This is a genomic window from Actinoallomurus purpureus (genome assembly GCF_024055795.1).
GTDB classification, from domain to species: Bacteria; Actinomycetota; Actinomycetes; order Streptosporangiales; family Streptosporangiaceae; genus Actinoallomurus; species Actinoallomurus purpureus.
Window position 1 is genome coordinate 1 of record NZ_JAMXMY010000016.1, and the last position, 115,343, is coordinate 115,343.

Below are 115,343 nucleotides of genomic sequence, written 5' to 3' on the forward strand. Positions count from 1 at the left end.
CCCGTCATTACTGTCGACGCACGTGAGCGTGGGGGACTGGCCTATGGCACAAGCCAGGGAAAAGCTGCGGCTACGTTTTCGCCATTGCTTCTCCACTTCTGACGGTGCGACTTCGTGTCGCACGCTGGGAGGTGTAGGCCGGGTCCACCTCCAGGAACGGCACCCCGGCCCGCAGGGCCTTGTACTGGATGAAGGTGCCGAGCTGGTGGAACGGCCAGGTAGAGAGCGTGGCCCGCTGGTGCCGCCTGAGCCGTACCCGATCGCGTATCCCACTGAGTTCCTCCAGTGCGATACCGCGTTCGGTGCGTCGGGCATCGGCCACGATCTGCTTACTGATCTTGTGGTTCTCGTCTGTGGCGTGGCGGGCCTCCCGTTGTGATCGGCGGGCCAGACGGCGGGCGGCCGACCGGCTCCCGGCGGCTTTCTTGGCCTGCAGTTCGGCGCGTAGCCGGGCTTGGCGCCGGCGATACCGCTGCAGGGCCTTGCCTTGGTGGTTGTCTCCATCGGAGGTGGTGGCCAGGTTCACGATCCCCCGATCCACCCCGATCCAATCGGTGGGCTCGACCTGGGGGGCCTGCTCGACCTCACACGTCGCGGTCAGCAAGAACATCCCGTCGCGACGCACCAGATCGGTCTCGCCCTTGCGGTGGGCCGCCAGGAACCGACTTCGGTGCCGAACTCGCCGAGTTCAACGGCGGAACCGACCACGTCCACCTGCTCGTGCACTACCCGCCCAAGATCGCCCTGTCCTGCCTGGTCAACAGCCTCAAAGGCGTCTCCTCCCGCCACCTCAGACAGGAACACCACGCCCACCTGTCGAAATACCTGTCGGGCGGACACCTGTGGTCCCCGTCCTACCTCGCCGCCTCCAGCGGCGGCGCACCCCTGGCGATCATCGCCGAATACATCGACAACCAGAAACGACCCAACTGACCAACCGCTCAGGCGGCGCTAGCGCGCCGCGCACAACAGAAACGATTCCTCCCGGCCCTGAAGCTGAAGGGCCGGGATTCCTCGCTAGAAGCCAGTTGAACGGCTCCGGCCCGCCGCTCGTCAGGTCGGCCACGACGTGGAACTGTGCGAGCTGAAGGAACTGAACGCCGAGTGCCGGCTGTGTGAGCTGAACGAACTGAAGAGCTGACCCAGCGGTGATCCCTCGGCGGTGATGTCCCGGCTCGAGCGGTAGAGGTCGTTCAGCATCTGACCGAGTGCCGTTCCGTCCAGCGCCTCGATGCCGGCGAGATCGAGGTCGGGCAGATTCAGGTCGAGCTCCGGGCTTTCCTGGTCGTCCTGGTCGTCGCTCATGGGCTGGAGTTCCTTCCCGTACCCGGGCACCCCCTGCGCGGCGGCGGCGCTGCGGCCATGGTCGGCCGCCTCCTCTGCGGTGTCAACGAGAGGCGATAAGCGGGCGGACCGAATAGCGCGCAGCGGATAGTCCGCGCTCCGACACGGAACGCTATCGGAGCGGCTCGGTGAATTTCCCGGCGATCTCATCGCACACTTGATGAGATGGTGGCGAGGAGGTAGCCGTGACGACGTCACAGACGGACCTGAGAAAGACCCTCGGATGGTACGCCTTCGCGTTGGCTAGTGTGATCACGCTGGGCGGAGGATTACTGCTCGCGCTGAGCGACCGCGCTCTCACCGGAACGGCGCTGATGTCCGCGATCGGCGTCAACCTGATCGCGTCGGTCGCCTTCGCCGTCGTGTTCTCCACCCTCAGCAGCCGGCTCCAGGAACGCGGACTGCACGAGGCCCTCGGCGAGCGTGTCGATCAGCTTTCGCGGTCGCTCTTCCAGGAGATCGCCGAGACCAACCAGACCTACCTGCCGGTCGCCACTTACCCTCCGCTCGATCCGGTGTCCGGATACGGCGATCAGTTCAACGTCGACATGACGCACAGCCTGGAGGGCACGAGCTTCTACGCCTTCCGGGGGCCGAGCCCGAGGTACGTCGTGGCGCGGCTGCGCTGCGCCCGCCGACCGCCGCAGCAGGTCCGGGTCGTGTCCATGAGCCCGGGTGACCAGCGCGCCATCGCCCGGCGGGCCTCCGACCGGCGGCAGTGGGTGCGGCAGCAGGGCAAGGACCTGCCGACGCTCGAACGGGAACTCCGCCAAGAGCTGATCCGGAACATCGTCGTGCTCTTCGATTACCGCCGCGTCTGCCCCGTGGACCTTGCCTATATCGAGGACACCGCGGTCTATCGCTTCGAGATGTTCGATGACTCGATGTACCTCTCCTGGTTCCACGGGCCACGGTCGGCCGCCAGGGAGATGCCGGAGTCATTCCGATTCGGCGCTGAATCGATGGTGTACCGGATCATGCGTCAAGATCTGATGCGGAAGTTCGAGATCGCGCCGATCCACGTGCGATTCGATGCCGGCCAGGACGACGAATTCCTGGTCGCGCATCTGGAGGAACTCCTGGGCGAGCCCGTCACCGGAGACGACCTACGTCGCTGGCGCGAAGGTTACGACGCCTACGTCGCCGACTTCACCGAATATCTGGGAGACCTCTACCGAAGGCTGGACTGATCGAGCCGGGCGGCGGCCAGCCGGACGGCGTCAGAAAGCTCGCGGGGTGGGCAATGTCGCCTGCGCATTCGGTGCCGTCCCAGGTCGGGAGGGCCCACGGAGAGATCCTGGCCTGCGGGTACGGTGCGCCCCAGCGCGATCGTCGCCGCGCCGTCCGCCACGGACGTTCGATGAAAGACGCCGGATGGCAACCCGTAGGCGTCACCGGGGCCATGGACGTCTGACGACTCCGGCGTCGCGCGTACGGTCCGCGCCGTCGGGCGAACGTCGTCCTCATCACCCGAGCTCCTCACCTCGAAGACCCGGAGGTCATGGCCGTCATCCAGCCGGATCCGCTGGTTGGTCACCTGTCCGTAGAGCACGAGACTCAGCAGTTCCCAGCTATGGCAGTGAATCTGTGAGGTGGCCGGTGGTCCGGGGTCGGATGGCCCCAGGTCGTCGGATGGCCCCCGGTCGGCCGGCCATAGGTGGAGGCACACGCCCAGGAGCCCGTGACGCTGCAGCGGCAGGCAGATGAAGCCCAGCGGATGCAGGACGGCGTTGACGCGTAACAGCCGCGAATCCACTTTCCGGAGGGTCTCTGCGGCCCAGGCGAACACCGGGCCCTCCGCGGCGCCCGAGGTGATCAGATGATGGAGCTCCTCGTAATTCACGTCGTACCACCGCCGATCCGCGCCGCGGCGGCGGCCGGCCCTTCGCGCGCACAGGGCGCACAGGGCGCACAGGCCTCAGAGGCCGACGCTTCGGCGCTCCGAGCGCGGGCTCCGGTCAGGTCGCCGGAGGCACGATTCCGCGCACCCGGTCGGTCATCGGTCGGCATATGCGGCGGCCCCCTCGGCTCTGCGGGTTCAGTATCGCCTCCGCGCCGACCACCATCCATACCGAAAGGCGGCATGTTTCCCAGGCGGGCCGGGGAGATGCGTGGTCGGTCCGGGGCGGCAGCGCTGGGAAGGGTTCATGGGGCGCCGGTGAGGTCTCCCTCGAAGACGGTCCCTCCGGGGTCGTTCGCGGGAACCTCGGCGACCGAGAGGAGGTCGCGGCGGGAATCGGGTCGCCGGATCAGAAGGTGGTGGCCCACCCCGGCGTCACAGCGGTCGGAGTCGGCGCTGACGCCGGTCATCTTCACCTCGGCCCGGCCGTCGGTCGCCGAGTCGCCCGCCAGCGTGAAGACGCACCGTCCGTTGAGGTAGGTGACCGCGAGCGTGCCGGTGAGCCGGTGCGCCCTGTCCGGAACGACCCGCAGGACCATCTCGGCGCGTCCGCTTCCGTACTCCGGCGAGTTCCACGGTCCCGTCCAGTCGCCGGCCGCCCATGACGGAAGCCGCGGGCGGATGAGGTCGGCACGGACGTAGTGGGCGAACCAGCCGACGACGTTGACGGCGATGAGGGTGACGATCGCGAGGACCGCGCGGCTGGTGACCAGCGCCAGTGGCCTGATGCGTTCGTCCTTGTCCGTGAGCGCCACACCGGCCACGAGCAGCAGCGCCCCTATGACGAGTTCGATGAGGCGCGGCGTGCGGCCGTGCGCGGGTGGGACCACGATCGCGTTGTCGAGCACGGGGATCGACAGGCCGAGCCCCGCCGCGAGGAGCACGGCCAGGCCGGTGATCTCCAGGAACGAGGACTTCGAGCGAAAGATGTCTGAGATGCCCATATATCAGGGCCTTTCCGGGCTTCAGGCCGGGCCGTGCGGCCGGCTGTTCGGGACGCGGATCGGACGCTCGGTCAGCGTGGTTCTCCCAGGGCCTCGGACACCGCGGGGTTGCCCAGTTCGACGGCGACCCCGTGCCGGTACCTGGCCGCACAGGAGTCGAAGAAGCGCTCCAGCGCGGCGTTGCGGGCCTCCCAGCGCTCGGTCAGCTTGGCCTCGCGCTCCTGGACCTTCTCCGCCGAACGCCTCATGGCCGTCCGGCGGCCCCTGGCCTTGGCGACCCGGCGGGCCAGCGCCCGGCGTTTGGCCTGCGCCGAGGCGAGCTCCGCGCTGTAGGGGTTCTCCCCTTGGTAGCCGAAGACGAAGGCCACCATGCCGGTCAGTGCCATCAGCGCCAGGAACAGGACGGTGACCATGAACGGTGTCAGGTGCAGCGCCGTCGCCGGGGACGGGAGGGTCTGCCCCGTCTGGGCGTCCACCTGGGACGCCAGCAGGGTCCGCCGGCGCAGATCGGCCAGCACGATCAGGGCGCCCAGCCAGGCGGTCATGACGACCACGGTCGCGACCCTGAGCTGTCGATGACCGCCCTCGACCTTCGCCTTCCGTGCCCAGCCGCCGGCCTGATGCGGCGCGACCAGCATCGCCGTGGCGGTGCCGATGACGAAGGCGAGCGTCAGGGACCGGCTCTCCCCGAAGTAGATGAAGGTCGAGTACTGGATCGGGAGTTCGACGCCGGCGAAGATCACCATGACGAGTGCACGGGAGAACCTGATCAGGCGCCGTCTGCCGAGGCTGCGGGCGGGCTCGGCCCAGCGCCTGCCGGGGTGATCCTCGTCGACCTCTCCGTCGAGGACCTTCTGGATCTTGGTCTCGTGATCCTTCGCCTCCTCCAGCTTGGCCTCGGCCTCGGCCGCGCTGGCACTCGCCTCTTCGGCCGCGGCCTCGGCGGCGGCGATCCGCTGCTCGACCCGTTGCAGGTCGCGGAGCTTGCGGATGGTGTTCTCGTTGAGAATCTCGTCCCGCTGGTTCCTCAGCGCCACGAGGTACGGCGGAGTGGTGCCGGTACTGAACGTCCACTCGTCGTACATGCCGGACTTGGCGTCGCTCCTCCCGTCCTGGAAGGCACGACCTCGCAGGTCCTTCTTCGAGTACTTGCCGCCGCCCACCAGTTCGGGCTCGGGAGCGGGCCCGCCGATCGCATCGGCCTCGGCGCGGATCTCCTCCATCAGGATGGGATCCGGGGCGTCTCCGAAGACGTACTCGCGAATCAGTCGCTTGCCATGGTTCATGGAGGGGGCCTCTCGGGTGTCGATCCGGCGCCGGGAGCGTCCGATTTCAGAGGTAGGTCGCGCCGGTGGTGCCGGAGGCGGTGAACACCTCGTCCCACAACTCCCGGAGTTCGATCAGTCGGGACGGATCCTTGGTGGCCAGCAGGCCGAATCCGAGGATGGAGATCTTCGTCCCCTTCAATTCCGGCAGGACGCGATCTTCCTGGAGGCGGCGAATGATCCGGTCGCGTTCCCCGCGCGTTCGGATGTCGGCTTTGTAGAGATTCAGCCGGGGGCTGTTCTCGATCATGTCGCTGATAATGAGGATCTTCGAAAGCCGCCCGTATTCCGAGGAGTCACGGGCGATGAGATCGAGCGCCCCCAGGATGTCCGATCCCGTACGGGTGCGCTTCTCCTTCTGCGCGCATTGCGCGAGCTGCCACAGCACCGCGACGGCCGCCCTGCGCCGGGCGGCGCGAATGCCCTCGGCCGTCTTGGGGTTGTCGCCCGGATTGTCGGCGGAGGTCGGGTTCAGCCGCAACAGCGGGTGCCTGCAGTCGGTGGCCCCGGACACCCCTGTCACCACGCCGAAGCCCACCGTCGCGCAGCCGTCCAGGTAGCGGGGGACGTAGGACTGGATCTTGTCCCGGACGTTGGTGTTCGCGAAGAACGAGGTCGTGTCGACGACCAGTCCGCACGGCACCCCGGTGGCCTCCGGCCTGCCGCAGGCGACCAGCGGCATGGCCGTACCGGCCAGGACAAGGGCCCCGGCCGCAAGGCGAACGGATGAACGAACCCGCACGCGACTTCCTCTCTCCCTGACGGGGGAATGGCGGAGTTTCAGCGCACTATGCATTCCTGTGCCTTCCGCACCAGGTCGGCGGCCTCTTCGGTGAGCAGGACCTCGTAGGAGGGGATCTCCGCCGCGTCCTTCCACGGCGCGGCGGGCCTGATCTGCGGTGGCGTCCACGACCTCCACCTCCTGTCCTGGCCGGATGCCGTACGGCGGTAGGCCCGGGTGACGGCGGTGCAGTAGCGACCGCCGGCCTGGTTGGCGAAGGCCACCTGCTGCAGAGCCTTCTTGTGCGCGCCGGACGTGATCGTGGCCAGCCGGCCGAGCAACCGGATGAAGGACTCGCGTTCGGCCTGCCGGCGTTCGCGGGCCCGGTCGGCCATCGCCGCCTTCCTGCTCTCCACGCGTGCCTGCGCGGCGGCCTCGCGGCTCAGCCACCCCTCACCCGGCACGGGAGACGACGAGGACGCCGGGCCGTCGGCGAGGGCCTCCTCGGTCGCGAGCACCGCCTCCGCCGCGCCGAGCAGTCGGGGCGTCAACGACCTCGCCTTCGCCTGGGCCCGTGCCAGCGTCCGCGCCTGACGCCGCCCCGCGAGCGCCTCGAGTTCCGCCAGATAAAAAGTGATCTGCTTGTCGTCCCATGTCACCGGCGCGCCATCACCGAGCCGCTCCCCGGATTCGAACGGGATTCCGAGCGCGCCGTCGGTACGGCCCTGGCGTTCGGCACCGGCCAGTTCGATCCAGCGGACCAGGAACCAAGGCGCCACCGTTCACCCCCTGAAGTATCGATCGGCGGATAAAACCGATCTTCGAAGTTCGCCATTGGTTGGACGGCTGATCCCCCGATTTGGTTGCTGGAAAGTTTAAGCAAATGAGGAAGCAAAGAGCGAGCGATCACCAATGCAGCGCCATAGCCGGGAATACAAGAATTGTCGAAATTGTCACCCTAGTGGCGATTTAGGAGGAATCGACCGCCTTCCCCCGGAAAACGGGATGCGCGGGCCGGGGCCCGTGCGGTAGAACGCCGGGGTGGAAGAGCAACGGCTGCCCGGTGGCAGACACGTGGGCGGGGTCCGTATCGGCGACACCGTCCACCGCCCGGCGAATCCGTGGACGTCCACCGTGCACGCGGTGCTGCGCCATCTGCAGGCGGCCGGGTTCGAGGGCGCTCCCCGGGTGCTGGGGTTCGATGAACAGGGCCGTGAGGTCCTGACCTTTCTGCACGGCGACACCATCGGCGAACGCCACCCCTGGCCGGCATGGCCGCATTCTGACGAGGCGCTGCGTCAGGCCGCCGCGTGGATGCGACGGCTGCACGACGCCACGGCGACCTTCGTTCCACCGGATGACGCGAGGTGGTTCGCCGGGACCTGGCAACCCGGGCTGGTCATCGGTCATCACGACGCCTCGCCCAACAACGTGGTGTGGAACGACGAGGGTCTGGTCGGGTTCGTCGACTGGGACACCGCCGGGCCTTCGCCGCGGGAGTTCGATCTGGCTCATCTGGCACTGACCTGGGTGCCGCTGCAGGCCCGGCACGTCGCCGAGTTCCAGGGGTTCACGGCGTTCGAGGACAGGTCCCGGCGGCTGCACGTCCTGCTGGACGCCTACGGTTACGACGGGGACCGCAGAGCCTTCGCCGACGTCATCGTCGGGCGAGCCCGACGCCAGGCGGGCATCATCCGCCGCCTGGTCGAAGACGGCCAGACCGCGCTGCGGCCTTTCGCCGAGAGGATGGAGCAGGCCGCCACCGAGGTCGAGGCGCTCCCAGACTCGTTCTGGCGCGCGTGACAGCCACGGACCATCCCTGGTGAGAGATATGTGAGGCCGTCGCCCGCGAGATCGGCCTGGCGGCGTGGGATCGGCAGCCGGCGACCCGCGACCGGTGGCTCGGCGCCCTGGTCGATCACCCGATCCTCATCCAACGACCGATCATCACGGCCGACGACGGCACCGCGGTCGTCGGCCGCTCTCCCGAGGCGGTCGGGTCCGTCCTGGAGTGAACCCGGCCGGGGTCCGTACGCTCCTCGCACGGACCCCGTGGGGAACCGGTTCAGAAGTGGATGTAGTTCCCGACGCTGCTCGCGCTGATCGTCCGGGTGTCGTAGTTGTGCGCGCTGAGGTAGTTGTACTCCTCGATCAGGATGGTGCCGTCGCCGTTGACCCGGGCGACGTAGGCGACATGGCCGTACGTGCCGGAGTTCCACTGGGCGACGGCGCCGACCTTGGCGGTGTGGTCGACCTTGACCCCGGCGGACAGCGCGGCGTTGTCCCAGTTGATGGCGTTACCCCAGTGCACGCCCTGGTAGGAGTTGGTGAAGTCGACGCCGAGCCGCTGGCGGACCCGCCAGGCCGCGAACGAGACGCACTCCCGTTTGTAGAAGAGCCACGGGTCGGCCTCGCTCGATGAGTCGGACTTGTACGGGTAGTCGTCGGTGACCGTCTGGACGCACGGGGGCGCGACGGTGCCGTCCGAACCGGTGTAGATGTAGGCGTCCGTCACGTAGCCGGCCGGGCTCGTGATCTTGTCCCAGACGCTGCTGGTGCCGTACGTGCCGGTGACCGTGGTCCCGCGGGTCTGGCACGTGATGGCGACGCCCGCGCCGTCCGCCACGCTCCCCACCGTCGCGTAGCCGGTGCCCGCTCCGGAGTGCACGGCCAGGGCCGTACCGCTGGTGTTGACCGTGCCGGTCGCCGCGTTCGCCGTGGAGACGCCCAGCATGATCGCGGCCACGCTCGCCACGACCGTCAGCCCACTTCGTCTGATCCAGGCCACATCAGGCCCCTTTCTGGCGGAGGATCCCGAATCTGACGTTAGGTGACTAAATAACGGGCCGGAACCGGTGAATGTGACAAATTAACGAAGCCGCGCTCGTAACCCGAATGCTTCCTCTGAGCGTCTCGACCCTCCTGCGTTCGAGGACGCGGAAGACCCTCGGCTCTTCAGGCGAGCCGGTTGGTCGCCGCGACCGGCTCCGGCGTGCGGGCGACATTGGTGCGGTGCTCGCGGGGGCTGATGCCGCGGACGCGTTTGAACGCGGTGCTCAGCGCGAACGAGCTGCCGTACCCGACCCGCTCGGCGACCTGGCCGATGGTCAGGTCCGGATCGCGCAGCAGGTCGGCGGCGAGCGCGAGACGCCAGGCGGTGAGGTAGGCCATCGGGGACTCGCCGACCAGCGCGGCGAACCGGCGGGCCAGCGCCGCCCGGGAGACGTCGGTCGCGGCGGCCAGCTTCGCCACGGTCCACGGACGCTCCGGGGCGTCGTGCAGGAGCCGCAGGGCCGCGCCGACGATCGTGTCGTTCTGGGCGCGATACCAGGGCGGCGGGTCGGCCTCGGGCCGGGAGAACCAGGTGCGCAGGGCGGCGATCAGCAGCACGTCCAGGAGTCGGTCCAGGACGGCGTCCTGACCTGGCCGCTCCTTCACGATCTCCGCCGCGAGCAGCGGTACGAGAGGGGTGTCCCAGGCGCCGTTCCGGAGAACGACGAGCGGGGGCAGCGCGTCCAACAGCGGCCGGCAGATCTCGCTGAGCACCTGGTAGGTGCCCGTGACCATGACGGTCGTGCCCTCGGCGGCGTTGCCCCAGGTGTGGACGCCGAGATCGCCCAGGTCCGAGAACGCGTCGCCGTCGGGGGTGGTGCAGCGCTGGCCGGGGTGGATGATCGCCTGAGGCGGCGTGGCCGGGTCGTCGGCGAAGGTGTACGGATCGGGGCCGCGCAGGATCGCGACATCGCCTGGCCCCAGCTCCGTCGCCCCACCGCCGTCGGGGATCACCCACGCCGTGCCGCGTACCGTCGCGACGAGCGTGAGCGGCGCCTCGTCCTGCACCCGCAGCGACCAGGGCGGTACGAGGGAGGAGCGGAGCAGGAACGCCCCGTGTGCACGGGGGCCGTTGAGCAGACCGGCGACGACGTCCATGCCTTCCGAATGTAGACGAACGAACATGAATTAAATAGCTTCGGCCATGGGCCGTCTCACGCTCCTGTACGGCGCGCACCGAGACGACCTGCGTCCCGCCGGCCGGCCCTCGGGATCGGCGGTCCCGTCGCATCGGCCGACCGCCCTCCACTCCCCGTACGACGCCGGGCCGGGTCCCGGCCGGCGCCTGTGAGACGCTGTTTCGCGGAGCACCGGCGGATACGACGGCGTCCGCCGTGCGGACGCATCGCCGCGTTCTGACCACCGAAAGGAACCACGGATGGACCTTGAGGACCTCCGGAAGCGGTTCACGACGCTGACCACCGCCCACGTGGCGGACGCGTGCGTCCGCGCCGGGCTGCCGGTGCGCTGCGCGCCCGCGCCGATGACCTCTGTCGAACCCGGCGGCCGCCTGCTGGGGCGCGCGTGCCCCGCCCGGCATCTCGGCAGCGTCGACATCTTCCTGGAGGCGTTCGAAGGGGCCGCCCCGGGTGACGTGCTGGTGGTCGACAACGGCGGGCGTCTCGACGAGGCGTGCGTCGGCGACCTAGTGGTCCGCGAGGCCGAGACGGCCGGGCTGACCGGCATCGTGATCTGGGGTCTGCACCGCGACACCGCCGACATCCGGGCGATCGGGTTGCCGGTCTTCAGCCGGGGAGCGATCTCGACCGGACCCCTCAGCCTTCGCGACCGGCCGGCGGACGTGCTCGAGTCCGCCCCAGTGGGCGATCACGTCGTGACCCGCGAGGACCTGGTCCTGGGCGACGACGACGGCGTGCTGTTCGTCCCGGTCGCCGACGCCGCGCGCCTCTTCGACATCGCGGAGCGGATCCGCGACACCGAGCGGAGGCAGGCCGAACGGATCCGCTCGGGCGTCTCCCTGCGCGAGCAGGTGGGCTTCGCCGCCTACCTCGCCGCCCACCGGGACAATCCGTCGCTGACGTTCCGCGAGCACCTGCGATCCGTAGGCGGCGCCATCGAGGAGTGACGGCGCCTTGGGCACGCCGGTCCGCAGCGCCGTAAACCGGGGTGAAGACGGCACGATGGCGGTGTTACCGTTCCGGGGCCGGCCGCGGGACTCCGGTGCGACTTCCGGAACCCGCCTGTGAAGCGAAGATTCGCAGCTCGTGCCCCCACTCCCCGGCCGGCCTCCCCCACCGGAAGGCTCACACCGTGACGCGTGACGAGACCGGCGCGGACCTGATCGCCGCGGAGGACGTCCTGCTGTTCGTCAACGCGGCGATCACGTCGACCGGCCAGCGTGAGTTCCACTCCGGCGCGGACGAGCAGAGCCTCTCGCTGGACTTCCTGCATCACTACCTTCTCGGCAATTACCGCGACCTGTACGCCGCGACGCTCGCCCTGGACGTCAACGACCACAACGCGGTACTCATCGCGCGGAACCTCCTGGTCACGACGGCCGAGGCGACCCCCGAGCAGCGCCGTGCCGAGGGCAGGCTGATCGCCCGGCGGCTCGCCCTGCTGCCTCCGCAGCGGGTGTACGGGCTGTTCCGGGAGCTGCGCCGCGCCCGCGTCAACAACCGGCGGACCCGGGCGATCATGCGGGACTGGCTGGCCGCCCGTCCCGACCCGGCGTTCGACGCGGTGAAGTACCGCTCCGCGGTCAAGGACGTGACCCGGCACGCGCACCTGGCACCGGCCGGGGAACTGGGCCCCTTCCTGTTCACCCCGCACCGGCCCGCCGTCTACACGACACCGATCCTGGAGACCTGGCGACGCGCCCACTACGAGCGGGCCGCGCTGTACGACCTGCCGTACACGGTGGCGGAGGGATTCGCCGCCCGGCACGGCATCGCGCGCGGAACGTTCCTGGAGCGGATCGCGCCCCGGCTCACCCGGCTGGAACGGCTGCGCCTGCAGGAGTCCGCGCGTGACCTGGGGGCCGACGCGGTACGAGCCGACCTGACCACGATGCCGCTGACCCGGCTGGCGTCGTACGTGCTCGCCCTCTCCCTGGAGGACCGGCGGAGCCGCCGCGCCGAGCTGACGTCGGCGCTGCGTGCGGCGGCCCGCCGTACGGCCGGCGAGCAGGCCGGACGCTGGGGAACCGTGGCGGCGGTGCTCGACGACAGCTTCTCGGCGTACGGCTCGGGGCAGAAGCGTCGCCGGCCGCTCGCGGTCGCGCTGGCCTGCCACTTCCTACTGGAGGCGCTGGCCGCCGAGTACACGCCGCTGTGGCTGTCGGGCCGGTCCGACGCGCTGGATGTCCGGCCGTACGGGCCGACGCCGCTCGGCGAGAGGATCCTCGACGGCCTGGAGCTCGGCCCGGATCGCCTCGTCATCGTCTCCGACGGGTGGGACAACGCACCGCCGGGACTGGCCGGTGAGGTGCTGCGGATCTGGCGCACCCGGCTCGACCCCTCCCACGCCTGCGGCATCGTCCACCTCAACCCGGTGTACGACGCTGCCGACTTCGACGTGCGGCGGCTGGCACCGGCCGTCCCGACCGCCGGCATCCGTGACGCGGAGACCCTGGTCGCGCTGGTGGAGCTGGCGCAGTTCGCGGAGGGCCGTACGGGCCTCGCGGAGCTGCGCGCCCATCTGGCGCAGCGCGTCGAGGACTTCCTCCGGGAGGACACGTGACCGAGCGAAGCGAGGGAACCAAAAAGCACAGCACCCTGGTCACGGGGCCGACGAAGGAGGTCCCGTGACCGATCTGTCCCTGAACGGACTCGCCACCCGCCCGTCGCAGGTGTGGGGCGGGGTGCGGCTCGTTCCGCTCGTCCGCGACGAGCCGATCGAGGACCTGCGGCTCGACGCCCAGGTGTACGACGCCGACGTGGGAGTGGTCGCGGTCGGCCCGCGGATCGCCTACTGCTCCTACATCCCACACGGCTTCGTGGCGACGTGGGCGGATGACGGCACGCCGGCCGCGGCGTACGGCACCCAGTTGCGGAACCCCGCGGACCGCGACCGCGCACCCGCCCGGATGCCGCTGCGGTTCCACCACCGGATGGCGCGGCGGGTCGACAAGAACCGGCTGCGCTTCCTCCCTCTGCACCTGGCGCTCGAGGGCTACCTGGCGCTGCACTTCGGCGGGCCGGAGATCGCGTGGGAGGAGTGGTCGCAGCAGGCGATCCGCCGCGGGCTGTCGCCGCGTGTGGAGGAGGCGTACACGGGCGCCGCGGTCCGGGGACTGGCCGACGCCCTGCGGGTGTTCGAGATCCATCCGGGCCAGTGCGGGGTCCTCGTCTACGTCGCGGACGCGCTCGCCGCAGCGTTCGTGGTGCCGCACCCGGATGACTACCGCGCCCTCCACTCGACCCTGGTCCACGACCTGTACGGCGAGCTGATCTACCACTACGCGATGCTCGGCGGGCCGGTGCCCGCCTTCAAGGCGCGCATCGCGGACACGACGGTGCGTTCGCTCGCCGATCTGCGGGCCGCGGCCGCCGCGCAGCGGGACGAGTGGGCGACCTTCCACGACGAGGTCATGGCGGGCGGGCTGCTCAGCGGCGACTACACGTACGAGTACGTCCAGGAGGTGGGGCCGTACCGCCTGTCCCGGCTCATGCCGTCCTTCGAGCGGCAGCGGGACAACCACATCGGCGAGCTCATCGACGACGACGCCGGGCGGCTCGCGTACCTCAAGACGTTCCGGCTGTCGGAGAACCAGGTCCGGCGCGGCCACCTGCTGACCCGGTTGGCCGCGGGTGACTGGCGGCTGTCCACGACGGCCGCCGCGATGGGCGTCACCGAGTTCGAGCTCGTCCGGCGGATCGAGGCCGCCGGCTTCGGGTACCTGCTCCGCCAGGATCTCCGCGACCACTACCGCGCCCGGGCCCGCCGGTGATCCGGCGAGCCCAGCGCGCGCTCATGCCTCGCCGAACACACCGGCGCCCAGACTCCCCCGGCTGATCTCCCACATCCAGGCCCGCTATCGGCCGCTCGACCCGCGGTGCCAGTGGGTCCCGGCCCCCGACCGGGCCCTGTTCACCGCATCCGCACAGCGTTGATCACAGGTCGACCTGGGTGCCCATGACCACCGTGCGCGCCTCGGGGAGGCAGAAGTACTCCGCCGGGCTGGCGGCGTTGTGCGCCAGCGCGAGGAACAGCTTCTTCTGCCACTGGTGCATCCCCGGCGCCTGCGTGAACCGCAGCGTCCCCCGCGACAGGAAGTAGGACGCACCGTCCGGGTCGATGTCGAACTCGGTGCCCGGTGGCGCGGGCCGGGACGCCGCCAGGCGCAGGGCGGCGGGGATGTCCTGCTCGTCCTGGAACCCGTACCGCGCGGTGAGATGGAAGATGCCGTCGTCGTGGTAGCCGAGGTCGTCGATGCTGATCCGCTCCGCCGCGGGGATGTGCGGAACATTCTCGTTCGTCACCGAGACGATCACCACGCGCTCGTGCACCACGTGGTTGTGGTCGAGGTTGGCCCGCAGGGCGAGCGGAGTGGTCTTCTTCCCCGGGTGCGGGAACACCGCCGTGCCCGGCACCCGCGTCACCTGCATCTCGTGGATCTTCTCGATGAACTCCGGCAGCGGGCCCTCCTTCTCGGCGCGGCGGGCCGTCACGATCTCGCGGCCCCGCTCCCACGTCTTCATGATCGTGAACACCGAGATCGCGATCAGCAGGGGCAGCCAGCCGCCGTGCGTGACCTTGGTCAGGTTGGCCGCGAAGTAGGTGACCTCCGCGCCGCCGATCACGACCGCGAAGACCACCAGCCGCCACGCCGGCCAGTCCCAGTGCGCCCGCGCGACCACCAGGAAGAGCACGGTGGTGATGATGAGAGTCCCGGTGACCGCCACTCCGTACGCCGTCGCCAGGTGCTCGGAGGAGCGGAAGCCGAGCATCAGCGCCAGCACGCCGGCGAACAGGATCCAGTTGACGGCGGGGACGTACACCTGCCCGATCTCCCGCGCCGAGGTGTGCCGGATCCGCACGTACGGCAGGAACCCCAGCCGCACGGCCTGCCGGGACACCGAGAACGCACCGGTGATCACGGCCTGGGAGGCGATCACCGTGGCCGCCGTCGCCAGGATCACCATCGGAAGCCGCGCCCAGCTCGGCAGCAGCAGGAAGAACGGGCTGGCGACGCTCTTGGGGTCGCGCAGGATCAGCGCGCCCTGGCCGAGATAGTTCAGCGTCAGCGCGGGGAAGACGACGGCGAACCAGGCACGCCGGATCGGCCGGCGGCCGAAGTGGCCCATGTCGGCGTACAGCGCCTCCGCACCCGTGATCGACAGGACCACCGCGCCCATCGCGATGAACGCGATGTACGGGTGCTCCAGCAGGAACGCGCCGGCGTACGTCGGGGACAGCCCGAGGAGGATGCCCGGCTTCCGGATCACCTCGCCGATCCCGGCGGCGGCGATCGCCACGAACCACAGCACCATGACCGGGCCGAACAGGCTTCCGACACGGTGCGTGCCCCACCGCTGCCCCAGGAACAGCAGCGCCAGGATGCTCGCCGAGATCGGCAGGATCAGGTGCGAGACGGCGGGCGTGGACACCTTCAGGCCCTCGACCGCCGACAGCACCGAGATCGCCGGCGTGATGACGCTGTCGCCGTAGAACAGCGAGGCCCCGAACACACCGAGGGCCATCGCCAGCGCCGCCCTGCCGCGCACGTTGCCGAGCACGCGTCGGACCAGGGCGGCAAGTGCCATCACCCCGCCCTCGCCGTCGTTGTCGGCTCGCAGGATGAACGTCACGTACTTCACCGACACGATCAGCGTGACCGACCAGAACACCATCGAGATCACGCCGTACACGTCGCCGCTCGTGGGGCGGACGGCCCCGTTGTCGATGCTGAACACCGTCTGCAGGGCGTACAGCGGGCTGGTGCCGATGTCGCCGTACACGACCCCGAGGGCACCGAGCATCAGCGCCCACAGCCCCGACCGGTGCCCGGACGAGGCCGGCTCGGAATCGGACGGGGCGTCTCGCAGCGCGGAGTCGGTCATGTGACCATAGGTACCGGACCCGTACGACGGTGGCCATCAGCGGGGTCGGCGTTCCGCGCTAAGCCCGTTCGGCGAGGGCGTGGCCGATCTCCCGGGTCGCCGGATAAAGCCGCAGATAAAGCGCGTAGAGGTCGTCGTAGCGGGGCCGTACGCGCGGGTCCGGCGTGATCCGTTCGCGCACGGGGTTCCAGGCGTCGATGGACGGGTCGGCGACGGCGCTCGCGGCGAGGAACGCGGCGCCGTAGCAGGCGCCGATCGTGACGGTCCTGATCTCCTGCTCCAGCCCGGTGACGTCGGAGACGACGCGGGTCCACAGGCCGCCGCGCGTGCCGCCGCCGACGGCGACGATCCGGCGGACGTCCCCACCGGCGGCGCGCATCGTCTCCACGTTGTGGCGGACGCCGAAGGCGGTCGCCTCCAGGGCGGCGCGGTACAGATCGCCCCGCGTGTGCTCGACGGTCAGTCCCGCGATCACCCCGCGCGCGTGGGGGTCGGCGATCGGGGTCCGCTCACCGGCGAAGTACGGCAGCATCAGCAGTCCGCGCGCTCCAGGACCGGACTCCTTCGCCTCGGCCAGGAGCGCCGCGTGGTCCGGGGAGCCGAACAGGTCCCGCAGCCACTCGGTGATCATCCCGGAGGTCGCCATGCCGCCGGCGAGGTTGCGGGTGCCCGGCAGCGCGCCGACGGTGCTCCACAGCTCGGGGACGAGCAGCCGGTCGGGCACGGTGTTGATGAGGAACATCGTGCTGCCGTACATCAGCATGAGGTCGCCGGTGCCCTGCGCGCCGACGCTGAGGGCCTCCGACCAGGCGTCGATCGTGCCGGTGATGACCGGGACGCCGGCCGGCAGACCGGTGACGGCGGCGGCGTCGGCGGTGACGCGCCCGGCGATCTCACCGGGCCAGCGCAGCGGCGGCAGGTCGATCCCCGGGGCGACGTATTCCGCCCACGGGCGGTACCACTGCCGGGCGACGGAGTCGTACAGCGGCACGGCCTGGCTCGCCGAGTGGTGGTCGAGGACGTACGCGCCGGTGAGCCGGTCGGCCAGGTACGACGCCGGCATGTACAGCCGGCGCGCCCGCGCCGCGACGTCCGGTTCGTGCTCGGCGACCCAGGCGATCTTCGGACCGACCGCCTGGGTGGACAGGAGGGAACCGCAGCGGCGCAGGACTTCCTCGCGGCCCAGTTCGGCGTCGAGGCGGGCGATCTGCTCGGTGGCACGGGTGTCCACGCCGTACAGGATGGCCGGGCGCAGCGGCGTGCCCGCCTCGTCGGTCAGGAGGACGCATGGGCCCATGCCGCTGACGCCGACGGCCGTGACCGGGTCTCCCGCGCCGGCCAGCTCGCGGGCGATCGCGACGAACTCGTCCCACCAGATCCAGGCGTCCATCTCGACATGCCCGGAACGCGGGCGATCCACCGCGTGCGGGCGGACCGCGGTGGCGAGCACGGTCCCGTCCTCGCCCACCAGCACGCCCTTGGTGCTCGACGTGCCGACGTCGACCCCCAGGTACGTCATGCGGTCATGTCTCCGCACAGGTGGTCCTCGTAGGGCGGCGCCACGACCGTGGCACGGCCGATGTCCAGCCGGGGGCGGGCACCGGCGATGGACGGCCGGGACCAGGCGATCTCACCGGATCTGCTCACGCCCCTGATCGTGCCACGGCCGGCGCCTCGTCGACGCGGGCAGAAGGCTTGGCGAAGGCGGATGCGGGACCGCGGTCTGCGCCGATCCGCCCCGTTTCGCGACCGCGATCACCGAGCGTTCCGCACGCCAGCACCGCGACGCGCTCGTTAGGAAAGGGAAAGGGTGTCGACCGACAGCTGCCAGAGCCGCTCGGCCGCCTCGGGGTCGAGGGCGTACGCAGCGACGCCGCGGCGGGTGCCCGGCCGGTTCGGCTCGGCCTGCTGGCAGTCCTCGAAGTATCGCCCGCCGACGCCGTCGAGCAGGGGTGACGTCGCGACCAGGACGGACGTGGCGGCGCCCTGTTCCGGCGTCTTCCAGGCCGGGCCTTCTCCCCCCATCTGGGCCCGCAGCCGGTCGAGCTCCTCCTCGGTGATGTGTCGCTGCAGGTTCGTCGGGATCGCGCCGGGCATCAGGGCGTTGACGGTGATGCCGTCGTCCGCCCAGCGCTTCGTCGCCTCGACGGCGAACAGCACGTTGGCCGTCTTCGACTGGCCGTAGGCGGCCCACGGGTCGTACGGGCGCTGCCGGAAGTGGACGTCCTCGAACACCACGGGCGAGCGCAGGTGCGCGGAGGAGCTGACCGACACGACCCGGGCTCCCCCGGCCGTGGCCAGCGCCCGGTGCAGTCCCGTGGCGAGCGCGGAGTGACCAAGGTGGTTGGTCGCGAACTGCAGCTCCCACCCCTCCGGCGTCCGCGTCTCGGGCGACGCCATCACGCCCGCGTTGTTGACGAGAATGTGCAGCGGTCCGTCCCAGGCGGCGACGAACGACGCGACGGAGGCCTGGTCGGCCAGGTCCAGCGGGGCGACGAGGACCTGCTTGTTGCCGGTGGTCGTGATGACGTCCTCGGCGGTGCGCCGCCCAGCCTCTTCGTTGCGTACGGCAAGGGTCACCTCCGCCCCGGCGCCGGCGAGCGCTCGGGCGGTCTCGACACCGATGCCGGACGCCCCGCCGGTCACGATGGCGCGGCGGCCGGTGAGGTCGATGCCGTCCACGACCTCGGCGGCCGTGGAGTCGACGTTGAACGGTGTGGTGATGCGGGTGCTCATGGTCTCCGCTGTCTCCCCTCGGCGATCCGGAGGGGCCGCTCCGGTAAGATCAAAACCGGAGGACCCTCCGATACAGTGGAGACTAAGTGGAGCCTCCTCCGGTTTGCAAATCGACCACCGAACCCGGACAGTCGGCTGGTCACCCGAACGGACCGACGAGGAGGAGCCGTGCCGGCCACCGGCCCCCGCCCTCTGCGCGCCGACGCCCGCCGCAACCGCGAGCGGCTGCTCGAGGCCGCGGTGCGCGCGTTCGCCGCAGAAGGAGCGGATGCCACGCTCGACGCAATCGCCAAGGACGCGGGTGTCGGCATCGGAACGCTGTACCGCCACTTCCCCACCCGCGAGGCGCTCATCGAGGCCGCCTACCGGAACGAGCTCGCCCGGCTGTGCGACGCCGTGCCGGACCTGCTGCGGACCCTGCCGCCGGACGAGGCGACCCGCGCCTGGATGGACCGCTTCATCGACTACATGGCGACCAAGAACCACATGGGGGACGCACTGCGCGCGGTCATCGCCTCCGGCGGGGACCCGTTCGCGCAGAGCCGCGACCGACTGTCCGACGCGATCACGACGATGCTCCAGGCGGGCGCGGCCGACGGGTCCCTGCGCTCGAACGTCGACCCGCTCGACGTCCTCATGAGCCTCGCCGGGGCGTCCTTCGCCGCCGGAGAGCCGGAGCACCGTGAGCGCGTCGGCCGCATGCTCGACCTGCTGGTGGACGGCCTCCGCTACCGCCGACAGCATCCGTGATCATCGAGGGTGATGACACCGCTCGGTACTAATTCTCTGGACGATCACGAACGCGAAGATTGAGTACTTGTGCTCATGCGTCGCGATGTCGTTTCGTCGACGGTGTCAGCATGAGCACTCCGGTTCAGCCCACCACCACCCATGCGTTCTTCGTTCAGTCGGCGATCTCCTTCGGCGCCTCGCTGGCGGCCTGCGCGGTCGGCATCGTTTATCTGCCCGTGAACGGCTGGGTCCGAGGCTTTCTCGGCGTCAGCCTCCTGTACGTGGTCACCTCGGCGTTCACTCTCGCCAAGTGCGTTCGCGATCGGCACGAGATGACGAGCGTCGCCGGCCGGGTCGACCAGGCCCGCATCGACAAGTTGCTCGCCGAACACGACCCGTTCACCACCTGATCAACGATCCTCGGCGGTGGCCTCCGCGTGACCGCGCAGGCCGCCGAAGGCTTCCCTCCGCCGCACGGAGACGGTAATGTGAGTTACCTACCGTTCGGTCAGTAAATGGCGAGCGACTGGCTTGGAGGCCGGCCCGATGACCGTACTGAGCAGCTACGTCGGCGGCGGATGGCAGCGACCTGCGGGCGACGGCGTGCCCCTGCACGACGCCGCGACCGGCGAGGAGATCGCCCGCGTCTCCACCGCGGGGATCGACCTGGCCGCCGCCCTGGATTACGGCCGCCGCGTCGGCGGCCCCGCGCTGCGCGCGCTGACCTTTCACCAGCGCGCGGCCCTGCTGAAGGCCCTGGCCTCGCACCTGCGCGAGCACCGCGAAGAGCTGTACGCGCTGTCGGCCCGGACGGGCGCCACGCTGAACGACTCGCGCTTCGACGTGGACGGCGGCATCGGCGTGCTGTTCGCGTACGCGAGCCGGGGCCGCCGCGAGCTGCCCGACGACACGGTGTACGTCGACGGGCCGGTCGAGCCGCTCGGCAAGGGCGGCACGTTCGTCGGCCAGCACGTCTGCACTCCGCTGCTCGGCGTCGCGATCCAGATCAACGCCTTCAACTTCCCGGTGTGGGGGCCGCTGGAGAAGCTCGCCCCCGCCTTCCTCGCGGGCATGCCGAGCCTGATCAAGCCCGCCGAGCAGACCGCGTACCTCACCGAGCGGCTGGTCCGGCTGATCGTCGACTCCGGGCTGCTGCCGGAGGGCACCGTCCAGCTCGTCTGCGGCCCGCCCGGCGACCTGCTCGACCACGTGACCGGCCAGGACCTGGTGGCCTTCACCGGGTCGGCCGCCACCGCCCGCAAGCTCCGCGCGCACCCGGCGATCGTCCGCGAGGCGGCGCGGTTCACCGCCGAGGCCGACTCGCTCAACTGCTCGATCCTGGGGCCGGACGCCGGGCCGGGCACGCCGGAGTTCGACCTGTACGTGAAGCAGCTCGTCACCGAGATGACCGTGAAGGCCGGGCAGAAGTGCACCGCCATCCGGCGGGCGCTCGTCCCGGCCGAGCTGATGGACGACGTCGCGGCGGCGGTGTGCGACCGGCTCGCGAAGGTCACCGTCGGCGACCCGTCCCGCGAGGACGTGCGCATGGGGGCCCTCGCCGGCCTTGACCAGCGCGAGGAGGTGCGCCGGGCGGTCAAGGCCCTGCGCGGCGCGGCGCGGCTGATCTTCGGCGACCCCGACCACGTCGAGCCGGTCGGCGCCGACGCCGACCGAGGCGCCTTCGTCTCCCCGATGCTGCTGCGCTGCGACGATCCCGACCGCGCCGAGCCGCACGAGGTCGAGGCGTTCGGGCCGGTGTCCACGCTCCTGCCGTACACCTCGACCGAGCAGGCGATCGAGCTGGCCGCGCGCGGCCGGGGCAGCCTCACCGGGTCCGTCGTCACCGCCGACACCGGCTTCGCCCGGGAGGTCGTCATCGGTCTCGCGCCGTGGCACGGCCGGCTGCTCGTCCTCGACCGCGACGACGCGAAGGAGTCCACCGGGCACGGCTCGCCGCTGCCCAACCTCGTGCACGGCGGCCCGGGGCGCGCGGGCGGCGGCGAGGAGATGGGCGGCCTGCGCGGCGTGCTGCACCACATGCAGCGCACCGCCGTCCAGGGCACCCCGGCGACGCTGAGCGCGGTGACCGGCCGCTGGGTCCCCGGTGCCGCGAGGCGCACGCACGTCTCCGGCACCGGCGAGGGCGTGCACCCGTTCCGCAAGTCCCTCGCCGAGTTGCGGGTGGGCGACGCGGTGACGGCCGGGCCCCGTACGGTCACGCTGGAGGACATCGACCACTTCGCGGATTTCACCGGCGACACGTTCTACGCCCACACCGACGAGGAGGCCGCCAAGGCCAACCCGCTGTTCGGCGGCATCGTCGCCCACGGCTACCTCGTCGTGTCGCTGGCCGCCGGGCTGTTCGTCGCTCCCGAGCCGGGGCCGGTCCTCGCCAACTACGGCCTGGAGAACCTCCGGTTCCTCACCCCGGTCAAGCCCGGCGACGAGCTGACCGTGACGCTGACCGCCAAGCAGATCACGCCGCGCGCGAACGCCGGTTACGGCGAGGTGCGCTGGGACGCCGACGTCACCAACCAGACCGGGGAGTCGGTGGCCAAGTACGACGTGCTCACCCTCGTCGCGAAGGAGAAGACGTCATGACCGAGCGAAGCGAGGGAATCAATAAGCACAGCACCTCTGGTCACTCCTCCGACGAAGGAGGACTCATGACCGCCGTCGCCGAGACCGACCTCGCGCGGCACTTCGAGCACACCATCGAGCGGGACCAGCGCATCGAGCCCCGCGACTGGATGCCCGAGGCCTACCGGGCCACGATGATCCGCCAGATCGCACAGCACGCGCACTCGGAGATCATCGGCATGCAGCCGGAGGGCGACTGGATCACCCGCGCGCCGTCCCTGCGGCGCAAGGCGATCCTCCTCGCCAAGGTGCAGGACGAGGCGGGCCACGGCCTGTACCTCTACTCCGCCGCCGAGACCCTCGGTGTCGACCGGGCCGACCTCACCACCCGGCTGATCGAGCGGCGGCAGAAGTACTCCTCGATCTTCAACTATCCGACGCCGGCGTACGCCGACGTCGGCGTGATCGGCTGGCTGGTCGACGGGGCGGCGATCTGCAACCAGGTGCCGCTGTGCCGCAGCTCGTACGGGCCGTACGCCCGCGCGATGATCCGCATCTGCAAGGAGGAGTCGTTCCATCAGCGGCAGGGTTACGAGTTGCTGATGACGATGATGCGCGGCACCGACGCCCAGCGGGCGATGGTCCAGGACGCCGTGGACCGCTGGTGGTGGCCGAGCCTGATGATGTTCGGCCCGCCCGACCAGGACTCGCCGAACACCGCGCGGTCGATGGCCTGGAAGGTCAAGCGCCACACGAACGACGAGCTGCGCCAGCGGTTCGTCGACATGACGGTGCCGCAGGCCGAGGCGCTGGGCGTCACGCTGCCCGACCCGGACCTGCGGTGGAACCCCGAGCGCGGCCACCACGACTTCGGCCCGATCGACTGGGACGAGTTCAAGCGGGTGCTGCGCGGCGACGGCCCGTGCAACGCCGAGCGCATCGACCGGCGCCGCCGCGCCCACGAGGAGGGCGCGTGGGTCCGCGAGGCCGCCGCGGCCCACGCCGCCAAACGGAGGACTCCATGAGCGGGCGCGCGTCGTCTGGACTGAGGAGCGCCGGGAGCGAAGCGACCAGAGCGACGAGGGAAGACGACGCGTTGGGTGCCCGCTCACCGCGAGCGAAGGGAGCGCGACGAGCATGAACGATCTCTATGAGGTGTTCGTGCGCGGGAAGCGCGGGCTCAACCACGTGCACGTCGGGTCGTTGCACGCCTCCGACGACGAGATGGCGCTGCGCAACGCGCGGGACCTCTACACCCGCCGCAACGAGGGCGTGAGCATCTGGGTGGTCAAGGCGTCGCACATCACGGCGTCCAGCCCGGACGAGAAGGATCCGTTCTTCGCCCCCTCGGCGGACAAGGTCTACCGGCACCCGACCTTCTACGACATCCCCGACGACGTGCCGCACATGTGATCGGAGCGTCATGTCCTTCGACAACGTCTACGAGGCCCTGACCGGGGACGGCGACGCGCGCTGGGCGTTCGGCACGGGGTTCACCGACCCGCTGGCCGGCGTCGAGACCGCGGTTCCGCCGGGCGTCGACCGCGCCGACCTGACCGCCTACTGCCTCATGCTCGGCGACGACGCCCTGGTCATGTCCCACCGGCTGCAGGAGTGGTGCACGAACGCGCCCGACCTGGAGGAGGAGGTGGCCCTGGCCAACATCGCACTGGACCTCCTCGGCCAGGCGCGGCTGCTGTACGCCCGGGCGGGTCACGCCGACGGCACCGGCCGGGGCGAGGACCACTACGCGTTCTTCCGTGGCGAGGAGGAGTTCGCCGGCGTCCGCCTCGTCGAGACCCCGCGCGGCGACTTCGGCGACCTGATCGCGAAGCTGCTGGTCTTCTCCACCTGGCGGCTCGCCCTGCTGCAGCGGCTGATCCCCTCCCGCGACCCCGTTCTCGCGGCCATCGCCGCCAAGGGGGTCAAGGAGGTCGCCTACCACCGCGACCACGCCGCGCGGTGGACCGTACGTCTCGGTGACGGCACCGACGAGTCGCACCGGCGGATGCAGGCGGGACTCGACCGGATCTGGCCGCTGGTCGCCGAGCTGTTCACCCCGCACGAGGCCGAGGTGCGTTCGGCCCGCTCGGGCGTCGGCGCGGACCCGGCCGACCTGCGCGCGGAGTTCGACGCCGTCCTGGACCAGGTGCTCACGGCGGCGACGCTGCGCCGCCCCGACGTGCCGCCGGACCCGGGCGGACGACGAGGCCTGCACACCGGCGCCCTCGGGCTGCTGCTCGCCGAGCTGCAGAGCGTGGCCCGCGCTCACCCGGAGGCGACGTGGTGACCGCGGTGACGGACGCGCGGGCGGTGGCCGAGACGGTCACCGACCCCGAGCTGCCGATCCTCACGCTCGCGGACCTGGGCGTGCTGCGCGACGTGGCCGAGGAGGACGGCCGGGTCGTCGTGGCCATCACCCCGACGTACTCCGGGTGCCCCGCGATGGACGCCATGCGCGCCGACCTGGTCCGCGCGCTGCGGGCCGCCGGTCACGACGAGGTCGAGGTGCGCACCGTGCTGCACCCGCCGTGGAGCACCGACTGGATCAGCGCGGAGGGCCGCCGGAAACTCGCCGATGCGGGCATCTCCCCTCCCGGCGCCGCACCGCGGCGTGCGCGAGGGCCGATCCCGCTCGCCCTCGGCCCGACCGTGCGCACGGTCCGGTGCCCGCGCTGCGGCTCCGCCGACACCGAGGAGACCTCGGCGTTCGGCCCCACCGCCTGCCGGGCGCTGCACCGGTGCCGCGCCTGTCTCGAACCCTTCGAGCACGTCAAGGAGATCTGAGGTGACCGTGAGCACACCGGCGCCCGCGCGGGCACGCCGCGGGTTCCACCGCCTGAAGGTCGCCTCGGTGGAACGGCTGTGCGCCGACGCGGTGGCGGTGACGTTCGACGTCCCCCCGGAGCTCGCCGACGTCTACGCCTTCCGCGCGGGCCAGTCGCTGACGCTGCGCCGTACGGTCGGCGGCCGGGAGGAGCGGCGGTCGTACTCCGTCTGCGTGCCGGAGGGCGCCGCCCCGCGCATCGGCGTCCGGGAGGTGCCCGACGGCCTGTTCTCCTCCTGGCTGGTGCGGCACGTGCGTGCCGGTGACGAGATCGAGGTCGGCCCGCCCACCGGCGGGTTCACCCCCGGCGACGAGACGGCGGGCCACCACGTGTTCGTCGCGGCCGGGTCCGGGATCACGCCGGTCCTCTCGATCGCAGCCACGGTCCTGCGCGACCCGGCGGCCACCGCCACGCTGCTGTACGCGAACCGCCGGACCGACACCGTGATGTTCGCCGACGACGTGGCGGACCTGAAGGACCGCCACCTCGACCGGCTCGAACTGGTCCACGTCCTGTCCCGCGAACCCCTCGAAGCCGAGCTGTTCACCGGGCGGCTGGACGCGGCGAAGCTCACCGCGCTGTTCGCGTTGCTCCCGTCTCTCGATGACGTGGTGCACTGGTGGCTGTGCGGGCCGTACGCCATGGTCGAGGACCTGCGGGCCGTGCTCGACCGGGCGGGCGTCCCGATGGATCGGGTGCACCGGGAGCTGTTCTTCGTCGAGGACGTCCCGCCCGCCCCGGTCCGCCACGAGGAGGCCCCGCCCGACGGCGCGACCAGCGAGGTGACGCTGCTCCTCGACGGGCGTTCCACCACGGCCGCCGTGCCACGCGATACGCCGCTGCTGGACGCGATGCAGCGGGTCCGGCCCGACCTGCCGTTCGCCTGCAAGGGCGGTGTCTGCGGCACCTGCCGGGCCAAGGTGACCGACGGCAAGGTCCACATGCGGCGCAACTTCGCCCTGGAGGAGTCCGAGGTCGACGCCGGATTCGTGCTCACCTGCCAGTCCACGCCGCTGTCGGAGCGGGTCGGCCTCGACTACGACGCCTAGATGCGCTCGCCCTGCTTCAGGGCGTACGGCGGTGGACGGCCTATGGTCCCTCGGCCGGGGAGTCGGGGGCGGGGCCCGGCCGGTGAACGGGGCCGTGGGAGTCGTCGCAGTGCTCGTCCGGCCGCAAGCCGATCGACAACAGCGGGTCGGGGTTGTGGTCGACCTGAAGCGTCGTGTGGGTGATCTGGTACGACTCCGCCAGGACCGCCTCCAGGTCGGCGCGTACGGCGTGGCAGTCCTTCCCCGGCGCGACCAGGATGTGCGCGGACGCCGCGGGCATGCCGGACGTGATCTGCCAGACGTGCAGGTCGTGCACCTCCGTGACGTACGGGCGGGCGGCCAGGGCCTGGCCGACCTCTTCCGGTGACAGGCCGGCGGGGGCCGCCTCGAGGAAGATCCGCCCGGACTCGCGGACCAGCCCGACCCCTGCCTTGACCATCAGGACGACCACGACCAGGGAGGCGATGGCGTCCGCGCGGGCGAACCCGGTGAGCACCATGATCAGACCGGCCACCGCCGTGGCGATGAAGGCGTACAGGTCGGTGAGGATGTGCTGGAAGGCACCTTCGATGTTGAGGCTGGTGCGGTTGGCCTTGGAGATCATCCAGGCGGCCGCGACGTTGACGACGATGCCGACGAGCGCGGTGGCCAGCACCAGTCCGCCTGTCACCTGCGGCGGGCTGACCAGCCGGCGGATCGCCTCGTAGGCGAGCCACGCCGACAGCAGGAGGAGCGAGAGCCCGTTGGCCTGGGCGGACAGGATCTCGGCGCGCTTGAGACCGTAGGTGAAGCCGCCCGTGGGGGGCTTGGCGGCCAGCCGCATGGCCACGAGCGCCAGCACGATGGAGGCGGCGTCGGTGAGCATGTGCGCCGCGTCGGAGATCAGCGCCAGGGAGTGCGCCAGCACGCCGACGACGACCTCGCCCGCCATGTACGCGACGATCAGGCCGAGCGCCCCGCTCAGCCAGCGCGAGTCGGCGTCCTCACTGACACCGTGGGCGTGCCCCTCGTGACCGTGAGCGGCCTGCCCGGAGCCGTCGGGACCGCCGGCGTGCGCGTCATGGGCCCTCATGTCACGTCTTCCTCGGTCAGGTGGCGTTCGGGATGGGCGGCGGCCGGGGCGTGGCCGATGTGGGTGAGCGCGATGTCCAGCAGCAGACGCACGTGCGCGTCCGCGAGCCGGTAGTACGCCATCCGCCCGGCCCGGCGCACCTGGACGACCCGGTGGGCGCGCAGCAACCGCAGGTGGTGGGAGACGGCCGACTCGCTGGCCCCGGCGACGGCGGCCAGGTCGCACACGCACATCTCGCCTTCGAGCAGCGCGACGAGCACCTTCAGGCGGCCCGGATCGGCGAGCAGCCCGAACACGTCGGCGGCCTCGGCGACATCGCCCTCCGGGGGCATGGACGCTCTGACGGTGGCGACCCGGTCCGCGTCGACCACTCGCAGCGCGCACGCCTCGATGCCGACGACCACCCGATCGTCTGAACGATTGCTCATACGTCGCTACTTTACGTTCCACGTCCTGCGACGCCAAGCCACCCCCCTCGCGTAGCACTACCGGGCGGGCATCCGTTTGATGGCGATCACCGCGACGTCGTCGTCCAGACTTCCGTCGACGTACGCGCGGAGGTCCTCGTGGAGGCGCTCGACGAGAGGCGCCGGGTCGTCCTCCCGCCAGGAGGCGAGGCGTTCGGCGAGGGGGTAGAAGGTGCCGGTGGCGTCGCGGGCCTCGATCACGCCGTCGGTGTACAGGAGCAGGAGATCACCGGGATGGAAGGGGAACGCGTCGACGTCATTCTCGTCCGGGGACAGTTCCCCCAGGCCGAGCGGCGGCGCGGGCGTGCCGGCCCGCAGTTCCGTGACGCCGCCACCGGGCGTCAGCAGCAGAGGCGGCGGGTGCCCGCGGTTCGCGACGCGCACCCGCGGCTCTTCGTCGGGGATGTCGAGCACGGCGGCGGTGACGAACCCCTCCCCCTCCCCCGGCCCCGGGTCACCGTCGCCGGTCCGGGCGGGTTCGGCCTCCGCGGCGCCGTCGAGGAAGGACAGCAGATCGGGGAGCGCGGACCGCAGGTGCGCGGCCGCCCGGAACGCCCCGACCACCAGGGCGGACGTGTCGACGGCGGCCAGGCCCTTCCCCCGGACGTCACCGATGATCAGCCGGGTGCCGCCGGCGATGCGCGCCGCGCCGAACAGGTCGCCGCCGACCTTCGCCTCCTGCTCGGCGGTCAGGTACAGCGACGCGATGCACAGCGGCCCGATCCGCTCGGGGAGGGGACGCATCAGCGCGCGCTGCGCCGTCTCGGCGACCGACCGGGCCGCCTTCAGCTCCCGCCGGTGCCGCTGCCGTACGGCGGTGAAGAACACGATCAGGCCCGAGATCAGCACCAGCGAGGAGAGCTGCGTCTCGAACTCCGCCACCCCGCTCCACCGGTCGAACGCGCCGGTGAGCACCTCGGCGGCGACGGCCACCAGGCCGATCAGCGCGACCGACCCGGGGCCGGCGAAGGACGCCGTGATCGCCGGTGCCACGATCAGCAACGGCCCCAGGTGGATCCGGGGCCCGTTGAGGACGTCGGCCGCCACGATCACCGCGATCAGCGCCAGCGGGAGCACCACCAGCGCGCGCCCCTGCCGCCATGACCGTGACCGGACCGATCGGTGCTTTCCGAACCGCCGCACGATCCCTGCGTACCCGCTGGTCAGCGGCAGTCACCCGGCGGCGGCGCTACGTTCGGGCGACGGCGTGGGCCTCGGCCCGCCGCTCCGGGGTGCGGACGTGCTCCGGCAGCAGGCCGAACACCATGACCCGGGCCACGACCTGGGACAGCAGCCGCCTGCCGCGCGGGCCGTCGGCGATCCGGGGCAGGCGTGGCTCGGCGTTCGCCAGCGCCCGGTCGATGACGTGACGCTGGATGATCTGCTGCACCGCCTGCGTGCCGATCGTCGGGACGGCCCGGCGTCGCTGGACGCGGCGCACCAGGTCCGGGTTGAACGTCCGGTCGAACCTCGCGGGGTCTGCCTGCGCGCGGTACAGCGGCTCGGCCAGCAGGTTGGCCGTTGCCACGGCGTCCTGGACGGCGAGGTTGATGCCGACCCCGCCGATCGGCGACATCGTGTGGGCGGCGTCCCCGATGGCGAGCAGGCCCGGCCGGTCCCAGCGGTGGAGCCGGTTCATGCCGACTTCGAGGAAGGCGGCCTTGTCCCAGTCGTCGATCTCGCCGACCCGGTCGGCCAGGGACGGCATCAGCCGCGCGAGCCGGTCCCGCAGGTCCTCCAGGCCCCGGGCGCGGACCTGCTCGTACGATCCTTTGGGGATGAGGAAGGCGATCTGCCAGTAGTCACCCCGGTCGATCATCGCCGCCATCTCCCCCTGGCCGATGACGCCGCCGAGACCGCTCGGGTCGCCGGGCCGACGGGAGATCCGCAGCCACAGGACGTCCATCGGCGCGCCGAGTTCGGTGGGGACCATGCCGGCGGCACGGCGCAGATCGGACCGGCGGCCGTCCGCGGCGACCGTGAGCACCGCGCGCAGGTCGTGCTCGCCCGTGGCGTCCCGGTAGCGCAGTCCTCGCACCGCGCCGTCCTCCTCGATCGGCCCGAGGACCTCGGACTCCATCAGCAGCTGGAACGTCGGATAGCGCTGCGCGTGGCCGACCAGCAGGGTCAGGAAGTCCCACTGCGGGATCATCGCGATGTGGCGGTACTCCCACCGGGTGAACCGGTCGAGGTCCACGTCGATCACCGGCCGGGTCCGCGTCGCCATCCGCACACGGGTCAGGTTCTGGTGCGGGATGGCCTCCAGCCTCTCGACCAGCCCCAGCTCGTCCATCAGCCGCAGTGTGGACGGGTGCACCGTGTCACCGCGGAAGTCGCGCAGGAAGTCGCCGTGCTTCTCCAGCACCGTCGTGTGCACCCCGGCGCGGGCCAGGAGAAGGCCGAGCATGATCCCGGCGGGACCGCCGCCCGAGATGGCGCAGGTCGTGGTCTGGGCTTCCGGCATCGCAGGACCCCTGTCCTCGATCGGCAACGGTGGCGCACGAACAACGACGCCCTGCCCATACCCGGGGGGCCGCCGGCGAATCCACCCGCTCACCGCCCAGACCCACTGCCCGCAGCCGGGGCAGAGATCGGATGCCCAGGGACGGCAGTGATCGCGGGTTGTCGAAAAATGGCTGCTCAGCAGCGATGCCCCGGCGTGGTGGAAACGCGGCCGCCGACCGTCCCGGCCGGTCGGCGCGCCACCGGGACGACCGCGACGACGGTCGCCCTGTCCTGGACCGCTCCCCGCTCCGTGGCCGGATACGGACACGTGCTGTCACGCAGCGAGATGACCTCCGTACGATGCGTTCATGTGGTCCCCTTCGCCGTTGGTCGGTCGTGGGGAACATCTCGACAGGGTGCGATCACTACTGACGGGCCAGGCCGCCCGTGGAGTGGTCATCGCGGGTGCGCCCGGAGTGGGAAAGACGCGCCTGGCCGCCGAGGCGATCGCCGAGCTCGATCCGGCGCGGTTCACGGTGGCGCGGGTGCAGGCGACCCTCGCCGCCGCCACCCTCCCCTACGGCTCGTTCGCGCACCTGCTGCCCGCCGGGTCCGTCTCCGGGGGCCGCGCCGACGGTGCGGGCTGGGCGGCCGACGCGCTGCTGGCCCGGCGCGGCCGGGGCACGCTGGTCGTGGCCATCGACGACGCGCACTGGCTCGACCGCGCGTCCGCGGCGCTCGTACGCGACATCGTCGCCCGGGGTGACGCACGGCTCCTCGCCACCATCCGCGCCGGCCAGGACGTCCCCGCTCACGTCCGGCGGCTGTGGCGGGACGACCTCGTGCCGCGGCTGGAGCTCGGGCCGCTGTCGGAGCGGGAGACCGCGCGGATGCTGGCGGACTCGGTCCGCGGCCAGGTCGAGGCGGCGACCGCGCGGCGCCTGTGGCGGATCACCGAGGGCAATCCCCTGTTCCTGCGCGAGCTGGTGCTCGCGGGCGCCCTGACCGAGAGCCGGGGGGTGTGGCGGCAGACCGGCGACCTGCCCGTCGTGCCGCGACTGTACGAACTGATCGACGGTCGGATCGGCGAGGTCGACGAGGACGAGCGGGAGGCCCTCGAGTTCGTGGCGTTCGGCGAGCCGGTCGGCGTCGACATCGTCACCGGCCTGACGTCACCGTCGGCGGTACGGCGCCTCGTCGAGCGGCAGCTCGTCACGGTGGTGGTCGACCGGCGCCGGCGGCTGGTGCGGCCGGCGCATCCGATGTACGGCGAGGTGATCCGTGGGCGGACCGGCGGCTTACGCGCGCGCAGCCGGTTGCGGCGGCTCGCGGAGGCGACCGAGGCCGCGGGGCTGCGCCGGCGCGACGACATCCTGCGCGTCGCGGTCTGGCGGCTGCACAGCGACAGCGTCGCCGACCCCGCCCCCATGATCGCGGCCTGCCGACTGGCCTGGGCCGCGCACGATGTGGACCTGGCCATCCGGTTGGGACGGGCGGCGCTGGAGGCCGGTGGTGGCCTGGAGGCGGCGGTCGCCCTGGGCGCCGTGCTGCACTTCGCCGACCGGCCCGCCGAGTCCGCAGCGGCGTTGCGCCGGGCCGCCGACCAGGCGGTCACCGACCGCGAGCGCGCGCTGGTCGCCGCGGCCCACGCCCGTGTCCTCCACGACGGCCTCCGGCAGACCACCGAGGCCTATCGCGTCCTCGACGTGGCGGTGGCCGCCGTCACCGCTCCGGAGTGGCGGCAGGAGCTTCTCGCGGCGAAGGCGACGTGCCAGGTCCTGGCCGCGCGGATCGAAGAGTCGCTGGCGCTGACGGCCCGGATACGCGCGATCGGCCCGCCGGCCCCGCGAGTGGCCGCCCAGCTCGCCGCCGTCGAGGGCCACGCGTTCGCGTGCACCGGCCGCACCGAGCGTGCGACGGCCACGGTCGACGCGGCGTTCACGGCGGCGCCGGGCTGGCGCGATGAGGTCCCGGAGATCGTCGCCGGGCTCGGTCTGGCGCGCCTGACGGCCCGCGTCTTCGCCGGCGATCTCGGCGGGGCGGAGGCGCTCGCCGACGCCGGGTACCACGCCCTCGGCGATTCCGGCGCGTGGAACATGGGCGTCGCCGTCCTCGCCGCCGTCCGCGGGCAGATCTGCCGGATGCGCGGCGAGGTGGGCGCGGCCATCCGCTGGTGCCGCGACGCCGCCGCCCGGTTCGGTGACAACCCGGCCGGGTTCCCCGGCCTGTGCTTCGGCGAGCTCGCCCACGCGCTGGCCCTCACGGGCGACGTTCCGGCCGCCGAGGAGGCCCTGGCGGAAGCGGAGCGGCGCGTGCTGGGCACCCATCTCGTCCCGGACTTCTCGGCGGTGCTGGCCCGTCCGTGGGTGACGGCCGCCCGGGGCGACGTCGGCCGGGCCGTCGAGGTGGCGCTGGAGGGCGCCGCCCAGGTGCGGGCGCTCGGCCTGACGGCGTTCGAGATGTTCGCCCTGCACGACGTCGTGCGCCTCGGCGCGGCCCACCGCGCCGCCGCCCGGCTCGCGGTCCTGGCCCGCCAGGCGGACGGTGCCCTCGCACCGCTGTTCGCGCGGCATGCCGCCACGGCGGGCGACGGTAACGGACTGGACGCCGTGTCGGAGGAGTACGAACGGCTGGGCCTCATCCTGTACGCCGCGGAGGCGGCGGCTCAGGCCGCGGCGGCGCATGAGTCCGCCGGCCGCCAGCGGGCCGCGCGGGCGGCGAGCGCCAGGGCGTGGCGCACCGCCCGCCGGTGCCAGGGCGCACGCACCCCGGCCCTGGCGGCGATGGCGACCCCGGAGGTCACCGCCCGGCAGCGCCAGATCATCCATCTCGTCGTCGCCGGATCGAGCAACCGCGACATCGCCGAGCAGCTCGGGCTCTCGGTGCGCACGGTCGAGAACCATCTGCTCAGGGCCTACGAGCGCCTCGGCGTCGGCGGTCGTGCCGAGCTCGCCGACCTCTTCGGGGCGCCGGCGCGCCGGTCGCGTACGGAGGTGTGACGGATGGCGACCAGGCGGCCTCCGGACGACGCGGGTTCGCTGCCCGTCTGGCCGTTCGTCGGCCGTACGGCCCAGCTCGACGCGGTCCGCGCGGCCCTCGGTGACGGGTCCGGTTTCGGTGTCGTGGTGGCCGGCCCCGCCGGGGCGGGCAAGACCAGGCTGGCCGCCCAGGTCGGCTCCGGGGTGTCCGGCTTCGTGGTGGCGGCGGTCCGCGGCACGACGGCGGCCGCGGACATCCCCTTCGGCGCGATCGCCCACCTGCTTCCGGAGCGGTTCCCGCCCGAGGGCAGCGCCAATCCGCTCCGCTGGGCGGCCGAGGCCTTGCGTCCCCGGGCCGGCGACGCCCTGCTGCTCCGCGTCGACGACGCGCACCTGCTGGACTCCGCCTCGGCGGCGCTCATCCACCAGATGGTGCTGCACCGCGGGGCCCGCCTGCTGGCCACCGTCCGCAGCGGTGAACCCGCGCCGGATCCCATCGTCGCACTGTGGAAGGACGGTCTCGTCCGGCGCCTGGAACTCGAGCCGTTGCCGGTCGAGGAGACCGATCGGCTGCTCGGCCGGGTGCTCGGCGGACGGGTCGAGAGGGCGACCCTGCGGCGGCTGTGGCGGGTCACGCAGGGCAACCTCCTCTACCTGCGGGAATTGGTGATCGCCGGCCGTACGACCGGCACGCTCGACGAGGCCGACGGGCTGTGGCGTTGGCACGGCGACCTGTCCCTGACCCCCCGGCTCCGCGACCTCGTCGAGGCCCGGATCGGCGACGTGCACGACGACGAACGCCGGGCCCTGGAGTTCGTCGCGCTCGGCGAGCCGCTCGGCGCCGACATCCTCATCCGGCTCACGGATGCCGTGGCCGTCGAACGATGTGAGGCCCGCCAGCTGATCACGACGTTCCGCGACGGCCGCCGGCTACAGATACGCCCGGCGCATCCGCTGTACGGCGAGGTGGTCCGTGCCCGCGCGGACCCGGATCGCACCCGGGAGATGCTCGCCCGGCTCGCCGACGCCGTCGAGGCGACCGGGCCACGGCGGCGCGAGGACGCGCTCCGGGTGGCGGTCTGGCGGCTCGACGCCGGAACGGCCGGTCAGCCCCTCCCGCTGATCAGAGCGTGCCGCCTGGCGATGTCCCTCTTCGACGTCGCGCTCGCGCAACGGCTGGGCCGCGCCGCGATCGACGCCGGCGGCGGGACGGCCGCCGCGCTGCCGCTGGCCTACGCGCTCTTCTTCGACGACCGGCCGGAAGAGGCCGAGGAGATCCTGCGCCGGGCCGCGGAGGCACCCGCCACCGACCGCGATCGATCGGTCCACGCGCGGACCCGGGCGCTCGGGCTGACGTGGAGTGTGGGCGACGACGTCGACGCCCACCGGATCGTCGATGAGGCCGCGTCCTCCGTCGCCGAGCCCGCGACGCGCCAGGAACTCCTGGTCATGAGCGCCTTCATTCACTTCTTCGCCGGGCGGCCGGAGGACGCCGACCGGCAACTCGCGCGAGCGCGCCGTCTCGGCGGCGCCATGAACCCCGCCAGTGCCGCGGAGGCCGCCGTCGTCGAGGGCCTCCGTCTCACGCACAGCGGACGGACCGTACGAGCCCGGGCCGTCGCCGAGACGGCGCTGCGGGAGGTCGCGCGCTGGCGTGACGAGGCGCCCGACGCGTTCTGGAGCCTCCACTGCGTCCGCCTGCTCTCCCACCTCTTCGACGGCGATCTGGCCTCGGCCGAGCAGGTCACCGGCCTCGTTCAGCAGCACATGCGGGAGGAGTCCCCGTGGCGCCTGGGCGTGGCCGGCTTCGACGGCCATCGCGCTCAGATCCGCCTGCTGCGGGGGAAGGCGGTCGACGCGATCCGGTCGTGCCGTGACGGCATCGCCCAGCTCGGCAGTGACGGCAAGGGCTTCGCCGGGCTGTGCTTCGGTGAGCTCGCGCACGCCTCCGCGCTGCTCGGTGACGTCGAGACCGCCAGGACGGCCCTTGCCGCCGCCGAGCGGCGATCGCTCAGGACGTTCGTGCCCATCGACTTCCCCGCCGTGCTCGCCCGCGCGTGGGTGCTGGCCGCCGGCGGCGACCTCGGCGCGGCCGTGACCTCGGCCCTGGCCGCCGCCGCCTCCGCCGAGACCCATGGGCTGCTCGGCTACCGGATGTTCGCCCTGCACGACGTCGTACGCCTCGGGGCGGCCTCCCGGGTCGCCAAGGACCTGGCCCGGCTGTGCGCGACCATGGACGGCCCGCTCGCCCCGGTCTGCGCCCGGCACGCGGCCGCCGCCGTCGCCGGTGACGGCCCGGAGCTCGACGCCGTCTCCCGCGCCTTCGAGCGGATGGGCATGCTCCTGCACGCCGCCGAGGCCGGCGCTCAGGCCGCCGCCGCGTACCCCCCGGGCGATCGGGCGGGTGTCTTCGCCGCCTCCCGCGCCTGGGCCCTCGCCCAGGGCTGCCAGGGAGCCCGCACCCCCGCCCTGCGGGGCCTGATTCCTCCCCGGCTCACCGCGCGGCAACGGGAGATCGCCCGTCTCGCCGCGGCCGGGTCGAGCAACCGGGAGATCGCCGAGCGTCTCGTGCTGTCGCCCCGTACGGTCGCGAACCACCTGGTCGGCGTCTACGGCCGGCTGGGCGTCGGCGACCGCGCGGCCCTCGCCGAGCTGCTCGGCAGCCTCGACGCTTCCTGGTTTGAGTAGGGCCTACTCATGCTCCGGCCGCCCGGCGTTCCTAGCGTGGCGTTCAGCCGCCGAACCTCCGGCGGCGACACGGGGAAGGGGCAGCGATGGCCAAGCTGTACGCGTCATGGGTACCCGGGTACTCCTTCGTCGCACAGAACATGGGCACGGCGACGCTCGATCCGAAGAACCAGCCGTTCGTCGACGTCAACGGCCTGCGCGAAGGGTTCGGAGCGCACTACTACCTCAAGCCCGGCAAGTCCAACTGGTTCCACGTGGCGATTCCGACGCCGGTCATCGTCGAGGACCGCCGCGCGACCCTCGGCCGGGTCATGGTCCTGTACTCGATCACCGAGCAGTTCGGCGCCCTGCAGGCGGTGGACGTCTGGGACGGTCCCAACCGGATCCTGCACCGCGACGGGCTCAGCATCGACGGCAACCACGCCGGGGGCCTGGACGCCTTCAACACCTGGAACGTCAACCACGACGGGATCGCCTGGGGCGTCGGCATCTCCATGCTGTTCACGTCGCCCGGGGGCGCCGACATCTACTTCGCCTCCGCGGGCGGCGACTTCTTCCACAACATCTGATCCCTCCCCGGCCGCCACGGGGGCGTCGGCCGGGGCGTTCATCGGCCCTTGCGAGAGCCGGGCCGGCACACCAGCAGACGGGGAGGTAAGCGCCATGGTCACCAGCGCATCGATCCAGGTCCTGTCCGGGCCTCGTCGAGACATCGCCCGCAGGACCAGAGGGCCGCTGGCGGCCATGGCGTGCGTCGCCATGCTGCTCTGCGGCTGCAACAGCGGCGGCTCGGGTTCGGGCGGCGGCGACCACGGCGGCTCCAGCGGAGGAGGCGGCGGAAACGGCGGTGGTGGTGGCGGGAACGGCGGTGGCGGCGGTGGCGGTGGCGGGCACCGGTACGGCTTCAGCCTGCCCTCCGGCCCGACCAGTGGCGAGCCCTTCGGGCTGACCTACAACTACATCCGCGCCGGGCAGTGCGATGATGCGCAGCAACAGCTGGACAGTCAGATCGTGGATGAGACCAGCTACTCGAAGATCCTGAGAATCGGCATCGCGGTGTGCCGAAATCACCTGGACACCGCGAAGGACGATCTCCGAACGCTCTCCCGGCCCTCTTTCGACCGGGACAGCTGGTACCTCTGCCAGCTTTACCGGGCCTCCGCCTCCGTCGTCTACCAGCGGCCAAGATCGGCGTTCGGCACCTGCCCGCCACCGCCAGTGGAGTCCCCCGATCCCTCGGGGTCGGAGGGAAGCACGGGACCGTCCGGACCTCCCGACTCCGCAGGCCCCTCCGACTCCCCGGAGGCTTCGACCGGAACGGGCGGGTGACCCGTGCCGGACGGGCGCCCAGCACGTACGGAGACCTCGACGGCACCGCCCGCCGGACCACAGGAGACGGCGACGGGAGCGGAGGCCTCTCCGCCGCCCGGCCGGGCACCCGACGCGGGAAGGCCGGCCTCGCGGCCGGACGCCGCTGAAGGCGGGACGCGGGAGATGCTGGTCTCCCGACCGCAGGAGACGGCACCCGACGCGGGCCCATCGGCATCCCCACCCGGACGGACACAGGGCACGCCGGGTTCCGAGTCGCACGAGACGACACCCGATGCCGGCGCACCGGCGCCCGATGCCGGCGTACCGGCGCCCGATCCGCGGACGGCGGGTTCGGCGGCTCCGGCTCCGGACGGGAAGGCGGCGTCGTGGGAGGGGGAGACGACGACCGGCGAGACCGACGGCGAGGGCGGGAAGGGCAACGAGATCCTCCGCTGGCTCGTCGGGATCGTCGCCAACGCCACCGTCCTGACCGCCCTGCTCGTCTTCTTCGGCTGGCAGCGCAATGACGCGCAGTCACAGGCCCTAGGGTTCGACGAGAGCATCCTCGGGATGTCCACCCGCGACTACCTCCTGCGCAGCGTCCCACCGATGCTCGTCCTGCTCCTGATCATCGCGGGGTGCGGGATGGTATGGCTCTGGTGGGACGACCGGCTCGTGCGTCGGATCCGCACCAGGGGACCTGACGACCGCGTCGTCCGGTGGACACTGCGAATCCTGCCGTTCGCCTGGCTCATCCTCCCGGGGCCCATCCGGATCCTGGGCCCCGTCTGGTACGTCTGGCGGCCCGCGGCCTTTGTCGCCTTTCCCCTCAGCATCGGCGCCAGCGCTCTCCTCCTCCTGTACGCCGCCCACCTGCGGAGCATGCTGCCCGAGGCGACCGAGCCAACACCGGGGAGAGCGCCGCTGCTGCGCGCCTTCACCGCCATCGTCGTCGGCGTGGCGCTGTTCTGGGGAACGTCGAACTACGCGACGGTCCAGGGCTACGCCATGGCGGACCGCTTCGCGACCCACATCGGGGACCTCACAAGGGTCGTGGTCTACAGCCCCAAGCGCCTATACCTCACAGCGCCGGGCGTGACGGAGACGACACTCACCGACGCCAAGGCGGCCTATCGCTACCGGTACACCGGCCTGCGGCTGAACCTTCACACCGGCGGTCACTACGTCCTCGTCTCCGACGGGTGGACCCCGAAGCACGGCGTGGTCATGCTGATCGCCGATGACGACCCCGTACGCCTGGAGTTCGTACGACGGCGGTGAGCCCTACCTCGGTTGCCCGCGACGGCCGTACCGTCGAGGGTTTTGGCACTCAGAATGACGAAAACCCTCGGCGTGAACACCGAAGATCACTCAGGGCCGACCCGGGACGGGCCGTCGCGGCACCGGCGTGGACGGCGGGCCAGGGTCGGGGCGCCGAGGGAGCGCCCCAAGCTCGGCCCAGCGAGCCCCCTTGCCGATGGGCGCCTTGCGGCGGGGCCTGGGGACTGGGGTGCTTCTCGTCAGCGGGCGGCCGGGACGGTGCGGTGTTCGCGCACGCGGGTGCGGCCGGCGGTCTCCGGGGTCTGCGCGGTGGCCGCCTTGAGGGCGGTGCGGCGCCGCAGCCAGAAGTTGTTCCGCGCCCAGTCGAGGCCATCGCGGCTGTCCGCACCGGCGAGGGGGCCGAGCACGGCGAGCGCGACGAAGATCGCGAGCATCGTCCACATGGTGATTCTCCTCTGTCATCACTGTTCTTCGTTGTTGCTCCTTACATTGTGCGCTTGATCATCGTGAAGGTCCAGCGAGCTTTACTGCATGGAATAGGTAAGATCTTCTGAATGATCGACCTGGCCCGGTTGCGCGTCCTACGCGAACTTCAGCTGCGCGGCACGGTCGGCGCGGTGGCCGACGCCCTCGGCTACAGCCCGTCGGCGGTGTCCCAGCAACTGGCCCAGCTGCACAAGGACGTCGGCGTACCACTCACCGAGCGGGTGGGACGCCGCCTGCGGCTGACCGCGGCCGGAGAGACTCTGGCCCGCGCCGCCGACGGCCTGCTGTCCCAGGCACAGCAGGCCGAAGAGGCCGCGCGTGCCGCGTCCGGGGTGGTCGCCGGAACCGTACGTGTGGTCGCCTTCCAGACCGCCCTGCTGAACCTGGTGGCGCCCGCACTGGACACGCTGTCCGCCCGCTACCCGGACCTCGTCGTCGAGGTGCTCGACGACGAGTTCGAGCGCGCCCTGCAGTCCCTCGTGCTGCAGGGGGTCGACGTGGTGATCAGCAACCAGTACGACGCCATCCGGCGGCCGCGCACCGCCGGGCTGACCGACGAACTCCTGCTCACCGAGCCGACCCGGTTGATCCTGCCTGCCGGGCACCGCCTCGCCGCCTCGGAGTCGCCGGTGCGGGTGGCCGAGCTGGCGGGTGAGGTCTGGGCGTCCGCGCATCCCGGAACGGCGCACGCCGAACTCACCGAACGGCTGTGCGTCGAGCACGGCGGCTTCCGCCCCGAGATCCGGTACCGCTCCAACGACCTGCTCGTCAGTCTCGCGCTCGCGGCCCACGGCCAGGCGATCGTGCTGGTTCCCGAGCTGGTCCGGTTCACCGACCAGTCGAGGGTCGCGGTCCGGGACCTGGCGGACACGGCCGTACGACGCCACGTCATCGTCTGGACGCGGCGCGACGGCGACGTACGGCCGTCGGTACGCGCGGTGCTCGACGCCCTGCGCTCGGCCGCCGACGAGGTGGCCGCCGTGCGCCCCGGCATCACGCGTGGCGGGTGAGCGCCGGCACCGGGGTTCCGGTCCGGCACGGGGGCTCTGGCGAAGTCCGCCTAACGGGGCCGGCGGCCTCCGCCGCCGGCGGCGTCGCGTTCGCGGCGGATGGTCGGCTTGCGGCCCTTGATGGTGGTCCTGCGCAGGGCCTTGATCACGTCTTCGGCCGCGGACTCGGGGATCTCGACCAGGGAGAACCGATCTGCGATCTCGATCGTGCCGATGTCCCGCCCCGCCAGGCGCGACTCGCCGGCGATGGCGCCGACCAGGTCCTGCGGCCGGATCCCGGCGCTGCGGCCCGCACCGACGAACAGCCGCGTCATGCCCTCCGCGGGGCCACGGCGGTCGCGGCGGCCGCCGTCCCGGCGATCGCGGCCGTCCCGCCCGTCGCGCCGATCACCGTCGCGGCCGGGCTTGTAGGCGACCTCCGGGATCTCCTCCTCGTCGACCGTGGCCCCGCTGGAGTCGTACGCGAGCTTGACCGCCGCGAGCGCCACCTCCATGACGTCGAACTCCTCGGCCAGCGGTTCGACCACGGCGAGGAACTGCTGTAGATCGTCCTCGAGGAGGCTCTCCTGCAGCGCCGCGCGGGTCAGCTCGAAACGCCGTGCCCGCAGGTCGGCGACGGTGGGGACCTTCTGGACGGCGATCCGCTGCCTGGTCTGGCGTTCGATCGCCTTGAGCATCCGGTGCTCGCGCGGCTCGGCGAGGGTGATCGCGACGCCCTCGCGGCCGGCGCGGCCGACCCGGCCGATGCGGTGGACGTACGACTCGGACGCGGAGGGGACGTTGTAGTTGACGACGTGGGTGAGCTGCTCGATGTCGAGTCCGCGCGCCGCCACGTCGGTGGCGATGAGCAGTTCGGCCGTGCCGCCCCGCAGTCGGCCCATGACCCGGTCCCGCTGTTCCTGGCTCATGCCCCCGTGCAGCGCCTCGGCGCGGTAGCCGGAGCCGTTGAGGCTCTCGGTGAGCTGGTCGACCTCCTCGCGCGTGCGGCAGAACACGATCGCGGCGGTGGGCGCCTCGACGTCGAGCAGCCGCCCGAGCGCCGCCGGCTTGTGGGCGCGGCCGACGATGTACGCCTCCTGCCGCACCTTCGGCGCCTCGCCGGGAGCCGCCGTCTCGCGGCCCATCTGGATCCGGACGGGTTCGCGCAGGTAGCGCCCGGTGATGCCCTCGATCCGCGGCGGCAGCGTCGCCGAGAACAGCACGGTCTGACGCTCCTCGGGGGTCTCCTGGAGGATCGTCTCGATGTCCTCGGCGAAGCCCATGTCGAGCATCTCGTCGGCCTCGTCGAGCACGACGACGCGGATGCCGCCCAGCTTGAGGGTGCCGCGGCCGATGTGGTCGAGGGCGCGGCCCGGCGTGGCGATCACGACGTCGACCCCCCGCTCGATCGACTTGATCTGCCATCCGATCGGCTGGCCGCCGTAGATGGGCAGGGCCCGCACGCCCATCTCACGGCCGTACCGGTGGAACGCCTGGGAGACCTGGACGGCCAGCTCCCGGGTCGGCACGAGCACGAGGGCCACCGGACCGGCGCCCCGGCCCTCCTCGGGCATCCGCTGGAGAATCGGCAGCGCGAACGCCGCGGTCTTGCCCGTCCCCGTCGCGGCCTGCCCCACGAGGTCGCTGCCCTCGATCAGCGGGGGGATCGCCTCCCGCTGGATCGGGGTGGGCTCCTCATAGCCCAGGCCGGACAGCACGTTCAGCAGCTCCGGCCGCAGTCGCAGATCCGCGAAGCTCGTCGCGCCGTCGGCCGTGCCATCGGCCGGGCTGCCGGTCACACCGTCGGCCGTGCCGCCGGTCGTGCCGTCGGACTCATTGGCGGTCATCATGAAACGTCCTTCCCAAAGCTCACCTCTACGCCTACACCGTCCCTGTCGGCACCGTTCGATCGCACCCCGGGTTGGAGCGTTCCCTGAGGGCCGGACCGGCGGGACGTGGCGCGGACGATCGCGCGCGGCCGGACAGGGCTGGAACGCTCGGGGCGGGGATGTGCCGGGGCGGCACGCCCGTCAGGGCTTGCGCCCCACGCCCCCGATCGCCCAGACGCTCCGGGGGTCGACGGTGGGTTCACCGGCGTCCGGGCGCCAGGCCGGAACATGGACGATACCGGGCTCGACGACGTGGAGGCCGTCGAAGTAGGGCTCGACCTCGGCGCGGGTGCGGACATTGCGCCGACGGGACCCGCGTACGATCTGCTCGTCCTGGTAGAGCTCGGCGAGCCGTCGGGTGACCTCGGGGCGCACGTCCGAGATGGCGTGCGTCATGACCACGTGGCTTCCGGGGGCGACCGCCCGCCGCAACCGGTCGACGATGCGCAGGACCACGTCGTCCTCGGGGATGACGGCCAGCACGCCGACCAGCACGATCCCGACCGGCCGCCGCAGGTCGATCAGGTCCGTCAACCCCGGGTGGGCGAGCAGCTCATCGGGCTCGCGCAGGTCGGCGCGGATGACGGCGGTCCGGAAGGTCTCGGCCAGCAGCGCCTCGGCGTGGTTGACGACGAGGTCGTCGTTGTCGACGTAGACGACCCTCGCGTCCGAGGCGGCGGCCTGCGCGACCTCGTGCACGGGTCCCTGGGTCGGCAGCCCGCAGCCGATGTCGACGAACTGCCGGATCCCGGTCTCCACCAGGTAGCGCACCGCGCGGTGAATGAACTTGCGAGACTCGCGCGCCATGATCGGTAGCTCGGGGGCCAGGGCGAGGGCCTGGTCGGCGGCCGCCCGGTCGGCGGCGAAGTGGTCCTTCCCGCCGAGCATGTAGTCGAGCATCCGGGCTTCGTTCGGCATCGTCGGATCGAAGCCAGGCGGCCTCGGCCCTGACTCCACCTGCGCCCCCTCACGAACCACCACGAGGAAAATACTCCCAGAATTCGGTGCCTAACGTCGGATTATCGAAGGACGGTTCACAGCGGCCCGTCCGGCAGGTCCTGCGGCCGTACGATCGTCAGGTCCTCCTTGGTCGGCGCGCCCAGGTCCGCCACCCGCTGCGCGTGCTGCTCGGTCATCCGCTGGAACACCTGCCGGGCCGCTCGGCCGTTGCCGAACCGCGCCCCGCGCGGGTAACGCTCGAAGAACTCCAGCAGGCGGGCCAGGGTCTCGTCGGGCAGGTGGTAGTCGTGCTGCCGGGACTGGTGCTGGACGATCCGGACGAGCTCCTCGGAGGAGTAGTCCTCGAAGGTCAGCGTCCGCGTGAACCGCGAGGCGAGCCCCGGGTTGGAGTCGATGAACCGCTCCATGTCCCCTGGGTAGCCCGCCGCGATCACCACGACCTCGTCGCGGTGGTCCTCCATCAGCTTGACCAGCGTGGCGATGGCCTCCTGCCCGAAGTCGTTGCTCTGCCCGTACGGCGCGAGGGCGTACGCCTCGTCGACGAACAGCACGCCGCCCAGTGCCCGCTTGAAGACCGCCTGTGTCTTCGGCGCGGTGTGGCCGACGTACTCCCCGACCAGGTCGCCGCGGTCGGTCTCGACCAGGTGTCCACTGGACAGCAGCCCCAGGGCCGCGAGGATCCGGCCGTAGAGGCGGGCGACGGTGGTCTTGCCGGTGCCGGGGTTGCCGGCGAATACCAGGTGCCGCGAGAGCGGGGGCGGCGACAACCCCACCTCCTCACGGCGCTTGACCATCTGCATCAGCTTGGCCAGCGAACCGACCTCCTGCTTGACGCGGCCCAGGCCGACCAGCCGCTCGAGTTCGGCGAGGAGGTCCGCGAGGTCCTCCTCACCCTCGCCGTTCGCGAGGGTGCCGCGGGCGGTGGCGTGCCCCGCGCCGGGCCGCAGCGCCGCGCGCTGGCTGCGTTCGGCGGCCGGCATCGCGCTGGTGGCGACGTTGCCGGTCCGGCAGTCCTGGAAGACCGGCTCGGCGCCGTCCGCGACGGTGACGTCCTCCTTGGTGTCGTGGATCAGGCAACGGCGCACGGTGGGCGTGGCGTGCGGGCCGACGTACAGCGCGGGAAAGCCCGTCTCGGAGATGTCGCAGTCCTCGAGCACGCCGGCGGCGCCCTCGTTGACGTACACGCCGTTCTTGCCGCACCGGGCGATGGTCACCGACCGGACGCGCGGCCGGGCGCCCGTCCAGATCACCAGCGCGCTGCCCTCGGTGTCGCAGATCTCGGCGTCCTCGATCCACGCATCACTGCCCTCGTCGAGGAACACCCCGGCCGAGCCGGTCCCCGAGACGCTGCCCCCGCGGATCAGCACGCCGGTGTCGGTCCCGACCTCGATTCCGGTGCGCGCCACCTCGGAGAAGTCACAGGCGTCGAGGAGGGGCCGGTGCCGGGTGGTGATCTGGGCGCCCATCTCGACGTCGCTGATCCGGCACTCGCGCAGCACGGCGTCGGCCCCCTCCACCGACACCCCGGCCATCCGTGCCCGCTCGATCCGGGTCCGCTCGGCGAACAGGTCGGCTCGCTCGTCGACCCGGACGCCGTGCTCGGGCGTCTCCCGGATGTGGCAGTCCTGCAGCGTGGCCCGCGCGCCGCCGCCGAGGTGGACGGCCGTGAACGCCGTCCTGGCGATCTCGCACTCCATCAGGGACACGACCGCGTCGCCCTTGCAGTGCACCCCGTTTGCCGCCGACCGGGCGAACACCGACCGGCGGGCGCGCACGGTGGCCGCGCCGGTGACGACCAGCGCCGTTCCGGTGACGTCGACGGCGCGCACGTCCTCCAGCTCCAGCCGGCACGACCCGGTCGCCATGATCGCCACGGCGTCGGTCTCGCGGACCTGGCAGTCCTTCAGCCGGGCGACGGCCTCGCCGCGTACGAGCACGCCCTCGGCCTTGGTGCGGACGATCTCGCACCCCTCCAGCCGGACGCGGCGGTCGTCCAGCCCGGCCGAGGCGCCCTCGGCCTCGTCGTCCCGGGGGACGGTGGTGGCAGGCGTCTGCTCCGCCGCGCCCGCGGAGTCCTCCAGGCGCACTCCCTGCGCGCCGGAGTCGTACAGTTTGCAGCCCCGGACGGAGGCGTACGCGGCTCCTCCGATGACCAGCGCGGCCTCCCCGGACCCGCGGATCTGGCAGTCGGTGAACAGCCCGTCGGCACCGCCGCTCAGCTGCAGGCCGGGGCCGTGTGCCCGGTCGACGACGGTGCGGACGCACTCGACCTGGGCGGTGCCGTCGAGCCGCACGCCCGCACCGGCCACGGACCGTACGGTGCAGTCCGCGATGATCCCCTTGCTGGTGCCCGACACGCGCACGCCCGTGCGACCGGCGTCGCGCACGGTGCATCCGCGCAGCGTGAAGGTCGCGTCGGTGAGGGTGACGCCGCCACCGCTGATCTCGCAGCGTTCGATCACCGGGGCGCCGGATCTGCCGAGCACGGCGACGTCCGACGACGCGGGCGCCTCGAGTGTCAGGTCGCGCACGGTGGCCGAGCAGTCGTGCAGGCTGAGCGCTGGCCCGTGCGGCGAGACGACGCGGACCGTGCCCGCCCCCTTGGCCGCGACGATCGTGACGTTCCGGTCGACGATGAGCGCCTCGTTGTAGACGCCGGGCTGCACGGAGACCACCGCGCCGTCGGCGGCGGCCCGCACGGCGGCGCCGATCGTGCGGTGCCCGCCCCAGGCTCCCGGCGCGACGCGCTGCCAGCCCGTCTTGACACGGAACTCCTCACGATCCGTGTTCCCTGGCATACCCACAAGATCAAGCTTGCCAGGCTCACCTGCCACACGCGAGTGCCGTGGTTTCACGATTCCAGTACCGGACCGATTCACTCGGATCACGATGTGGTGATTGTCACCGCGCGGTTCCAGCGGGTGAGATCATGCCTTATGGCCTACCGTGTGCGACCGCCTGGCTACCCGAGCCGGGCGAGCATGCCGAACCGCAGGACCGTCCTGCTGGCGGGCCTCGGGCCGGCCGCCCTGGCCGGTCTGGGCGCGGTCGGCGGCTGTGCGCTGACCGGCGCCGGGGACGGCTACCGGAAGGGGCCGCTGCCGATCGCGGCCGGGCTCGGGGACGGGGTCTACTACCTGTACGGGCAGCGGCTCGCCCGGCTCATCGGCGACGGCCTCCCGGGCGTGCGCGTCTCGGTCGACGTCACGACCGGATCCGTGGACAACCTGCGACGTCTGCGGTCGGGCCGGGACCGCTTGGCGTTCGTGGCGGCGGACGCCGCCGCCACGACGGTGCCCGGGTCCAGCGTGCCGATCCGGGCACTGGCCCGGCTGTACGACGACTACGTCCACCTGGTGGTCTCCGGGTCGTCGGGGTTCCGGTCGATCGGCGACCTACGCGGCCGTCGCGTCTCGGTCGGCGCGAAAGGATCGGGCGTGGAACTCGTGGCCCGGCGGGTGCTGACCGACGCCGGGCTCGCCGGACGCGGCGACATCCAGGAGTTCCAGATGGGCCTGAACGACTCCGCGGCCACGCTGCGCACGGGCCTGATCGACGCGTTCTTCTGGTCCGGGGGCCTGCCCACGACCGGGATCGCCGCGCTGGCCGAGCAGCTGCCGCTCAGGCTGATCCCGCTGGGCGGCCTGGCACCGGCGATCCGCCGGCGCTACGGTCCGTACTACCGAGCCGCGACGATCCCCGGCGGCACGTACGTGAACGTCGAGGAGACCCAGACCTTCGCCCTGGCCAACTTCCTGGTCGCCCCGGCCTCCCTCGACGACGGGCTCGCCTACCGCGTGACCGAGATCCTGATCCGCGACCGGGACGCCATCGCGGCGGCCGTGCCCTCGGCGGAGCTGCTCGACGTGCGCGACGCCGTCCAGACCGATCCGGTGCCGCTGCACCCGGGGGCGGTGCGGTACTACCGGTCGATCAAACTCTGACGGCGGACACCGCCATGGTCACCCGCAGGCCCGCCCCCTCGGCGGCGGCGATTTCCAGCCGGCCGCCGCTCGCCTCGAGGAGCGTACGGGCGACCGACAGGCCCAGCCCGGAACCGTCGACGTTCTGGTGGCCGGGACTGCGCCAGAAGCGGTCGCCGATGCGGGCGAGCTCCTCGGGCGGCAGGCCGGAACCCTCGTCGGTGACACGGATCTCGACGTCATGCCCGGACTCGGCGACCTCGACGGTGACGGCCGACCCCTCCGGAGAGAACTTCAGCGCGTTGTCAATGACCGCGTCGAAGGCGCTCCCCACGCCGGTGGGGTCGGCCGCGCCGAGCACCGGCCCCTCCCAACTCCGGCGGACGTCGATGGCCCGCTGGTCGGCGACGACCTGCCAGGCGGTGACACGCTCATCGACGAGCACCGCCACATCGATGGTCTCCACCGTGGCGCCGCCCTCCTCGGCCAGGGCCAGCTCCAGCAGGTCGTCGAGGACCCGCGTGAGACGCTGCGCCTCCTGCCGGAGGTCCCGCATCTCCTCCTCCGACCCCGGCGGCAGGGACAGCGCCAGGCCCTCCAGCCGCAGCATGACGGCCGACAGCGGGTTGCGGAGCTGGTGTGAGGCGTCGGCCGCGAAGGCGCGCTGGCGTTCCATCGCGGCCTCGACCTTCTGCACCATCTCGTTGAACGACGTCGTGAGGCGGCGCAGCTCGGGCGGGCCGGTGGCACCCGGCACGCGCACGTCGAGCCGTCCCGTCGCGATCGTGTGGGTCACCGCGTCCAGCGCGCGCACCGGGCGCAGGACCCAGGTGGCCAGCAGGTGGGCGAGGGCCAGGAACAGCAGGACCGCGACGGCCTCCACGGCGGCGAGCAGCGCCCAGTCCCGGGTGACGGCGGCCCGCATGCGGCCCGTGGGCGAGACCGTGACCACGGCGCCCACGACGTCGCCGTTCCGCCTCACCGGCGCGGCCACGACGAGCGGGCGGTCGTCCCACGGCCAGATCGTGCGGGTCTCGGCGCTGTGCCGGCCCGCGAACGCCTGCCGCAGCGCGGCCGGAACGTCCCCCGTCTCGTTGCCGGGATAGCGGGGTGTGCTGATCCAGGCCAAGCGTTGGCGGTCGACCACCGCCGCGGAGGTCCCGTAGACCTCGTGATAGCGCGTGAGCTCGGCGCCGATGTCGGAGGACGACGCGCCGAGGGGAGCGACGACCACGAGGGCCGCGAACCGCGTCGTGTCGTCCAGGCGGTCCTGGAACAGCGACTCCTGGTGCTGCCGGACGATGCTCGTGGCCAGCGGGACACCGAGCGCGAGCAGGCTGCAGACCACGAGGGTGTTGAGGATGAGGATGAGGCGAGCGCGCACGGGCGGATCAGGGGTGGGAGGGCGCGGGTCGTGGGTCTCCCGCCGGCGGGCCGCCGTCCGCGGTGGCGCGATAGCCCACCCCGCGTACGGTCTGGATCGCGCCGGGCACCCTCAGCTTGGCCCGCAATGAGGCGATGTGGACCTCCAGGGTCCGCTGGTTGCCCTGCCAGCTCGTCCGCCACACCTCGCTGATCAGCTGATCACGGGGGCAGACGACGCCGGGCCGGCGGGCGAGCACCGCGAGCAGGTCGAACTCCTTGCGGGTCAGGGCCGCCGGCACCCCGTCGACGCTGACGACCCGGCGCAGCCGGTCCAGGTGGATCCGCCCGGCGATCAGCGTGTCCGCGGGCGGCTCAACCGGACGGGCGCCGTCATGTCGCGCGGTCCGCCGGCTCACGACGTGGATCCGCGCGATCAGCTCCCCGACGTCGTACGGCTTGACCACGTAGTCGTCGGCGCCCAGGTGGAGGCCGTGGATGCGGGAGCGCACGTCGGCCCGCGCGGTCACCATGATGATCGGGGTGTCGCGGACCGCGCGGATGCGGCCGCACAGCTCGAACCCGTCGCGGTCGGGCAGGCCGAGGTCCAGCAGGATGACGTCCGGCTCTCCGCTGAGGCGTTCGAGGGCCTCACCGGCGGTGCAGGCCGGCTCCACCTCGAAACCGTGCCTCCGGAGCACCGAGCACAGCGCGGCGGCGACGCGCACGTCGTCCTCCACGACGAGTAGCCGCATCACCGCTCCTTTCCGGGGCCACGTACCGACATCGTCCAATCGCACACCGTACCGGGCCGCTAGGGCCTGTCTCAAAGTCCCCGTCCGTAGCGAGCGGTGTCCAGGTGGTGCCTCGTAAGGCGGAGGAGGGAGTCAGCCTGGTGTTGGCTGGCGACTCCTCCCGGGGCCCCCGCGGAAACGCGCCGGGTCGGCGAAGCCGTCCCTCGCGTTTTCGTGGGGTGGGGCGACAACGCGGCGAGGCGCCGCCTGGGCGCCGCGCAGTAGGACAGCGGGGCTTTGAGACAGGCCCTAAGGGGAAACGTTCCGGGCCCTCCCGACGGAGGGCCCGGAACGCGTGCACCCGGCCGGTCAGCCGACCGGGGCGAGATCGGCTTCCCTCGCCGCCAACTCCCCGGCGACCTCACGCGACGGCCCGGCCCAGCCACTGCGGACACCCCAGGCGTAGAAGCCCAGCGAGGTGACCGCGACGACCGCCATGTCCACGCCGTACGGAAGGACGCCGTGGCCGCCGAACTTCGCGCTGCCCAGCGCGGACAGCAGGACCATCCAGCCCAGGTAGACGACGAGCCAGATCCCGGCCCTCAGGTGCGGCGCCCACCCGGCGAACCGCTGCCGCCAGCCGTAGTAGACGTAGAGCGGCAGCCCGAGGGCCATGATCCCGATCACCTCGCCGGTCAGCGGCCACGTCGACCAGAACAGCAGCAGCGAGGCGAACATGAACCCGGCCGGAGCAATGATCTTCAGCGCCGGCGCACGGGCGGGCCGCCGCAGGTCCGGACAGGTGCGGCGCAACACCATGGCCGACACGGGCCCGGTCACGTACGAGATGACGGTCGCGACCGAGATGACCGAGGCGAGCGAGCCCCAGCCCCGGAACGTGAACAGGAAGACGAAGGAGACCGCGAGGTTGAACCACATCGCCGGCTGCGGGATGCCGTACTTCGGGTGGACGTAGCCGAGGATCTTCGGGAAGTAGCCGTTCTCCTTCATGCCCTGGATCATCCGCGCCGTGGAGGCGGTGTAGGTCATGCCCGTGCCGGACGGGGAGATGAACGCGTCGGCGTACAGCGTGACGGCCAGCCAGTTGAGGTTCCACGCCATCGCCAGGTCGGCGAACGGCGAGTTGAAGTTGATTCCGGACCAGCCGTGCCCGAGCAGGTGGCCGGGGACCGCGCCGATGAACGCCGTCTGCAGGCCCACGTACACGACCGCCGCGATGACCAGCGAGCCGATCAGCGCGATCGGCACCGCACGGCCGGGGTTGCGTGCCTCACCGGCCAGGTTGATCGGGCTCTGGAAGCCGTTGTAGGCGAACACGACGCCCGAGGTCGCGATGGCGCTGAGCACCGCCGCCCAGCCGTACGGGGCGAAGCCGCCGTGGTGCGTGAAGTTGCCGCCGTGGAAGCCGGAGGCGACCAGCCCGATGACCGTCAGCGCCGGGATGGCGAACTTGACGATCATGATGAAGTTGTTCGCCATCGCGTACAGCTTGACGGTCCAGTAATTCAGCAGGAAGTAGACGATCACCAGGCCCGCGGCGATCGCCAGGCCCGCCGGATGGAGCTCCTTGCCGTCGTACAGGCCCTTGGCCCAGTGCCACTTCCACGAGCTCATGTACTGCACGGACGCCTCGGCCTCGATCGGGATGACCGAGACGATCGCGATCCAGTTCGACCAGCCGCCCATGTAGCCGACGAGCGAGCCGTGGGAGTAGTGCGCGTAGCGGACCATGCCCCCGGACTTGGGGAACAGCGATCCGAGCTCCATGTACGACAGCCCAATGAGGATCATGATGCCCGCGCCGATGACCCACGCGAGGAGGGCCGCGGGCCCGGCGACCTGCGCGGCCTTCCAGGAGCCGAACAGCCAGCCGGAGCCGATGATCGAGCTGAGCCCGACCATGAGAAGCGAGAACGTTCCGAGTCGCCGCCGGTTGTCACCGGTGGACGCGGACCCGGGCGTGGGTGACGCGGTCGCCATGGATCACTCCATAATTCGTTGCGCGCTTTCGCGGGGAAAGAAGAGGCTGTCTCGCAAGATTTGGTCGAGGATCCCCCCACGCGGGGACCCGACCCAAGACGTTTGAGCGAGATCTGAGGTTCCACGGTGCCGACATCGGAAAAGCCGGGACATTTGACCGCTCGTCGGCCGCGCCTCAGGTGACAGGTCCTGCTGCGCGGCCCGTTCGTGCCAGCTGAGCGATCAGTCGGTCAAGCCGCGCGCCAGCTTGACCGAGTGCAGCAGCGGCGCAGTGCCCTGGCTGACGACCGCCACCTCATCGGGTGAGATTCCCAGTGCGTCGGCCGCGCGGCACTGGATGGTTGCATACCCGGCGCTCACCTCGGCCAGCAGGCGGATGGTCGCCTGGCCGCCGTGGTGGCGGATGAGGGCACAACGGCGGCGACGACCTGCTCCCGGCCCACCCTTACAGGTACCGCCGGATTTGATCACGTGGCGTGGTTACCATCGCCGGGTGACCACGCCGCAGTCCGTGCAGCAGGCCGCGACAGCCGTACGCCCTCGCTGGGATGAGCTTCCCGCACCGCTCCGGGACGGCCTGGCCGAGCTGCTCGGCGAAATCACCACGGTGGAGATTCAGGGCGGCGGGTTCACCCCGGGCCTGGCTGCCCGAATCCAGCTTGCCGACGGCGAGCGCGTATTCGCCAAGGGCATCCCTGCCGCTCATCCGCTGGCCGGGAAGTACCGTGACGAGGCCGCGACCACTCGGAGGCTTCCGGCGGCAACGCCCGCTCCGCGGCTACGTTGGGACGGCCAGATCGCCGACTGGGTGGTGCTCGTCTTGGACGACCTGGACGCCCGGCACGTGGACCTCTCGCCCGGCTCGCCGGATGCATCCCGGGTCGTGGCCATGGTCGCCGGCCTGGCGGATGTCCTGACCCCCTGCCCCATCGACGCGCCCGCCGCCGAGCTTGAGCTCGCCGACCTCGTTCACGGCTGGGACGCCCTTGCCGAAGCGTCTGCCGCCGATCTGGACGAGTGGACCCGGCGCCACCTGAGCGACCTGGCCGCGCTCGAAACCGACTGGCTCGCGGCAGCCGGCGGCACCACGCTGGTCCACGGCGACGTCAACGCCTCCAACCTTCTCATCGACCGCGCCGAGGGCGTGTGTCTGATCGACTGGGCGCAGCCGGTGCGCGGCGCGACCTGGCTGGATGTCGTCGACCTCGTACCCCACCTGATCCTGGCCGGGCACACACCCGCCGAAGCAGAAGCCGTTCTCGCCGACGTACCGGCCTGGCGAGACACCGCTCCAGCGGTCATCACGAGCTACGCCGCCGCGTTCGCCGGATACTGGGAGCGCAGCTCACTCCGGCCGGCACCGCCTGGAGTTCCCTATCTTCGCGCCCATCAGGCCCGAGCCGCTCGAGCAGCGATCGCCTGGACGATGCACCGCACCGGTTGGGCGTGACCGAACGCGGTCAGCAGCCGATGCGCGACCCGTTGACCGCCACGTCGTCGAACCACAGGGCGCATCTGCTCCTGCCAACAGTGTCGGCACGGTGTGAATGGTGACGTCCATGAAGTCACGCTGGTTGCGGCTCGGTGACCGGCGCTTCTCGATTCCTGATCGGCCTGGTCACCTGCTTCGCCACACACGACGGAATCCCCGCCGCAGCGCCCGTCGTCTGGCGCCGGTAGGCGCTGGGCGGCATACCGACCAGCTCGGTGAAGCGCGTGCTGAAGGTGCCCAGCGACGAGCATCCGACCGCGAAACAGACCTCGGTGACGCTGAGGTCGCCCCGGCGCAGCAGCGCCATCGCACGTTCGATGCGCCGCGTCATCAGATAGGCGTACGGCGACTCGCCGTAGGCGAGCCGGAACTGGCGGCTGAGGTGCCCGGCCGACATGTGCACGCCGCGGGCGAGCGCCTCGACGTCCAGCGGCTGCGCGTACTCCCGGTCGATCCGATCCCGAACGCGGCGCAGCCGCGCGAGGTCGCTCTGGCGCTGCGCCGCGGTGAGTGCGCGGCCCCACGAGGGGTGACACATGAGAGAACTCCTTTCATCGATGTCCGCGAGCAGCTGGGTTACCTGCCGAGGTAGCCGCTGCGATGCCGAGCCCGGTGTCGTGGCCGAGCCCGCAGCCGGCAGAGGCCGGTGCGGGCGCGCATGTTAGTTGTGCCGCGCCACCCGGCTCAAAGCGATGCGGTCTCTGATGCGGTCTCCCACGCGAACCCGTCCGGATCGGTGAAGGGCCCGGCATCGCTGCCGATCATGATCCGGTGCGATCCGGTGCCGTCGGGAGAGACACCGGCGTCCTTGGCAAGGGCCCGGCGCCCGTAGAGCGCCAGTTTGACGGGACTCGACGGAGTGGCGAACTCGACGTACTTGCGGCCGAAGCTCTTCGCCACGGCGAGGCCGCGGTCAACGTAGAACCGCTTGCTCGCGGCCACGTCCGCGACTCCCAGTAGGAGCACGATCTCCTCGATCTGCCGAGTGGCCGGGCCGGTGTCCTTCTTCGCCGAGGTCGCGACCTTCCAGATCGTCCCGTCCGGGGCTTGTACGACGCCTCCATAGCCCCAGAGCGACTTCACGGCCGGCTTCAGCGGCGAGGCGCCGGCGTCGAGGGCGGCGTCGATGAGGCCGTTGACGGTGGCGGGCTGGGACACCGTGAGCGACATCGTGAACCCGCGGAAGCCGGTCGTCGGCGCCTCCGAGGCCCGCAGGCGTATCTGAGTGCCCAAACCGAAGGCTTCGGCGTAGAAGCGGTTGGCGGCGGTGGGGTCGGCCGCCTCAAGGGTGACGGATTCGAAGGAAGTCATGGTGATGAGCCTAGGAACGGCACCGTGACTTGCGCTTCTCGATTCCTGACCGGTCTGGTCACCTGTTTCGTCACACGACGGAATCCGCGCCGCCGCGTGGCGCGGTCAGCAGCCGATGCGCGAGCCGTTGACCGCCACGTCGTCGAACCACAACGTGTCCCGCGCGCCGCCGTAGCTCTCCCAACCCAGGCGCAGGTCGGTGGGGCGCGGGCGCCAGTTCGCCCGGCTCAGCCACTGGCGGTCGACGTCCGGGGTCGGGGTGCCGTCCAGGTGGAGTCCGCTCACCTCGGTGCCGTTTAGCCAGGTGCTCATCGTGCCGTTCGTCCCGTTGATGGCGAACTCCAGGCAGGACCACTGGTTCACCGGAAGCGGCACGCTCATCGCGACCCCGGCCGGGCTCTGCTCGGGCAGCGTCGCGTCGTCGGACTCACGGTTCCACTGCAGCGCCTGGTTCTGCCCGCCCAGCCGCAGGTGCTTGCCGCCGTCGGCCGCGTCGGTGAGGGTCGTGAAGGCGACGTGCCCGGCCGGCAGCGCCTGGGCGTGCCGCACGTAGTAGCGGACGTACAGCACCGAGCCGGCCGCAGCCACGCCCGTCGTGTTGACCGCGAACGCGTGGTCGCAGTAGGTCGCGCCGCCGTCGACGCGGATCGACGTGCTGCCGCTGTGGGCCTGCGTGTGGTCGACGGCGACGGTGCCGGTGCCCTGGCAGTCCGGGTACGACGGCTGCCAGGCACCGGACAGAGTCGTGCCGGTCTGGTCCTCGAAGCCATCACAGAACGCGGCCTGGGCGCACGGCGTCGGGGTCGGAGTGGGAGTCGGTGTCGGAGTACCGTCACCGTCGCAGCGTGCGCCGTTGAGCGCGAAGTCGCCCGGGACCGCGTTCTGGCCGCTGAACGTCGCCTGGAGGCCGAACGTCGTCGACCCGCCCGTCGCGAGGGTGCCGTTGTAGCCGCTGTCGCGGGCGGTCACGGCCTGCCCGGCCTGGGTGACCTGGGCGTTCCAGGCGGAGGTGACCTTCTGGTCCCCGGCGAACGTCCAGGTCAGCGTCCAGCTCGTGACGGGCGCGGCGTTGTTGGTGACCGTGACCTGCGCGGTGAAGCCACCCGTCCACTGGTTGAGGGAGTAGGCCACCGCGCAGGGCGAGGCGGCGGACGCCGACCGGGTTCCCGGGAGGCCGAAGGCGAGCGACACCATGAGGACGACCGCCCCCAGCACCGCCGGGACCGCCCCGTACGGGAAACGCCGGGACGTCGTGGATCGGGTGTTCGCTGGACCGGCCATGGAAACTCCTCACCGGGGGCGGCGCGTACGCACCAGAGTGCGAGCACCTCATCCGCCCGGCAAGGATCTTCCACGTTCTTTCACGACCGGCCGGAGCGGCTCAGCGAGTGGGCTTCCAGCCGTGCAGGCGCATCAGGGCGGCGGCCACGTGGGCGAAGCGGTCGCCTTCGAGGATCGCGCCCTCCCGGCGGATGTCGTCCTCGTCGAGCTCGAACACGCGGTCCAGCCGCACGTACGACCCGCGGCCGTCGCGGTCCCAGCTCCCCGAGCCGAGCTCCATCCAGTCCGGGTCGTCACCGTGGTCGCGACTGGAGAGCATCATCGCGAGCAGCCGGCGCCCGTGGCGCCCGACGACCAGCAGCGGCCGGTCCTTCCCGCGCGCCGGGTCTTCCTCGTAGGGCACCCACGCCCAGACGATCTCACCGGGGTCCGCGAGCCCGTCCAGGTCCGGGGAGTATTCCAGGGTCGCGGCCCGCTCGGGGGTGTAGATCTCACGCACCGCGCCGCGGGACGGCCTCGGGTCTTCACCATGATCAAGCATCCGGGCAGCTTATCCGGCCGGATCCGGCGCGGTTCCCTCGGCCGAGGAACACGCCGGGCGGTGACCGAGGCGGAGGCCGGCGATCATCTGGGCGACGTAAGCGTCGTCCGGGGGCGCCTCACCGAGCAGCAGCCTCGTGAACGCCTGGTTGACGCAGGCGCCGAGGAGGAGCCGGGCGGCGGCCACGCAGTCGACGTCCGCCGCGATCCGCCCGAGCGCGCGCTCCCCGGCGAGGTAACCCGCGACGGCGTCGTACGCCGCCTGCGGTCCCAGGTCATGGGTCTGGAGGGCCTGCCGAAGCCGCATCAGCTGGTCGGGGTTGGCAAAGACCGACACCTTCGCGGCCAGGATCTCCGTGTAGAAGCCGATGGTCGCCCGCGCGGCGGGGGCGAGGTTGCCGGCGACCTCTCCCTGGCCGACCCGCCTGTTCAGATCCTTCATGACGCGTGCGAAGACGGGCAGGCGGTCCTGCAGGAGGGCGAGGTAGAGGGTCACCGTGGACTGGTCGGACGCGTCCCCGACCGCCCGGCCGACCGCCGGCGCACCCCGAAGGATGTCGGCGGCCGCCCCGAGCACCTGATGCCGTACGGCGTCGCCGTGACCGCCCGCCGGCGAGGACCCCGCCGATTGATCATCGGTTTCCATGACGACCAAGGATCTTGCGGAGAACCGCCCTCGTCAACGCGGACGGCACCGCCGGTCGTCTCCGGGACGTCGAGGGCTCCGGGCGCGGCCTGGCGGTTCCCTGGCCGGCCAGCGTGCCGCCGAAGGCGAGGGCCATGCCGGCCAGTTGCAGCGGGGCCAGGGCCTGGCCGAGCGCCGCCCAGCCGATGACGGCGGCGGACAGCGGGCTGAGCAGGGCGAGGAAGGACACCGAGGTGGCGGGGAGGCGGGAGATGCCGCGGAACCACAGCCAGTACGCGGTGGCCGTGCCGACCGCTCCGAGGTAGAGGTAGCCCGCGACGGCACTGCCGCCGAGGGCGGGAGGCGGGCCCTCGATGAGCAGGGCGACCGGCACGAGCAGCAGCCCGCCGGCGGTGAGCTGCCAGGCGGTGAGGGTGAGCGCGCCGACGCCCTCAGGACGGCCCCAGCGCTTGGTGAGCACCGTGCCCGCCGACATGGACGCGGCTCCGGCGAGCCCGGCGAAGACCCCGACCATGTCCAGGCGCGCGTCGGCGCGCAGGACGACGAGGCCGACTCCGGCGAGCCCGGTGAACGCGGCCAACACCCGGCGGACCGTCGGCCGCTCCGTGAGCAGCAGGGCCGCGAAGGCGAGGGCGAACAGCGGACCGACCGCGCCGAGCACCGCCGCGACACCGCCCGGCAGCCGGTACGCGGCCAGGAACAGCAGGGGGAAGAACGCGCCGATGTTCAACAGCCCGAGCACCGCCGCCCGCCAGATCCACGCGCCGCGCGGGAGCGTCCGGGTGGCGACGAGCAGAGCGAGTCCGGCCGGCAGCGCCCGCATCGTCGCGGTGAACAGTGGGCGGCCGGGCGGCAGGAACTCGGTGGTGACCGCGTAGGTCGAGCCCCAGGTGAGGGGAGTCAGCGCGGTGAGGGCCAGGTCGCGGGCTTTCGGCAGGGAGACGCCGCGCCGGGCCGTGATGGCGACCATCAGATCACTCCTTATTAAGAATCTCAATGTTGAGATATCAACATGTGGGTATCCTCATCGTCAAGTAGATGAACGTTGAGATTGTTGACGTTGAAGGGTGCCGGTTATGAGCGATGCGGTGGACGGGATCGTCGCCCAGTGGCGGAGCGAGCGGCCCGACGTCGACGTGTGGCCGATGGGGATCGTCGGCCGGATCACTCGGCTGTCACGGATCCTGGACCGCGAGCTGAAGGAGTTCTTCGCCTGCCACGGCCTGGAGCGCTGGGAGTTCGACGTGCTGGCCACCCTCCGCCGCTCCGGCCCGCCGTACGAACTGACGGCGGGGGCCCTCAACCGGGCGGCCATGGTGACCTCAGGCGCGATCACCAACCGGATCGACCGGCTCACGGCGCGAGGGCTGGTCGAGCGGGTCCCGGACGCGGAGGACCGGCGGTCCGTACGGGTTCGCCTGACCGAGCGGGGCCAGACGGCGGTCGACGAGATCGTGGGCCCCCACGTGGCGAACGAGGCGCGCCTGCTGGCCTCCTTGGGCCCGGAGGACCGGGACCGGCTGGGGGGCCTGCTCCGCGGCCTCCTCGAGTCTCTGGGCGACACTTCCATCGATTAGCCGGACGCCGGACGGCAAGGACGACCCCGTCGGCCGGGCCAAGAACCGCCGGGTGGAGATCGCTTACCGGAAGTAGCCCGGCGTCACGTCGTGTCGAAGCAGCCGTCGAACTCCCACAGCGGATTGGTGACGGTGGCGCCGTCCGCCGCGACGATCATCTGCTGGCCGTTCAGGTCCGCCGGGCCGTCACCGTCCGCCGCGTAGCAGCCGTTCGTCTGGACATGAAGCTGGTACGACGCGGTCTCCGGAATCGCCGGTCCGGCGTTGAACCAGGTCACCGCGCACGTCCAGTCGTTGCCCGCGCCCTGGTCCGCCGTTGACGGCCCGCCCTTGGCGCAGGCGGCCTTCGCGTGCATCGACGCCGCCGTGACCTTCCGGCCCCGCAGGGACTGCTGGAGCACGTAGAGGTTGGCGAACGTCGGCGCGACGGTGTCGTTCAGCCGGTCGCGGGTGATTCCGGAGGATCCACAGCCGGTGGTCCCCAGCAGGACGGCCGCGAGCGCGGCGATCACTCCCCATCGCATGGTTCAGCCCTCAGTGATGTCGCGACGGCGCAGCAGCGCGTGGGCGCCGCCGACGAAAAGGACGAAGTACACGGCGCTGACCACGGCGCCCTGGGCGAGCGGCCCGTGGAACGGAGGGTCGGTGAACAGGCCGTGCCAGGCGCCGAACGGCGTGGTCGGCAGCAGCATCCGGACGACCTCCGGGGCGTTGACCAGCGACGCGAGCTGCAACGCCAGGCCGATGACGACCGGCCCGCCCACGCCGAGCGCACTGTTCCGGCTCGCGACCGACAGCAGCAGGCCCAGGGCGGTGAACGCCAGCACGGGCGGCAGCACCGTCGCCCAGGCGACCAGCACCAGGACCACGCAGTGCCCCGGTTGCAGGAGCGTGCCGGACAGGCCGATCAGCGGCTGCCGGCCCACCAGCAGCACGCCCGCGGCCAGGCTGGACACCGCCACGAGCGCCGTCATCGCGATCGAGTACGTCATCGCGGCGAGGGCCTTGCCGACGAAGACCTGGGACCGGCTGCGGGACCGGGTGAGGATGGTCTTCCACGTGCCGTACCGGTCCTCGCAGGAGAAGATGTCGCCGGCGACGACGCTGGTGAGGGCCGGCAGCGCCCACTGGCCCGCGAAGCCGAGCACCACCAGCGGGATCGAGAACCCGGAGTCGTGCACCCACCGGCCGAACAGGGTGTCCTGCGGCGTGTTGCTCTGCACGTTCAGCGCCGAGACGAACAGGAACGGGGCCAGCAGGCACAGGATCGCCGCCGCCTGGACCTTCACCTGCCTGACCAGTTTGGCCAGCTCGCAGCGGTAGACGACCCACGATCCGCCGCGCGCGGCGCTGCGGACCTCCGGGCGTGCCGCGACCGCCGTCATGGGGCCACCTCCTGGGGAACGTCGGGGGCCGGTTCCTTCGGTTCCTCCGCTTCGGTGAGCGCGAAGAACAGCGCCTCCAGCGGCGAGGACTCCAGGTCGAGCCGGCGCACGGCGACGCCCGCCCGGCCGAGCGCGATCACGTATTCGTCGAGGTGCTCGCGCTGGGCGTGCACGATCAGTTCCCGGCCCGCGACGGCGGCGGCGACCCCCGGCGTGTCGCCGGCCATCGTCAGCGCCCGCTCGTCGTCACTCGTTGCGAGGCGGAAGGCCGGATCCGGGGCGCGCTCGCGGAGGCGTTCCATCGACCCGTCGAAGACCACGCCGCCCCTGCGCATGATCGTGACGTCGTCGCACAGCTCCTCGACCTCGCCCATGTCGTGGCTGCTCAGCAGCACGGTGACCCCGTCGCCGGCCAGCCGCGCGACGAGGGCGCGCATGTCCCGCATCCCGGCCGGGTCGAGGCCGCTCGCCGGCTCGTCCAGGATCAGCAGGCGCGGATCGCGCAGCAGCGCCCCCGCGATCCCCAGCCGCTGGCGCATGCCGACCGAGTAGCCGCCGACCTTCGCGCCGGCCTGGTCGCGCAGGTCGACGAGTTCGAGCGCCTCGTCAATCCGGCTCGCGGCGGGGCCGCCGTCGAGCTCGGCCAGCAGCGTCAGATTGCGGCGGCCGGAAAGGTAGGGGTAGAAACGGGGGCTTTCCACGAATCCGGCGACGCCGTCGAGCACGCGCGCGCCGAATTCCTCCCGGGTCCGGCCGAGGATCCGGATCGAGCCCGCGTCGGGCCGTACCAGGCCCATGAGCATGGTGAGCAGGGTGGTCTTTCCGGCGCCATTGGGCCCGAGCATTCCATGGACCCGGCCGGGGCCGACCCGAAGGTCGACCCCGGCCACGGCCACCGTGTCCTCGAAGCGCTTGGTCAGTCCGAGCGCCTCGATCGCCGGTGAAGAGGGTTCATCCATCGTCGTTATGAGACCTTGTCATTTCGCCTTGTGCGGTGCCTGGGCGCGGCTTGACGGAATGTCATTGTCGACGCCGTTGGTCACCACGGTCTGCGGGAACTTCTTGAGCACCTCGTCCGGGGACATCACCTTCGAGTCGCCCGGGTACGGCCGCTTCCAGCCGGTCGTGGCGTACCACGTGAGCCGGTTGAACGGAGCGAACGCGAGCTGGTCCTCGGACTTGAAGTTCTGCTTCTCCGACCAGGCGAGCCAGGCCTTCTGCATCGGGTCCGTGGCCTGCGCCGCCGTCCCGTTCATCGTGTCGAGCGGGATCTGGTTCGGCAGTGCGGTGTACGGGGTGTAGTCGGGCCTGTCGGTGAACGCCCCGTACATCGGCTCGGCCGCCATGTCGAGCTGGTTCATCGGCGGCAGGCCGAGGATCTGCTCGATCGTGCGGGTGACGTTGAGCTGGCTGTAGTAGGTGTGGTCGATCCCGCCGTGCTTGGCGTACGGGCTGGCGATCAGCGTGACGTTGCGGTGCCCGTCGACGTGGTCGATGCCGTTCTGCGAGTCGTCCTCGACGACGAAGACCGCGCTGTCCTTCCAGTACTTCGAGTGCGAGATCGTGTCGATGATGCGGCCCGTCGCCAGGTCGTTGTCCGCGACCATCGCCGACGGCGTCGGGTAGCCCTTGTTGAGGCCGTTGGTGTGGTCGTCCATGACCCACAGCATGTTGAGCGCGGGCAGGTTCCCGTTCGTCTCGTACTGGGCGAAGTCCCGCTGGAACAGGTCCGCGCGGTACTGGTCGGGGATGTTCGTCTGGAAGTTCGGGAAGTCACGCGACAGGATCTTGTCGAGCGACGGCACGTCGGCCGTGGTCTGGCAGTAGCCGACCGGCACGTGCGGAGCGCCCGTGGCCTTGCCCTCCAGGACCTGGGAGTCCTTGTACCAGTCCGCCCACGTGCCGGGGCAGGCCGCTCCGCCCGGGGCGTTCCAGAACTCCGCGTACTCGCCCCAGACGTGCGCGGTCAGGCCGTGCGCCTGGGCGTTGTCCCACAGGAACCCCGACTTGGGGTAGACCATCGCGTCCGGCTGACCGTAGTCACGGATGTAGTTGGCGTAGGAGCGTTCGAGGTAGTCGTTGACGAAGCCCGCGTCGAGCCAGGTGTGGCCGACGGCGGAGTTGGTTCCGTCGGAGTACAGGTTGTCGATCAGCGGGAACTGCTGGGCGAGGGCGTGGGTGTTCGGCGTGACCTTCTGGCCGAACTGCGTGTACGAGGGGTTGCCGTTGCCGCGCGGGTCGTCGCCGAGGACCTGGTCGTACGTGCGGTTCTCCTTCACGATCACGAACACGTGCTTGATCTTCGAAGGGGCGCCGATGCGGACCGGGACGGCGGTCGGCCGCGCGAACCTGGAACCCTTTCGGTTGCGGGCCCGTAGACCGTTCCACTGGTTGTTGCGGAAGACCTGCGAGGTGTACGTGGCGATCTGCTGCCGGGTGGGCCGCTCGACCAGGCCGACGGTGCCGACGTCGGCGTAGACCTGGCGTCCGGTCGCGGGGTCGGTGCCCGGTCCCTCGCTGATCGTCCCGTCCTTGCCGAGCGCTCCGACGCCCGCCTGGTTCGCGACGACGAGCCGGTCGAGCGTGGCGTTCCAGTGCAGCGTGCCCGGGTACCAGGCCGTCGGGATCAGTCCGTCGAAGGCGACCGGCCGGTGCGCGCCGCGGTACTCATAGATCGCGAGGGCGTTGTTCCGGCCGAGGCTGACGACCAGGTGCGACGGGTCGATGAACTCCAGCGCGTTGGGCGAGCTGCCGAACGGCTGGCCGGGCAGCGGGTTCACGTTGAAGGTCTGGGTGACCCTCTGGGCGACCGTGTCGATGATCGACACCGTGTCGTCGCTGGAGTTGGTGACGAGCAGCTCGGTGCCGTGCGCGAGCAGGCTGCTCGGGTCCAGGCCGAGGCGGTAGGTGTGGACGACCTCGTTGGTGGCCAGGTCGACCTCCGAGACCGTGCCGGTGCTCGCCCGGCCGTCGACCTTGTCGGCGACCACCGGCGAGTCGTAGCTCAGGTTGGTGAAGTCACCGTCGGCCGGCTTACGGCCACCCTCGTTGCTGACGTACGCGTGGTCTCCGACGATGGCCACGTCCCGGGGCGCGACACCGACGGACGTCTGGGCGGTCAGCGTACCCGTGGCGGGGTCGAGTACGCCGAGCCGGTCCCATCCGTCCAGGACGACCAGGATGTGGCCGCCGTCCGGGGTCCAGGCCAGGTCCGTGGGCAGTGGCGCCGCCGCGGCGCCGGTCGAGCTCTTCGGTACGGAGGCGTCGGCGGGCAGCTTGACGACGCTCGGGTTGCTCAGTGTGCCGTCGGCGACGACCGAGAACTTCAGGATGTCGCTGCCCTGCGCGGCCCACAGGGTGTTGCCGTCGGGTGAGTAGAGCAGGCCGCCGACACCGACGTTGCCGCTGCCGGTGCCCTTCGGCGGGGTGTACTGCTGCAGGACCTTCTGGCCGACCAGGTCGACGACCGTGAACAGGCCCGCACCCGACTTGGTGAGGTCGACTGCGGTCTTGCCGTCCGGCCGTACGGCCAGGTCCATCGGCCGGCCGGACTGCTCGATGCTCGCGCCGGCGGGGGTGACGTATTGGTTGTCAGGGGTGAGTACGGATCCGTCAGCCTGCCGTCCGACCAGATGGTCGGCCAGCGGTTTGTTGTGGCCGGTCACACCCGCGGCGAAAGCCGTCGTGGATGTGGCCAGGGCCAGGGCAATGCCGATTACCGGCATTGACAGTAGCCGTTGGGCCATCGATTCCTCCTGCCGCATGGCCTGCCGGGTGACAGGCCAATCCGCCGAGGAATCTAGACCGATGATCACCCCGCTGCCTACACCGCAGGACGAAGAACATCGGAACAGCAATGGCGCATATAGGCCATCAAATCCGGTTTAAGCTGTTTTTCCCGGTCGCCAGGGCTTTGCCGCCCGTTCACCGGTGGCCGCCCGGCTCGCTCATTCACGCCGGAAGACGTCCGTGACCCCGGCCCGCCGCCCCGCGTCCCACGCGACCGTGAGGGTCCCGCCGCCGGCTCCCAGCGCCGCGTGCCCGCTCAGCCGGTCACGGGCACCGTTGGCACACGTCAGCGCGATGCGCATCGCGCCGTCGATCGTGCCGGCGCAGAAGTATGGAGAGTTCAGCGCCGCGGCCCCGCGGAAGAGATAGAGGGCCACCCGCGTGCCCCCGGTCCGGGCGCCCCACGTGCCGTCGGCCGCCGACTTCTTCTCCGCTCCCGGCCGGACGCCGTTCATCGTCGGAACGGCTCCGGGGGCCGACGGCCGCCCGGAGGGCGAGGCCGGACCGCTCGCGGCGGGCGCTCCGGGCACGGTCGGGGGCGTCGCGTCGTGCCTCGAGCCGCTACACCCCGCCGTCACCACGACGAGCGCCAGTGCTCCGACGGCGGACCATCCCCGCATCCCGTCCTCCCACCCGGTCGATGCATGCCCCCGCACCGGAAAGGCCGAGGGGGCGCCGGCCGGTCGCCGGCGCCCCGGCCGCGCGGCTCAGTGCCGGGCCTTCACCTTGACAGTGATCTTCTTCGGCGCCTTGACGCGCTTCTTGGACGTCGTGACCTTCGGCTGCGGGCGGAGCCCCGCGGCCAGCTTCGACAGCACCGACGCGGACGACGAGGACCGCAGCGCGGGCGTGCTGGCGGGGTTGATGCCGGCGCCGAGGCTCATGACGCCGACGAGGTTCATCGCGTTGTTCGCCGAGCCCGCGGGCAGCCCCATCATCCCGTTGATCACGCCGTCGAGGATCCCGCCGGGACCGCATCCCTTGGCGGCGGGCACCGCGATCTTGTTGTTGATCTGGATCGGATAGGGCGACCAGCCGAGCGCCGGGTCACCGGCCCCGCCCGGGACGAGAACGGTCGGGGTCAGGCTCGTGGTGATCGGTCCGATGACGCACGAGGTGCCGAGCAGCTGGTTGTTCAGATGGACGTTCAGCTGCGCCGTCGCCTGGATGCCACCGGAGCCGAGCTGGACGGTGATCGGCGCCGCCAGCGACTGGGTGACGGTGAGCCGGTTGAACGGCAGCATCGCCGCCGGCGTCTTGCCCAGCACGGGGCCGATCAGCGGCAGCTGCCCGATGAGGCCACCGGGGACCTCGACGGGCTGCGACACGAGCTGCTCCCCCATGACCGGCGCGTGCAGGACGCTGCCCGGGCTGAGCGAGGTGATGTAACCGGTGACGCGGATGGCGTTCGGCGGCAGGTCCAGGGCGAAACTGCCGATCTTCACGCTGCCGCCGGAGGTCACCTGAGCCTCGCAGGTGGTGTTCTGCGGGCACTGGCCCTGGAACTTCGCCGCGATCCGCGGCGTGCTCCCCGAGGCGATCGGCGGGGCCGCGGGGTGCGGCGAACCGGCCGGCGGCGAGGCCGGGTCGAAACTGCCGACGGTGCCCCTGCCCGACTCGCTGAACCACAGCCTCCCGCCGGGGCCGGAGGCGATCCGCATCGGCGCGGACAGCGTGGCCGGAAGCGGGTACTCGCTGACGGATCCCGATCCGGGGTCGATGCTGCCGATGTTGCTGGCGGCGGCCTCGGTGAACCAGATCAGGCCGTCCGGGCCGACGGCGATCCCCATCGGGGCGGAGTCCGCGGTGTTCACCGGGTACTCGTCGATGTTGCCGGTCGCCGGATCGAGCCGGCCGATCCTCCCGACGCCGGGTTCGGTGAACCACAGGGCGCCGTCGGGGCCCTTGACGATCCCGCCGAGGGTCGGCGAGCCGGAGCCCGCGGACGGCGGGTAGTAGGCGGTGACCGCGCCGGTCGACGGGTCGAGCCGCCCGATCGATCCGTCGGTGCCCGTGTACCAGATGGCGCCGTCGGAGCCTGCCGCGAGGCCGTAGACGGCCGCGCCGGCGGTGGCGTACGCGGTGACGGTGCCTGTGGCGTCGATCCGGCCGATGGCCGTCGCCGAGGTGCCCCCGAACCACATCGCACCGTCGGGACCGGCGACGATGTCGGTGAGCCGCCCGCCGGCGAAGTTGACGTCCGTGGTCGTGGGGACCTCGAAGAGCGTCGTCTTCCCGGTCGCCGGGTCGACGTAGCCCACCCGCGGAACGTCGACGGAGGAGTCGGTGAACCAGAGGCGCCCGCCCGGCCCGGCGGCCATCGCGTCGGCCGCGCCGAACGTCTTCTGCGAGTTGGCGGGCAGGGCGTACTCGGTGACCTTTCCGGCCGAGTCCACCTTTCCGAGGCCGCCGGCGTTCTCGCCGAACCAGACGCTGCCGTTCGGGCCGGCGACCAGGCCCGCCGGGGTGACGTCGGGCACGGGCAACCCGACCTCGGTCACGCCGGCGGCGGCGCCGGCGGGCGAGGCCGGGCTGAGGGCGACCGCACCCAGCAGGGCCGCCGACGCGAGAACCCCCGCGCGCACTCCACGATGGCGCATGCCATCGCCTCCTTGAGTGTTCTCCCCCGAGGACAACAGGACAGGGATGTAGTGGGCTACTAGAAACCCAGGGGTGTTTCACGTCAAGCCGATCAGTACCGCCCGACCGGTTCCGGTCACCGCCGCGGTACAGGCAGGGGCAGGGGCCGCCGGTAGGGCGGCCCCTGCCCGTCTCGTCCCTCGCTCACACGGACGTCAGGTGATCGTCACGAGCGGGCTCGTGGTGTAGACGCCGGTCGCGGTGCCGGTCGGGCTGATGCTGCCGCAGGCGGAGGTTCCGGAGAACGGCACGCTGGCGTTGGTGAACGTCGCCTTGCCGGTGGTGTTGTTGTAGCTGGCGGTGATCGTCGCCGCGGCGGTCGGGGCCGCCGTCACGGTGCACCCGGGCAGCGTGCTGGTGGTGACCGTCACGCCGCCCTGGGGGATGGTGATCTTCACCTGGGTGGGGCTCGCCACGGCCAGCAGCGTCCAGCTGCCGTTCGTGTGGTTGGTGGTGATCGTCGCCGTGCCGCCGAAGTTGTCGGTGCAGCTGCCGAAGGTCGGGTCCGGGCTGATGTTGACCGGGCCGTACCCCGACGACGGGGTGGTGAACTGGATCGTCGAGCTGGTGCAGGTCACCGAGAAGGACAGGCCGGACAGGGTGCCGGCGAACTTCACACTGCTGCTGGTGGCGGTGATCGCGGTGCTGGCCGGGCTGACGCCCGCCGCGTAGGCGGTGCCGCCCATCATCGCGACCAGGGCGCCCGCCCCGGTGATGGTCAGGGCGAGTTTCGCCGTTCTGGGAATCATGTGCTGTGCCTCTCGTCAAAGGGGGACCGGGAACCGGCGTCTCCGGCCTCGGGTGTGCGGGGTGGTGGCGATCAGGTGGAAACGGTCAGGACGTTGGAGTACGAGTGGTGGCCTCCTTCCGGTCAGTTCGAGTGCGCCCCCGCGCCGACGCTGAGGATCGCGGGCAGGTCGAGGGTGTTTCCGGAGGACGAGGGCAGCCCCATGGTCGAGTTGATGACCCCGTCGAGGATTCCGCCGAGGCCGCAGCCGTGGGCCTTCGGCACGGCGAGGGTGTCGTCCTTGATCTCGACGCTCAGGGGCTGCCAGCCGAGCTGCGGGTCGTGCGCCGATCCACCGGACAGGTCCGCCGGTGCCAGCGACGCGGTGATCGGCCCGATGACGCAGGTGGAGCCGAGGAGCTGGTTATTGAGCTGGATGTTCAGGGTGGCGGTCGCCTGCAGGCCTCCGGGGCCGAACCCGATGGTGACCGGCCCGGCCAGGGACTGCGTGATCGTCAGCTTGTTGAACGGCAGCATCGCCGCCGGGGTCATGCCGAGGATCGGGCCGATCAACGGCAGGGTGCCGATGACGCCTCCGGGCACCTCCACCGGAACGGACTCCAGCTGGGACCCCGTGAGGGGCGGCTGGAGAACGGCCGAACCGGACCCGAGCGAGGTGACGTAGCCGCTGACGCGCAGCGCCCCGGCGGGCATCGTCTGGCTGAAGCCGCCGATCTTGACGCTGCCGCCCATCGTGAGCTGCGTCTCGCAGATGATCGCCGAGGTGGGGCAGCGGCCCTGGAACGACGCGGCGACCCGCGGGCTGATGCCGTCGACGATCGGCGGGGCGGCGGCGTGCGGCGAGCCGGAGGGCGGCGCGGACGGGTTCAGCCGGCCGATGGCGCCCTTGCCCGCCTCGGTGAACCAGAGGGCTCCCCCGGGACCGTTGATGATCCGCATCGGCGCCGACAGCGCGTCCGGCAACGGGTACTCGGAGATCTTCTTCGACGCGGGGACGACGCGGCCGATGTTGCCCGCCGCGGCCTCGGTGAACCACAGGTTGCCGTCCGGACCGGCGGTGATGCCCTCCGGCGCGGAGTTCGCGGTGGGGACGGCGTACTCGGTGACGGCGTCGTTCCCGGGGACGATCCGGCCGATCTTCCCGACGCCGGGCTCGGTGAACCACACCGCGCCGTCCGGGCCGGCCGTGATGCCGCCGGCTGCGGGGTTCCCGGACCCGGACGACTCAGGCGAGTAGATCGTGACGTCGCCCGTGGCCGGGTCCAGGCGTCCGATCGACCCGCCGCTCGTGTCGGTGAACCACAGCGCCTTGTCGGGCCCCGTGGTGATCGCGTACGGCGACAGGCCGGTGGTGGCGTAGGCGGTGACGGCGCCCGACGCGGTGACCCGGCCGACCGCGCTGGACGGGCCGCCGGTGAACCACATCGCGCCGTCCGGCCCGGCGGTGATGTCGGTGAGCTGGCCGCCCGCGAAGCTCACGTCTCCGGTGGTCGGCACCTCGTACGTGGTCACGGCGCCGGTGCCGGCGTTGACCTTTCCGACCCGCGGCACGGCGGTGGAGGCGTCCGTGAACCAGACCGTGCCGTCCGAGGCGGTGGCGGCCCCTTCCGGGACGGCCACGTGCTGCTGCGAGTTCGCCGGCACGGCGAACTCCTTGACCTTGCCGGCGGCGTCGACGCGGCCGAGGCCCTGCACGTGTTCGGCGAACCACACGCTGCTGCTCGGCCCGGCCGTCAGGCCGAGCGGTGTGCTGTCGGGAACGCTGGAGGAGAATTCGGTGACCGTGCCCGCCGCGGCCTCGGCCGGAACGTACGGGAGGGCCACGACGATTGCGGCCAGCAGAAACGCTCCCGCTCTGGATCCACGATGGCGCATGCCACCGCCTCCTTGGGACTCATCCCCCGAGGACGACGTACGGCTCGAAACCTGTTGGAAACAAACGAGCTTCCTGCAACTAGAAACCGTACGGTGTCTCATGTCAACCACGACCGGTCCAACGGCCGGATCCGGCCGCGCCGGATCGGCCGGCGCGGCCCGCCCGCCATTTACGCCCCCACCCGCAGGCGATAGACAGCCGGATGACGGCGCCACCGACGGGAGATCACCCCATGCGCGACGGAACCTCGAGGGGACGGTCCGGCCCGGCCGACCGGACCGCGCCACCACGCCCCGGCCCCGCTCCCCGCCGCCGGCACCCCGACGCGCCGGGCCCGCACGCGGCGCGGCAGCGGTCACGACTCATCGACGCGCTCGTGACCGTCGTGACCGAGCGGGGCTATCCACGCACCACGGTCGCCGACGTCGCCGCCACCGCCGGAGTCCCCGTCGGCGAGTTCCACGCCCAGTTCGCGAACCTCGAGGAGTGTTTCCTGGCCGCGTACGAGCGCGGGACGCGAGCTCTGCTGGCACGGGTGGAGGCCGCCTACCGGGCGGAGTCGTCATGGCCCGCGGCGATGCGCGCCGGCCTGCGGGTGGCACTCGAGCTGACGGCCGCCGAACCGGCCTTGGCGCGGATGTGCCTCCTCGACGCGAGCAGGGTGGGCGCGCGGGTGCACCGGGCGCGGCTGGCCTTCCTGGCGAGATTCCGCTCGTTCCTGAGCGGGCCCGGCATTCCCCAGATACCCGATGTCATCAGAGACGCCATGATCGGAGGGGTCTACACGATCATTTACAACCACGTCGAGAGCGGGCGGGCGGAGGAGCTACCGGATCTGCTGGTCCCCATGACCCACTTCCTGCTCGCCTTCTACCGCGAGGGTTGATCTCCTCGTTCGAGCTCGGCCGCCGCCTCCTCGCGGCCGAGCGGCAGCAGCGCGAAGTAGACCAGGGAGGGGAGCATCTCCGGCAGCCGCTGCCCCTCTCCGCCCTCCACCGCCGCGTAGACCGCTCCATAGATGCCGCCGATGATCGCGTCGATGACGACGGTGGGCAGGGACAGAAGGTCGTACGCCGGGTCGGCGAAGAACCGCCGGAAGCGCGCCAGGTGCTCGATCCGCGCCTTGCGCAGCCGTGGGCCGGCCGCGTTCACCTCGACGAGGGCCGCCCGGGCGAACCGGGGCTCGCCGGCGAGGACCTCCAGCATGACCCGCAGCCCCGCCCGCATGCCCTCCGGCCAGGAGGAGGCGGCCTCGTAGGCATGCGTCATCCGGTCGAGGAGGATGCCGGTCCCCCGCTGGTAGGCGGCGAGGAAGCAGTCGTCCATCTCGGCGAAGTGGACGTAGAACGTCTTCTTGGTCACCCCGGCGGCTTCGGTGATCTTGCTGATGGTGGTGCGCGCGTAGCCGTGCTCGGCGACCACCTGGACGAACGCGTCGATGAGCCGGTCCCGCTGGATGCCGGCGACCGTCTCCGGGGGGAGCCCGTGCCGCCCCGGTTTGATGGCCCGGCCCGGCTCGCGGGCGGACCGGGATCCGGGGATGGCCGACTCCACGCCGGTCGCCGCGGGGAGGGGCGGAGCTTCACCGGTCGTCGCCGGCCGTTCGGACTGCCTCGCCATGAATGTCGCGCGTTTCTCCAGTTGCCGTACGCCGGCCCGCACCTGCCGTCCGGCTCACACTACTTCGGGGACCCGAAGCCGAAAGGCTACCTTCCGCGCCCCGGGAACGCACGACCCCTTGGCCGGACCAGGCCGCGGCACGCGGTTTCGTACCGCCGATACGCGAGGCGCACACGATCACGCGGCCCCGGTGCTTCTCCGGCGCTCGGGACGTCGCCTGCGACGGGGCGCGGCCGCCTCGGGCGGACGCCGCGCGAGTTGCAGTGGTTTGTCGGGTTATGTCCGACCTCCTCGCGGGCCGCCGCACGGCTCGCCACGCAGGTCGCCACGCACGTCACGGCGCGGATCGCCACCCGGTCGCGGGCGGTTAGCCGGGATCGTCCCGGGTAGGGCAGCGCGCATGACCGAGCGTGACCTTCCGGACCGGGGACGGCCCGCGCACCCGGACGACGTCGTCCGCCCCGACCCGATACCGGACGAGACACCGGGCATCGAGGACCCCGAGGCCGACTTCATCGCACAGCACCTGCGGGAGGACGAGGACGACACCGAGGAGCTCCCGCGCGGCGAGGAACTCCCTCTCGACGCCAACGAGGCCGACGTCGTCGAACAGCGGACCACCGCCCGCATCGACGAGGACGAACGCTGACCTCGCGTTTCGCTCCGCCGCCGCGGGTAGGGATGGCGGGCAGACCGGATTCGTTCACGCCGGCGTACGCCCGGTGAGGAGGTCATGAGATGTCCGAAGGACTGTACGGGAGCGGAGGAGCAGACCCGTTCGAGGAGTTCTTGGCCCGATTCTTCGGGGCGGGCGTGCCCCGGCGGCCCACGAATCGCGTGAACATCGCGCGCTTCATGACCGAGGGCGCCCGCGAACTCGTCCGGGACGCCGCCGTCAAGGCGGCCGAGTGGGGCAGCCCCGACCTCGACACCGACCACCTGCTGTGGGCGGCGACCCGGCAGGAGGTGACCCGGCAGCTGCTGGCCCGCGCCGGCGCCGACCCGGAGGCGATCGCGCGGCGGGTCGAGGAGAACGTCCGGCGCGGCCCGGCCCGCGAGATGTCCGCGCAGCTCACCCCCTCGGCCAAGCGCGCGCTGCTGGACGCCCACCAGATCTCTCGCGCCCTCGATTCCTCCTACATCGGCCCGGAGCACGTGCTGTTCGCGCTCGCGGTGAACTCCGAGTCGCCGGCCGGCCGGCAGCTCCACGGCGCGCGGATCACCCCGGAGACGCTGCGGTCGGCGGCGGGCGGCGCCACGCCCGGCGGTCTCTCCGGGCATCCCCCGTCGGACACGCCCACCGTGGACGAGTACGGGCGCGACCTCAGCTCCATGGCAGCCGAGGGCAAGGTCGACCCCGTCGTCGGCCGGGACGAGGAGATCGAGCAGACCATCGAGGTGCTTTCGCGGCGCACGAAGAACAACCCGGTCCTGATCGGCGACCCCGGCGTGGGCAAGACCGCCATCGTCGAGGGCATCGCCCAGCGCATCGTGGACGGCGAGGTGCCGGAGACACTGCGCGGGAAACGGCTGGTCCAGCTCGACCTGGCCGGGCTGGTCGCCGGCACCCGCTACCGGGGCGACTTCGAGGAGCGGTTGAAGAAGATCGTCGACGAGATCGGCGCGCACAGTGACGAGCTCGTCGTGTTCATCGACGAGATCCACACCTTGGTGACGGCCGGCGGTGCCGAGGGCGGCATGACCGCCGGGAACATGCTCAAGCCCGCCCTCGCCCGCGGCGAACTCCACGTCATCGGCGCGACGACCGTCGACGAGTACCGCAAGAACATCGAGAAGGACGCGGCGCTCGAACGCCGCTTCCAGCCGATCCTCGTTCCCGAGCCGAGCCCCGAGGACTCCGTCGGGATCCTGTGCGGGCTGCGGGACCGCTACGAGGCCCACCACCAGGTCCGGTTCACCAACGAGGCGCTGGTGGCGGCGGTCGACCTGTCGAGCCGGTACCTCACCGACCGGTTCCTTCCCGACAAGGCGATCGACCTGATCGACCAGGCCGGCGCCCGCGTCCGGCTGCGCACCAAGACGCCCGGCCGCGACGTACGCCGGCTCGAGAAGGAACTGGACCAGCGCCGCCGGGAGAAGGACCAGGCCGTCGCCGACGAGAAGTACGAGAAGGCCGCTGCCCTGCGCGACGAGATCGCCGAACTCGAGCGGCGCGCCACCGCCGCGACCGGCGACGGCGAGGGCACCGGCTCGGTCCCGGAGGTCACCGCCGAGGACATCGCCGAGGTGGTGTCGCGGACCACCGGGATACCGGTCGCGCAGCTCACCGTGGAGGAACGCGAACGCCTGCTCCGGCTCGAGGAGCACCTGCACCAGCGGGTGGTCGGGCAGGAGGAGGCGGTGACCGCGGTCGCCGAGTCGGTCCGCCGGTCCCGCGCCGGGCTCGGAGACCCGAACCGGCCGATCGGCAGCTTCCTCTTCCTGGGCCCGACCGGCGTGGGCAAGACGGAGCTGGCCCGGGCGCTGGCCGAGGCCCTGTTCGGCAGCCAGGACCGCATGGTGCGCTTCGACATGAGCGAGTTCCAGGAACGTCACACGGTCAGCCGACTCATGGGCGCGCCTCCCGGCTACGTCGGTTACGAGGAGGCCGGCCAGCTCACCGAGGCCGTGCGCCGCCGCCCGTACTCCGTGCTGCTGCTGGACGAGATCGAGAAGGCCCACCCGGACGTCTTCAACGTCCTGCTGCAACTGCTCGACGACGGGCGTCTCACCGATGCCCAGGGTCGTACGGTCGACTTCCGCAACACCGTCATCATCATGACGAGCAACCTCGGCTCCGACGTCATCGGCAGCGGAGGGCTGGCCACCGGCTTCTCCGAGGGCAACGGCGGCGAGGACGCGTCACTGCGCGAGCGGGTCATGCGGCGGCTGCGCGAGGCGTTCCGGCCGGAGTTCCTGAACCGCATCGACGAGATCATCGTCTTCCGCCGCCTCGACGCCGAACAGCTGCGGCAGATCACCGACCTGCTGCTGGACGAGACCCGGCGCCGCCTGCGCGCGCAGAACCTGTCGATCGAGTTCACCAAGGAGGCGGTGGACTGGCTCGCGCGGCGCGGCTACCAACCGGAGTTCGGCGCCCGGCCGCTGCGGCGCACGATCCAGCGGGAGGTCGACAACCGCCTGTCGAGCATGCTGCTGGGCGGCCGGCTCAACCCGGGCGACGAGGTACGGGTGACCGTCCGCGACGACCAAATCGACTTTGAGATCACGGCCACGCGGAGCGGATCGGCCGCCGCCGACCGACCAGCGTGAGACGCCGACCAGCGTGAGACGCCGACCGGCGTGCGATGCTCTCTGGTGCGGCACCATGTCCTGGGCCGAGCTGATCATCTGCCCGGCCGACCGTGCGGTTCCGGAGGATTCGGAAGGACGACATGGCCCGACGACGGGTGCTCATGGACCTACGCCCGTTGCGCGAGTCTCCGGCGTTCCGGCGATTGTGGACCGGGAACGGGCTGTCCTCGGTCGGCGGCCAGATGACGACCTTCGCGGTCGCCCTGCAGGTCTACACGCTCACTCATTCGTCTGCCGCGGTCGGGGTCGTCGGGCTGGCCGCGGCCGTCCCCGCCATCCTGTTCGGCCTGCTCGGCGGTTCCCTGGCCGACGCGGTCGACCGGCGCCGGCTCGTCCTCCTCACCAGCAGCGGCCTGACCGTGGTCTCGGCCCTGTTCGCGGTGCAGGCCTTCCTCGGGCTCGCGCGGGTGTGGCCGCTGTACTGCCTGGTCGCGGTGCAGTCCCTGCTCCGGTCCGCCGACGGCCCTGCGCGGCGTACCTTCCTGCCACGGCTGCTCCCGGCGGAGCAGATTCCCGCCGGTGCCGCGCTCACCATGTTCGCGTTCCACATGAGCCTGACGGCGGGCCCCGCCCTCGCCGGCGTGGTGGCGGCCTCCTGGGGACTGAAGGCGTGTTACCTCATCGACGTGCTGAGCTTCGCCGCCGCCCTGTACGGCGTCGCCCGGCTCCCGGCGATGCCACCCGCGGCCGGCGGCGCCCGCCCCGGTGTGCGGGCCGTCGGGGAGGCGCTGCGGTTCATCCGCCGCGACCAGGTCATCGCCGGAGCGTTCCTCGCCGACATGAGCGCCATGATCCTCGGGATGCCCTTGGCGATCTTTCCCGCGATCAACGCGGAGCGCTTCGGCGGGTCTCCGCAGACGCTGGGCCTGCTCGTCGCCGCCCCGGCGATCGGCGGGATCATCGGGTCCGCGCTATCCGGGCCGGTCGGCCAGGTGACCCGGCAGGGGCGCGCCATCCTGGTCGCGGGCGCGGTGTGGGGCGCCGGTCTCGCCGGATTCGGCCTGGCTCACACGTTCTGGCTCGCCATCGTCCTGCTCGCCATCGCGGGGACCGCCGACGTCATCAGCGTCGTCCTCCGGACGGCGGTCGTCCAGGTCGCCACGCCCGATCGGTACCGTGGCCGCGTCGGCGCCGCCGAGTACGTCGTCGGCGTGGGATGCCCGCAGCTCGGCAACTTCCGCGCCGGTGCGGTCGCCGCGCTGACCTCCCCAGCGGTCAGCGCCGTCGGGGGCGGCCTCGCCGTCATCGCCGGCGCCGCCCTGATCCGCTGGACCATGCCCGCGTTGGCCCGCCAGCGGGCTGCTGAGAGCACCGCACGGGCGACGGCCGCCGACGCGCCCGGCTGACCGCCCGGGGGCCTGACATACCGGACAGATCCGCTGTCCGGCTGTACGACGCCCAGACGACGCCCTCGCCGCGTTGGCGTCGGTCGCCGGCCAGAACCGGGCTGACTCCCTCCTCCGGGCTGACTCCCTCCTCCACTCTGCGACGCGCCGCCTGGAGGCATCTCGACGACGTCCCGCCGCGCGCGCCGGGTTGGCGCCGGTCCGGCACGGGCAGAACGCCGGGAGGCGGCGCGGCCGGAGGGGGCACGGGTGGCGGACCGCGATGACCAGGCGCGATGGCCGGTGCGGTCACGGCCGCGTACGCGGTGGGCGCACCAGGAGCCGACCGTCGGCCAGGCCGATCCCGCGATGATCGCGGCGGTGCTGAAGCGGTCGCAGGCGCGGCCCTCCGGAAACTGGTTCGCCGTCGCGGCCAGTGCCGACGTACGGGCCGACCGCCCGCTGGGGTTCCGCGTCGTGGGCAGGGAGCTGGTGGCCTGGCGGGACCGGGCCGGTGCGGTGGTGGCGGGGCCGGGGACCTGCCCCCACCTGGGGGCTCCGCTGGCCCACGGCCGGATCGTGTGCGGCGACCTGATCTGCCGGTGGCACGGGCTCCGGCTGTCACCGGACGGCGGGGCCGGGTGGCGGCCGCTGCCCTGCCATGACGACGGCGTCCTGACGTGGGTCCGGCTCGACCCGCCTGATCTCGGCGGTGACGAGCCGCTGCCCCGGCCGGTCCTTCCCACCCGGCCACCGTCGGTGCGGAGCGTCCACTCGGTGATCCGGGCGGTGGGCGCGTGCGAGCCGGAGGACGTGATCGCCAACCGGCTCGACCCGTGGCACGGCGCCTGGTTCCACCCGTACTCCTTCGCCCACCTGCGCGTCACGCACGCCCCACCGGTCGACGCCGGGGAGGCGGACGACCGGTTCCTGGTCGAGGTGACGTACCGGGTGGGACCGCGGCTCGGCGTGCCGGTGCTGGCGGAGTTCACCTGCCCGGAGCCGCGCACGGTCGTGATGCGCATCGTCGAGGGCGAAGGCGTCGGCAGCGTCGTGGAGACGCACGCCACCCCGCTCGGGACCGGCCGGGACGGCCGCCCGCGTACCGCGGTGATCGAGGCGACGATCGCCACCTCGGAGCGCCCCGGGTTCGCGGTCGTGCGGCTGGCGTCGCCGCTGCTGCGGCCGATGATGCGGCGCGCGGCGCTGCGGCTGTGGCGCGACGACCTCGCCTACGCCGAGCGCCGCTACGCCCTGCGCACCGGCCCGTCCTGACGGGACGGCGAATCCAGGTCGGGACACGGTCACGGCCACGAGACGGTGGTCGGCGGGGGCGGACCTGGCCCGCCGCGTCACGCTCGCACGACGGCCGCAGGCCCCATCATCCTGCGGAGTGGAATGAGCCGGCGTCCGCGATGACCGCGACGCCGGTACGTCCGCCGTCGACGTCGATCACGGCTCCGTGGACGAAGGCCGCGTCGTCGGACGCGAGGTAGACGGCGGCGGCCGCGATGGCGTCGGGATGGCCGGATCGGCCGGCCGGGGTGCCGCGCATCAGCATCTCGGCGGGTTGCTCGACGGCGGGGTCCCGGTCGGGGGTCAGAATGACCCCGGGTGATATGGCGTTGACCCGTACGCCGTGCGTGCCGAACTCCGACGCCCATGCGCGGGTGAGCGTTTCCATCGCGCCCTTTGTCGAGCTGTAGAGCGCGCCGACCGGAAGACCGAGCCGCGCGACCCAGGAGCCGAGGTTGATGATCACGCCTCCACCGGCGCTGATCATCCCTGGGACGACGGCCTGCGTGAGGAAGAACGGCGCCTTGACGTTGACGCCGTAGACGCGGTCGAACGTCTCGTCATCGGTTGTCGGCGTCGTCGCCGCGGGGTAGATGCCGGCGTTGTTGACGAGGATGTCGATGCGTCCGCCAAGCCGGTCGGTCGCCGCGTCGGCGAGTGCGCGGCTGGCGGCCGCGGTGCCGTCGAGGTCGGCGTGGACGTAGTCCGCCCGGCCGCCCGTTTCGCGAATCCGGGAGACGACCGCCTCGCCTCGGGCGTCGTCGCGCCCGGAGACGACGACGTGCGCCCCGGCGTCGCCGTAGGCGAGCGCGATGGCGCGTCCGATGTTGCTGGTTGAGCCGGTGATGAGGGCTGTTCTGCCCGAAAGCCGTGGTGACATGAGGGTGACGGTACGGGCCCATTTTTGGACCAGCAAGTCCAGAAATCTCACGCCCCCCGCAGGTGATCGATGAGAGTGTCCAGCGTCGCCTCCAGGTGTTCGATGCCACCCGTGGAGCGGAGCACCTGGACGCCGCCCTGGATGCCCGCGATGAAGGCCGAGGCGACGCAGTCGGCGTCGAGGCCGCCGCGCACCAGGCCGGCGGCCTGCATGTCGGTGATTCCTCGCCGGATGTGGGCCTGCCACTGGGCGAGGAGGGCGGTGACCACGTCGGCCGCGCCCGGGGTGGTGCCGACCTGACCCATCAGCGCCCCGAGCGGACAACTCCTGCCCTGTGCGCGGTAGCGCGCGACGACGGAGTCCCGCCAGCGTTTCCAGGCCGCCCAGGAGGAGAGGGCTCCGAGATGCGGCTGCTGGTCATCGATGACGCGGTCGGCCTCGTACCGTGCGACGGCGAGGAGGAGTTCCGCCTTGCCGTCCGGGAAGTAGTGGAAGATCTGGCTCTTGCTGGTGCCGGTGATGGCCCGGATGTCGTCGAGCGTCACCCCTGCGGGGTCGTCGCTGCGCAGGTACGCCGCCGCGCCTTCGATGATGCGCTGCCGGGTCGCTCTGCCCTTCGCGGTGAGTGCCATGGGTCGACGGTAACGTTTTGGACGCTACAGTCCAAGATGAGCCATCAGCCGAACCGTGCCAGGGCGCGGAAGGGTGCCAGGCGGCCCTGGAGCGGGACGGTGGTCAGCGGATGTCCGGCCAGGCCCCAGCGAGACAGGAGGCGGTTGGCGGCGTGCCAGCCGGTGGTGGCCGCGCGTTCCATCAGGGCGACGGGCAGGTCGACGCGGACCCCGTCGCCGGCCAGCACCAGGCCAGGCACCGGCCCGTCCACGGCCGGCCGCCCGGCGAACGTGCCGGGGGCGAACAGCGGGCAGTCCTGCCGCCACTCGGCCAGGTCGCCGATCATCCGGGCCTGCCTCGTCTCGGGATACACCTCGCGCAGGCGGCGCAGCAGGCGCGCGGCGGTCGCCTCCCTGGCGCCGGTCGCCGCGTAGGCGTGCAGTTCCACGACCGCCCCGCCGGTCGTGCGCGCCCAGGACGCGGCCTCGTCGTCGTAGCGGTTCAGCACGCTGACGTTGTCCAGCGGCGGGAGGCCGCCGGTGGCCAGGAACGCCGGCCGGTGCGCCGCGACGGGCCGGTCGAGCCACAGGCGGCGCACGAGGTACGGCGGCGCGGTGGCCAGGGCGGCGACGCGCCGTCGCCACTCCGGGCCGCCGAGTTCGGGGGATGCCGCGACGAGGTCGCGCAGGCCGGGCACGTCGAGGGCCAGCACCACGGCGTCGGCACGGACGGTCCGCCCGGCCTCCACCGTGAAGCCGTGCGCCCGGGGGCGGACGGCGCCGACCGGGGTTCCGGTGTGCACGGTCGCGCCGAGCGCCGTCAGGTGGCGGGCCGCCGACGCCCACAGGTCCGGGAGCGGGCACCGGGACACGTCGAACAGCAGGCCCTCGGCCGAGCCGAGGAAGTACAGGTGGAACATGACCGCCAGCTCCGCGGCGGACAGCCGGTCCGGCGGGGCGAAGAAACTACGGGAGAACACCTCGAACGCCAGGTGCCGGGCGGCGGCCGGGAAGCGCAGCCGGGTCAGGAACTCCGCCGCGTCGAGGTGGTCCAGCTCCCGGTACGTGCCGGGCACGGTGACGTTCATGAGCGGGAGAGCCGCGCGGGCGTTCAGGCGCAGCAGGTCCCTGAGGGTGAACGTCGGGCTGCGGACGGCGAAGGCGAGGGCGTTCCACGGCGGCGTGGCGGGCAGGCCGCGAAAGGTGTCGACGCGCCCGGCCACGTCGACGAGCGGATAGTCCGGGAGCGGGACCAGCCGGTCGAGGTGGGGATCGGTCCGGCGCAGCAGGGCGCGGAGGTTGTAGTACTGCCGGAAGAAGGCGTGGAAGCCCCGGCTCATGCCCACCCGGGTGCCTTCGGGCAGGGTCGTGGTCCAGCCGCCGGCCCGACCCCCGAGGTGGTGCTCGCGCTCGTACAGCTCGACCGCGACACCGCGTTCGGCGAGCGCGGTCGCGGCCGTGAGCCCGGCGATCCCGCCTCCGACGACGACCGCGCGCGGCCGTTCGGCGAGAGCGTCCGCGTGGGGGCGTCCGGGCGGCGGCGGGTGGTGCACCCGCCTGCGGTCGCGACTCACGACGGCGCCTCCGCGCGGAAGGTGTGCACGATGCCGCGCTGCCAGCCGCCGGCCGTACGGGTCTGGACGCCGATCAGCCCGGCGCGGCGCAACCGGTCGGCGAAGGCCTCCGGGGAGTCGAAGTCCAGCGCGCTGCGCCACAGGTAGCGGTACAGGCGCGCGTCGCCTGTGGCCAGCCGGCCGGCCGGGATGATGACGCCCCAGCAGACCGCGTGCCACACCAGCCGCGCGACCGGTCCGTCGCGCAGCGCGTAGTCGTGGACGACGAGGACGCCGCCGGGGCGCAGCAGGGAACGCAGGGCCGGCAGGGCCGCGTCGGGGGCGGGGAGGTTGCGGACGAGGTAGGCGGCGAAGACGCCGTCGAACGGCCCGCCGACGCCCCCGGCGGGCAGGTCCTCGACCCGGCCCTCGACGAACCGCACGGTGGCGGGCCACGGCTTGGCGCGGGCCCGGGCGAGCATTCCGGGCGACGCGTCCACGCCGATGATCTCGGCATGGGGGGCGGCGGCCAGGAGGGCGACGGTGGAGGCTCCGGTACCGCAGCCGACGTCGAGCAGCCGCGCCCCCGCTCCGCCCGCCGGCAGGGCGAACGCGCGCGCGGCGCGCCGTAGGTCGGCGTGGTAGCCGGGGTTCGCGCCGACGAGCCGGTCGTACGCCGCGGCGTGGCGGTCGAACGCCGTGGGCACGTCGCGCCGGAGGAGACGCCCGCCGGTCATCGGCGGACCGTCTCGTCCGGCCTCTGGTGCTCCCAGCCGAGGAGGCCGGCGGTGACGAGGGCGTACCCGAACAGGAAGTCCTCGACGGGGATGTCGAAGGGGAGGCGCAGTCCGGTGATGGCGCCGGGGTCGTACATCACGACGGGCGCCGACAGCGTCGTCAGCCTGCCGTCGACGAGGACCTGGAAGGCGAAGACGATCAGCATCGTGATCCAGTAGTCGGGGCGGCGGAGGAGCCCCGTGCGCAGCCACCGGCGTTCGACGGCGACGACGGCGACCACCGACAGCAGGGCCGGCACCGTGTACCCCAGCCCGGTCATCGCCACCGCCGCCGGCGCGGCGCCGAGGACAGCCGCCGTACGGTCTCCAGGGTCAGCACCGCGCACACGGGCACCACGAGGAAGAACAGCGCCTCCTCCAGGGGGACGGACAGCGGGAGCGTGACGCCGGCGAGGTAACGCGAGTCGTACCACCAGACGCGGCCTGCGATCGCGACGGCGTCCCAGGCCAAGAAGACCGCCGCCGTCGGCAGCACGGCACGCGCCAGCCGGGCCGGACGCCGGTAGACGCGCGCGGACGACTCCAGGGGCAGGGTGACCGCCAGGCAGCCGGCCAGCAGCAGCAGGTAGCGCAGGTGATCCACGATCACTCCTCCCGGTCACGGCCGGGCTGGACGGCGCGGACCCACAGGGCGCGGGTGAACGCGGGCCCGGCGAGGGCCAGCCGCCGGCCGGCCCCGACGGTGACCCGGTCGGCGAAGACGTTGTAGCCCCGGTCCTCGATCCGGTCGAGGATCCGGGAGTAGAGCGCGCAGGCGGTGGCGACGCAGGGCCGCGCGGAGGGGTCCAGGAGCGCGATCCCCGGACGGGCCAGGCGGTAGACCCCTCGGGTACGCCCGACCTGGTCCGCCAGGGCGCGCCGCACCCGCGGTTCGACGCGCCCGGTCCGCCGGCACCAGCGCAGCAGCTCGCGGTCGACGCCGTACGCCGCGAGCTCGTCGGCGGGCAGGTACACCCGATCCCGGCCGAGGTCCTCGCCGACGTCGCGCAGGAAGTTGGTCAGCTGGAACGCCCGCCCGAGGGCGGCGGCAGGCGGCGCGGCCTCGGCCGGGTCGCACACCGTTCCGAGCACGGGCAGCATCTGCAGTCCGATGACCTCGGCCGACCCGTGCATGTAGGGGCGCAGCGCCGCGCGCGTCGGGTAGCCGGTGACGGTGAGGTCCATCCGCATCGAGCGCAGGAACGCCGTGAACAGCGCCGAGGCGATGCCGAACCGGGTCGCGGTGTCGACCACGGCGCCCAGGACGGGATGGTCGCTGCGGCCGATCCGCAGCCCGGCGGTGAGCGCGACGGCGAGGCCGTCGAGCAGGGCCGCGATCTGGTCGGAGCCGTGGTGGGCCGCGGGTTCGTCGACGAGGTCGTCGGTGTGGCGGGCGAAGCCGTAGAGCGCGTGCACGGCGGGCCGCCGAGACGGTGGCAGCAACCGGGTGGCCAGGAAGTACGTCCGCCCGTACCGGGCGTTGAGAGCCCGGCAGCGTCTGTAGGCGGCCCGGAGGCGCGGGTCGGTGATCCCGGCGGCGTCCAGTTCCCGCCGGATCGACGCCGGCTCCCGCGCCCGCCTGTCCCGGACGCTGCAGCCCGCCGCCTCTTCGGGTTCGGCCGTCCGGCGCGGGTCGTCGCCGCCTCCGGACGTCCCGGCGTCCGGTGCGGCCGTCATCGGCGGCCGCTCGCGGGATCGGAGGCCCGCCGGCGCGCCGGGCCGATGCCGACCCGGCGCGCCGCGACGACGCCGGTGACGCGGTCGGCCGCGAGCCGACCCGACAGCAGGGCCGTGGGGACGCCGACGCCGGGGACGGTGCCGCAGCCGGCCAGAACCGCGTTGTCCGCCGTGCGCGGCAGGTTCGCCGGGCGGAACGGCCCGGTCTGCGCGAACGTGTGCGCCAGGCTGAACGGCGTGCCGGCGACCAGGCCCTGCCGTCGCCAGTCGGCGGGCGTGAGGACGTGCAACGTGTCGACGGTGCTGGGCGCGAAGCCGAGCCGGCCCGCCACCACCTCGAGGAGTTCACGGGCGTACGCGGGGCCGAGGCGGTCCCAGTCGGTGGGCCGGTCGGCCAGGTTCGGCACGGGAGCGAGGAGGGACATCAGCTGCCGCCCGGGCGGCGCCAGCGAGGGATCGGTGGCGGTCGGCCGGGTGAGCAGCAGGGAGGGGTCGCGCATCAGCCTGCCGTCGCGCACGAGATCGTCGAACACGGTCTCCCAGCACTCCCCGAACAGGAGGTTGTGATGCCCCGTCCCCGCCCACGCGCCGGACGCGGCCAGGTGCAGCACGACCGCCGAGGGCGCCGGCCGCAGCCGCCAGGCACGGTGCGGGGCACCGCCCAGCAGGCGGTACGCCTCCGGCAGGTCACAGCTGAGCACGATGGCGTCGCACCGGATCCGTTCGTCTTCGTCCGTACGGACGGCGGTGATCCGGCGGCCTCGGCGCTCCAGCGACGCGACGGCCGTGGCGTACCGGAAGGTGACGCCGGCGTCCGCCGCCGCACCGGCCAGAGCGTCGGGCAGCGCCCGCACCCCACCGCGCGGGAAGTACACGCCGCCGACGGTGTCCATGTAGGCGATCACGGCGTACAGCGCGAGCGCCCTGCTGGGCGCCAGGCCGGCGTACAACGCCTGGAAGGTGAAGACCCGCCGCAGCCGCTCGTCGCGGAGGAACCGGCCGACGGCACAGTCCCACCGGCCGAACCCGCCCAGCACCACCAGCCGAGCCAGCTCGGGCGTCAGCAGGCCGAACGGCGAGTCGACGTTCGCCGCCATGAAGCGCGCGTACTCCGCCTCGTACAGGCGGGTCAGCCAGTGGCGGAGCCGCCGGTAGCCGGCCGCCTCCGAGGGGCCGGCGAAGGCGCGGACCGCGTCGGTCATCGCCTCCGCGTCGGTGCGGACGTCGAGCGTGGTCCCGTCGGCGAAGTGGGCCCGGTAGGCCGGGTCCAGCCGCACCAGTGGCAGCCGGGCGTCGAGCGACTCGCCGACCGCCGCGAGGGTGTCGGCGACGATGCCGGGCATCGTGAGCACGGTCGGCCCGGTGTCCATGCGGTAGCCGTCCGCGTCCCGGCGGCCGGCCCGGCCGCCGGGCCCCAGCGCCCGTTCGACGACCGTGACCTGCCGGCCACGCCCGGCCAGGTGGAGGGCGGCGGCGAGCCCGGACAGCCCCGCACCGACCACCACGATCCGGTCGGCGCTCCCCGCGACGGTGCGCATGCCCCTCGGATACCCCGATCTCCGCCGCCGATGCCCTACGCACCTAAGATCGCCGCAGGTCAGCCCCGGCAATACGCCGGTTCGCCCCAAATACCCCGACGCCGGCGTCCGGGCTCCGTACGGCGGCCGGCGCGTCTCAGCCGGCCTTGCGGAGGGCTTGGTCGAGGTCCGCCCAGAGGTCGTCGGGGTGCTCGATGCCGACGGTGACGCGGATGGTCCCGGCGCCGATGCCCGCCGCCCGCAGCTGCTCGTCGGTGAGTTGCCGGTGGGAGGTGCTCGCCGGGTGCATGACGTACGTCTTGACGGTCCCGAGCGACGCGCTCAGGGAGGCCAGCCGCACGGCGCCGGCGAACACCTTCCCGGCCTCGCGCCCACCGGCCAGGTCGAACGACAGCACGCCGCCGTGACCGTCGGGCATGAGCCGGGACGCCAGCTCGTGGTCCGGGTGGTCCGGCAGGCCGGGGTAGCGGACGGACGCGACCGCCGGATGGTCCGTGAGCCGCGTGGCGAGGTCGAGGGCGTTTTCGCAGTGCCGCCGCATCCGCAGGGCCAGGGTCTGCATGCCGCGCAGCGTGAGCCAGGCGGCGAACGGGTCGGCCGAGGCGCCGAGCTCGACCGCGTAGTGCCAGACCTTCCGGTGCAGTTCCTCCGTGGCGAACACCGCGACGCCGCCGAGCACATCCGAGTGGCCGCCGAGGTACTTCGTCGCCGAGTGCACGACGACGTCCGCGCCGTCGGCGATCGGCCGGTACAGGATCGGGCTCGCGAAGGTGTTGTCGACCACGCTGAGCACGCCCGCGTCCTTCGCGACGGCGAACAGTGCCGGTAGGTCGACGACCTGGGTGGTCGGGTTGGCGATCGTCTCCAGGTAGAGGAGCCGGGTGTTCGGCCGCAGCGCCGCGCGGACCTCCTCGGGGTCGGCGCCCGAGACGTACGTCACCTCGACGCCCCACCGCTCGGCGAGGTCGCCGAGCATCGCGATCGTCGCGCCGTACAGGCAGCTCTGCGCGACGACGTGGTCACCGGACCGCAGCAGCGCGAGCAGCACCGAGTTGATCGCGCCCATTCCGGAGGCGGCGGCGAGCCCGGCGACCCCGCCCTCGAGGTCGGCCACCGCCTCCTCCAGCGCCCGTACGGTCGGATTGCCGAGCCGACTGTAGAAGAACGCGCCGTCCGGCCCGCCGAACGCCTCGGCCATCGCGTCGGAGTCCTCGAACGCGAAGATGTGACCCTGGTAGATCGGCGTCCCGAGCGGGCGGCTACCCGTCACCTCGACGACGGGCGTGTGAACGGTCCTGGTCTCGGGGTGCGGTACGTCGTGTGGTGAGTTCATGCCTCCATCCTCGGACGGAGCGGCCCGCGACCCTAGGGCCAATCCCACATGACTGGTCCTCTAACGGTTCAGTCGTCCGGGGTGTCGGCTACGCGTTCGCAGGCGGTACGGCGTCGCGAGCGATGACCCTCGGAGGTACGGCGGCGATCTCAACGCACTGGCCCCTCGTAGTGCCGCTGCGGCTGGGGGCGAGCTGCGACTGGAGCCCCTGGGCATTGCCGTGCTGAGGGCCGGACAAATACGGCCCGAGGGTGCGGTGCCTCGTTCTGCGCCTTCTACTGGTGCGGGAAATTTCCCGCACCAGTAGAAGGCGCAGAACATGACGGCCTCCCCCCGAGCACCTTGACGGTGCCGCCGCGGCCGTCCCCGGAAGGCTTGGCCGAGGCGGCGCCGCGCGAGGAGAAGACGGCGGCGTACCGGCCCGCCGACGACCGTCGTCCCGGCGGCGGGAGAGGGGGCCTGGGGGCCGCACCGGAAGCGCCCGTCAGCGGGATTGTCTGCTTCAGGGACGGCGTGCGGCCCATACGGTGCGCTCGGTGTGCACCGTGAGGTCGCCGCGGCGCAGGATGCTGTGGGGGCTGTCGAAGCCGGCCAGCTCGACGACGGCGAACAGCCCGTCGGGCGCGAGCATGTCGTGGACCTGGCGCAGCGGGCGGCCGGGATCGCTCAGATGGTGCATGGACGCCGAGGCCAACACCAGTTCGGGCGTGCCGAGATCGGGCCATTCCGCGTCGAGATCGGCCTGCACGATGCGGACCCGGTCGGCCACACCGTCCGCTTCAGCCTTTTCCCGCAGGCGGCGCAGATGGCCGGCCGATGAGTCCACGGCAGTCACTTCCGCGCCGGGGAAGCGCGCGGGCCAGGCGGCGCTGACCGTTCTCGATCCGGCTGAGCGTGGAGTGGCTGAGCCGGGCGCGGGTGGCCAATTCCTCTAGGGACCAGCCCTGCGCCACCCGCAGGGCGCGAATCCGGGGCTCCGCCCACGCGGTCCACGACGACATTTGTCCAAGACGGATCGCCGGCAGCCCATGCATCCTCTCTTGCATGACTGCGCACGACGTTAAGCTCTCGCACGGCATGCACGTCGTCCACGACGGCCCGCGGCAGGCACCGCCGCTGTTGCTCATCCACGGATCGGGGGCCGCGGGCGCCTCCTGGGGCCCGATGGTCCCGGCACTGGCCGGTCACCACCACGTCATCCGGGTCGATCTCCCGGGCTGCGGCCAGTCCTCGCCCGCGCCGTCGTACGACGTGCCCGCCCAGGCGAACCGGGTGGCGGCGGTCCTCGACGACCTCGGCCTTCGTCGCGTCGCCGTGGCCGGGCACTCCAGCGGCGGCTACGTCGGCACGGCACTTGCCGAGCAGCGCCCCGACCTGGTGGGGTCACTCGCGCTGATCAGCACCGGTCCGAGTCTCGACGCGCTCCTTCCGCAACCGGTCATCCTCCGGGTCCTGCTGGGCCCGCCGCTCGGCCCGCTCATCTGGTCGATACGGTCGGACGCGTGGATCCGCAAGGGGGCCAACGCGACGGCCGCTCGCCCGGTGGACATCCCGGACGACCTGGTCGCCGCGGTACGTGGCATCAAGTACCGCACAATGAGGAAAGTGCTGCGCCGGAACACCGCGTACATCACCGAGCGCAGCGTGCCCGAGCGTCTCGCCGCGCTCGAGGTCCCGGTGCTGGCGATCTGCGGCGCTGCCGACCGCAAATGGGATCCGGCGTCGGCGCGCCAGTACGACGCGGTGCCGAACGCGCGGGTGGAACTGCTGCCCGGCGTCGGGCACGTACCCATCCTCGAAGCGCCCGAGACCACCAGCAGACTGCTGCTGGACTTCACGGCAACGGGCACTGACACCCGCCCGTGATCCCTGAGGCATAGGCTGGTCACGTGCTGCCGAGCGCGACACCCGACTGGGCGTGGTCGGACGTGGACGTCGCAGTCCCGCGCCCGTCACGTCGGCTGCCGGGGGTCAGCATGGCCGGTTTCCGCCAACGTGCCCCCGTGCTGTGGGACATCGCCATGGTGGCGCATCCATCCGTCACCCTGTTCATCGACCTGAGCGAGGGCGAAGGCGCCGTCTACGACACCCATGGCCGGGACCAGCGCGGCAGCGTCGTCGTCGGGCTTCTCCCCGGCGATCTTCGGGCAGCCGGCCGGGCGAGGGTCGAGTACCTCCAGATCCGGCTGGAGCCGGCCGCGGCAGCCGCGGTGCTCGGCGCATCGACCGAACTCACCGGTACGGTCGTATCGCTCGAGGACATCTGGGGCCGCGACGCCGGGCGAGCCGAAGACAGGCTGCGCGCCGCCGCGTCGTGGGACGAACGGTTCACGATCGCGGTGGAAATCCTCGGCCGACGGCTGGGCGCCCGCCCACCGGTCGATCCGGAGGTCGCCTACACCTGGCGGCGGACGCTCGCCAGCCGGGGGCGGGTGCGGGTCGACGGCCTGGCGGACGAGATCGGCTGGAGCCGCAAGCGCCTGTGGTCCCGCTTCCGGTCCCAGCTCGGCATCACGCCCAAACGCGCCGCCCGACTGGTGCGGTTCGACCACGCCGCCCACCTTCTCGCGGCGGGCCACGCCCCCGCCAGCGTTGCCGGCGAGAGCGGCTACGTCGACCAGTCCCACCTCCACCGCGAGGTCAAGACGTTCGCCGGGCTTACGCCCACGGCCGTGGCCGTCGCGCCGTGGCTCGCGATCGACGACGTTGCGTGGCCGGCTTCATAGCGCGCCGGCCTTCCCGCCGAAGCATGGGCGCTCGTTTCCTACGCTGGATCGAGGCCGGTGCGGGTGGTGCGCAGCGGGCGGGAGGCCAGGGCGAGCAGCCCGGTCCCGGCAACCCCGGCCGCGCAAACGGCGACGGCGAGGGTGACACCGGCCAAGCCCGCGAGATTGCCGAGGACGTTGTTCATGACCAGGAGCGACAGGCTCTGCACGAGCGTCAACAGGGCCTGAATACGGGAGAGATGGGACTCCGGCGTCACCGTCATGATCAGCGGGCTGATGTGGGAGGAGAACAACCCGTTGCCGAGCCCGACGACCAATCCCGCGCCCAGTGCCGCGCCGGAACTGGGCACAAGGGCGAGCGCGAGCACGCCGAGCCCGGCCACTATCAGACCGCAGGCCGCCAGCAGACCGGGTCGGCCCAGGGGACCGCGTCGTACGACACCGATCGTGACGGCGACCATGCCGACGCCTTGGGCGCCGACCACGAGGCCGGTGGCGCCCGCACTCCAGTGCTGGTCGCGGGCGAGCAGCGGCAGCAGCATGACGGGCAGGAGGAACCCGGCCGCCGCCCCCACGAGGAGCAGCCCCGGCCGCAGCACCGCGTCGCCGAAGCCCACGCGTACGCCGTCGGCCGCCTCCCGCAGGACATGCCGCTTGGCGTCGGCGGCCGGCACGTCCTGGCTCGGCTTGATCGCGATCAGTACGACGAGGACGAGAGCGAAGGTGACGGCGTCGACGAGCGCCGCCCCGGCCAGGCCCGCGAGCCCGACCAGGACACCACCCAGCCGGCCGCCGCCCATCGTGATGAGCTGTGCCCCGACCTGCCGCAGCGCGAGCGCGCGCGGGAGGCGGCCCGGAGCGCGTGACATAGGGTCCTCGTCGGTATTTGTCGCTGGCGGACGACAAATATGCTTGACGTGATCCCCCGACCGAGGACGTCCATGGACACCGCGCAGCCCCTGCCCGCCTACTACCGCCTCAAGCGGCGCCTGCTCGCCGACATCGAGCGCGGCGAATACGGCGTGGACGGCAGGCTGCCCACCGAACACGACCTGTGCGCGGCGTACGGCCTGAGCCGTACGCCGGTCGCACGGGCCCTGTCGGAGCTGGCGGCCGAGGGAGTGGTGATCCGGCATCGGCGCCGCGGCACCTTCGTCGATCCCGAGTGGATGCGGGCGCTGAGCGCGGCACCGGAGGTCTCGGTGATCACCTGTGACCAGGCGTGGGAGGACCAGCTGCGCGAGGCGGCCGGCAACGACCTGCGGCTGTCGATCACGTCGGCGCCGCTCAGCGAGCTGCGGGAGGTGTTCCGCCGGGCGATCGCCGAGGGGCGCGGACCGGACCTGGCACTGGTCGACTCCGTGTGGGTGGCGGAGTTCGCCGAGTCGCACATGCTCACGCCCATCGGGGAGCTGGACCCCGAGTGGGCCGCGGCCGAGCACGACGCCGACTTCCTGTCGCCCTTCGGCGACGCGTACCGCCTGGAGGGCGACGACATCGTCGCCGTGCAGGCCGACGCGGACGTCACCGGCCTGTGGTACCGCCGCGAGGCCCTGGAGGCCGTCGGCGCGTCCCCGCCCGCCACCTGGCGCGAGCTGCGCGCCCTCGGCCGTACGCTCGCCGAGGGACTGCCCCGAGAGCGGCACGCCCTGGTGATGCCCGGCGGCCCGGCCGCGACGGAGACCGCCACGTATGCGCTCGTCGGGCTGCTCGCCGCCAACGGCGCGACCATCTTCACCCCCGAGGCGGTGACGCTGGACTCGCCCGCCACGGTGGAGACGCTCCGGTTCCTGCGCCGCCTCGTCGACGACGGGGTGTTGCCGGCCGAGGTGGTGACCTACGAGCGCCACAAGGCGGCCCGGCTGCTGGCGGCCGGGCGGGCGGACCTGTTCGTCGGTGCCAGCTACCACGCCGAGCTGCTCGCCGCCGAGATCGGCGGCACGCTTCCCGAGGTCGCCGAGCGGTTCGGGTTCGTCCCCCTGCCCGCCGGTCCGCACGGGCCGCCGGCGATCCTGTGCGGCGGCATGGTCTACTGCATCCCCCGCCAGGCGCGGAACCCCCAGCTCGCGATGCGGCTGCTGCGCGCGGCCACCGCGCCGAAGCGGCTGGCGGACCTGTGCGCGGAGACCGGCCAGCTCCCGCCGCGCCGCAGCGTGCTGGACGCGATGGCGCCGGTGTCGCCGTTCCACGCCCAGACCGCGGCGCTGCTCGAGCACGCGGTCGTACGGCCGTCCTCGCCGGTGTACGCCCTGGTCTCGGCGCAGCTGCAGGTGCTCCTGGAGGGCGTCCTGACCCGGCGGTGGAGCCCGGCGGCCGGCGTCGCTCTGGCCGCCGACCGGATCAGTGCCATCACCGGCCTGCCGGTAACGCGTTTGTAACCCATTGGCCGCTAGCTCTTGACGTGGAACGCTCCAGCTTCCAGATTTGCCACAGCACAGTGGCAAATCCCCCTGGAGGGAGCGCACATGCGTCGGAAATCGGCTTTCGCGGTGACGACAGTGATGGTCGCGGCAGCGTTGAGCGCGTGCGGCGGCAGTTCGTCGGACGGCAAAACGATCAAGGTCGCGTACCAGAAGTTCGGCAACTTCATCGGCGCCGACGAGCTGTTCAAGAAGATCAAGCCCGTCTTCGAGCAGCAGAACCCCGGGTACAAGCTCAAGCTCATCCCCATCGAGGCGGACGAGAACTCCTACTACACCAAGCTCAACCTCATGCGGCGCTCTCCGAACACCGCACCCGACGTCGCGTACGAGGACACCTTCTTCGTCAACTCCGACGCCCAGGCGCGCTTCCTGATGCCGCTGGACGACAACCTGAAGTCCTGGCCGGACTGGTCGCAGTTCGTCGACAACGCCAAGGTGGCCGGGCAGGCCGCCGACGGCCACACGTACGGCATCCCTATGGGCACCGACACCCGCGGCCTCTGGTACAACAAGCAGATCTTCGCCAAGGCCGGACTCCCGGCGAACTGGCAGCCGAAGACCTGGAACGACGTCCTGGCCGCCGCCCGGCAGATCAAGGCCAAGGTCCCCGGCGTCATCCCCCTGAACGTCTACGCCGGCAAGGGCGTCGGCGAGGCCGCCTCCATGCAGGGCTTCGAGATGCTGCTGTACGGAACGGGCGACAAGCTGTACGACGACCAGACCAAGAAGTGGGTCGCGCCGAGCAAGGGCATGGGCGACTCGTTCAACTTCCTGAAGACGGTCTACTCCTCCGGTCTCGGCCCCACGCCGCAGCAGACGCTCGACCCGCACTGGAGCGACAACGTCGCCGGGCAGGAGCTGCCCAAGGGCAAGCTCGCCATCGACCTGGACGGCTCCTGGCTGCCGCAGGCGTGGATCCCCGGCGGAGCGTCGGCCTGGCCGCAGTGGTCCAGCACGCTCGGCACCGCCCCCATGCCGACCCAGAACGGCCAGGCGCCCGGCAAGGTCACGATGTCCGGCGGCTGGCTGCTGTCGCTCGGTGCCCGCACCAAGAACGCCTCGGCGGCCTGGAAACTGGTGCAGCTCGCCATGAACAAGGAGAACTCACTGTTCTTCTACGTCAAGGCGACGCAGGTGTCGGTGCGCAAGGACGTCGTCGACGACCCGAAGTACGTCGAGGGCAACCCGACCCAGAAGTTCTGGACCGACCTGGTGTCCGTCACCCAGTACCGGCCCGCCTACAGCGTCTACCCGCAGATCTCCAACCAGCTGCAGGCCGCGACCGAGGCCGTGGTGACCGGCCAGGGCTCGCCGCAGTCGGCCATGAACGACCTGGCCGGCCAGATCAAGCAGATCGCCGGGCCGGACAAGGTGGAAGGGAAGTCCTGATGCGTCGTTCGCGCTCACTGGCCGAAAGGACGCCCTGATGGTCGCCGTGGGCCTGCCCGAGCGCGCCGCCACCCGCCGCCCGCCCGCCCGGCGCGGGCGGCGGGCCGCCGGCCGGGTGCTGCCGTTGGTGCCCGCCTTCGGCCTGCTCGCGCTGTTCTTCGTCGGGCCGATCCTGTGGTGCGTCTACGCGTCCTTCACCGACATCGCGCTGACCGGCGCGGGCGCCAGCAGCCCCCACCTGGTGGGCCTGCGCAACTACCGGCAGATGTTCTCCGACCCGGCGTTCGCCAAGTCCCTGTGGCTCACCATCGTCTTCGTCTTCGGCTCGGCCGTCGTCGGGCAGAACGTCGGCGGCCTCGCGCTCGCGCTGCTCATGAACGGCCGTCGCCGGATCGTCCGCTCGGTCGTCGGCGGCATCGTGGTCGGCGCGTGGGTGCTGCCGGAGCTGGTCGCGGGGTTCATGTGGTACGCGTTCCTGTCCGACCACGGGACGTTCAACGCGCTGCTGCACGCCGTCGGCCTGCACGGAAAGAGCTGGCTGTACACCAGCCCGCTGCTGGCCGTCACGATCACCAACGTCTGGCGCGGCACGGCCTTCTCCATGCTCGTCTACTCCGCCGCGCTGTCGAACGTGCCGGACGAGCTCCTGCAGGCCGCCGCGGTGGACGGCGCGTCGGCGTGGCAGCGGCTGCGTCACATCACGCTGCCGCTGATCCGGCGGGCGATGCTGACCAACCTGATGACGATCACGCTGCAGACGCTCGCGGTCTTCACGCTGATCTTCGTGATGACGGGCGGCGGCCCCGGCACCAAGAGCCAGACGCTGCCGATCTTCATGTACCAGGAGGCGTTCAAGTTCTACCACCTGGGATACGGCGCGGCGCTCGCGATCGTGCTGCTCGGCGTCGGCGCCCTGTTCTCGCTCGTCTACCTGCGCGCCATGCGAAAGGAGGTGTGACGTGACGGTCGCGTCCCCCACCGCACCGCGGCGGCGCACCGCCGCCGTCGCCGCGTACGCGGTGCTGGTCCTCGTGGGGCTGGCGTTCCTCGCGCCGTTCGCGTGGCTGTTCCTCGCGTCCCTCTCCAAGGACGCGCAGCTGAACACGTCCATCCCCGACCATCCGACCCTGCGCAACTTCGCCGACGTGCTCACCGGCGACAACCTGCACGCACTGGCCAACAGCCTCGTGCTGTCGATGGGCTCGGCACTGCTGACACTGCTGCTCGGCGCGCCCGCGGCGTACCCGCTGTCCCGCTACGGCCGGCGGTTCGGCCGCCCGGTCCTGCTCGGCCTGCTGTTCGCCACCGGGCTGCCGGTCACGGCGATCATGGTCCCGGTGTACGGCCTGTTCGTGCAGCTCGAGCTGCTCGACTCCGTCCCGGCCACCGTCCTGTTCCTCACCGCCACCGGGCTGCCGATGGCGATCTGGATGCTGAAGAACTTCATGGACGAGGTGCCGATCTCCCTGGAGGAGGCGGCCTGGGTGGACGGGGCGTCCGGCCTGCGGGCGCTGCGGCGGATCGTGCTGCCGCTCATGGTGCCGGGCACGACCGTGGTGTTCACGTTCACCTTCGCCCTCACCTGGGGGAACTTCTTCGTCCCCTTCATCCTGCTGATCGATCCCGGGAAACAGCCGGCCTCCGTCGCCATCTACCAGTACTTCGGAATCCAGGGAGGGAACACCTCCTACGGACTGCTGGCCGCCTTCTCGATCCTGTACTCGCTGCCCGTCGTCCTGCTGTACGCCGTGGCCCAGCGCACGCTGGGGAACGCGTTCGCACTGCAGGGCGCCGTCAAGGGCTGACCCGGAGGAAAAGCCTTCATGCGCATCGCCGCCATCGAGTCGACCGACCTGTTCGCCGGCTCGACATCGCACCCCCGACAGATCGTCCGCGTGACGCTCACCGGGGCCGACTCCCGTCTGACCGATATCCGGGTCTCGCTCACCGGCCCGGCCGTGAGCACCCCCGAGCCGACCGTCGTCGCCCGCCTGGAGCCCGGCGAGACCCTGGTCGCCGAGGTCGGCGTACGGCTCGCCGAGCCCGTCACCGAGGGCGCCGTGCGCCGCGTCACCGCCGTCGCCGAGACGCTCGGCGCGCCGGAGGCACGGGTCACGCTCGACGGCGAGATCGTCGCCGCCGTCACCGGATGGACCATGTGGATGGTCTCGCACTTCCACTACGACCCGGTGTGGTGGAACACCCAGGCCGGGTTCACCGAGACCTGGTACGACCTGCCGGCGGCGGAGGGACGCCGCCCGGCCGAAGTGAGGACCGCGTTCGACCTGGTCCGCCTCCATCTGGACGCGGCGCGGCGCGACGACGACTACAAGTTCGTGCTGGCGGAGGTCGACTACCTCAAGCCCTACTGGGACGTGTACCCGGAGGATCGGGCGGACCTGCGGAGGTTCCTCGACGAGGGCCGGATCGAGCTCGTCGGCGGCAACTACAACGAGCCGAACACCAACCTCACCCACCCCGAGTCCACGATCCGCAACGCCGTCTACGGCATCGGCTACCAGCGCGACGTCGTCGGCGGCGACCCGCAGTCGGCGTGGATGCTCGACGTGTTCGGCCACGACCCGGCCTACCCCGGGCTGATGGCCGACGCCGGGCTGACCTCCACGGCGTGGGCGCGCGGCCCCTTCCACATGTGGGGGCCGAACCGGCACGTCGGCGACAACGAGCGCATGCAGTTCCCCGCCGAGTTCGAGTGGATCTCCCCCAGCGGGCGGGGCCTGCTGACCGCGTACATGGCCAACCACTACGGCGCGGGCTGGGTCATGGAGGAGCAGGCGAAGACGCTGGAGGAGGCCGCCGACCTGGCGTACGGCCAGTTCCGCCAGCTGAGCCCGGTCGCGGCCACCCGCAACGTCCTGCTGCCGGTCGGCGCCGACCACGTCGTGCCGTCCCGGTGGAGCACCGAGGTGCACCGGGACTGGAACAAGCGGTACGTCTGGCCGCGCTTCGTCGTCGGTCTGCCCCGGGAGTTCTTCGCCGCCGTCCGCGAGGAACTCGGCGAACGCCGTACGGTGCCGGTGCCGCAGACCCGCGACATGAACCCGGTCTACACCGGCAAGGACGTCTCCTACATCGACACCAAGCAGGCCCAGCGGGCCGCCGAGGTCGCGGTGCTCGACGCCGAGCGGCTCGCCACGCTCGCCGTGCTGACCGGTGCCGCGTACCCGGCCGAGGCGGTCGACAAGGCCTGGCGGCTGCTCGCGTACGGCGCCCACCACGACGCCATCACCGGCAGCGAGTCCGACCAGGTGTACGTCGACCTGCTCGGCGGCTGGCGCGAGGCGTACGAGCTGGGCGACACCGTCCGCACCGCCGCGCTCGACCATCTCGCCGCACGGGCCGACACCTCGGGCCCGGGCCGCCCTGTGATCGTCGCGAACACCCTGTCCTGGGCGCGCGACGGCGTCACGACCGTCCGGCTGACCTTCGACGAGCCGCGTCCCGGCGGGCTGCGCCTCGTCGACGACGCCGGCGAGACCGTGCCCTGCCTCGCCGAGGGCGTACGGACGTCGGAGGACGGCGGCGTGGAGGAGGTCACGCTCACCTTCCTCGCCCGCGCCGTGCCCTCGCTCGGCCACCGCGTCTACCACGTGGTCGACGCCGACGAGGTGCCGGCGGGCTGGGCGGCGTCCGGCGAAGGCGCGGAGGCGCGCAACGCGGCGTTCGCGGTGACCGCCGATCCTGCCCGCGGCGGCGCCCTCACCTCCATCCGCGACCTGCGGACGGACCGGGAACTGCTCCAGCCGGGCGGCCTGGGCGGCGAGCTGTATCTCCAGGAGGAGCACCCCACCCACCCGAAGTGGGGCGAGGGTCCCTGGCACCTCCTGCCGGCCGGGCCCGGCCACGGCACCGGCGAACGCCCCGGCTCCGTCCGGGTCGAGGAGTGCCCGATCGGACGCCGGCTCGTGACCGAGACCACCCTGGACGGGCTGACGATCACCGGTGAGGTCCTGCTCTGGGACGGGGTCGACCGGGTGGACTTCCGCACCCACGTCGGCGGCTCGATCGGCCAGGACCACCTGCTACGGGTGGGCTTCGACCTGGACGTCCCCGGCGGCCGCCCCGTGTCCGAGGTGGGGTTCGCCGCCATCGGCCGGCCCTTCGGGTTCCCGGACGCCGACACGGCCGAGAGCCTGTGGACGCTGGACAACCCGGCGCACACCTGGACCGGGCTGAGCGCCACCGTGCGTATCGCGCTGACGGGCGACGACGGCTCCCGGCAGGACCACGCGGTCGGGGTCGCCGAGGTGATCGGCACCGACGAGGGCGAGCCCGCGCGCACCGTGCTGGCCGCCCTGGCCGCACAAGGCGTGACCGCGACGTTCGGCCGCCCCGACGGCCCCCGCTACGGCGCGCTCGACGTCGACTCGAACCTCCCCGACGCCCGGATCGTCCTCGGCGGCCCCGAGGACAACCCCTTCGCCGCCGAGGTCCTGGCGGCGGCCGGCCCGGCGTACGCCTCCGCGCTGGCCGAGCACGGCCGGGTGTTCGTGCCCGCCGCCCTGCCGCTGCGCGAGGTCTGGGTCCCGGACGCGGACCTGCGCGGCGTACGGGACCTGCCCGTGCTGATCGTCACAAGCGACGTCGCCGCGCTGTGCGCCGACCTCGCCGACGCGACGATCGACGTGCCGCGGCCGGACGGGCTGTCCGGCACCGAGGCTCCCTACGCGGGCCGTTCGGTCGCGCTGCTGAACGCCGGGATTCCGGGCACGGTCACGACGCCGGACGGCCGGGTGTACCTCAACCTGATGCGCGCCTGCAGCACCTGGCCGAGCGGGGTGTGGATCGACGGACCGCTGCGCACCGCCCCCGACGGGTCGAGCCTGTCGTGGCAGCACTGGAGCCACACCTTCGGCTACTCCCTGGCGGCCGGGGGCGGCGACTGGCGCGCGGCCGGGTTCGTGCGGGCCGGGCAGGAGTACAACCACGCCGTCCTCGCCCGCCCCACGACCGCGCACCCCGGCGAGCCCGCGCCCGTGGACGGGCTGATGACGATCGAGCCGGAGAACGTACTGCTGTCCGCCCTCAAGCCGGCCGGCGACCCCCTCGCCGCCGCCCGCCCCGGCCACGTCGACCCCGCCGACGGCGTGACGGTGCGCGTGTACGAGTCCGCCGGCCGCCCCGCGACGGCCCGGATCGGCCTGTTCACCGGCATCACGGAGGCCCGCAGAACCGACCTGCTGGAGTCCGGCGGCGAAAAGGCGTCCGTGAACGCCACAGCCGAGATCACGCTGGGCGCCGCCGACATCGCCACCGTGCGCCTGCACCCGGCCTCCGGCCCGGATCGGGCGGCGACCGGGGTCTCCGCCCTGGGGCCGAGGACGGAGCCGGTCCAGCCGGTCTTCGGGCGATACTGGCAGCACAACAAGGGGCCCGCTCCCCTCGGGAACCTCCCCACGGCGGTGCACCTGTCCCCCCAGCGGCTCGCCCCGACCGGGTCCGAACGGATCCGGCTCACCGTCGCCGCGTCGGGCCAGGAGGCGGCCGGACGCGTCGAACTGGACGTGCCGGACGGGCTCACGGTCACCGGCCCGGCGCTGGACTACCGGCTCGCGCCCGGCGGCTTCGCCGAGTACGAGCTGACCGTCGACGCGTCCGGAGCCGCTCCGGGGCTCTACTTCGTGGGGGCCCGGATCCGCGACGACCTGGGTCAGGTCGTCGAGGACGTCGTCACGGTGCAGGTCGGTGCGGAGCCGGCCGGGGAACCGCTCGACGTCGCCGTGACCTCCTCCACGCCCCGGCTCCGGCCGGGGGACGACGGCGAGATCACCGTACGGCTCCGCAACTCCGCCGCCGCGCCGATCCGCGGCGAGGCGCAGCTGATCAGCCCGTACGGCACCTGGGGCCAGGCCCCGGACGTCCTGATCACCCCGTGGACGCAGGCCTTCGAGACGGCCCCCGGCGCCGAGACGGTGGTGCCGTTCGAGATCCACGCGCCCCGGACGGCGAAGCCGGGCAACTGGTGGGCACTCGCCCGAGTGACGTACTTCGGCCGCCTCCACTACACCGAAACCGTGGCGGTGGAGGTGACTCCGTAACGCGATGCGGGGCCCGCCGCCGGGCCCCGCAACAGGCAAAGATCATGTGATTTGACGAAACCGTTGCGTTTGATCGGAATTGCCGTTGTCGAAAGGGGAAAGTGCGGATAGAAGCGACTAATCGCACAGAGAGAGGTGGTGGATCGCAATGTCCGCGCGTCCCATGGCCGGCATGGAGAAGCATCCCGACATAGCCGAGCTCCGTGCCCGGTACGACCGCGTCGCCGAGACGACGTCCGCCCACATGGTGGACGGTCTCACCTTCCTGAGCGGCCTGTACCTGGCCATCTCGCCGTGGGTCATCGGATTCCACGCCCGTACCACCACGCTCACAGTGAACAATCTGCTCACCGGCCTCGCCGTCACCATGCTGGCAGTCGGGTTCGCGACGGCCTACGGCCGTACCCACGGCGTCGCCTGGGTCGTCCCCCTCATCGGCGTCTGGACGATCATTGCACCATGGGTGATCAGAGGTTCCATGGCCACCATGTCGACGATCCTCAACAACGTCATCACGGGGGCCCTCATCCTGCTGTTCGGGGTGGGCGCGGCCGGCATGGGGATGATGTCGAACAGGTCCTCGCGACGCCGAATGTAGGCCCGATGGTCGTGACCCGCCGTCGCGGTGGGCCCGGCGATGACCGGCGGGGCAAGTGGTCTACCCCAGGGAGGCACAGACTGGCCCTTTTCGGGCATTCACCACTTCTCCTAATGTGCCGCCCATGAGCAGTGCATGGTTCGAGCGTCCGGTCCTGGCCGGCCGCCCGCGACCGGCTTCGGGCACGGCTCGGGGCGGCCTGACCACGATCCCCGGGCCGGTGGGCCGGCCCGGGGATCTCTCAGCTAACGCTTGCGGGCGAGGTACCCCGTGCTCTCGTACTGGTCGATGGCCAGGCCGAGCTTGGCGTACTTCTCGCTGTAGGCCACCGGGTGCGCGGCGGGCTGCGTCGGCGGGCGGTTGGGGTCCTGGTACTGGTCACCGAGGTTGGAGAAGATCACGATGATGTAGTTCCGGCCGTTCTTGCCGGGCAGGGACTTGACGATGCCCGCGTCACTGCCGGAGTTGTTGACCAGGCCGGTCTTGTGCGCGAACGTCACCTCGGCCTTGTCGTTGCAGGGCCGCACGTCGTGGGCGTAGGCGTCGCCGTCGACCGTGACCGTGCCGTCGGCGGCGATCCACCGCGACGGGGTCACCTGCGGGATGCCCGGAGCCGGGTAGTCCGCGCCGCACCAGTCCGTGGTGGACAGCACGTCGTTCATGCCCTGGTCGCCGAGCTCCTTCTTGAAGAACTCACGGGACGAGGGGCTGAGCACGTCGCTGGTGACCGCCTGGCCGTTCGGCGCCGTCCACACGGTGCCGGGCGCCCCGTTGATGAGCGTGAGCAGCTTGGCGGTGTCGAGGGAGCTCATCGTGACCGGGTTGCTCCAGTGCCCGCCGTTGGCCGGGTTGGTCTCCTTGACCTGCAGCGTCTCCAGACCCAGGTCCTGGAACGTCTGGTTGAGGTCATTGACGGCGTCGTGGTCCCACAGCATCTTCAACAGCGCACACGAGGCCGGGTTGGAGGACCACGTCAGCGAGTCGTCCACGTAGTTGCGGATCGTGTTGCTCGTCGCACCACCGCACAGCGAACTGGTCGCGGTGGGGTTGTAGGCGTAGGTGTCGTCGAGCTTGATGACGCCCTTGTCGACCAGCCGCAGCACCCCGAAATTGATCATCAGCTTCAGGACCGAGGCCGGGTAGGGCAGCATGAAGTCGGTCGAGGCGTTCTCCCGCCCGGGCACCACGTCGATCGTGCCCTGAGCGTGGTTGGTGTACCAGCCCGCGTCGTCCCACTGCCGCCACCGCACGTCGCTGGTGTGGAGGTTCTTGTCGACCGAGACGACCTTGCCGTGCGGGTACTGCGGGCTCATCAGCACCGTGCCCGACGAGATCGGCCGGTTGTTCTGGTCGAGCTCGATGACGGTGGCGTCCAACTGCGGCTGCTGGGAGATCGGCTGGTCGCCGGCCGCCGCGGCATACGTCTTGGCACGCTGCTCCGGCGTCTTGGCGTCCTTGTCGACCGAGTTCGCCTTCAACGTCCGCGCGGCGGCGGCCGTGGTGGGCGGATCGGTGTCGATGACCTCCTGGAACTTCAGGCCGTCCATCGTCTGCTGGAGCTTGTCCGCGATGGCGCTGATGGGCGGCGGGTCCGTGTCGGCGTGCGCCGCCCGAGTCGGCGCGACGGCCGACCCCAGCAGCGCGCCGGCGGCCACGAGACCGACCAGACCCCGATTACATATGCGAGAGATATGCATGATCGACACGCTAGTGAACAAGATCAACAGCGAGCCGATCTTTTCCGGATCTCCGTTATGTGATCTATCTCCCTGACCAAACCTGCAAGAAATCTCTCGCCCGGGATCCTCGCCGGCCCGATGCGACCGCCGGTCGCCGCGCGAAGGCGCACGGCGACCGCCAGTGGTCAAGCTCCGGGTATTTGCCGAAACGGCAAGAGGGTTCGCGTCGGTCCCGCCGCCGGCCGCATGCTCGGAATCGAGCCGTAGGGCCTCGGTGGGTGCGGTGTCCGCTCCACCGGCAGCGCCGGCCGAAGGCATGGCCGTCCTCGCTCGAGGGCGGGGCCGGAAAAGCGGATGAGCGATCGAGCGGCCGTATCGTTGCCGGGTGCCGAACGACTCCTTGCCGGCGGCGGCCACGGAAGCGCAGTTCGCGACCGTGCGCCGAGACGAGGCGCGGCTCCGGCCGGGCGTCCTGGCGCTGTGCCGCCGCCTCGGGCGAAGCGGCGCCGACGTCACGCGCTTTCCGGACGGCTCACTGCCCGTCTACGCCGTCGGAGACCGGCTCGTGCTCAAGCTCTATCCGCCGATCGCACGGGAGCGCGGGCAGATCGAGGAGCGTGTGCTGCGAACGATCGACGGACGACTGCCGGTCCCCACGCCGCGCGTCGAGGAGGCCGGTGGGTTCGGGACCTGGCGATACCTCCTGATGACGCGGTTGCGCGGCGAACCACTGACCGAGGTCTGGCCACGCACGGGCGAACGAGACCGCGACCGGCTCGCCGCACAACTCGGGACGGCCCTCGCCGCCCTGCATGAGATCCCCGTCCGCGCACTCGGCCCCCCGGACTGGCAGGGATTTCTCGCCGGTCAGCGGGTCGACTGCGTGGAACGCCAGCGCGCCCGCGGCCTGGACCCGGAGTGGGCGGCGCAGATCCCGGAGTTCCTCGACTCGGTGCCGCTTCCGCCGTCATCACCCGTGCTCCTGCACACGGAGGTCATGCGCGAGCATCTGCTGGTCGCCCCCGGGCCGGACGGCGGGTGGTCGCTGTCCGGGCTGTACGACTTCGAACCCGCCATGATGGGCGACCGCGAGTACGAGTTCGTCTCGGTGGGGCTGTTCGTCTCCCGCGGCGACCCGCGTTTCCTGCGCCACCTGCTCACCGCGTACGGATACTCCGGCGACCGGCTCGACGCGACGCTGCAGCGCCGCCTGCTCGCGTACGCGCTCCTGCACCGCTACAGCGACCTGTCCTGGTACCTGGAGGAGATGCCCGAACCGCCGGTGCCCAAGCTCGACGCGCTCGCCGCGCGCTGGTGGCCCCTGGATGCGCCATGAGCCCGCCGCGCAAGGCCATCTCATTCTGAGCGCTTAAGTCACAATGAAAATTTTTGATTGCCACTCAATCCGCCAGAACGACGAGGCCCGTCCCCTCAATGATTTCGATCCCGTTATCCACAGTCCCGTCCGCGGGAACTCGGCGGCGCCGTACGGTCGGCCATGCTGAGACGGTGAACAGTGACCGGTCGAATCCGCGGGAGCCGCCGCCTACGGCGTCGGAAAATGCGGTGCGCCTGGGGGCACTGATCCACTCGGGCCGCCTGGAGCGGCGGTGGTCGCTGCAGGACCTCGCCACCGCGTCCGGCGTCAGCGTCGCGACGATCTCACTCGTGGAGCGGGCGAGGGTCGGTGTCACCCTCGCCATGGTCGAGAAGATCCTCGGCGCGATGGGGCTCGCGCTGCATCTGGAGGCCGAGCCCATGTGGGCGGGGATCGACACCGCGATCAGCGACACGGCGGGCAGACCCCTTGCGGATCGCATGGCCGACTGGAAGATCGAACTGACATCGTTCGTGTCGTGGTTCGCACAGTTTCCCTGTCCTTACATGGCGGACGGCCTTATGGCGGCGGCGCTGCAGGGCGCTCCCGTGCCGGTGACCGCCTTCCAGATCGCGGTGGCCGACGACGATGACACGTTGGACGAGCTGATCTTCTTGCTGAACGACATGAAGGCTCAGCAATGGATGGCCAAATGGGCGGATTGGGTGGGCTATTCGAATGATCCTCGCGATTCCGAGACCCAGCCGGCGCGCTATCGCTGCATCCATGGCGAGCTGCACGTACGACTCGTCAAAAGTCTTTCTCCGACCCTGTGGGTGCAGCTCGATCAACTTCCCACCGGCGACTACCCGCCGAGATCACGGCTGCGGGAGATCCCCGTGCTCTCTGAGGTCAGACTGCCTGTCGCGCCGCTGACCGAGATCGAGACCGAAGGCCGCCACGCCCGGCGCATACTCGTCCGCATGCGGGCGCGGACGAGTGCCCGGCCGGACCGCTGATCGTTCCAGCGCATCGATCATCCAAGCGGCGGTGGCCGGTCTCCGAGGAGCCAGTCGCCGAGACGGTTCCTGTCGATGAGGGTGATGCCGCAGAGGGCGGCCTCCTCGACCGCGTTCCTGCTGAAGGTGTTGTTGGTGACGAAGACGCCGCGCCGGCCGGCGTACGTGCCGTGGACGGCACCGACGAGACGCTGGATCTCCGGGCTGCCGACGGTCTTCGCCTGCCGCTTGCACTGCACGGCGATGGCCACGCCCTCCGGGCTGACCGCGATGACGTCGACGCCCCGGTCGCCGGAGCGGCCGGTCACCTGGACCCGCTTGTAGCCGTCCCGCCGCAGCAGGTCGGCGACGTGGTCCTCGAACTGCGCGCCGCTCATCGCGTCGATCACCTCGAGGCGCGAGCTCGCCGCGAGCGTCCGGAGCCATTGCCGGTGCCGGTGCCGGGCCCACAGGATGAGCGCCGGAACGGCGAGGACGATCGCGACGCCGATGAGCACTAGGGCGTTTCGCAGGCCGACGGCCGCGCTGAAGACCACCCCGACCCCGAGAGCGAGCACGATCAGCCCGGTCTGCGAACTCGACGCCGACGGCTTCCGGCGCCTGGATCTCGACGCGGATGACTTCCGGCGCTTGGGCGGGGCGGTGCGGGCCAAGGTGACCTCCGGTCAGGGGCGGCCGCCGGTGGCGCGGGTGATGGCGGTCTCGACGGCGGCGACGCGGTCGGCGAGGAGCCCGAGCGCGCCGACGGCCCTGGTCATCGGTTCGTCGTCCGCGCCGCCGAGGGCCTGGGAGCGCTGGAACGCCGCCTTGACCGTCGCCCAGCGCTCGGACTGCCCGGCGGTGAGCGTGCGGCGCAGCTCGCCCAGCTTGAGTAGGGTGGCCTCGGCGCCTGAGGCGAGGGTCTGGGCCTCGCCGACGTAGTGGTCGTCGATGACGGCCTCCATCTCGGCCTCGTTCATGACCGGCACGATCCGCTCGGCGAGCTTGTTCATGTTCCGGTACGAGCCCTGCAGCTGGAACGGCGGCTCGGTACGCGAGGCGTCGGCCTGGGCGGCCGAAGAGATGTACGCCCGGTTGGCGGACAGCACGACCTCCCGGACCCGCAGCAGCCTGCGCATCACGGCGGTGATCTGCTCGACCTCCGGGCCGGAGTACGGGTGGGCGAGCCGGTCCGGCGACACGGTGGTGTCGCCCTGCGCGAGCCGTACGAACAGCTCGACGTCGCCCCGCTCCCGGGTGGACAGCGGCGCGAGCACCGGGTTGGAGGTGAGGGCGTTCTCCAGGTAGCTCAGCGCGAACAGGTCCTCGCGGCCGGACAGCACGTCGCCGAGGTTCCACACGTCGGCGCGGTTGGCCAGCATGTCGGGGATGCGGAAGCGCTGCCCGGACTCGGTGTACGGGTTGCCGGCCATGCAGACCGCGAAGCGCTTGCCGCGCAGGTCGTACGTGCGGGTGCGGCCGTCCCAGACGCCCTCGATGCGGCGCTGGGCGTCACAGAGGGAGATGAACTTCTGCAGCAGCTCCGGCGAGGTGTGCTGGATGTCGTCGAGGTAGAGCAGCGCGTTGTTGCCCATCTCGAGCGCGAAGTTGATCTTCTCGACCTCCTGGCGGGCGGTCGCGTCGGGCGCGTCCGCCGGGTCCAGGGAGGTGACCGACGAGCCGAGGGCCGGCCCGTTGACCTTGACGAACATCAGGCCGAGCCGGCCCGCGACGTACTCCATCAGCGTCGTCTTGCCGTAGCCGGGCGGGGAGATGAGCAGCAGCAGGCCCATCTGGTCGGTGCGCTTGGCGTCGCCGGCGGCCCCGAGCTGCTTGGCGAGGTTGTCGCCGATGAGCGGCAGGTACACCTCGTCCAGCAGCCGGTTGCGCACGAACGCGCTGAGCACGCGCGGCCGGTACTCCCCCAGGCGCAGCCGCTCCCGCTCCGCCGCGACCAGCTCGCCGCGCAGCCTCTGGTACGCCCGGTAGGCGGGCACGCGCTCGTCACGGAACCGGCGGATCCGGGCGACGCTCTCGTCCAGGCGCAGGTCCAGGCGGCGGCCGCTGATCCGCGGGTGCGCGCCGAGCAGGCCCTCGACGGTCGCGGTAAGGGGCGCCGACACCTCGTACCGGTCGAGCGGGCCGCACAGCTCGATCGCCACGGCCTCGGCGAGGTCGTCGGCCGGGGCGCCGGTCGTGGCGAGGTACGAGCCGAGCCACGCCTCGATGAGCTGGTGACGGGGCGCCAGGCCGCCGCCCTTGAGGGCGCGCAGGTCGTCGCGGTAGCCCGGGGAGTCGCCGAGCGCCGTACGGAAGCCGTCGAGCAGCGAGCGCGCCCCGGCGCCGGTGACGAACCCGGCGGGCTCGCTCGCGAGCTCCTCGAAGAGGTACTCCCCGACCAGGTCACCGGTGTCCCCCGGCGGGAGGATCCGGGTGGCGGCGTCGGGGCCGTGCAGGGCGTGGGCGGTCAGGAAGGCGAGCGCGGCAGCGGTCAGCTCGGTGCGGAGCGCCCCGGCCGCGGGCGCGTCGCCGAAGACGGCGCGGGCGCGGGCCAGCGACGCGGCACGGGTCGTCCACGATCCGCGCGCCGCCTCCTCGGTGCCGTGCGCCCAGAACAGCTGGGCGGCGGCGCGGGCGGCGGGCGGGTAGCGCAGCAGACCGGCGCCGTCGTGCAGCCGCAGCAGCGCGTCGAGGATCAGCGCGGCGTCGTGGTCGTGCACGCCGCGCTCGTACCCCTCGTCGTAGCGGGCCTCGGCGGCGGTGCGGACGACGGCGAGCAGATCCCCTTCTTCGGCCGCACGGCGCAGGACGTCCCGGGGCGTGGCGGCGAGGACCTCCGCCGCCAGGTACTCCCCGCGGTACACCTCGGGCGTCTCGGAGACCAGCGTCTGGTCCCAGTACGGGCGGGTCGCCCCGAAGGCGGGGTCGCGGACCGGTGACCGGTAGTCGGTGGCGGTGACGGCGTACGCCATGCCGCCGTCGTGCGGGACGAGGGTCAGGTCGACGGGCTGGGTGTTGACCGCGAACCGGTGCGCGCCGAGCCGGATGCTCTCGCCGCCGTCCTCGTACAGGTCGACGCGGTCGCGCAGGGTCCGGCCCGCCTCCTGCCGGGCGGTCTTGAGCAGGCCGTCGAGCTCCTCGGCGCGTACGGCGTCACCCGCGGCGCGGAGCTGCTCGACGACGGAGCGCACCTTCTCCACCATCGGATCGGCGGCGAAGTAGGCGTTGATCTCGTCGAGGGAGCCGAGGGCGACGGCCCGGCGGCGTACGCCGGCGAGGATCCTCGACGCGGACTCGGCCAGCCGGTCGGCGCGGCGGGCGCGTTCGTCCAGCAGCGTCTGCTTGCGCGCGGAGAACGCCTCGTAGGCCTCTTCGCGCTTGGCGGTGAGCTCGGCGACGAAGTCGTCGAACTCGGCGAACCGGGACTCGAGGTTCTCCAGCTGGAGCATCACGCGGCCGAGCTGGTCGTCGCAGGCGTCGGGCGTGTCCGCCATGGCCAGCGCGCCGGTGACGGCCTGGCCGAGCAGGGCGAACTCGGCCGCGAACGCCGCGCGTCCCTCGGCGTCCAGGAGCTCCCGGCGGCGGGCGTCCAGGGTGGCCTGGGACCGGTTGATACCGGCGAGCACCTCGCCGACCCGCTCCAGGATCGAGGTGCGCACGGTCGCGTCGGCGATGTCGAGAGTGCCGACGATGTCGGTGACGACCTCCAGGCCCTCGTACTGCTCGGCCAGCCGCTCGAGGATCGGGGCGGCCTCGGCCGTCGTGGCCATCGCCTCGATCGCGGCGAGCAGCCGGTCGATCTCCTCGTGGTAGGCGGTGAACGCCTCCGGCTCGCGCAGGAACTCGACCGCGCGGCGGCCGGTGGCGGCCAGCTCGTCGCTCAGCCGGTCGGCCAGGCCGTCGATCCGCGCGAGGTCGGCGTACCGCATGTCGCGGAGGGTGACGAGGCGGCCCTGGGCACGGCGCAGCCCGGTCAGCCGGGTCACCCAGCCGTCGGCGGTGTCCGGAGAGTCGCCGCGGGTCAGCCGGATCAGGGTGGTGATCTTCTCGTCGGTCTCGGCAAGCGCGGCGGCGGCCTGCGCGGTGAGGCGCTGGACGGTCTCGCACTCCTCGAGCACCTGCCCGGCCGTGGCCCGTACGTCGGTGAGCGGGGCGCGCAGGTCGCCGAGTTCCGGGTCGCCGAGCCAGTGGAAGTGATCGAAGGCGCGCTCGCAGCCGGCGATCAGCGCCTCGAACACGCCCGCCGAGGGCGTGGTCTCCTCCACCATGCGGGCCACCGACAGGCCGTCGGAGATCCCCCGGACCAGGTCGGCGTTGCCCACGCGTTCCAGCGGCCCGGTGCCGGCCGGCTGGGCCGCCGCGTACGCGTCCGACAGGTACGGCGTCTGCCAGACCTGCATCGTGTGCACGCGGGTCGGCTCGCCTGCGTCCGCGCGGAAGACGACGAGCGTGCCGTCGTCGAACAGCGAGTGGCCGTGGCAGGAGATCGGGGTGGCGACCTCCTTGCGGATCACGTTGTACGGCAGCAGGAGGTACCGGCCGGCCTCGCGGGCGTGGAAGACGTACAGCACGTCCTCACCGTTGGTGGAGCGGATGACCCGCTCGTACTCCAGCCGGTCCACGTCGGTGTCGAACGTCTTGGCCGCGCCGGTCACCAGGTAGTAGCCGCCGGGGAAGATGATGCCGTGGTCCTCCGGCAGCCGCCGGCAGGCCTGCCCGATGCCGTCGAGGCGCACGACCGTCTTCACGCGCGTGTTGAAGACGAGGTAGCGCCAGTCGTTCTCCTTGTACGGGCGGACGCGCAGCAGGATGAGCGCGCCGACGCGGGCGTACTGGACCTCGGCGTCGGCGAGACTCTGCAGCGGCTCGTCGACCGGCTCGCGGTAGATGCCCTCGCCGGTCTCGGTGTTGTTCTCGACCTTGACGGTGAGGTCGCCGCCGACCGTCTCGACGAAGACCTCGTCCTCGATCGAGATGTGCGGGTGGCGGCCGAGGACGTGGTCGTCGCGGGTGGTCTCGACCCACTCGAAGTCGTACGGGGGCGGGAAGACGTGGTCGGTCTCGCCCAGGTTGTCCTGATAGGTGGCGGTGCCGTCGACGTCGACGGTCCAGCGCAGCACGCGGGTGTCGTGCTCGGCGGCCAGACCGGTCTGGAACACCGCCAGGAGCCGGCCCTCCGGCCTCCGCAGCTGCAGCAGCCGGGCGTCGCGGTAGTAGCGGTACAGCTCCCCGAAGTCGCGCTCGAAGCCCGGGTCGCGCAGCAGTCCCGGCGCGTCGTCGGTGGCCTCGAACCGGAACTCATCCCCGTCCCAAACGAACCGGTACAGGGCGAACACGTCGCCGACGGCCGTCTGCGGCCGCAACCCGATGAACACGTTGAAGCCGAACAGCATGAGCCCGCCGACCGCGACGATGTCGCGCGGCACGCAGTTGTGCTCGGTACGGATCCTTTCGGTGCCGACCAGCCGCAGCTCCGTGCCGCCGAACACCTCCAGCCGCCGGGCGTTCAACGCCTCGGCCCGCCGGACCAGCTCCTTGGCCTGCTCGCCGAGCCGGGCGCGGAGCACCTCGTAGGTGCCCGCGTCCAGCTCCGGCGCGGCAGGCGTCTCCCCGCCCTCGGTCACGTGGTTCCTTCGGTCCTCGTGGTCGTCCGGTCGCTCGGTCCGGTCGCTCAGTTCTCGATCACTGCCATGGAGGAGACGGCGGCGTCGGCGACGCCGAGACGCTCGGCCTGGTCGAGCAGCTCACGCGCCTTCTCACCGTCGGCGCCTCCGGCCTTGATCCGCTGCATGAGCAGCGCGGACAGGGTCAGGTTCTTCACGTCGTCGGTGTTGATCGACCCGGCGAGCCGGGCGAGGTCCTCCGGCAGGCTGCGCGAGCCGTTCAGCCAGGGACCGGCGAGCCGCTGCGCCACGTCGGAGTGCTCGACGAACCCGTCGACGCCCTTGCCGACGCTGATCGCGCCGACGACCTTGTCGAAGAAGGCGGTGTCGCCGCCGACGATGTCGATGTCGGCGTTCTGCAGGCCGGTGGCCAGCACGGACGCCTGGGCCTCGACGACCTCCCGCTGCACGGTGAGGCCGGCGAGCCGGATCTCCTTCTCGGCCTCCAGGCGCAGGCGGTACTCCTCGTGCCCACGAGTGGCGTCGTCCATCGCGGCCATGCCGGCGGCCTTGTCGGTGAGCCCCTCCGCCTCGGCCTTGAGCTTCTCGCGGATCCCGTCCGCGTCGGCCAGGGCCTTCTCGCGGTTCGCGATGGCCGCCGCGCGACCGGTCTTCTCGATGGACTCGGCCTCGGCCAGGGCCTTCTCGCGGTTGACGGCGGCCTCGGCGCGGCCGACCTTCTCGACCGCCTCCGCGTCGCGCTCACGCACCTGGACGTCGGCCAGGCCCGCGGCGGCGGCCTCCGCCTGGATGCCCTCGGCGAGCCGGATCTTGGCCTGGGCGTCGAGCTCGGACGTCTTCTGCCGGGCCTCGGCCAGCAGGACCTCCTCGCGGGCCTTGAACTTGGCGGCCTCCTCGGCGGCCTCGGCCGCCTTGATGCCCTTGACCAGGTTCTCCTGGGCCTCCGCCTCGGCCTGGATGATCACGGCCTGGCGGGTCCGCTCGGCCTCCTCGACGACCCGCAGCTTCTTGATGATCTCTTCCTGCTCGGCGACGGTCTTCTCGACCGCGATCCGCTCGCGGACCACCTCGGCGATCTCCCGCTTCTCCGCCTCGACCTCTTTGTCCTTGGCGATGCGGGACAGCTCGGTCTCCCGTTCGCGGGCGATCACCTCGAGCATGCGGTCCTTCTCGATCCGCTCGTTCTCGACGGCGATGACGCGTTCCTTGTTCTTCTCCGCGACGGCGATCTCGCGATTGCGGTTCTCCTGCTGGACGCCCAGCTGCTCGTCGGTGCGGATGTTCGCCGTCTGCGAGGTCAGCCGCTCCTCGGCCTGGACCTTGGCGATCTCGGCCTCCTCGCGGGCCCGTACGGTCTCGATCTCCCGCTTCTTCTTGACCTCCGCCTCGGCCTGCCGGCGTTCGAGCTCCAGGATGGCCTCCCGCGCGTCGACGTTCTGGCGGGTGATCTCCTTCTCCTCGTTGCGCTGGAACTCGTTGGTGCGCACGTGCTCGATGGCGGTGAGCTCGGTGATCTTCCGGATGCCCTGGGCGTCCAGGATGTTCGTGGGGTTGAGGCTCTGCAGCGCCGTCTGCTCGAGGTGGTCGATCGCCGCGTCCTCGAGGTGGTAGCCGTTCAGGTCGGTGCCGATGAGCTGCACGATCTGGTCGCGGAACTCGTGCCGGTGCGTGTACAGGTCGACGAAGTCCAGCTGCTTGCCGACGGTCTTCAGCGCCTCGGAGAACTTCGCGTTGAACAGCGTCTGCAGCGTCTCCTCGTGGCTGGCCCGCTGCGTGCCGATCGCCTGTGCCACCTGGATGACGTCCTCGATGGTCTTGTTGACCCGGACGAAGAACGTGATCTTGATGTCGGCGCGGATGTTGTCCCGGCAGATGAGGCCCTCGTGCCCGCTCCGCTCGATCTCGATGGTCTTCACCGAGATGTCCATCACCTCGGCCTTGTGCAGCACGGGCAGCACGATGGCGCCGGTGAAGGTGACGTCCACCTTTTTGATCTTGGAAACGATGAGGACCCGGCCCTGTTCGACCTTGCGGAAAAGCCGGCTGAACAGGTACGCCGTGCCGAGTGCGACGATCAGGATCGCGCCGACGAGGACGGCGATCGCGATGCCGATGGAGTCCATCAATGGTCCTTCTTACGGGGGAATTCAGCTGGCTGGACGATGAGGATCGAGCTCGGCGTCATACGGCATCACCCAGAAGAACTGGCCGTCGGCGTCGTAGTCGAAGATCAATGCGGTACTGCCTGCTTTGAGGATCTCTTCGCCCGATTGGTTCCGTTGCTGGCGAACCTGAATGACGGCGGCCGAGCCGTCGGCGGCGCGCACCTCCGCCTGACCGAACGTCAGGTCTACCCGGCCGGTGCGGATGACGCACATCCGGCCGACGAAGTCCTGCCGGGAGGGCAGTCTCTCCTCGGGGATCATGTAGCGCAGGGGCCGCATGAGCAGCCGGGTGACCAGGCCGGAGGCGACGAGCGCGGCGGCGAGCACCCCGATCGCCGGGACGGTCCCCGTCAGGTCCTCGCGGCGCAGGAGCACGGTGCCGGCCACGCCGGCGAACCACGCGAGCGCCGTGAACAGTGACAGCGCCACCGCCGTGACCATGGTCGCGGCCGCGTCCAGCAGTCCGACGACGACCAACAGCCAGTAGGCGAGGACGATCGCCAGGAGGGCACCGAGGACGACGGCCGGAAAAGCGAGCGCCGCGTGGATGAATTCAGTCATGCGCGCCTCCCCATGGGCAATGCCGTCAGCGTTGCCGACCAGGCTTCCCGGCGCACCTATAAGAGGGGAAAATCCCCGCTTATGCGGCGAAATCCTTTCGCCGCAGACGGCACCGTACCGCATCCCATCACCGGAGACGCGTGACGTACGGCACATACGATCCGACGCCAGGTCGTCCACGCGATCCTCCGCGTGGACGACCTGGCGTCGGTGCCGGCGCCTACGGCTCAGAAGAGACTGTCGCTCCAGCGGATCTCCTTGATGCCCGGCATGGTGCTGTCGTATCGCAGGACGTGCTGCTTGCGGTCCGACAGGAAGATGCTGAGGGTGTAGACGTCGCCCTCCTCGTCGACGAACTTCAGGTACATCAACCCCGAACCGATCCCCTTGGGTCCCTGCGCGTCGACCTCGAGGACGTAGTCGTAGTAGGCGGCGGTGGTGTCCAGCTTGATCGAGTAGACGCGGGCGCCGCTGTTCCCGACGATGACGCGGCTGAGGTCGGTGCTGCCGTTGATCTCCACCGTGTCCCCGGGGAACAGGGATCCGCTCCTGGCGACGGCCTTCCCCTTGACCCTTCCGGCATCGGTGGTGGAGAACGCCACGCGTGACGCATCGGCCGGGACGAGATGGAAGATCGCGCCATGGGCGTCGACCACCCACGGGGTGCCGTCCGGCCCGACCGCGATACGCGTGGCCCGGCCGGGAATGCGATCCCACTGCTGACCGCTCCAGGCGTAAATGTCGTTCCCGCCGCCGTCGGAGTCCTTGTTGGTGCCGATCGCCCAGGCGGTCGGGAGGACGCCGGTGGACACGGCGATGTCCGTCGCCAGGCCGGGAACGGCGCCCCACCCGCTGCCCAGGGGTCCGCCCGGGTTCAGTCTGGCGATCCCCCCGGCCGCGTCGGCGACCCAGGGCAGTCCGCTCGGAGCCACCGAGATCGCGACGGCGGCACCTCCGGCCTGTTCCCACCGCTCCCCGGTCCAGCGCAGGATCGGATGTCCCTTGCCGTCGACGTCGGTCCGGCCGGTCACCCAGACCGACCCGTCGGCACCCGCGCCGATGTCACTGGCGCCGCGCACCTGCTCGCCCGCGGAGTTCTTGCCGCTGGGGATTCCGCCCAGGTCGATGCCCGTCCAGTCCCGGCCGTTCCACCGCCAGATCCCTCCGTCGGCGCTCACGACCCACGGGGTGCCGGATCCGTCCACCGCGATGCGGGCCCCGCCGCCCGGAGCCGGAACCCAGGAGCTCCCCTCCAGCCGCTGGATCTTCTTGTCCTTCGTGACGGCCCAGACCGATCCGTCGCCGCCGACGGCGATGTCACTCGCCTCACCCGGGATCTGGACCCACCGCCACCCGCCTGTGGTGTCGATGGAGATCTCGCCGATGCGCGGTGACGCGACACGGACGCCCGCGATCCTGAAGTTGTCGAACAGCCCGATCGCGGTGTCGCGCTGGGCGTCGTTCCAGTGCTCGAGCGAGAGCATCGTGTCGCCGGCGCCACGCACGCTGGTCGGGAACCGGTTGAAGATCTGCGCCGTGGTGATGCTCGTGCCGCCATGAGCGATCAACTCGAGGATGGACTGCTGCGACAGGTGCGCGGTCTCGCTCGCGATCCGCACGCCGTCCCCGCCGTCGAGCATCGTGGAGTCGCCGTAGATCTCGAACGCCGCCGGATGGTCCACCGACGCGACGTGAAGTCCGCTCTTGTTGAAGTGGTCGTGCAGCACCCCGCTGGACATCTGCACGCCGGTGTTCCGCATGAGCGTCAGGTAGTGCTTGTACGCGTCCTCCTGAGAGCGGCGGCCGTCGGCCCTGACTCCCGACACGTCCCTCCGCCGCTGCGCCGCCCACTGCTCGTCGGCCGTCTGGGGATCGCGGACCACCCCCCGCTTCGCCGGATCCAGGAACCCGTCGTAGAGACCGCGCGCCGCCAGTCCGCTCTGACGGGCGGTGGTCATCGTCTGGACCATCTTCCAGTCGGCCACCGGCATGAGCTTGCCCATGCCGGCCGCCCACTCGACGAACCACTGCATGACCAGCGTCTTGTTGACCAGATGTCCGGCCGCGAACGAGTCGTGCAGGAAGTGGTCGGCGTAGCCGTGGTTCATCCAGGCGAGGTAGGTCAGTCTCTCCTTCGCGGCGGCGCTGCCCGCGTGGTGCGCCTGCGTCGCGTGGTCGCGGGCGATCAGATAGAACTGCTCCCACCGATACCACGAGCTCGGCGCGAAGTGACAGGCGTTCCGGCCGACCACCGCGCCGTAATGATCGGTCCCTTTCGGACCGATTTTCTTCGTGAGCTCGTCGAGGGCCATCGTCTCGATCAACAGATCGAAGAAGTCCCAGCCGAGGTTCATGACCACCGCGTTCTTGAAGTGCACCGAGCCCGGCGTCACCGGAGTGTCCAGGAGCCTGTTCACCCAGAGGTACGATTCCTGCCGGACCGCCTGGAGGATTGGTTCGAGAATCGCCTTCGGCTGACTGTCGAGTGCCGCCGGATTGGCCAGATAATCGGCCAACGTGTTGAGCTCTCCGTAGGTGACGAGCAGTCCGCTGCCCCTGAGCCGGAGCGTACGGATGGAAGAGAATTTACCTCTGATCGCTTCGGGCGTGACCGCGTCCGGGTCGTTCCACCACATCTCCAGGAACACCCGCAGCTCCTCGAGTTTCGTCTTACGGTCTCCCCTCCTCATGGTGATCGCGTCGAGATCGGCGGGCAGCGCGTCGCCGAGCAGGCGATGCTCCCATGAGGCATGACGCTGCAAAACCAACTGCTCCGAGTCCGCCAGCCGGCGGACGGACGGCTTCACCGCCCGCGGCGGCGGCGCGCCGCGGAGGAAGGCGTCGGCGAGCGAACGCGCGTCCGACTCGCAGGTGTCGGCGGGATCCGAGACGGACGCCCCGGCCGCGTAGGGCAGGCGCGCACCGGCCTGCTGCACCGCGTGGGCGGTCTCGTGGACGAGCAGCCGGAGCCCGGCGCGGGAGTGCGGAGCGAAGGCGCCCGCCGCGAAGAAGACGTCGGCGCCGACCGTCACCGCCTCCGCGGAGAGGGCGCGGCAGATGCGATCGGCGTTCTCGTCGGCGTTTATCCGGAGTCGGGACAGGTCGGCGCCGTGAAAGGTCTCCAGTACCGACCTCAAGCGCCCTTCGATCCGCTCACCGGCGCCCAGAGCGCCCCGGATTTGACGATCGAGGGATTTCGCGATGCGGTTTTGGGCAGCGTTCAACGACGAATCGACCATTGTTCTGCCTTCCAGATGTCCCGGCGCGGCCTGACACTTCCCCGAGTTTCCGATCAAGGCACCCGATAGATGCGTGACCGGATGGAAACGCCCCGTGAGCGAATCACATCGAGGCGCATGCGACAAGAGGCCGAAGATCGCCTGACAGGCTCGCGAATGACGCATGCACGCAGGACGCCCGGCGGCGACCGTGAAGGTGATAGGAGTCTGTCCACCGTGGTCACCGAACGCGGTCCACCGGCCCTGGTGGCACACAAGGCCCGGGTGATCCAGAAGAAGCCCGCGAGGATGCCTGGCTGGTTGTACAGTCAACCTTCTTCCTACGAGAGGAGGCGTGCATGGCCGCACGCGACTGGGTCATCAAGAAGGCCGCTTCGAAGATCATGGGTCCCGACGAGAGGCTGGTGGCGAGTTGCATGGCCAACCTGCCGGGCACCCTGAAGCGTGAGGGGTACTACGCGGCGCTGCAGAACGTCGTGGGCATCCGGTTCGTCGACGTGGCAGGTGAGGGCGGGCTGCCGCCGAAGATGAACATCGCGGTGACCGACCGGCGGGTGCTGCTGTTCGAGCAGTCGATGGTCGGCTTCGCGAAGGACCTGGTCGCCGAGATACCGATCGGCCAGATCGCCGGCGCCCGGGTCACCGAGACCGGCCGGGCGCAGGTGACGGTCAAGGTCCACAACTTCGTGATCACCTTTGCCAACGGCGCGGATCTCGAACTGGAGTCCGCCGACAAGGGCGGAGTCAACAACCTGGTCGGCGCGATCAACGGCCGCGTACGGCACTGACGAGCGCGTTCTGCGGCGACAGGCGGGACAATGGTGAGTCCATCACCGCTTCCCGGGGGGTTTCGCTTGTCGCCACGTTCGGCCCGTGTCAACCAGGAGTTGCGGGAGCAGTCCCGGCGCCGGATCCTCGAGGCGGCCCTGACGCTGTTCGCCGAACGCGGGTACGAAGGCGCCACGATCTCGCAGATCGCCGAGCGCGCGGGGGTCGCCCGTGGGCTCGTTTCGTACTACTTCCCGGCGAAGGAGGAACTGCTCCAGGAACTGCTCGGCCAAGCGCTCAACGGCATCCTCGCGGGGACCGACCCGGTCGACGGAGAGGTCAGCGCGGATCAGCGGCTGGCCGGGGTGATCGACCGGACCCTCGCGATGGCGCGAGACACCATCGGGGTCCAGCGGCTGGTGCTCTGCCTGATGCTGCAGCCTGCGACCCGCGAGATCTTCATCAAGGTCGAGTCGGCCAAGGCGGGCGTCATCGAGGAGTTCGAGAACCGCCTCAGGCAGATCTTCGCCGACCGCGGGGCCGAGGATCCCGCTCTGGAGGAGGTCATGTTCCGCAGCGTCCTGGAAGGTGTGATCTTCAAGCTGGCGGTCTATCCGCAGACGTACCCGTTCGCGGCGGTCCGCCATCGGCTGTTCACGATGTACGGGCTGCCGGCCGGCGGCCCGCCCGCCGAGCCGGTCGGACGCCTTCGCGCGCACTGAACGCCCCGCCTGACCAAAAAGCACCCCGGGGACCGATGAGTTCCGTGCGGCCGCGCGGTCGGAACACCTGACCGCATCCGTACAACGAAAGGACCACCGGCATGGCCACCTTCGTCCTGATCCCCGGTGCGGCGTCCGGCCCGGAGTACTGGCACCTCCTCACGGCCGAACTGCGGAGGCGCGGCCACGACGTCGTGGCCGTGGACCTGCCCTGCGAGGACGACTCCGCCGGGCTGTCCGAGTACGCCGACGCCGTGGTCCGGCAGACCCGCGACCGCGCCGACCTGACGCTCGTGGCGCACTCCTTCGGCGGGTTCACCGCGCCGCTGGCGTGCGAACGCGTGCCGGTCGATCTCCTGGTGATGCTGACGGCGATGATCCCCGCCCCTGGTGAGCCGGCCGGCGCATGGGAGACCGCCACCGGCCACGAGCGGGCGCTGCGCGAGGAGGCCCGGCGCCACGGCGTACCGGAGGGGGACACGGAGGCGATCTTCTTCCACGACGTCGCCCCGGAACTGGCGGCGGAGACGGAGCGGCACGCGCGGGGCCAGTCGGCCACTCCGTTCGAGAAGCCGTGGCCGCTTCCCGCATGGCCGAACGTGTCGACGAAATTCCTGCTCTGCCGCGACGACCGATTCTTCCCCGCCGAATTCACGCGCCGGGTCGTACGGGACCGCCTCGGCATCGTTCCCGACGAGATGCCCGGCGGCCACATGGTCATGCTCAGCCGCTCCGGCGAACTCGCCGACCGTCTGGTCGCCTACCAGGGCAAGGCCGGAGCCGGCGCCGCGGCCCCGCACGTGTCACCCTGACGGCGCCGCCCTGTGGGAACGGACCGACTCACTGCGGCCCTCGAACCTCGGGTCCCTCGTCCACACGACCGTCCTGGTGAGGCCGAGGCCACGGAGCCCGCACCCGGCGCGCTGACCCCGGGCGATCACCGCCTGCGAGGATGGCGACGTGCGCGTACAGCCCATATCGCCGTCTCTCCTGGTCGATGAGCTCGCCGATCGGATCGCGGCCCTCGCCGGAACGTCGTGGGCGCGGGTCGCGATCGACGGCGCCCCGCCCGCCCGTCCGGGCGACCTCGCGGACGCGCTCGTGGACCCCCTTCGCCTGCGCGGCCGTGAGGTCCTCCGGGTGTCCGCCGGGGGCTTCCTCCGCCCGGCGTCGCTGCGCTTCGAGTACGGCCGGGACGACCCGGACCTCTACTACACCGACTGGCTCGACGAGGGCGGCCTGGTCCGCGAGGTGCTCGCCCCG

Annotated in this window: 99 protein-coding genes and 2 pseudogenes (1 of these 101 running past the window's edge); 43 read left to right on the forward strand and 58 right to left on the reverse strand. The window is 71.6% G+C overall.

Annotated elements, in window-relative coordinates; all coding sequences use genetic code 11:
* Positions 1-70 precede the first annotated feature (70 nt).
* Entirely contained in the window at positions 71-625 is a 555-nt protein-coding gene (locus NE236_RS26725) for an RNA-guided endonuclease TnpB family protein (protein ID WP_308209160.1), read from the reverse strand.
* A 38-nt stretch (positions 626-663) separates the two neighbouring features.
* Between NE236_RS26725 and tnpA the strand changes: the two are divergent.
* Positions 664-933, forward strand: a pseudogene (gene tnpA, locus NE236_RS26730) (IS200/IS605 family transposase); the annotation flags it as partial.
* A gap of 120 nt (positions 934-1,053) precedes the next feature.
* Here tnpA and NE236_RS26735 read toward each other — a convergent pair.
* Positions 1,054-1,305: a hypothetical protein gene (locus tag NE236_RS26735; protein WP_252844905.1), complete on the reverse strand. Its 252-nt coding sequence runs from the start codon at positions 1,303-1,305 to the stop codon at positions 1,054-1,056.
* Between the two features lie 224 nt (positions 1,306-1,529).
* Between NE236_RS26735 and NE236_RS26740 the strand changes: the two genes are divergently transcribed.
* The gene (locus NE236_RS26740; protein ID WP_252844906.1) at positions 1,530-2,534 is read left to right on the forward strand and encodes a hypothetical protein; all 1,005 of its coding nucleotides are present in this window, start codon (positions 1,530-1,532) and stop codon (positions 2,532-2,534) included.
* Here NE236_RS26740 and NE236_RS26745 read toward each other — a convergent pair.
* The 5 genes from NE236_RS26745 to NE236_RS26765 all read right to left on the reverse strand — a co-directional run bounded on the left by NE236_RS26745 (position 2,516) and on the right by NE236_RS26765 (position 7,013).
* Complete coding sequence (locus NE236_RS26745) at positions 2,516-3,187, reverse strand: hypothetical protein (RefSeq protein WP_252844907.1); 672 nt, start codon at positions 3,185-3,187, stop codon at positions 2,516-2,518. The genes NE236_RS26740 and NE236_RS26745 overlap by 19 nt on opposite strands.
* 302 nt (positions 3,188-3,489) lie before the next feature.
* Positions 3,490-4,188: a hypothetical protein gene (locus NE236_RS26750; RefSeq protein ID WP_252844908.1), complete on the reverse strand. Its 699-nt coding sequence runs from the start codon at positions 4,186-4,188 to the stop codon at positions 3,490-3,492.
* A 71-nt stretch (positions 4,189-4,259) separates the two neighbouring features.
* Positions 4,260-5,474, reverse strand: a complete 1,215-nt coding sequence (locus tag NE236_RS26755) for a hypothetical protein (protein WP_252844909.1) — start codon at positions 5,472-5,474, stop codon at positions 4,260-4,262.
* A 46-nt stretch (positions 5,475-5,520) separates the two neighbouring features.
* A complete protein-coding gene (locus NE236_RS26760; RefSeq protein WP_252844910.1) occupies positions 5,521-6,255 on the reverse strand; it encodes a hypothetical protein in 735 nt (244 codons plus the stop codon).
* A gap of 38 nt (positions 6,256-6,293) precedes the next feature.
* Entirely contained in the window at positions 6,294-7,013 is a 720-nt protein-coding gene (locus tag NE236_RS26765) for a hypothetical protein (protein WP_252844911.1), read from the reverse strand.
* 262 nt (positions 7,014-7,275) lie between these two features.
* On the opposite strand from NE236_RS26765, the gene NE236_RS44675 reads away from it, so the two are divergent.
* Together NE236_RS44675 and NE236_RS43840 are read left to right on the forward strand one after the other, a co-directional pair.
* The gene (locus NE236_RS44675) at positions 7,276-8,037 is read left to right on the forward strand and encodes a phosphotransferase (RefSeq protein WP_252844912.1); all 762 of its coding nucleotides are present in this window, start codon (positions 7,276-7,278) and stop codon (positions 8,035-8,037) included.
* A 56-nt stretch (positions 8,038-8,093) separates the two neighbouring features.
* The gene (locus NE236_RS43840; RefSeq protein WP_289850939.1) at positions 8,094-8,249 is read left to right on the forward strand and encodes an ArsC/Spx/MgsR family protein; all 156 of its coding nucleotides are present in this window, start codon (positions 8,094-8,096) and stop codon (positions 8,247-8,249) included.
* Between the two features lie 50 nt (positions 8,250-8,299).
* Here the strand turns inward: NE236_RS43840 and NE236_RS26780 are convergent, their stop codons facing one another.
* A complete protein-coding gene (locus NE236_RS26780; RefSeq protein WP_252844913.1) occupies positions 8,300-9,022 on the reverse strand; it encodes a CHAP domain-containing protein in 723 nt (240 codons plus the stop codon).
* Positions 9,023-9,189: 167 nt separating this feature from the next.
* Entirely contained in the window at positions 9,190-10,164 is a 975-nt protein-coding gene (locus NE236_RS26785; protein ID WP_252844914.1) for an AraC family transcriptional regulator, read from the reverse strand.
* 280 nt (positions 10,165-10,444) lie between these two features.
* Between NE236_RS26785 and NE236_RS26790 the strand changes: the two genes are divergently transcribed.
* From NE236_RS26790 to NE236_RS26800, 3 genes are all read left to right on the forward strand, one after another.
* On the forward strand, positions 10,445-11,152 hold the full coding sequence (locus NE236_RS26790; RefSeq protein ID WP_252844915.1) for an RraA family protein: 708 nt from the start codon (positions 10,445-10,447) through the stop codon (positions 11,150-11,152).
* Positions 11,153-11,337: 185 nt separating this feature from the next.
* Positions 11,338-12,768: a hypothetical protein gene (locus NE236_RS26795; RefSeq protein WP_252844916.1), complete on the forward strand. Its 1,431-nt coding sequence runs from the start codon at positions 11,338-11,340 to the stop codon at positions 12,766-12,768.
* A 64-nt stretch (positions 12,769-12,832) separates the two neighbouring features.
* Positions 12,833-13,978 (forward strand): ARPP-2 domain-containing protein, encoded by a 1,146-nt coding sequence (locus tag NE236_RS26800; RefSeq protein WP_252844917.1) that lies wholly within the window; start codon positions 12,833-12,835, stop codon positions 13,976-13,978.
* 163 nt (positions 13,979-14,141) lie between these two features.
* Here the strand turns inward: NE236_RS26800 and NE236_RS26805 are convergent, their stop codons facing one another.
* From NE236_RS26805 to NE236_RS26815, 4 genes are all read right to left on the reverse strand, one after another.
* Positions 14,142-16,091 (reverse strand): potassium transporter Kup, encoded by a 1,950-nt coding sequence (locus NE236_RS26805; RefSeq protein ID WP_252844918.1) that lies wholly within the window; start codon positions 16,089-16,091, stop codon positions 14,142-14,144.
* Between the two features lie 58 nt (positions 16,092-16,149).
* Complete coding sequence (locus NE236_RS26810; protein ID WP_252844919.1) at positions 16,150-17,610, reverse strand: FGGY-family carbohydrate kinase; 1,461 nt, start codon at positions 17,608-17,610, stop codon at positions 16,150-16,152.
* The gene (locus NE236_RS43845; RefSeq protein WP_289850923.1) at positions 17,607-17,738 is read right to left on the reverse strand and encodes a hypothetical protein; all 132 of its coding nucleotides are present in this window, start codon (positions 17,736-17,738) and stop codon (positions 17,607-17,609) included. Before NE236_RS43845 ends, NE236_RS26810 begins: the two co-directional genes overlap by 4 nt.
* A gap of 147 nt (positions 17,739-17,885) precedes the next feature.
* Positions 17,886-18,827 (reverse strand): SDR family NAD(P)-dependent oxidoreductase, encoded by a 942-nt coding sequence (locus tag NE236_RS26815; protein WP_252844920.1) that lies wholly within the window; start codon positions 18,825-18,827, stop codon positions 17,886-17,888.
* 168 nt (positions 18,828-18,995) lie between these two features.
* Between NE236_RS26815 and NE236_RS26820 the strand changes: the two genes are divergently transcribed.
* From NE236_RS26820 to paaE, 8 genes are all read left to right on the forward strand, one after another.
* On the forward strand, positions 18,996-19,577 hold the full coding sequence (locus tag NE236_RS26820; protein ID WP_252844921.1) for a TetR/AcrR family transcriptional regulator: 582 nt from the start codon (positions 18,996-18,998) through the stop codon (positions 19,575-19,577).
* Between the two features lie 110 nt (positions 19,578-19,687).
* Positions 19,688-19,969, forward strand: coding sequence for a YiaA/YiaB family inner membrane protein (locus NE236_RS26825; RefSeq protein ID WP_252844922.1), 282 nt, complete (start codon positions 19,688-19,690; stop codon positions 19,967-19,969).
* 136 nt (positions 19,970-20,105) lie between these two features.
* Positions 20,106-22,160, forward strand: a complete 2,055-nt coding sequence (gene paaZ, locus NE236_RS26830) for a phenylacetic acid degradation bifunctional protein PaaZ (RefSeq protein WP_252844923.1) — start codon at positions 20,106-20,108, stop codon at positions 22,158-22,160.
* 65 nt (positions 22,161-22,225) lie between these two features.
* A complete protein-coding gene (gene paaA, locus NE236_RS26835) occupies positions 22,226-23,164 on the forward strand; it encodes a 1,2-phenylacetyl-CoA epoxidase subunit PaaA (protein WP_252845121.1) in 939 nt (312 codons plus the stop codon).
* Between the two features lie 112 nt (positions 23,165-23,276).
* On the forward strand, positions 23,277-23,552 hold the full coding sequence (paaB, locus tag NE236_RS26840; RefSeq protein WP_252844924.1) for a 1,2-phenylacetyl-CoA epoxidase subunit PaaB: 276 nt from the start codon (positions 23,277-23,279) through the stop codon (positions 23,550-23,552).
* A gap of 10 nt (positions 23,553-23,562) precedes the next feature.
* Positions 23,563-24,429 carry a 1,2-phenylacetyl-CoA epoxidase subunit PaaC gene (gene paaC, locus NE236_RS26845; RefSeq protein ID WP_252844925.1) on the forward strand — a complete coding sequence of 289 codons (867 nt, stop codon included), beginning with the start codon at positions 23,563-23,565 and terminating at the stop codon, positions 24,427-24,429.
* On the forward strand, positions 24,426-24,926 hold the full coding sequence (gene paaD / locus NE236_RS26850; protein ID WP_372494443.1) for a 1,2-phenylacetyl-CoA epoxidase subunit PaaD: 501 nt from the start codon (positions 24,426-24,428) through the stop codon (positions 24,924-24,926). Before paaC ends, paaD begins: the two co-directional genes overlap by 4 nt.
* Position 24,927: 1 nt before the next feature.
* Positions 24,928-26,016, forward strand: coding sequence for a 1,2-phenylacetyl-CoA epoxidase subunit PaaE (gene paaE / locus NE236_RS26855; RefSeq protein WP_252844927.1), 1,089 nt, complete (start codon positions 24,928-24,930; stop codon positions 26,014-26,016).
* A gap of 40 nt (positions 26,017-26,056) precedes the next feature.
* Here paaE and NE236_RS26860 read toward each other — a convergent pair whose 3' ends face one another.
* From NE236_RS26860 to NE236_RS26875, 4 genes are read right to left on the reverse strand one after another with little or no spacing between them, the layout of a single operon-like run.
* Complete coding sequence (locus NE236_RS26860) at positions 26,057-27,088, reverse strand: cation diffusion facilitator family transporter (protein WP_252844928.1); 1,032 nt, start codon at positions 27,086-27,088, stop codon at positions 26,057-26,059.
* Positions 27,085-27,516 carry an ArsR/SmtB family transcription factor gene (locus NE236_RS26865; protein WP_252844929.1) on the reverse strand — a complete coding sequence of 144 codons (432 nt, stop codon included), beginning with the start codon at positions 27,514-27,516 and terminating at the stop codon, positions 27,085-27,087. Before NE236_RS26865 ends, NE236_RS26860 begins: the two co-directional genes overlap by 4 nt.
* 57 nt (positions 27,517-27,573) lie before the next feature.
* Positions 27,574-28,698: a PP2C family protein-serine/threonine phosphatase gene (locus tag NE236_RS44680; protein ID WP_252844930.1), complete on the reverse strand. Its 1,125-nt coding sequence runs from the start codon at positions 28,696-28,698 to the stop codon at positions 27,574-27,576.
* Between the two features lie 46 nt (positions 28,699-28,744).
* A complete protein-coding gene (locus NE236_RS26875; protein WP_252844931.1) occupies positions 28,745-30,019 on the reverse strand; it encodes an FAD-dependent oxidoreductase in 1,275 nt (424 codons plus the stop codon).
* A gap of 349 nt (positions 30,020-30,368) precedes the next feature.
* Here NE236_RS26875 and NE236_RS26880 point away from each other — a divergent pair, with 349 nt between their 5' ends.
* The 5 genes from NE236_RS26880 to NE236_RS26900 all read left to right on the forward strand — a co-directional run bounded on the left by NE236_RS26880 (position 30,369) and on the right by NE236_RS26900 (position 38,258).
* Positions 30,369-32,999, forward strand: coding sequence for a helix-turn-helix transcriptional regulator (locus NE236_RS26880; protein WP_289850925.1), 2,631 nt, complete (start codon positions 30,369-30,371; stop codon positions 32,997-32,999).
* Between the two features lie 3 nt (positions 33,000-33,002).
* Positions 33,003-35,666, forward strand: a complete 2,664-nt coding sequence (locus tag NE236_RS26885; protein ID WP_252844933.1) for a LuxR C-terminal-related transcriptional regulator — start codon at positions 33,003-33,005, stop codon at positions 35,664-35,666.
* An 86-nt stretch (positions 35,667-35,752) separates the two neighbouring features.
* Positions 35,753-36,235 carry a hypothetical protein gene (locus NE236_RS26890; RefSeq protein WP_252844934.1) on the forward strand — a complete coding sequence of 161 codons (483 nt, stop codon included), beginning with the start codon at positions 35,753-35,755 and terminating at the stop codon, positions 36,233-36,235.
* A gap of 94 nt (positions 36,236-36,329) precedes the next feature.
* Complete coding sequence (locus tag NE236_RS26895) at positions 36,330-36,995, forward strand: hypothetical protein (RefSeq protein ID WP_252844935.1); 666 nt, start codon at positions 36,330-36,332, stop codon at positions 36,993-36,995.
* 165 nt (positions 36,996-37,160) lie between these two features.
* Positions 37,161-38,258 carry a hypothetical protein gene (locus NE236_RS26900; RefSeq protein ID WP_252844936.1) on the forward strand — a complete coding sequence of 366 codons (1,098 nt, stop codon included), beginning with the start codon at positions 37,161-37,163 and terminating at the stop codon, positions 38,256-38,258.
* Between the two features lie 239 nt (positions 38,259-38,497).
* On the opposite strand, the gene NE236_RS26905 is transcribed toward NE236_RS26900, so the two are convergent.
* Positions 38,498-38,701, reverse strand: a complete 204-nt coding sequence (locus NE236_RS26905; RefSeq protein WP_252844937.1) for a hypothetical protein — start codon at positions 38,699-38,701, stop codon at positions 38,498-38,500.
* 111 nt (positions 38,702-38,812) lie between these two features.
* Here NE236_RS26905 and NE236_RS26910 point away from each other — a divergent pair, with 111 nt between their 5' ends.
* Positions 38,813-39,754, forward strand: a complete 942-nt coding sequence (locus NE236_RS26910; RefSeq protein ID WP_252844938.1) for a LysR family transcriptional regulator — start codon at positions 38,813-38,815, stop codon at positions 39,752-39,754.
* Between the two features lie 50 nt (positions 39,755-39,804).
* Here NE236_RS26910 and NE236_RS26915 read toward each other — a convergent pair whose 3' ends face one another.
* The 3 genes from NE236_RS26915 to NE236_RS26925 all read right to left on the reverse strand — a co-directional run bounded on the left by NE236_RS26915 (position 39,805) and on the right by NE236_RS26925 (position 45,380).
* Entirely contained in the window at positions 39,805-41,583 is a 1,779-nt protein-coding gene (locus NE236_RS26915; protein ID WP_252844939.1) for a DEAD/DEAH box helicase, read from the reverse strand.
* Positions 41,584-41,763: 180 nt separating this feature from the next.
* On the reverse strand, positions 41,764-42,540 hold the full coding sequence (locus NE236_RS26920) for an SAM-dependent methyltransferase (RefSeq protein ID WP_252844940.1): 777 nt from the start codon (positions 42,538-42,540) through the stop codon (positions 41,764-41,766).
* Positions 42,541-42,656: 116 nt separating this feature from the next.
* Positions 42,657-45,380 carry a right-handed parallel beta-helix repeat-containing protein gene (locus NE236_RS26925; protein WP_252844941.1) on the reverse strand — a complete coding sequence of 908 codons (2,724 nt, stop codon included), beginning with the start codon at positions 45,378-45,380 and terminating at the stop codon, positions 42,657-42,659.
* Positions 45,381-45,563: 183 nt separating this feature from the next.
* Between NE236_RS26925 and NE236_RS26930 the strand changes: the two genes are divergently transcribed.
* Positions 45,564-46,526, forward strand: coding sequence for a TAXI family TRAP transporter solute-binding subunit (locus tag NE236_RS26930; protein WP_252844942.1), 963 nt, complete (start codon positions 45,564-45,566; stop codon positions 46,524-46,526).
* Here the strand turns inward: NE236_RS26930 and NE236_RS26935 are convergent.
* The 4 genes from NE236_RS26935 to NE236_RS26950 all read right to left on the reverse strand — a co-directional run bounded on the left by NE236_RS26935 (position 46,516) and on the right by NE236_RS26950 (position 51,073).
* A complete protein-coding gene (locus tag NE236_RS26935; protein WP_252844943.1) occupies positions 46,516-47,889 on the reverse strand; it encodes a sensor histidine kinase in 1,374 nt (457 codons plus the stop codon). The two genes, NE236_RS26930 and NE236_RS26935, sit on opposite strands and share 11 nt — an antisense overlap.
* 7 nt (positions 47,890-47,896) lie before the next feature.
* The gene (locus NE236_RS26940) at positions 47,897-48,622 is read right to left on the reverse strand and encodes a response regulator transcription factor (RefSeq protein WP_289850926.1); all 726 of its coding nucleotides are present in this window, start codon (positions 48,620-48,622) and stop codon (positions 47,897-47,899) included.
* A 348-nt stretch (positions 48,623-48,970) separates the two neighbouring features.
* On the reverse strand, positions 48,971-50,602 hold the full coding sequence (locus NE236_RS26945; protein WP_252844945.1) for an APC family permease: 1,632 nt from the start codon (positions 50,600-50,602) through the stop codon (positions 48,971-48,973).
* Between the two features lie 222 nt (positions 50,603-50,824).
* Positions 50,825-51,073 (reverse strand): hypothetical protein, encoded by a 249-nt coding sequence (locus tag NE236_RS26950; RefSeq protein ID WP_252844946.1) that lies wholly within the window; start codon positions 51,071-51,073, stop codon positions 50,825-50,827.
* 22 nt (positions 51,074-51,095) lie between these two features.
* Here NE236_RS26950 and NE236_RS26955 point away from each other — a divergent pair, with 22 nt between their 5' ends.
* The gene (locus NE236_RS26955) at positions 51,096-52,052 is read left to right on the forward strand and encodes a phosphotransferase (protein WP_252844947.1); all 957 of its coding nucleotides are present in this window, start codon (positions 51,096-51,098) and stop codon (positions 52,050-52,052) included.
* Between the two features lie 115 nt (positions 52,053-52,167).
* On the opposite strand, the gene NE236_RS26960 is transcribed toward NE236_RS26955, so the two are convergent.
* The 6 genes from NE236_RS26960 to NE236_RS26985 form a co-directional block, all read right to left on the reverse strand.
* A complete protein-coding gene (locus NE236_RS26960; protein ID WP_252844948.1) occupies positions 52,168-52,632 on the reverse strand; it encodes a helix-turn-helix transcriptional regulator in 465 nt (154 codons plus the stop codon).
* A gap of 146 nt (positions 52,633-52,778) precedes the next feature.
* A complete protein-coding gene (locus NE236_RS26965) occupies positions 52,779-53,405 on the reverse strand; it encodes a VOC family protein (protein ID WP_252844949.1) in 627 nt (208 codons plus the stop codon).
* A 105-nt stretch (positions 53,406-53,510) separates the two neighbouring features.
* Positions 53,511-54,686, reverse strand: a complete 1,176-nt coding sequence (locus NE236_RS26970; RefSeq protein ID WP_252844950.1) for a cellulose-binding domain-containing protein — start codon at positions 54,684-54,686, stop codon at positions 53,511-53,513.
* A 100-nt stretch (positions 54,687-54,786) separates the two neighbouring features.
* On the reverse strand, positions 54,787-55,227 hold the full coding sequence (locus tag NE236_RS26975) for a type II toxin-antitoxin system PemK/MazF family toxin (RefSeq protein ID WP_252844951.1): 441 nt from the start codon (positions 55,225-55,227) through the stop codon (positions 54,787-54,789).
* Positions 55,228-55,236: 9 nt separating this feature from the next.
* Positions 55,237-55,872, reverse strand: coding sequence for a TetR/AcrR family transcriptional regulator C-terminal domain-containing protein (locus tag NE236_RS26980; RefSeq protein WP_252844952.1), 636 nt, complete (start codon positions 55,870-55,872; stop codon positions 55,237-55,239).
* On the reverse strand, positions 55,859-56,842 hold the full coding sequence (locus NE236_RS26985) for an EamA family transporter (RefSeq protein WP_252844953.1): 984 nt from the start codon (positions 56,840-56,842) through the stop codon (positions 55,859-55,861). Before NE236_RS26985 ends, NE236_RS26980 begins: the two co-directional genes overlap by 14 nt.
* Before the next feature lie 106 nt (positions 56,843-56,948).
* On the opposite strand from NE236_RS26985, the gene NE236_RS26990 reads away from it, so the two are divergent.
* Positions 56,949-57,449 (forward strand): MarR family winged helix-turn-helix transcriptional regulator, encoded by a 501-nt coding sequence (locus tag NE236_RS26990; RefSeq protein WP_252844954.1) that lies wholly within the window; start codon positions 56,949-56,951, stop codon positions 57,447-57,449.
* A gap of 83 nt (positions 57,450-57,532) precedes the next feature.
* On the opposite strand, the gene NE236_RS26995 is transcribed toward NE236_RS26990, so the two are convergent.
* The 8 genes from NE236_RS26995 to NE236_RS27030 all read right to left on the reverse strand — a co-directional run bounded on the left by NE236_RS26995 (position 57,533) and on the right by NE236_RS27030 (position 67,886).
* Positions 57,533-57,973, reverse strand: coding sequence for a hypothetical protein (locus NE236_RS26995; RefSeq protein ID WP_252844955.1), 441 nt, complete (start codon positions 57,971-57,973; stop codon positions 57,533-57,535).
* A 3-nt stretch (positions 57,974-57,976) separates the two neighbouring features.
* Complete coding sequence (locus NE236_RS27000; RefSeq protein WP_252844956.1) at positions 57,977-58,834, reverse strand: DUF2705 family protein; 858 nt, start codon at positions 58,832-58,834, stop codon at positions 57,977-57,979.
* Positions 58,831-59,793: an ABC transporter ATP-binding protein gene (locus NE236_RS27005; RefSeq protein ID WP_252844957.1), complete on the reverse strand. Its 963-nt coding sequence runs from the start codon at positions 59,791-59,793 to the stop codon at positions 58,831-58,833. The genes NE236_RS27000 and NE236_RS27005 overlap by 4 nt, the downstream gene beginning before the upstream one ends.
* An 18-nt stretch (positions 59,794-59,811) precedes the next feature.
* The gene (locus NE236_RS27010; protein ID WP_252844958.1) at positions 59,812-62,580 is read right to left on the reverse strand and encodes a bifunctional YncE family protein/alkaline phosphatase family protein; all 2,769 of its coding nucleotides are present in this window, start codon (positions 62,578-62,580) and stop codon (positions 59,812-59,814) included.
* Positions 62,581-62,781: 201 nt separating this feature from the next.
* Complete coding sequence (locus NE236_RS27015) at positions 62,782-63,243, reverse strand: hypothetical protein (protein ID WP_252844959.1); 462 nt, start codon at positions 63,241-63,243, stop codon at positions 62,782-62,784.
* Positions 63,244-63,330: 87 nt separating this feature from the next.
* Positions 63,331-65,223 carry a Vgb family protein gene (locus NE236_RS27020; RefSeq protein ID WP_252844960.1) on the reverse strand — a complete coding sequence of 631 codons (1,893 nt, stop codon included), beginning with the start codon at positions 65,221-65,223 and terminating at the stop codon, positions 63,331-63,333.
* 195 nt (positions 65,224-65,418) lie between these two features.
* On the reverse strand, positions 65,419-66,012 hold the full coding sequence (locus NE236_RS27025) for a hypothetical protein (protein WP_252844961.1): 594 nt from the start codon (positions 66,010-66,012) through the stop codon (positions 65,419-65,421).
* A 122-nt stretch (positions 66,013-66,134) separates the two neighbouring features.
* Entirely contained in the window at positions 66,135-67,886 is a 1,752-nt protein-coding gene (locus NE236_RS27030) for a Vgb family protein (RefSeq protein WP_252844962.1), read from the reverse strand.
* A 233-nt stretch (positions 67,887-68,119) separates the two neighbouring features.
* Here NE236_RS27030 and NE236_RS27035 point away from each other — a divergent pair, with 233 nt between their 5' ends.
* Positions 68,120-68,773: a TetR/AcrR family transcriptional regulator gene (locus NE236_RS27035; protein ID WP_252844963.1), complete on the forward strand. Its 654-nt coding sequence runs from the start codon at positions 68,120-68,122 to the stop codon at positions 68,771-68,773.
* Here the strand turns inward: NE236_RS27035 and NE236_RS27040 are convergent.
* Entirely contained in the window at positions 68,758-69,507 is a 750-nt protein-coding gene (locus NE236_RS27040) for a TetR/AcrR family transcriptional regulator (protein ID WP_252844964.1), read from the reverse strand. The genes NE236_RS27035 and NE236_RS27040 overlap by 16 nt on opposite strands.
* A gap of 400 nt (positions 69,508-69,907) precedes the next feature.
* On the opposite strand from NE236_RS27040, the gene NE236_RS27045 reads away from it, so the two are divergent.
* From NE236_RS27045 to NE236_RS27060, 4 genes are all read left to right on the forward strand, one after another.
* On the forward strand, positions 69,908-70,156 hold the full coding sequence (locus NE236_RS27045) for a hypothetical protein (protein ID WP_252844965.1): 249 nt from the start codon (positions 69,908-69,910) through the stop codon (positions 70,154-70,156).
* Positions 70,157-70,245: 89 nt separating this feature from the next.
* Positions 70,246-72,780, forward strand: coding sequence for an ATP-dependent Clp protease ATP-binding subunit (locus tag NE236_RS27050; RefSeq protein ID WP_252844966.1), 2,535 nt, complete (start codon positions 70,246-70,248; stop codon positions 72,778-72,780).
* Between the two features lie 122 nt (positions 72,781-72,902).
* Positions 72,903-74,168, forward strand: a complete 1,266-nt coding sequence (locus NE236_RS27055) for an MFS transporter (RefSeq protein ID WP_252844967.1) — start codon at positions 72,903-72,905, stop codon at positions 74,166-74,168.
* A gap of 249 nt (positions 74,169-74,417) precedes the next feature.
* Entirely contained in the window at positions 74,418-75,422 is a 1,005-nt protein-coding gene (locus NE236_RS27060) for a Rieske (2Fe-2S) protein (RefSeq protein WP_252844968.1), read from the forward strand.
* 106 nt (positions 75,423-75,528) lie between these two features.
* On the opposite strand, the gene NE236_RS27065 is transcribed toward NE236_RS27060, so the two are convergent.
* The 11 genes and pseudogenes from NE236_RS27065 to NE236_RS27115 form a co-directional block, all read right to left on the reverse strand.
* Positions 75,529-76,323 (reverse strand): SDR family NAD(P)-dependent oxidoreductase, encoded by a 795-nt coding sequence (locus NE236_RS27065; RefSeq protein WP_252844969.1) that lies wholly within the window; start codon positions 76,321-76,323, stop codon positions 75,529-75,531.
* Between the two features lie 47 nt (positions 76,324-76,370).
* Complete coding sequence (locus NE236_RS27070; protein WP_252844970.1) at positions 76,371-76,955, reverse strand: TetR/AcrR family transcriptional regulator; 585 nt, start codon at positions 76,953-76,955, stop codon at positions 76,371-76,373.
* A gap of 44 nt (positions 76,956-76,999) precedes the next feature.
* Positions 77,000-78,508, reverse strand: coding sequence for an FAD-dependent oxidoreductase (locus NE236_RS27075; protein ID WP_372494444.1), 1,509 nt, complete (start codon positions 78,506-78,508; stop codon positions 77,000-77,002).
* Positions 78,505-79,224 (reverse strand): class I SAM-dependent methyltransferase, encoded by a 720-nt coding sequence (locus tag NE236_RS27080; RefSeq protein ID WP_252844971.1) that lies wholly within the window; start codon positions 79,222-79,224, stop codon positions 78,505-78,507. Before NE236_RS27080 ends, NE236_RS27075 begins: the two co-directional genes overlap by 4 nt.
* Positions 79,221-79,544, reverse strand: a complete 324-nt coding sequence (locus tag NE236_RS27085) for a lycopene cyclase domain-containing protein (RefSeq protein WP_252844972.1) — start codon at positions 79,542-79,544, stop codon at positions 79,221-79,223. The genes NE236_RS27080 and NE236_RS27085 overlap by 4 nt, the downstream gene beginning before the upstream one ends.
* Positions 79,541-79,867, reverse strand: coding sequence for a lycopene cyclase domain-containing protein (locus NE236_RS27090; RefSeq protein ID WP_252844973.1), 327 nt, complete (start codon positions 79,865-79,867; stop codon positions 79,541-79,543). Before NE236_RS27090 ends, NE236_RS27085 begins: the two co-directional genes overlap by 4 nt.
* A gap of 2 nt (positions 79,868-79,869) precedes the next feature.
* Positions 79,870-80,940 (reverse strand): phytoene/squalene synthase family protein, encoded by a 1,071-nt coding sequence (locus NE236_RS27095; RefSeq protein WP_252844974.1) that lies wholly within the window; start codon positions 80,938-80,940, stop codon positions 79,870-79,872.
* On the reverse strand, positions 80,937-82,478 hold the full coding sequence (gene crtI, locus NE236_RS27100; RefSeq protein WP_252844975.1) for a phytoene desaturase family protein: 1,542 nt from the start codon (positions 82,476-82,478) through the stop codon (positions 80,937-80,939). Before crtI ends, NE236_RS27095 begins: the two co-directional genes overlap by 4 nt.
* 136 nt (positions 82,479-82,614) lie before the next feature.
* Positions 82,615-83,811, reverse strand: coding sequence for a trans-sulfuration enzyme family protein (locus tag NE236_RS27105; RefSeq protein WP_252844976.1), 1,197 nt, complete (start codon positions 83,809-83,811; stop codon positions 82,615-82,617).
* Positions 83,812-84,313: 502 nt separating this feature from the next.
* On the reverse strand, positions 84,314-84,646 hold the full coding sequence (locus NE236_RS27110) for a class I SAM-dependent methyltransferase (RefSeq protein ID WP_308209162.1): 333 nt from the start codon (positions 84,644-84,646) through the stop codon (positions 84,314-84,316).
* A 22-nt stretch (positions 84,647-84,668) separates the two neighbouring features.
* Positions 84,669-84,812, reverse strand: a pseudogene (locus NE236_RS27115) (helix-turn-helix domain-containing protein); the annotation flags it as partial.
* Between the two features lie 43 nt (positions 84,813-84,855).
* On the opposite strand from NE236_RS27115, the gene NE236_RS27120 reads away from it, so the two are divergent.
* A complete protein-coding gene (locus NE236_RS27120; protein WP_252844978.1) occupies positions 84,856-85,677 on the forward strand; it encodes an alpha/beta fold hydrolase in 822 nt (273 codons plus the stop codon).
* Positions 85,678-85,700: 23 nt separating this feature from the next.
* Complete coding sequence (locus NE236_RS27125; protein ID WP_252844979.1) at positions 85,701-86,537, forward strand: helix-turn-helix domain-containing protein; 837 nt, start codon at positions 85,701-85,703, stop codon at positions 86,535-86,537.
* Positions 86,538-86,575: 38 nt separating this feature from the next.
* Here the strand turns inward: NE236_RS27125 and NE236_RS27130 are convergent, their stop codons facing one another.
* Positions 86,576-87,406, reverse strand: coding sequence for an MFS transporter (locus NE236_RS27130; protein ID WP_252844980.1), 831 nt, complete (start codon positions 87,404-87,406; stop codon positions 86,576-86,578).
* Positions 87,407-87,478: 72 nt separating this feature from the next.
* Between NE236_RS27130 and NE236_RS27135 the strand changes: the two genes are divergently transcribed.
* The 6 genes from NE236_RS27135 to NE236_RS27160 all read left to right on the forward strand — a co-directional run bounded on the left by NE236_RS27135 (position 87,479) and on the right by NE236_RS27160 (position 97,006).
* Entirely contained in the window at positions 87,479-88,915 is a 1,437-nt protein-coding gene (locus NE236_RS27135) for an extracellular solute-binding protein (RefSeq protein WP_252844981.1), read from the forward strand.
* Positions 88,916-89,026: 111 nt separating this feature from the next.
* Positions 89,027-90,349 carry an extracellular solute-binding protein gene (locus NE236_RS27140; RefSeq protein ID WP_252844982.1) on the forward strand — a complete coding sequence of 441 codons (1,323 nt, stop codon included), beginning with the start codon at positions 89,027-89,029 and terminating at the stop codon, positions 90,347-90,349.
* A 37-nt stretch (positions 90,350-90,386) separates the two neighbouring features.
* Positions 90,387-91,307, forward strand: a complete 921-nt coding sequence (locus NE236_RS27145) for a carbohydrate ABC transporter permease (protein WP_252844983.1) — start codon at positions 90,387-90,389, stop codon at positions 91,305-91,307.
* 1 nt (position 91,308) lies between these two features.
* Positions 91,309-92,154 carry a carbohydrate ABC transporter permease gene (locus NE236_RS27150; protein ID WP_252844984.1) on the forward strand — a complete coding sequence of 282 codons (846 nt, stop codon included), beginning with the start codon at positions 91,309-91,311 and terminating at the stop codon, positions 92,152-92,154.
* 18 nt (positions 92,155-92,172) lie between these two features.
* Positions 92,173-96,408 (forward strand): glycoside hydrolase family 38 N-terminal domain-containing protein, encoded by a 4,236-nt coding sequence (locus NE236_RS27155; protein ID WP_252844985.1) that lies wholly within the window; start codon positions 92,173-92,175, stop codon positions 96,406-96,408.
* A gap of 172 nt (positions 96,409-96,580) precedes the next feature.
* Positions 96,581-97,006, forward strand: coding sequence for an SPW repeat protein (locus tag NE236_RS27160; RefSeq protein WP_252844986.1), 426 nt, complete (start codon positions 96,581-96,583; stop codon positions 97,004-97,006).
* Between the two features lie 245 nt (positions 97,007-97,251).
* On the opposite strand, the gene NE236_RS44685 is transcribed toward NE236_RS27160, so the two are convergent.
* A complete protein-coding gene (locus NE236_RS44685) occupies positions 97,252-98,661 on the reverse strand; it encodes a serine hydrolase (RefSeq protein WP_252844987.1) in 1,410 nt (469 codons plus the stop codon).
* A 409-nt stretch (positions 98,662-99,070) separates the two neighbouring features.
* Here NE236_RS44685 and NE236_RS27170 point away from each other — a divergent pair, with 409 nt between their 5' ends.
* Both NE236_RS27170 and NE236_RS27175 read left to right on the forward strand, forming a co-directional pair.
* Complete coding sequence (locus NE236_RS27170; protein WP_252844988.1) at positions 99,071-100,021, forward strand: phosphotransferase family protein; 951 nt, start codon at positions 99,071-99,073, stop codon at positions 100,019-100,021.
* Between the two features lie 173 nt (positions 100,022-100,194).
* Positions 100,195-101,022 carry a helix-turn-helix domain-containing protein gene (locus NE236_RS27175; RefSeq protein ID WP_252844989.1) on the forward strand — a complete coding sequence of 276 codons (828 nt, stop codon included), beginning with the start codon at positions 100,195-100,197 and terminating at the stop codon, positions 101,020-101,022.
* Between the two features lie 17 nt (positions 101,023-101,039).
* On the opposite strand, the gene NE236_RS27180 is transcribed toward NE236_RS27175, so the two are convergent.
* The 5 genes from NE236_RS27180 to NE236_RS27200 form a co-directional block, all read right to left on the reverse strand.
* Positions 101,040-101,579 (reverse strand): restriction endonuclease, encoded by a 540-nt coding sequence (locus NE236_RS27180; RefSeq protein WP_252844990.1) that lies wholly within the window; start codon positions 101,577-101,579, stop codon positions 101,040-101,042.
* Positions 101,580-101,687: 108 nt separating this feature from the next.
* Complete coding sequence (locus tag NE236_RS27185; protein WP_252844991.1) at positions 101,688-106,625, reverse strand: DNA repair ATPase; 4,938 nt, start codon at positions 106,623-106,625, stop codon at positions 101,688-101,690.
* Between the two features lie 47 nt (positions 106,626-106,672).
* Positions 106,673-108,748 (reverse strand): flotillin family protein, encoded by a 2,076-nt coding sequence (locus NE236_RS27190; RefSeq protein WP_252844992.1) that lies wholly within the window; start codon positions 108,746-108,748, stop codon positions 106,673-106,675.
* A 24-nt stretch (positions 108,749-108,772) separates the two neighbouring features.
* Positions 108,773-109,531 (reverse strand): hypothetical protein, encoded by a 759-nt coding sequence (locus tag NE236_RS27195; protein ID WP_252844993.1) that lies wholly within the window; start codon positions 109,529-109,531, stop codon positions 108,773-108,775.
* 47 nt (positions 109,532-109,578) lie between these two features.
* Positions 109,579-112,488, reverse strand: coding sequence for a tectonin domain-containing protein (locus NE236_RS27200; protein ID WP_252844994.1), 2,910 nt, complete (start codon positions 112,486-112,488; stop codon positions 109,579-109,581).
* A gap of 440 nt (positions 112,489-112,928) precedes the next feature.
* On the opposite strand from NE236_RS27200, the gene NE236_RS27205 reads away from it, so the two are divergent.
* From NE236_RS27205 to NE236_RS27220, 4 genes are all read left to right on the forward strand, one after another.
* Positions 112,929-113,378, forward strand: coding sequence for a hypothetical protein (locus NE236_RS27205; RefSeq protein WP_252844995.1), 450 nt, complete (start codon positions 112,929-112,931; stop codon positions 113,376-113,378).
* A 66-nt stretch (positions 113,379-113,444) separates the two neighbouring features.
* Positions 113,445-114,080 (forward strand): TetR/AcrR family transcriptional regulator, encoded by a 636-nt coding sequence (locus NE236_RS27210; protein WP_252844996.1) that lies wholly within the window; start codon positions 113,445-113,447, stop codon positions 114,078-114,080.
* 101 nt (positions 114,081-114,181) lie between these two features.
* The gene (locus NE236_RS27215; RefSeq protein WP_252844997.1) at positions 114,182-114,892 is read left to right on the forward strand and encodes an alpha/beta hydrolase; all 711 of its coding nucleotides are present in this window, start codon (positions 114,182-114,184) and stop codon (positions 114,890-114,892) included.
* A gap of 148 nt (positions 114,893-115,040) precedes the next feature.
* Positions 115,041-115,343 carry the start of a nucleoside/nucleotide kinase family protein gene (locus tag NE236_RS27220; protein ID WP_252844998.1) on the forward strand. 330 nt of this gene lie beyond the right edge of the window, so 303 of the gene's 633 nt are visible here — the first part of the coding sequence; its start codon is at positions 115,041-115,043; the stop codon falls past the right edge of the window.

Bases quoted from the DNA above. Each gene is read 5' to 3' on its own strand.
- NE236_RS26985 (WP_252844953.1), bottom strand. From the start codon at position 56,842: ATGGTCGCCATCACGGCCCGGCGCGGCGTCTCCCTGCCGAAAGCCCGC.
- NE236_RS26755 (WP_252844909.1), bottom strand. From the start codon at position 5,474: ATGAACCATGGCAAGCGACTGATTCGCGAGTACGTCTTCGGAGACGCC.
- NE236_RS26885 (WP_252844933.1), top strand. From the start codon at position 33,003: ATGGCGACCAGGCGGCCTCCGGACGACGCGGGTTCGCTGCCCGTCTGG.
- NE236_RS27030 (WP_252844962.1), bottom strand. From the start codon at position 67,886: ATGCGCCATCGTGGATCCAGAGCGGGAGCGTTTCTGCTGGCCGCAATC.
- NE236_RS26965 (WP_252844949.1), bottom strand. From the start codon at position 53,405: ATGACTTCCTTCGAATCCGTCACCCTTGAGGCGGCCGACCCCACCGCC.
- NE236_RS26900 (WP_252844936.1), top strand. From the start codon at position 37,161: ATGCTGGTCTCCCGACCGCAGGAGACGGCACCCGACGCGGGCCCATCG.
- NE236_RS26945 (WP_252844945.1), bottom strand. From the start codon at position 50,602: ATGGCGACCGCGTCACCCACGCCCGGGTCCGCGTCCACCGGTGACAAC.
- NE236_RS27205 (WP_252844995.1), top strand. From the start codon at position 112,929: ATGGCCGCACGCGACTGGGTCATCAAGAAGGCCGCTTCGAAGATCATG.
- NE236_RS26910 (WP_252844938.1), top strand. From the start codon at position 38,813: ATGATCGACCTGGCCCGGTTGCGCGTCCTACGCGAACTTCAGCTGCGC.
- NE236_RS27105 (WP_252844976.1), bottom strand. From the start codon at position 83,811: ATGAACTCACCACACGACGTACCGCACCCCGAGACCAGGACCGTTCAC.
- NE236_RS27145 (WP_252844983.1), top strand. From the start codon at position 90,387: ATGGTCGCCGTGGGCCTGCCCGAGCGCGCCGCCACCCGCCGCCCGCCC.
- NE236_RS26735 (WP_252844905.1), bottom strand. From the start codon at position 1,305: ATGAGCGACGACCAGGACGACCAGGAAAGCCCGGAGCTCGACCTGAAT.
- paaZ (WP_252844923.1), top strand. From the start codon at position 20,106: ATGACCGTACTGAGCAGCTACGTCGGCGGCGGATGGCAGCGACCTGCG.
- NE236_RS26810 (WP_252844919.1), bottom strand. From the start codon at position 17,610: ATGACGTACCTGGGGGTCGACGTCGGCACGTCGAGCACCAAGGGCGTG.
- NE236_RS27085 (WP_252844972.1), bottom strand. From the start codon at position 79,544: ATGACCGGGCTGGGGTACACGGTGCCGGCCCTGCTGTCGGTGGTCGCC.
- NE236_RS26960 (WP_252844948.1), bottom strand. From the start codon at position 52,632: ATGTGTCACCCCTCGTGGGGCCGCGCACTCACCGCGGCGCAGCGCCAG.
- NE236_RS27025 (WP_252844961.1), bottom strand. From the start codon at position 66,012: ATGATTCCCAGAACGGCGAAACTCGCCCTGACCATCACCGGGGCGGGC.
- NE236_RS26980 (WP_252844952.1), bottom strand. From the start codon at position 55,872: ATGGAAACCGATGATCAATCGGCGGGGTCCTCGCCGGCGGGCGGTCAC.
- NE236_RS26990 (WP_252844954.1), top strand. From the start codon at position 56,949: ATGAGCGATGCGGTGGACGGGATCGTCGCCCAGTGGCGGAGCGAGCGG.
- NE236_RS27135 (WP_252844981.1), top strand. From the start codon at position 87,479: ATGGACACCGCGCAGCCCCTGCCCGCCTACTACCGCCTCAAGCGGCGC.
- NE236_RS26805 (WP_252844918.1), bottom strand. From the start codon at position 16,091: ATGACCGACTCCGCGCTGCGAGACGCCCCGTCCGATTCCGAGCCGGCC.
- NE236_RS27035 (WP_252844963.1), top strand. From the start codon at position 68,120: ATGCGCGACGGAACCTCGAGGGGACGGTCCGGCCCGGCCGACCGGACC.
- NE236_RS27000 (WP_252844956.1), bottom strand. From the start codon at position 58,834: ATGACGGCGGTCGCGGCACGCCCGGAGGTCCGCAGCGCCGCGCGCGGC.
- NE236_RS27045 (WP_252844965.1), top strand. From the start codon at position 69,908: ATGACCGAGCGTGACCTTCCGGACCGGGGACGGCCCGCGCACCCGGAC.
- NE236_RS27005 (WP_252844957.1), bottom strand. From the start codon at position 59,793: ATGGATGAACCCTCTTCACCGGCGATCGAGGCGCTCGGACTGACCAAG.
- NE236_RS26920 (WP_252844940.1), bottom strand. From the start codon at position 42,540: ATGCCGAACGAAGCCCGGATGCTCGACTACATGCTCGGCGGGAAGGAC.
- NE236_RS27020 (WP_252844960.1), bottom strand. From the start codon at position 65,223: ATGCGCCATCGTGGAGTGCGCGCGGGGGTTCTCGCGTCGGCGGCCCTG.
- NE236_RS26975 (WP_252844951.1), bottom strand. From the start codon at position 55,227: ATGCTTGATCATGGTGAAGACCCGAGGCCGTCCCGCGGCGCGGTGCGT.
- NE236_RS27190 (WP_252844992.1), bottom strand. From the start codon at position 108,748: ATGGACTCCATCGGCATCGCGATCGCCGTCCTCGTCGGCGCGATCCTG.
- NE236_RS26890 (WP_252844934.1), top strand. From the start codon at position 35,753: ATGGCCAAGCTGTACGCGTCATGGGTACCCGGGTACTCCTTCGTCGCA.
- NE236_RS26925 (WP_252844941.1), bottom strand. From the start codon at position 45,380: ATGCCAGGGAACACGGATCGTGAGGAGTTCCGTGTCAAGACGGGCTGG.
- NE236_RS27080 (WP_252844971.1), bottom strand. From the start codon at position 79,224: ATGACCGGCGGGCGTCTCCTCCGGCGCGACGTGCCCACGGCGTTCGAC.
- NE236_RS26995 (WP_252844955.1), bottom strand. From the start codon at position 57,973: ATGCGATGGGGAGTGATCGCCGCGCTCGCGGCCGTCCTGCTGGGGACC.
- NE236_RS27070 (WP_252844970.1), bottom strand. From the start codon at position 76,955: ATGGCACTCACCGCGAAGGGCAGAGCGACCCGGCAGCGCATCATCGAA.
- NE236_RS27130 (WP_252844980.1), bottom strand. From the start codon at position 87,406: ATGTCACGCGCTCCGGGCCGCCTCCCGCGCGCGCTCGCGCTGCGGCAG.
- NE236_RS27010 (WP_252844958.1), bottom strand. From the start codon at position 62,580: ATGGCCCAACGGCTACTGTCAATGCCGGTAATCGGCATTGCCCTGGCC.
- paaB (WP_252844924.1), top strand. From the start codon at position 23,277: ATGAACGATCTCTATGAGGTGTTCGTGCGCGGGAAGCGCGGGCTCAAC.
- crtI (WP_252844975.1), bottom strand. From the start codon at position 82,478: ATGCGCACCGTCGCGGGGAGCGCCGACCGGATCGTGGTGGTCGGTGCG.
- NE236_RS27050 (WP_252844966.1), top strand. From the start codon at position 70,246: ATGTCCGAAGGACTGTACGGGAGCGGAGGAGCAGACCCGTTCGAGGAG.
- NE236_RS27215 (WP_252844997.1), top strand. From the start codon at position 114,182: ATGGCCACCTTCGTCCTGATCCCCGGTGCGGCGTCCGGCCCGGAGTAC.
- NE236_RS26865 (WP_252844929.1), bottom strand. From the start codon at position 27,516: ATGAGCAATCGTTCAGACGATCGGGTGGTCGTCGGCATCGAGGCGTGC.
- paaC (WP_252844925.1), top strand. From the start codon at position 23,563: ATGTCCTTCGACAACGTCTACGAGGCCCTGACCGGGGACGGCGACGCG.
- NE236_RS27095 (WP_252844974.1), bottom strand. From the start codon at position 80,940: ATGACGGCCGCACCGGACGCCGGGACGTCCGGAGGCGGCGACGACCCG.
- NE236_RS26880 (WP_289850925.1), top strand. From the start codon at position 30,369: ATGTGGTCCCCTTCGCCGTTGGTCGGTCGTGGGGAACATCTCGACAGG.
- paaA (WP_252845121.1), top strand. From the start codon at position 22,226: ATGACCGCCGTCGCCGAGACCGACCTCGCGCGGCACTTCGAGCACACC.
- NE236_RS26970 (WP_252844950.1), bottom strand. From the start codon at position 54,686: ATGGCCGGTCCAGCGAACACCCGATCCACGACGTCCCGGCGTTTCCCG.
- NE236_RS26815 (WP_252844920.1), bottom strand. From the start codon at position 18,827: ATGAGCACCCGCATCACCACACCGTTCAACGTCGACTCCACGGCCGCC.
- NE236_RS26905 (WP_252844937.1), bottom strand. From the start codon at position 38,701: ATGTGGACGATGCTCGCGATCTTCGTCGCGCTCGCCGTGCTCGGCCCC.
- NE236_RS26940 (WP_289850926.1), bottom strand. From the start codon at position 48,622: ATGCGGCTACTCGTCGTGGAGGACGACGTGCGCGTCGCCGCCGCGCTG.
- NE236_RS27040 (WP_252844964.1), bottom strand. From the start codon at position 69,507: ATGGCGAGGCAGTCCGAACGGCCGGCGACGACCGGTGAAGCTCCGCCC.
- NE236_RS26825 (WP_252844922.1), top strand. From the start codon at position 19,688: ATGAGCACTCCGGTTCAGCCCACCACCACCCATGCGTTCTTCGTTCAG.
- NE236_RS27065 (WP_252844969.1), bottom strand. From the start codon at position 76,323: ATGTCACCACGGCTTTCGGGCAGAACAGCCCTCATCACCGGCTCAACC.
- NE236_RS27155 (WP_252844985.1), top strand. From the start codon at position 92,173: ATGCGCATCGCCGCCATCGAGTCGACCGACCTGTTCGCCGGCTCGACA.
- NE236_RS27120 (WP_252844978.1), top strand. From the start codon at position 84,856: ATGACTGCGCACGACGTTAAGCTCTCGCACGGCATGCACGTCGTCCAC.
- NE236_RS26750 (WP_252844908.1), bottom strand. From the start codon at position 4,188: ATGGGCATCTCAGACATCTTTCGCTCGAAGTCCTCGTTCCTGGAGATC.
- NE236_RS26860 (WP_252844928.1), bottom strand. From the start codon at position 27,088: ATGAGGGCCCATGACGCGCACGCCGGCGGTCCCGACGGCTCCGGGCAG.
- NE236_RS27015 (WP_252844959.1), bottom strand. From the start codon at position 63,243: ATGCGGGGATGGTCCGCCGTCGGAGCACTGGCGCTCGTCGTGGTGACG.
- NE236_RS26785 (WP_252844914.1), bottom strand. From the start codon at position 10,164: ATGGACGTCGTCGCCGGTCTGCTCAACGGCCCCCGTGCACACGGGGCG.
- NE236_RS26875 (WP_252844931.1), bottom strand. From the start codon at position 30,019: ATGCCGGAAGCCCAGACCACGACCTGCGCCATCTCGGGCGGCGGTCCC.
- NE236_RS26930 (WP_252844942.1), top strand. From the start codon at position 45,564: ATGCCGAACCGCAGGACCGTCCTGCTGGCGGGCCTCGGGCCGGCCGCC.
- NE236_RS27160 (WP_252844986.1), top strand. From the start codon at position 96,581: ATGGAGAAGCATCCCGACATAGCCGAGCTCCGTGCCCGGTACGACCGC.
- NE236_RS27055 (WP_252844967.1), top strand. From the start codon at position 72,903: ATGGCCCGACGACGGGTGCTCATGGACCTACGCCCGTTGCGCGAGTCT.
- NE236_RS26895 (WP_252844935.1), top strand. From the start codon at position 36,330: ATGGTCACCAGCGCATCGATCCAGGTCCTGTCCGGGCCTCGTCGAGAC.
- NE236_RS26915 (WP_252844939.1), bottom strand. From the start codon at position 41,583: ATGATGACCGCCAATGAGTCCGACGGCACGACCGGCGGCACGGCCGAC.
- NE236_RS26790 (WP_252844915.1), top strand. From the start codon at position 10,445: ATGGACCTTGAGGACCTCCGGAAGCGGTTCACGACGCTGACCACCGCC.